Annotated in this window: 89 protein-coding genes and 1 riboswitch; of the genes, 50 read left to right on the plus strand and 39 right to left on the minus strand. The window is 73.9% G+C overall.

The genetic code is table 11. From position 1 onward, the window contains the following. Positions 1-575 (minus strand): PspC domain-containing protein (locus ACYU8I_RS06895; RefSeq protein WP_460838854.1); only part of this gene is annotated, 575 nt, incomplete at its 3' end. 136 nt (positions 576-711) lie between these two features. On the opposite strand from ACYU8I_RS06895, the gene ACYU8I_RS06900 reads away from it, so the two are divergent. Further along, on the plus strand, positions 712-2,019 hold the full coding sequence (locus tag ACYU8I_RS06900) for an ATP-binding protein (protein WP_460838857.1): 1,308 nt from the start codon (positions 712-714) through the stop codon (positions 2,017-2,019). Positions 2,020-2,063: 44 nt separating this feature from the next. Next, positions 2,064-2,675 (plus strand): LuxR C-terminal-related transcriptional regulator, encoded by a 612-nt coding sequence (locus ACYU8I_RS06905; RefSeq protein WP_460839206.1) that lies wholly within the window; start codon positions 2,064-2,066, stop codon positions 2,673-2,675. On the opposite strand, the gene ACYU8I_RS06910 is transcribed toward ACYU8I_RS06905, so the two are convergent. From ACYU8I_RS06910 to ACYU8I_RS06920, 3 genes are all read right to left on the minus strand, one after another. Next, positions 2,672-3,667 (minus strand): hypothetical protein, encoded by a 996-nt coding sequence (locus tag ACYU8I_RS06910; RefSeq protein WP_460838859.1) that lies wholly within the window; start codon positions 3,665-3,667, stop codon positions 2,672-2,674. The two genes, ACYU8I_RS06905 and ACYU8I_RS06910, sit on opposite strands and share 4 nt — an antisense overlap. A gap of 141 nt (positions 3,668-3,808) precedes the next feature. Next, positions 3,809-5,365, minus strand: coding sequence for a spermidine synthase (locus ACYU8I_RS06915; RefSeq protein ID WP_460838862.1), 1,557 nt, complete (start codon positions 5,363-5,365; stop codon positions 3,809-3,811). 37 nt (positions 5,366-5,402) lie between these two features. Further along, positions 5,403-10,040 (minus strand): ATP-dependent helicase, encoded by a 4,638-nt coding sequence (locus ACYU8I_RS06920; RefSeq protein WP_460838864.1) that lies wholly within the window; start codon positions 10,038-10,040, stop codon positions 5,403-5,405. Positions 10,041-10,146: 106 nt separating this feature from the next. Between ACYU8I_RS06920 and ACYU8I_RS06925 the strand changes: the two genes are divergently transcribed. From ACYU8I_RS06925 to ACYU8I_RS06975, 11 genes are all read left to right on the plus strand, one after another. Next, positions 10,147-11,094 carry an ABC transporter ATP-binding protein gene (locus ACYU8I_RS06925; RefSeq protein WP_460838865.1) on the plus strand — a complete coding sequence of 316 codons (948 nt, stop codon included), beginning with the start codon at positions 10,147-10,149 and terminating at the stop codon, positions 11,092-11,094. After that, a complete protein-coding gene (locus tag ACYU8I_RS06930; RefSeq protein WP_460838867.1) occupies positions 11,094-11,873 on the plus strand; it encodes an ABC transporter permease in 780 nt (259 codons plus the stop codon). The genes ACYU8I_RS06925 and ACYU8I_RS06930 overlap by 1 nt, the downstream gene beginning before the upstream one ends. After that, positions 11,870-12,691, plus strand: coding sequence for an ABC transporter permease (locus ACYU8I_RS06935; RefSeq protein ID WP_460838868.1), 822 nt, complete (start codon positions 11,870-11,872; stop codon positions 12,689-12,691). The genes ACYU8I_RS06930 and ACYU8I_RS06935 overlap by 4 nt, the downstream gene beginning before the upstream one ends. 29 nt (positions 12,692-12,720) lie before the next feature. After that, a complete protein-coding gene (locus ACYU8I_RS06940; RefSeq protein WP_460838870.1) occupies positions 12,721-13,251 on the plus strand; it encodes a hypothetical protein in 531 nt (176 codons plus the stop codon). Between the two features lie 60 nt (positions 13,252-13,311). Then, positions 13,312-14,139 (plus strand): S-methyl-5'-thioadenosine phosphorylase, encoded by an 828-nt coding sequence (locus ACYU8I_RS06945; protein WP_460838872.1) that lies wholly within the window; start codon positions 13,312-13,314, stop codon positions 14,137-14,139. Then, a complete protein-coding gene (locus tag ACYU8I_RS06950; protein WP_460838874.1) occupies positions 14,136-15,185 on the plus strand; it encodes an NAD-dependent epimerase/dehydratase family protein in 1,050 nt (349 codons plus the stop codon). Before ACYU8I_RS06945 ends, ACYU8I_RS06950 begins: the two co-directional genes overlap by 4 nt. Before the next feature lie 99 nt (positions 15,186-15,284). Further along, entirely contained in the window at positions 15,285-15,971 is a 687-nt protein-coding gene (locus ACYU8I_RS06955; protein WP_460838875.1) for a glycosyltransferase family 2 protein, read from the plus strand. Next, entirely contained in the window at positions 15,968-16,678 is a 711-nt protein-coding gene (locus tag ACYU8I_RS06960) for a TIGR04282 family arsenosugar biosynthesis glycosyltransferase (RefSeq protein WP_460838878.1), read from the plus strand. The genes ACYU8I_RS06955 and ACYU8I_RS06960 overlap by 4 nt, the downstream gene beginning before the upstream one ends. Beyond that, positions 16,675-17,352, plus strand: coding sequence for a methyltransferase domain-containing protein (locus ACYU8I_RS06965; RefSeq protein WP_460838880.1), 678 nt, complete (start codon positions 16,675-16,677; stop codon positions 17,350-17,352). The genes ACYU8I_RS06960 and ACYU8I_RS06965 overlap by 4 nt, the downstream gene beginning before the upstream one ends. 13 nt (positions 17,353-17,365) lie before the next feature. After that, positions 17,366-18,523: a molybdopterin-dependent oxidoreductase gene (locus tag ACYU8I_RS06970; protein WP_460838882.1), complete on the plus strand. Its 1,158-nt coding sequence runs from the start codon at positions 17,366-17,368 to the stop codon at positions 18,521-18,523. Beyond that, positions 18,523-19,008, plus strand: a complete 486-nt coding sequence (locus ACYU8I_RS06975; RefSeq protein WP_460838884.1) for a hypothetical protein — start codon at positions 18,523-18,525, stop codon at positions 19,006-19,008. The genes ACYU8I_RS06970 and ACYU8I_RS06975 overlap by 1 nt, the downstream gene beginning before the upstream one ends. Here ACYU8I_RS06975 and ACYU8I_RS06980 read toward each other — a convergent pair. Beyond that, positions 18,976-19,323: a hypothetical protein gene (locus ACYU8I_RS06980; protein WP_460838885.1), complete on the minus strand. Its 348-nt coding sequence runs from the start codon at positions 19,321-19,323 to the stop codon at positions 18,976-18,978. The genes ACYU8I_RS06975 and ACYU8I_RS06980 overlap by 33 nt on opposite strands. A 169-nt stretch (positions 19,324-19,492) precedes the next feature. Between ACYU8I_RS06980 and ACYU8I_RS06985 the strand changes: the two genes are divergently transcribed. The 3 genes from ACYU8I_RS06985 to ACYU8I_RS06995 all read left to right on the plus strand — a co-directional run bounded on the left by ACYU8I_RS06985 (position 19,493) and on the right by ACYU8I_RS06995 (position 21,702). Then, complete coding sequence (locus tag ACYU8I_RS06985) at positions 19,493-19,687, plus strand: DUF3046 domain-containing protein (protein ID WP_460838887.1); 195 nt, start codon at positions 19,493-19,495, stop codon at positions 19,685-19,687. A gap of 186 nt (positions 19,688-19,873) precedes the next feature. After that, complete coding sequence (recA, locus tag ACYU8I_RS06990; RefSeq protein ID WP_460838889.1) at positions 19,874-20,959, plus strand: recombinase RecA; 1,086 nt, start codon at positions 19,874-19,876, stop codon at positions 20,957-20,959. A gap of 251 nt (positions 20,960-21,210) precedes the next feature. After that, positions 21,211-21,702, plus strand: a complete 492-nt coding sequence (locus tag ACYU8I_RS06995; RefSeq protein ID WP_460838892.1) for a regulatory protein RecX — start codon at positions 21,211-21,213, stop codon at positions 21,700-21,702. 16 nt (positions 21,703-21,718) lie between these two features. Here the strand turns inward: ACYU8I_RS06995 and ACYU8I_RS07000 are convergent, their stop codons facing one another. Both ACYU8I_RS07000 and ACYU8I_RS07005 read right to left on the minus strand, forming a co-directional pair. Then, positions 21,719-21,853, minus strand: a complete 135-nt coding sequence (locus tag ACYU8I_RS07000) for a hypothetical protein (protein WP_460838894.1) — start codon at positions 21,851-21,853, stop codon at positions 21,719-21,721. Between the two features lie 3 nt (positions 21,854-21,856). Continuing rightward, positions 21,857-22,207, minus strand: a complete 351-nt coding sequence (locus ACYU8I_RS07005; RefSeq protein WP_460838895.1) for a DUF4440 domain-containing protein — start codon at positions 22,205-22,207, stop codon at positions 21,857-21,859. A gap of 84 nt (positions 22,208-22,291) precedes the next feature. On the opposite strand from ACYU8I_RS07005, the gene ACYU8I_RS07010 reads away from it, so the two are divergent. Next, positions 22,292-23,134, plus strand: a complete 843-nt coding sequence (locus tag ACYU8I_RS07010; protein WP_460838897.1) for a DUF72 domain-containing protein — start codon at positions 22,292-22,294, stop codon at positions 23,132-23,134. Positions 23,135-23,144: 10 nt separating this feature from the next. Next, a complete protein-coding gene (locus ACYU8I_RS07015; RefSeq protein ID WP_460838899.1) occupies positions 23,145-23,627 on the plus strand; it encodes a hotdog fold domain-containing protein in 483 nt (160 codons plus the stop codon). Between the two features lie 12 nt (positions 23,628-23,639). Here ACYU8I_RS07015 and ACYU8I_RS07020 read toward each other — a convergent pair whose 3' ends face one another. The 4 genes from ACYU8I_RS07020 to ACYU8I_RS07035 form a co-directional block, all read right to left on the minus strand. Continuing rightward, entirely contained in the window at positions 23,640-24,503 is an 864-nt protein-coding gene (locus ACYU8I_RS07020) for an amino acid ABC transporter permease (protein WP_460838901.1), read from the minus strand. Further along, the gene (locus ACYU8I_RS07025) at positions 24,503-25,186 is read right to left on the minus strand and encodes an amino acid ABC transporter permease (RefSeq protein ID WP_460838902.1); all 684 of its coding nucleotides are present in this window, start codon (positions 25,184-25,186) and stop codon (positions 24,503-24,505) included. The genes ACYU8I_RS07020 and ACYU8I_RS07025 overlap by 1 nt, the downstream gene beginning before the upstream one ends. A gap of 87 nt (positions 25,187-25,273) precedes the next feature. Beyond that, complete coding sequence (locus ACYU8I_RS07030; protein ID WP_460838904.1) at positions 25,274-26,173, minus strand: glutamate ABC transporter substrate-binding protein; 900 nt, start codon at positions 26,171-26,173, stop codon at positions 25,274-25,276. A gap of 78 nt (positions 26,174-26,251) precedes the next feature. Continuing rightward, complete coding sequence (locus ACYU8I_RS07035; protein ID WP_460838905.1) at positions 26,252-27,034, minus strand: amino acid ABC transporter ATP-binding protein; 783 nt, start codon at positions 27,032-27,034, stop codon at positions 26,252-26,254. A gap of 155 nt (positions 27,035-27,189) precedes the next feature. Between ACYU8I_RS07035 and ACYU8I_RS07040 the strand changes: the two genes are divergently transcribed. Continuing rightward, positions 27,190-27,831, plus strand: coding sequence for a hypothetical protein (locus ACYU8I_RS07040; RefSeq protein ID WP_460838907.1), 642 nt, complete (start codon positions 27,190-27,192; stop codon positions 27,829-27,831). Between the two features lie 61 nt (positions 27,832-27,892). Beyond that, entirely contained in the window at positions 27,893-29,383 is a 1,491-nt protein-coding gene (gene miaB / locus ACYU8I_RS07045; RefSeq protein WP_460838909.1) for a tRNA (N6-isopentenyl adenosine(37)-C2)-methylthiotransferase MiaB, read from the plus strand. On the opposite strand, the gene ACYU8I_RS07050 is transcribed toward miaB, so the two are convergent. The 3 genes from ACYU8I_RS07050 to ACYU8I_RS07060 are packed head-to-tail and all read right to left on the minus strand — an operon-like array spanning position 29,384 to position 30,536. After that, on the minus strand, positions 29,384-29,989 hold the full coding sequence (locus ACYU8I_RS07050; protein ID WP_460838912.1) for a GNAT family N-acetyltransferase: 606 nt from the start codon (positions 29,987-29,989) through the stop codon (positions 29,384-29,386). 50 nt (positions 29,990-30,039) lie between these two features. Further along, positions 30,040-30,273 (minus strand): hypothetical protein, encoded by a 234-nt coding sequence (locus ACYU8I_RS07055; protein WP_460838913.1) that lies wholly within the window; start codon positions 30,271-30,273, stop codon positions 30,040-30,042. Then, the gene (locus ACYU8I_RS07060; RefSeq protein ID WP_460838915.1) at positions 30,270-30,536 is read right to left on the minus strand and encodes an antitoxin; all 267 of its coding nucleotides are present in this window, start codon (positions 30,534-30,536) and stop codon (positions 30,270-30,272) included. The genes ACYU8I_RS07055 and ACYU8I_RS07060 overlap by 4 nt, the downstream gene beginning before the upstream one ends. 196 nt (positions 30,537-30,732) lie before the next feature. On the opposite strand from ACYU8I_RS07060, the gene miaA reads away from it, so the two are divergent. Further along, on the plus strand, positions 30,733-31,644 hold the full coding sequence (gene miaA / locus ACYU8I_RS07065; RefSeq protein ID WP_460838916.1) for a tRNA (adenosine(37)-N6)-dimethylallyltransferase MiaA: 912 nt from the start codon (positions 30,733-30,735) through the stop codon (positions 31,642-31,644). Here miaA and ACYU8I_RS07070 read toward each other — a convergent pair. Continuing rightward, positions 31,631-32,911: an MFS transporter gene (locus ACYU8I_RS07070; protein WP_460838918.1), complete on the minus strand. Its 1,281-nt coding sequence runs from the start codon at positions 32,909-32,911 to the stop codon at positions 31,631-31,633. The genes miaA and ACYU8I_RS07070 overlap by 14 nt on opposite strands. 53 nt (positions 32,912-32,964) lie before the next feature. On the opposite strand from ACYU8I_RS07070, the gene ACYU8I_RS07075 reads away from it, so the two are divergent. From ACYU8I_RS07075 to ACYU8I_RS07090, 4 genes are read left to right on the plus strand one after another with little or no spacing between them, the layout of a single operon-like run. Next, on the plus strand, positions 32,965-33,552 hold the full coding sequence (locus tag ACYU8I_RS07075; protein ID WP_460838921.1) for a helix-turn-helix domain-containing protein: 588 nt from the start codon (positions 32,965-32,967) through the stop codon (positions 33,550-33,552). 9 nt (positions 33,553-33,561) lie between these two features. Further along, positions 33,562-34,191 (plus strand): MSMEG_1061 family FMN-dependent PPOX-type flavoprotein, encoded by a 630-nt coding sequence (locus ACYU8I_RS07080; protein WP_460838924.1) that lies wholly within the window; start codon positions 33,562-33,564, stop codon positions 34,189-34,191. A 13-nt stretch (positions 34,192-34,204) separates the two neighbouring features. Then, positions 34,205-35,041, plus strand: coding sequence for a diaminopimelate epimerase (gene dapF, locus ACYU8I_RS07085; RefSeq protein ID WP_460838926.1), 837 nt, complete (start codon positions 34,205-34,207; stop codon positions 35,039-35,041). Positions 35,042-35,067: 26 nt separating this feature from the next. Continuing rightward, positions 35,068-35,844: an SDR family NAD(P)-dependent oxidoreductase gene (locus ACYU8I_RS07090; protein ID WP_460838929.1), complete on the plus strand. Its 777-nt coding sequence runs from the start codon at positions 35,068-35,070 to the stop codon at positions 35,842-35,844. Positions 35,845-35,915: 71 nt separating this feature from the next. Here ACYU8I_RS07090 and ACYU8I_RS07095 read toward each other — a convergent pair whose 3' ends face one another. Then, positions 35,916-36,182 carry a hypothetical protein gene (locus ACYU8I_RS07095; protein WP_460838932.1) on the minus strand — a complete coding sequence of 89 codons (267 nt, stop codon included), beginning with the start codon at positions 36,180-36,182 and terminating at the stop codon, positions 35,916-35,918. Positions 36,183-36,193: 11 nt separating this feature from the next. Next, positions 36,194-36,466, minus strand: a complete 273-nt coding sequence (locus tag ACYU8I_RS07100; RefSeq protein ID WP_460838934.1) for a hypothetical protein — start codon at positions 36,464-36,466, stop codon at positions 36,194-36,196. A gap of 117 nt (positions 36,467-36,583) precedes the next feature. Here ACYU8I_RS07100 and ggt point away from each other — a divergent pair, with 117 nt between their 5' ends. Then, the gene (gene ggt / locus ACYU8I_RS07105; RefSeq protein WP_460838936.1) at positions 36,584-38,473 is read left to right on the plus strand and encodes a gamma-glutamyltransferase; all 1,890 of its coding nucleotides are present in this window, start codon (positions 36,584-36,586) and stop codon (positions 38,471-38,473) included. Positions 38,474-38,644: 171 nt separating this feature from the next. Beyond that, positions 38,645-40,141 carry a GTPase HflX gene (gene hflX / locus ACYU8I_RS07110; protein ID WP_460838938.1) on the plus strand — a complete coding sequence of 499 codons (1,497 nt, stop codon included), beginning with the start codon at positions 38,645-38,647 and terminating at the stop codon, positions 40,139-40,141. 22 nt (positions 40,142-40,163) lie between these two features. On the opposite strand, the gene ACYU8I_RS07115 is transcribed toward hflX, so the two are convergent. After that, positions 40,164-41,957, minus strand: a complete 1,794-nt coding sequence (locus ACYU8I_RS07115; RefSeq protein WP_460838942.1) for a BCCT family transporter — start codon at positions 41,955-41,957, stop codon at positions 40,164-40,166. 137 nt (positions 41,958-42,094) lie between these two features. On the opposite strand from ACYU8I_RS07115, the gene ACYU8I_RS07120 reads away from it, so the two are divergent. Continuing rightward, positions 42,095-44,125: an ATP-dependent DNA helicase gene (locus ACYU8I_RS07120; protein WP_460838944.1), complete on the plus strand. Its 2,031-nt coding sequence runs from the start codon at positions 42,095-42,097 to the stop codon at positions 44,123-44,125. Here ACYU8I_RS07120 and ACYU8I_RS07125 read toward each other — a convergent pair. Then, entirely contained in the window at positions 44,112-46,238 is a 2,127-nt protein-coding gene (locus tag ACYU8I_RS07125; protein WP_460838946.1) for a fibronectin type III domain-containing protein, read from the minus strand. The genes ACYU8I_RS07120 and ACYU8I_RS07125 overlap by 14 nt on opposite strands. Positions 46,239-46,356: 118 nt before the next feature. Next, positions 46,357-47,112, minus strand: a complete 756-nt coding sequence (lexA, locus tag ACYU8I_RS07130) for a transcriptional repressor LexA (RefSeq protein WP_460838948.1) — start codon at positions 47,110-47,112, stop codon at positions 46,357-46,359. Between the two features lie 289 nt (positions 47,113-47,401). Between lexA and ACYU8I_RS07135 the strand changes: the two genes are divergently transcribed. Beyond that, positions 47,402-47,755, plus strand: coding sequence for a LysM peptidoglycan-binding domain-containing protein (locus ACYU8I_RS07135; RefSeq protein ID WP_460838951.1), 354 nt, complete (start codon positions 47,402-47,404; stop codon positions 47,753-47,755). A gap of 138 nt (positions 47,756-47,893) precedes the next feature. On the opposite strand, the gene ACYU8I_RS07140 is transcribed toward ACYU8I_RS07135, so the two are convergent. The 4 genes from ACYU8I_RS07140 to ACYU8I_RS07155 form a co-directional block, all read right to left on the minus strand. Next, entirely contained in the window at positions 47,894-48,541 is a 648-nt protein-coding gene (locus ACYU8I_RS07140) for a lysoplasmalogenase family protein (RefSeq protein ID WP_460838953.1), read from the minus strand. Between the two features lie 26 nt (positions 48,542-48,567). Then, complete coding sequence (locus ACYU8I_RS07145; RefSeq protein ID WP_460838956.1) at positions 48,568-48,966, minus strand: hypothetical protein; 399 nt, start codon at positions 48,964-48,966, stop codon at positions 48,568-48,570. A 458-nt stretch (positions 48,967-49,424) separates the two neighbouring features. Continuing rightward, a complete protein-coding gene (locus ACYU8I_RS07150; protein WP_460838958.1) occupies positions 49,425-49,976 on the minus strand; it encodes a DUF6318 family protein in 552 nt (183 codons plus the stop codon). Positions 49,977-50,114: 138 nt separating this feature from the next. Continuing rightward, entirely contained in the window at positions 50,115-50,378 is a 264-nt protein-coding gene (locus tag ACYU8I_RS07155) for a hypothetical protein (protein ID WP_460838960.1), read from the minus strand. 424 nt (positions 50,379-50,802) lie between these two features. Between ACYU8I_RS07155 and nrdR the strand changes: the two genes are divergently transcribed. Next, a complete protein-coding gene (nrdR, locus tag ACYU8I_RS07160; protein WP_460838962.1) occupies positions 50,803-51,345 on the plus strand; it encodes a transcriptional regulator NrdR in 543 nt (180 codons plus the stop codon). Positions 51,346-51,480: 135 nt separating this feature from the next. Beyond that, the gene (locus ACYU8I_RS07165) at positions 51,481-54,357 is read left to right on the plus strand and encodes a vitamin B12-dependent ribonucleotide reductase (protein WP_460838965.1); all 2,877 of its coding nucleotides are present in this window, start codon (positions 51,481-51,483) and stop codon (positions 54,355-54,357) included. A 143-nt stretch (positions 54,358-54,500) separates the two neighbouring features. Here the strand turns inward: ACYU8I_RS07165 and ACYU8I_RS07170 are convergent, their stop codons facing one another. Together ACYU8I_RS07170 and ACYU8I_RS07175 are read right to left on the minus strand one after the other, a co-directional pair. Then, the gene (locus tag ACYU8I_RS07170) at positions 54,501-54,839 is read right to left on the minus strand and encodes a hypothetical protein (protein ID WP_460838967.1); all 339 of its coding nucleotides are present in this window, start codon (positions 54,837-54,839) and stop codon (positions 54,501-54,503) included. A gap of 15 nt (positions 54,840-54,854) precedes the next feature. Further along, entirely contained in the window at positions 54,855-55,289 is a 435-nt protein-coding gene (locus ACYU8I_RS07175) for a hypothetical protein (protein ID WP_460838969.1), read from the minus strand. A 121-nt stretch (positions 55,290-55,410) separates the two neighbouring features. Between ACYU8I_RS07175 and ACYU8I_RS07180 the strand changes: the two genes are divergently transcribed. From ACYU8I_RS07180 to ACYU8I_RS07190, 3 genes are read left to right on the plus strand one after another with little or no spacing between them, the layout of a single operon-like run. Then, the gene (locus ACYU8I_RS07180; protein WP_460839209.1) at positions 55,411-56,151 is read left to right on the plus strand and encodes a dihydrofolate reductase family protein; all 741 of its coding nucleotides are present in this window, start codon (positions 55,411-55,413) and stop codon (positions 56,149-56,151) included. Then, on the plus strand, positions 56,148-57,074 hold the full coding sequence (locus tag ACYU8I_RS07185) for a dihydropteroate synthase (RefSeq protein ID WP_460838971.1): 927 nt from the start codon (positions 56,148-56,150) through the stop codon (positions 57,072-57,074). Before ACYU8I_RS07180 ends, ACYU8I_RS07185 begins: the two co-directional genes overlap by 4 nt. Positions 57,075-57,117: 43 nt before the next feature. Then, positions 57,118-58,317, plus strand: coding sequence for a threonine synthase (locus ACYU8I_RS07190; RefSeq protein WP_460839211.1), 1,200 nt, complete (start codon positions 57,118-57,120; stop codon positions 58,315-58,317). 21 nt (positions 58,318-58,338) lie between these two features. Here the strand turns inward: ACYU8I_RS07190 and ACYU8I_RS07195 are convergent, their stop codons facing one another. Genes ACYU8I_RS07195 through ACYU8I_RS07210 form a run of 4 tightly spaced genes read right to left on the minus strand, consistent with a single transcriptional unit; the run spans position 58,339 to position 62,318 of the window. After that, positions 58,339-58,848: a DUF1990 family protein gene (locus ACYU8I_RS07195; protein ID WP_460838972.1), complete on the minus strand. Its 510-nt coding sequence runs from the start codon at positions 58,846-58,848 to the stop codon at positions 58,339-58,341. A gap of 9 nt (positions 58,849-58,857) precedes the next feature. Further along, positions 58,858-60,462, minus strand: a complete 1,605-nt coding sequence (locus ACYU8I_RS07200) for an AbgT family transporter (RefSeq protein ID WP_460838974.1) — start codon at positions 60,460-60,462, stop codon at positions 58,858-58,860. A gap of 24 nt (positions 60,463-60,486) precedes the next feature. Further along, positions 60,487-61,809 carry a M20 family metallopeptidase gene (locus ACYU8I_RS07205; RefSeq protein WP_460838976.1) on the minus strand — a complete coding sequence of 441 codons (1,323 nt, stop codon included), beginning with the start codon at positions 61,807-61,809 and terminating at the stop codon, positions 60,487-60,489. Then, the gene (locus ACYU8I_RS07210; RefSeq protein ID WP_460838977.1) at positions 61,806-62,318 is read right to left on the minus strand and encodes an NUDIX domain-containing protein; all 513 of its coding nucleotides are present in this window, start codon (positions 62,316-62,318) and stop codon (positions 61,806-61,808) included. Before ACYU8I_RS07210 ends, ACYU8I_RS07205 begins: the two co-directional genes overlap by 4 nt. 175 nt (positions 62,319-62,493) lie before the next feature. Here ACYU8I_RS07210 and ACYU8I_RS07215 point away from each other — a divergent pair, with 175 nt between their 5' ends. From ACYU8I_RS07215 to ACYU8I_RS07225, 3 genes are read left to right on the plus strand one after another with little or no spacing between them, the layout of a single operon-like run. After that, the gene (locus tag ACYU8I_RS07215) at positions 62,494-64,050 is read left to right on the plus strand and encodes a fibronectin type III domain-containing protein (RefSeq protein WP_460838979.1); all 1,557 of its coding nucleotides are present in this window, start codon (positions 62,494-62,496) and stop codon (positions 64,048-64,050) included. Positions 64,051-64,075: 25 nt separating this feature from the next. Then, the gene (locus ACYU8I_RS07220; RefSeq protein WP_460838981.1) at positions 64,076-64,468 is read left to right on the plus strand and encodes a GntR family transcriptional regulator; all 393 of its coding nucleotides are present in this window, start codon (positions 64,076-64,078) and stop codon (positions 64,466-64,468) included. Between the two features lie 29 nt (positions 64,469-64,497). After that, positions 64,498-65,967: a hypothetical protein gene (locus tag ACYU8I_RS07225; protein ID WP_460838982.1), complete on the plus strand. Its 1,470-nt coding sequence runs from the start codon at positions 64,498-64,500 to the stop codon at positions 65,965-65,967. 251 nt (positions 65,968-66,218) lie between these two features. On the opposite strand, the gene ACYU8I_RS07230 is transcribed toward ACYU8I_RS07225, so the two are convergent. The 3 genes from ACYU8I_RS07230 to ACYU8I_RS07240 form a co-directional block, all read right to left on the minus strand. After that, positions 66,219-66,770: a transglycosylase family protein gene (locus ACYU8I_RS07230; protein WP_460838984.1), complete on the minus strand. Its 552-nt coding sequence runs from the start codon at positions 66,768-66,770 to the stop codon at positions 66,219-66,221. 19 nt (positions 66,771-66,789) lie between these two features. Next, a riboswitch (cyclic di-AMP (ydaO/yuaA leader) is annotated at positions 66,790-66,913 on the minus strand. Positions 66,914-67,043: 130 nt separating this feature from the next. Beyond that, a complete protein-coding gene (locus ACYU8I_RS07235) occupies positions 67,044-69,377 on the minus strand; it encodes an MMPL family transporter (protein ID WP_460838985.1) in 2,334 nt (777 codons plus the stop codon). A gap of 31 nt (positions 69,378-69,408) precedes the next feature. Further along, positions 69,409-70,011 carry a TetR/AcrR family transcriptional regulator gene (locus ACYU8I_RS07240; protein WP_460838987.1) on the minus strand — a complete coding sequence of 201 codons (603 nt, stop codon included), beginning with the start codon at positions 70,009-70,011 and terminating at the stop codon, positions 69,409-69,411. Between the two features lie 105 nt (positions 70,012-70,116). Here ACYU8I_RS07240 and malQ point away from each other — a divergent pair, with 105 nt between their 5' ends. The 6 genes from malQ to ACYU8I_RS07270 all read left to right on the plus strand — a co-directional run bounded on the left by malQ (position 70,117) and on the right by ACYU8I_RS07270 (position 76,667). Continuing rightward, positions 70,117-71,511, plus strand: coding sequence for a 4-alpha-glucanotransferase (malQ, locus tag ACYU8I_RS07245; RefSeq protein ID WP_460838989.1), 1,395 nt, complete (start codon positions 70,117-70,119; stop codon positions 71,509-71,511). 106 nt (positions 71,512-71,617) lie between these two features. Then, entirely contained in the window at positions 71,618-72,565 is a 948-nt protein-coding gene (locus tag ACYU8I_RS07250) for an ABC transporter ATP-binding protein (protein ID WP_460838992.1), read from the plus strand. 47 nt (positions 72,566-72,612) lie between these two features. Next, complete coding sequence (locus ACYU8I_RS07255) at positions 72,613-73,401, plus strand: ABC transporter permease (RefSeq protein WP_460838994.1); 789 nt, start codon at positions 72,613-72,615, stop codon at positions 73,399-73,401. 41 nt (positions 73,402-73,442) lie between these two features. Further along, positions 73,443-74,645, plus strand: coding sequence for a sensor histidine kinase (locus ACYU8I_RS07260; protein ID WP_460838997.1), 1,203 nt, complete (start codon positions 73,443-73,445; stop codon positions 74,643-74,645). Then, positions 74,642-75,259 (plus strand): response regulator, encoded by a 618-nt coding sequence (locus tag ACYU8I_RS07265; RefSeq protein WP_460838999.1) that lies wholly within the window; start codon positions 74,642-74,644, stop codon positions 75,257-75,259. Before ACYU8I_RS07260 ends, ACYU8I_RS07265 begins: the two co-directional genes overlap by 4 nt. Positions 75,260-75,323: 64 nt before the next feature. Next, positions 75,324-76,667: a threonine/serine exporter family protein gene (locus tag ACYU8I_RS07270; protein ID WP_460839002.1), complete on the plus strand. Its 1,344-nt coding sequence runs from the start codon at positions 75,324-75,326 to the stop codon at positions 76,665-76,667. 15 nt (positions 76,668-76,682) lie between these two features. Here ACYU8I_RS07270 and ACYU8I_RS07275 read toward each other — a convergent pair whose 3' ends face one another. Then, positions 76,683-77,477, minus strand: a complete 795-nt coding sequence (locus ACYU8I_RS07275) for a matrixin family metalloprotease (protein ID WP_460839004.1) — start codon at positions 77,475-77,477, stop codon at positions 76,683-76,685. A 74-nt stretch (positions 77,478-77,551) separates the two neighbouring features. On the opposite strand from ACYU8I_RS07275, the gene pcrA reads away from it, so the two are divergent. Continuing rightward, positions 77,552-79,990 (plus strand): DNA helicase PcrA, encoded by a 2,439-nt coding sequence (gene pcrA / locus ACYU8I_RS07280; RefSeq protein WP_460839006.1) that lies wholly within the window; start codon positions 77,552-77,554, stop codon positions 79,988-79,990. A 434-nt stretch (positions 79,991-80,424) separates the two neighbouring features. On the opposite strand, the gene ACYU8I_RS07285 is transcribed toward pcrA, so the two are convergent. Continuing rightward, positions 80,425-81,264: a M23 family metallopeptidase gene (locus tag ACYU8I_RS07285; protein ID WP_460839008.1), complete on the minus strand. Its 840-nt coding sequence runs from the start codon at positions 81,262-81,264 to the stop codon at positions 80,425-80,427. A 227-nt stretch (positions 81,265-81,491) separates the two neighbouring features. Between ACYU8I_RS07285 and ACYU8I_RS07290 the strand changes: the two genes are divergently transcribed. Then, complete coding sequence (locus ACYU8I_RS07290) at positions 81,492-81,887, plus strand: cobalamin B12-binding domain-containing protein (RefSeq protein WP_460839010.1); 396 nt, start codon at positions 81,492-81,494, stop codon at positions 81,885-81,887. Between the two features lie 7 nt (positions 81,888-81,894). Here ACYU8I_RS07290 and ACYU8I_RS07295 read toward each other — a convergent pair whose 3' ends face one another. After that, positions 81,895-82,803, minus strand: a complete 909-nt coding sequence (locus ACYU8I_RS07295; protein WP_460839013.1) for an alpha/beta fold hydrolase — start codon at positions 82,801-82,803, stop codon at positions 81,895-81,897. Between the two features lie 119 nt (positions 82,804-82,922). Between ACYU8I_RS07295 and sucC the strand changes: the two genes are divergently transcribed. Next, entirely contained in the window at positions 82,923-84,086 is a 1,164-nt protein-coding gene (gene sucC, locus ACYU8I_RS07300) for an ADP-forming succinate--CoA ligase subunit beta (protein ID WP_460839016.1), read from the plus strand. Between the two features lie 12 nt (positions 84,087-84,098). Beyond that, on the plus strand, positions 84,099-84,983 hold the full coding sequence (gene sucD, locus ACYU8I_RS07305) for a succinate--CoA ligase subunit alpha (protein ID WP_460839017.1): 885 nt from the start codon (positions 84,099-84,101) through the stop codon (positions 84,981-84,983). 108 nt (positions 84,984-85,091) lie between these two features. On the opposite strand, the gene ACYU8I_RS07310 is transcribed toward sucD, so the two are convergent. The 3 genes from ACYU8I_RS07310 to ACYU8I_RS07320 form a co-directional block, all read right to left on the minus strand. Beyond that, a complete protein-coding gene (locus ACYU8I_RS07310) occupies positions 85,092-85,685 on the minus strand; it encodes a hypothetical protein (protein WP_460839020.1) in 594 nt (197 codons plus the stop codon). Positions 85,686-85,750: 65 nt separating this feature from the next. Further along, positions 85,751-86,926: a kynureninase gene (locus tag ACYU8I_RS07315; RefSeq protein ID WP_460839022.1), complete on the minus strand. Its 1,176-nt coding sequence runs from the start codon at positions 86,924-86,926 to the stop codon at positions 85,751-85,753. Continuing rightward, on the minus strand, positions 86,923-88,200 hold the full coding sequence (locus ACYU8I_RS07320; RefSeq protein ID WP_460839024.1) for a hypothetical protein: 1,278 nt from the start codon (positions 88,198-88,200) through the stop codon (positions 86,923-86,925). Before ACYU8I_RS07320 ends, ACYU8I_RS07315 begins: the two co-directional genes overlap by 4 nt. A gap of 124 nt (positions 88,201-88,324) precedes the next feature. Between ACYU8I_RS07320 and ACYU8I_RS07325 the strand changes: the two genes are divergently transcribed. From ACYU8I_RS07325 to purH, 3 genes are read left to right on the plus strand one after another with little or no spacing between them, the layout of a single operon-like run. Continuing rightward, positions 88,325-89,584, plus strand: coding sequence for a cell division protein PerM (locus ACYU8I_RS07325; protein WP_460839026.1), 1,260 nt, complete (start codon positions 88,325-88,327; stop codon positions 89,582-89,584). Between the two features lie 54 nt (positions 89,585-89,638). Further along, positions 89,639-90,250, plus strand: a complete 612-nt coding sequence (gene purN, locus ACYU8I_RS07330) for a phosphoribosylglycinamide formyltransferase (RefSeq protein ID WP_460839028.1) — start codon at positions 89,639-89,641, stop codon at positions 90,248-90,250. Further along, positions 90,247-91,833: a bifunctional phosphoribosylaminoimidazolecarboxamide formyltransferase/IMP cyclohydrolase gene (gene purH, locus ACYU8I_RS07335; protein WP_460839029.1), complete on the plus strand. Its 1,587-nt coding sequence runs from the start codon at positions 90,247-90,249 to the stop codon at positions 91,831-91,833. The genes purN and purH overlap by 4 nt, the downstream gene beginning before the upstream one ends. Positions 91,834-92,039 lie beyond the last annotated feature (206 nt).

The raw sequence follows: 92,039 nt of genomic DNA on the forward strand, positions 1-92,039 counted from the left end.
GGCGGCGGCGGGGGCGCCGTGCCGGGTGCGGGGTCCGTGGCGGGCCCCGCCACGGGCGCGCCCTCGGGCTGCGTCCAGCCGGGCGGGGCGGTACGAGGGGCGGTCGGGGCGGCGGCGTCACGCCTCCGGCCCCGGGTCAGCAGCCAGGCGACGCCGAGCGCGAGGAGCAGGACCGGCCAGGGGAACCAGCCGCCCTCCCCGAGCCACGGCACGCCGAGCACGACCATCGCGGCCAGCACCGCGGCGACGGCCACGACGACCTTGGCCGCGTCGGGGCCGAGCTCGAGCGGTGCGCGGTCGCGGCCGTCCTCGGGGACCAGCAGCCACACGGCGGCGTACACCAGCAGGCCGGCGCCGCCGAAGAGGGCGAGCACGGCGAGCACGACCCGGACGAGGACGGGGTCGACGTCGAAGTGGCGACCGAGGCCGCCGGCGACGCCGCCGATCCACCGGTCGGTGGCGGAGCGGCGCAGCCGCGTGAAGTCGCGGACCTGCTCCCGGCTCACGCGAGGGCCGTCGTCGGTGGGGTCGGTGGGGGCGCTGGGTGCGGTGCCCGGCTCGGTCTGGCTGTCCATGCCGACCATCGTGGTGCGGCCCGCGGCTGCGGACCATCGGGGACGACCCTGGTCCTGCGCCCGGCGACCTCAGGGGTGCACCCCGGGGAGGCACCGGATGTGCCCAGGGGTCCGGCGGTGCCACGATGGCCGGGTCATGACCACCGTCCCCGCCCCGTCCCGCGCCGCCGCGCCCGCCTGGGAGCCGCGCCGTGCCCACCGCGCCGGCGCCGACCGCGTGCTCGGTGGCGTGGCTGCGGGCGTCGCCCACCATCTCGGCTGGCGCACCGCCTGGGTCCGTGCGGGTCTCGTCGTCACGACGGTGCTCGGCGGCTTCGGGGCTGTGCTGTACGCCGCGCTCTGGCTGGTGCTCCCGCTCGAGCGGGCCGACGCCCCTGGGGCTCCCGGGATCGACGCGGCCACCCGGCAGGGTCGGCGCGGCGGACGTCGCGAGCGGCGGCTCACCGACTACGGCCCCCTGGCCGCCGGCGGCGCCATCGCCGCGGGAGTCGTGCTCGCCCTGGGGGTCCTCACCGGCCAGGCCCTGGCCGTGGGCCCGCTGCTCGTCGCCGCCTGCGGCGTCGCCCTGCTCTGGTGGCAGGCCGACCAGGCGCAGCAGGAGCGCTGGGCCGACGGTGCCCGGGTGCACCCGCTCCGCGCCGTGGTCGGTGCCGGCGGCTGGGCGGCGTACCTCCGGATCGCGGCGGGGCTCGCGCTCGTCGTCCTGGCGGTCACGCTCTTCGGGTTGCGCGGCGGGCTGTCGGTGGCGCTCGACGTCGGTCTCGCCGCCTCGGTCGGGCTGCTGGGCGTGGGGCTGGTGATCGCGCCGTGGTTCGTGCGGCTGAGCTCCGACCTGAGCGCCGAGCGGGTGGCCCGCGTGCGGGAGCAGGAGCGGGCCGACGTCGCCGCCCACCTGCACGACTCGGTGCTGCAGACGCTGGCCCTGATCCAGCGCTCCGCGGCCGACCCCGCCACCGTGGCGCGGCTCGCTCGCGCCCAGGAGCGCGACCTGCGGCGCTGGCTCTTCGAGCCCGACGCGGCCGGGCCCACCACGCTCGCGACCGCCCTGCGCGCGGCCGCGAGCGAGGTCGAGGACGGCCTGGGCGTGCCGGTCGAGGTGGTCTGCGTCGGCGACGCGACCCTCGCCGAGGGCGCCCGCCCGCTGGTGCTGGCGGCACGCGAGGCGATGCTGAACGCCGCCCGTCACTCCGGCGCGGGCTCCGTCGACGTCTACGCCGAGGCGGGCCCCGAAGGGCTCGAGGTGTTCGTCCGCGACCGCGGCCGCGGTTTCGACCCCGACGTCGTGCCCGACGACCGGCAGGGCCTGCGCGGCAGCGTCCTGGGCCGCGTACGCCGCCACGGCGGGCGCGCCGAGGTGCGCAGCGCCCCCGGCCACGGCACCGAGGTGCGGCTGTGGCTGCCTCGTGCCGACCAGCCCGACCCACCCCCGGAGGAGACCCCGTGAGCCGCCCCGATCCGCGCTCCGTCGTGGTCGTCGACGACCACGCCATGTTCCGCGCCGGCGTCCGCGCCGAGCTCGCCCACGCCTCCGACGCCGTCGAGGTGCTCGCCGAGGCCGCTGACGTCGACGCGGCCGTGACCGCCGTGCTCGCCCACCAGCCGGAGGTGGTGCTGCTCGACGTGCACCTGCCCGGCGGCGGGGGCGGCGAGGTGATGCGGCGTACGGCGGGACGCGCGGAGGGCACCCGCTTCCTCGCGTTGTCGGTGTCCGACGCCGCCGAGGACGTCATCGGCACGATCCGCGCCGGTGCGCGGGGCTACGTCACCAAGACCATCACCGGGCCCGAGCTGGTCGACGCCATCGAGCGGGTCGCCTCGGGCGACGCGGTCTTCAGCCCGCGGCTCGCCGGCTTCGTGCTCGACGCGTTCGCCGGCACCGTCGAGGTCGCCGCGGTCGACGAGGACCTCGACCGGCTCACCGAGCGCGAGCGCGAGGTGATGCGCCTGATCGCGCGTGGCTACTCCTACCGCGAGGTCGGGGGCGAGCTGTTCATCTCGGTCAAGACCGTCGAGACCCACATGTCGTCGGTGCTGCGCAAGCTGCAGCTGTCGTCGCGCCACGAGCTGACGCGCTGGGCCTCCGACCGGCGGCTGCTCTAGCGGCTGCCCGCCACGGCGGGCAGCGGCAGCAGCGTCGCCCAGCCCGGTCGCCACGCGGGGGAGCGCTGGCCCATCTCCCACGCGAGGTCCTCCAGGGCGGGTCCCTGGGCGGGGTGCGCGACGCGCCACCAGGCCGGCCAGTGGTCGAAGGCACGGTCGAAGCGCACCGCCCGGCCGTCGCCGCTGACCCGCGCGAAGAGCCAGGCGCCGTGCTCGTCGCCGGCCTCCTTGCGGTGCAGGTCGCGCAGCACGTTGGCCAGCGCGTGCCGCGCGGCGCGCGGCAGCGCGGTGTTGGTGACGGCCGGGACGGCCTCGTCGCGCCGCACCATCACGGCGTGCTCGAAGGGCCCGCGGGGCGCGTGCACCCGGGCCCACGCCACGACCTCGGGGGGCTGCTGCAGCAGCATCCGGTCGGCCTCGCCGGCCTCGCGCATCTGGTCGTGCACCTGCTCGCGCAGCCGCACCCGCGCCGGTCCGCGCGACAGCGCCGGTGCGGGCCCGCCCGCCTCGCGGGCCAGGACCAGCGCCGCCGTCACCGCCTCGTCGGTGGTCGCACGGGCGCACAGGTGCTCCTCGCGCAGGTCGCCGCGGCGGGCGGCGGCGGCGACGTCGGGGTCGACGGTGGACCACGGCCGCAGCAGCAGGGCCAGGCCGTCGTCGCGGTCGTCGGTGAGGTCCCACTCGCCGTGGGCGAACCACGCCACGAAGGTCGGACGCCCGTCGTCGGTCGCGGGGGTCAGCGCCCAGTCGGGGGCACCGCGCCGGGCGTCACGGGGTGCCGCCGGGGCGAGCGCCGAGCGGCCCCACAGCACGAACCGGCCGCCGCGCACGCGCTGCAGCCGCAGCCACCCTCGACCGGCCTCGTCGAGCCGCACGACCATGGTGCAGGACTCGAAGCGGCACTCCTCACGACCGCCCGCCCGCTGCAGGGCGGCGAGGGCGACGGCCGACCACCACAGCACCTGGGGGTCGGGCAGGTCCTCGGGGTCCACGGGAGCATCCTCCCCCGCGAGCACCCTCCCCGCACCTCCCCGCGCTGGCGTGGACACCCGTCGCTCGCCGACCGGCACGCGGTGACCGGCTGGGGGCGCCGACCGGGCAGATCGTGGCCGGTCGGCGGGAGGGCGGGAGGATCAGCTGGCGAGCTGGGCGAAGGAGAGGTCGATGAGCCACTCCACGGGGGCGTGGTCGTCGGTGTAGACCTCGCCGCCGTCGAGGCCGGGCTCGAGGCGGTCGGCGGCGGCGTCGGCCACCGGGCGCACGTCGGCGGGCACGTCGGCCTCGCGCAGCTGCTCGCGCGGGTCGACGTCGTCGAGGGTGGCCAGCAGGACGGTGTTGGTGTCGTCGACCGGGTCGCGCCAGACGTTGCCGTCGCCGTACACGCTGCGCATGGTGGCGGTCAGCACTCGCTCCAGCTCGTCGTTGCCCGGCGGGTGGCCGACGTTGACCGTGACGGTGCCACCGGGGTTGAGCTGGTCCTTGGTGACCTCGAAGAAGTTGCTGGTGGTGAGGTACCAGGGGATGTAGGGCTGCCGGTAGGCGTCGAGCATGATGTTGTCGAAGGTCTTGCCGGTCTGCTGCAGCCACGGTCGGGCGTCGGCCGCGTGGGTGGTGATGCGGTCGCTGGTCATGTCGAAGTAGGTGCGGCCCAGCTCGCTGACCTGGTCGTCGAGCTCGACGGCGTCGATGCGCACGTCGGGGAAGTAGTGGGTCAGCCCGCGCGCGACGGTGCCGCCGGCGCTGCCGAGGTTGACGATGTCGCGCGGCTCCTGGGTGCCGGCGAACCCCATGACGAGCATGGAGTCCCAGTAGCCGCCGAACAGCCAGTCGTCGGGACGGTAGATCGAGTGGATCGCCTGGCCCTCGTTGAGCTCGAGCACCCGGGTGCCGTCGTCGGACTCGATGACGCGGGCGTACTGGTACTCGGTCTCGCGCTCCTCGAGGACCTCGCCGGCGGTGGTGGAGGTCTTGGTCGAGCCGGGCGGGATGACGATGAGCACGACGATGACGGCGCTGACGACGATCGCGAGGACGCGTCGTACGCCCGTGAGCGCCGGGACGACGACCAGCGAGAGCATCAGCGCGAACGCCAGGAAGGTGCGCTGGCTGCCGACGAGCGGGATCAGCACCAGCGTCGAGAGGAACGTGCCGGCGAGGCTGCCGATGGTGCCGAGGGCCGAGAAACGGCCCGAGACGCGCCCGGCGTCACCGACCGAGCGCACCATGAGGCGCACGGCGTACGGCGAGATGATGCCGAGGAAGAGCACCGGCACCGCGATCATCGCGCCGACGCCGACCAGCGAGCCGACGAACAGGCCGCCGGAGTACTCCGCGAAGGCCCGCACCGACTGCCGCAGGAACGGTCCGGCCATGAACGGCACGGCGGCGAAGAAGGCCGAGGCCAGCAGCACCCACACCGCCATGCCCTGCAGCGTGGGGTTGCGGCTGGCGAGCCGGCCGCCGAGGGCGTAGCCCAGCGAGAGCGCCACCAGGGTGATGGCGATGGTGTTGGCCCACACGATCGTGCTGTCGCCGAACCACGGCGCGAGCAGGCGTGCGGCCGCGATCTCGGCGCCGAGGCTCGCCACGCCGACGACGAAGACGATCAGCGCCAGCAGGGCGCCTGACGGACGGGGGGACGTGGAGGCCTCGGCCGTCGTCTCGGGCGGCGTCTGGGTGGGCGTCGTCACGAGCCAGAACCTACCTGGGCCCCGGCTGGCCGCCGCGTCAGGCGCGGACGCGCAGGCCCCGCGGCGTGACCACGAAGCCGGCCTCCTCCATGGCCCGGCGCACGGGCTCGGACTGCTGGCCCAGGATGCTCTCGCCGTCGGCCTTCTCGACCACGAGCCGACCGAGCGCCCCGTCGCGCACGGCAGCGCCGAGCGCCCGCACCGCGACGACCAGGCGGGTCTCGGCGGCGGCCGGGTCGGCGGCCTCGTCGCCGAATGTCAGCAGGGTGCGGCCGCCGCGCTCGACGTAGAGGGTGAGGCGTCCGTCGACCAGGACGACGAGGGCGCCCGCCTTGCGTCCGGGGCGGTGGCCGCCCTCCTGCGCCGGCCAGGGCAGCGCCGCGCCGTAGGGGTTGGCGGGGTCGGTGGCGGCCAGGGCGACGGCGTGGGGAGCCGCGTCGGGGTCGTGGTCGCGCGCCGAGCGGCTGTGGGTGCGGAGCCGGTCGACCGCACCGGCCGTGCCGAACTGTGCGGCGCCCAGCCCCTCCACGAAGTAGCCGCGTCGGCAGCGGCCGGTGTCCTCGAAGGCCGAGAGCACCTTGTACGCCGCCGCGAAGCCGCCGGGGGTGCGCTCGCTCATGACCGCACCGCGCGTCACCACGCCGTGCCGCTCCAGCAGCGCCTCGGCGGCGGCGTGGGCCCGGGCGGTGGGGTCGGCCTCCGGCTCGGGCAGCAGGAACCAGCGCCCGGCGAGGTCGGGCGGCACCGCGCGCAGGGCGGCCGAGCTCAAGCGGGGCCGCGGTCGGGCCCCGGGGCGGGTCGAGCGCACCCGGGGCGCCGCACGCTTGGTGGCGTGGCTCGACCGACCACCGCCCAGCAGGCCGCGCAGCGGCGCGAGGGTGTCGTTGCCGAGCCGGCCCGACCAGACGAGGTCCCACACGACCGTGGCGAGCCGCTTGTCGTCGGAGGTGCCGATCGCTCCTGCGAGCTGGCGGTAGAAGTAGGCCCCGCCGCCGGCGAGGGCCTCGAGCACCGACTCGTGGTCGGGGGAGAGCTCGAGCGGCTCGGTGTCGACGCCGGGGCCGGGCAGGGTGAGCGGGGCGGTGTCGGCGAGGTGGAGCGAGACCCAGCCGTCGGTGCCGGGCAGGTCGCCGTGACCGGCCCAGAGCACCTCGCCCGACGACGTGAGCTCGTCGAGCATGGCGGGGGCGTAGTCGTCGACGCGGGCCGGCAGCACCAGGCTCTCGAGCGCGCTCGCGGGCACGGCGCACCCGGCCAGCTGCTCGACGACGGTCACGACGCCGTCGATGCCGTGCAGCTCCCGTCGCCGTCGTGCACCGCGCTGGCGCGGCGCCCCCGGGGTCGTCGTCGGCGGGGCGGCCTCGACCTCGACGTGCTGCCAGGCGGGCAGGAACCGGGCGAGGGCGTCGGGCTCGACCGGCTCGACCTCCTCGCGCAGCCGGGCGAGCGAGCGCCGTCGCAGCGTCCGCAGCACCTCGGCGTCGCACCACTCCTGGCCGGCGCCCTGCGGGCGGAACTCGCCCTCGACGACCCGCCCCTGCCCCGAGAGCCGGGCGAGGGTCTGCTGCACCACGGCCACGCCGAGCCCGAGCCGCCCGGCCACCTCGGCCGCGGTGAACGGGCCGTGGGTGCGCGCGTGGCGGCCGACGAGGTCGCCGAGGGGGTCGTCGACCGGCTCGGCGAAGGTGTCGGGCACGCCGGGCGGCACCGGCACGCCGAGCCCGTCGCGCAGCCGGGCGACGTCCTCGACGACGGCGTGGCGCTGCTCGCCCGACATCAGCACGGTGACGACCCGTCGGGCCGAGGCGAGCCCGTCGAGCCACCCGGCGACCTCGTCGGGCTCGGTGCAGCGCGCCCGCACCTCCTCGAGCGTGAGCGGACCGAGCAGGCGCAGCAGGTCGCTGATGCCCTCGGCGTCCTTGGCGCGACGGTGCTCGGCCAGCCGCTGCAGCTCGGCCTCGGTCTCGGTGAGCACCTCCGGGTCGAGCAGCTCGCGCAGCTCGGCGCGGCCCAGCAGCTCGGCGAGCAGGCCCTGGTCGAGGGAGAGGGCCGCGGCCCGCCGCTCGGCCAGCGGCGAGTCGCCCTCGTACATGAAGGCAGCGACGTAGCCGAAGAGCAGCGACTGCGCCATCGGCGAGGGGCGCTGGGTCTGCACGTCGACCAGCCGCAGCCGGCGGTCGGCGACGCGCTTCTGCAGCGCGACGAGGGCCGGCACGTCGTAGACGTCCTGGAGCACCTCGCGCACCGTCTCGAGCACGATCGGGAACGACGGGTAGCGCGAGGCCACCTCGAGCAGCTGGGCGGCGCGCTGGCGCTGCTGCCACAGCGGCGCCCGGCGGCCGGGGTCGCGACGGGGGAGCAGCAGGGCGCGGGCCGCGCACTCGCGGAACCGGGAGGCGAACAGCGCGGAGCCGCCGACCTCGGTGGTGACGATCTCCTCGACCTCGTCGGGCTCGAAGGCCACCAGCTCGGCGCCGGGCGGGTCCTGGTCGGTCTCGGGGATGCGCAGCACGATGCCGTCGTCGGTGGCCATGGCCTGGGCGTCGAGGCCGTAGCGCTCGCGCAGGCGCGCCCCGATCGCCAGCGCCCACGGGGCGTGCACCGGGGTGCCGTACGGCGAGTGCACCACCAGCCGCCAGTCGCCCAGCTCGTCGCGGAAGCGCTCCACGAGCAGCTGGCGGTCGTGGGGCACCGTGCCGGCGACCTCCTGCTGCTCGACCAGCAGCGCCACGAGGTTGTCGGCGGCCCACTCGTCGAGGCCGGAGTCGCGGCAGCGGGCCTTGGCGTCGTCGGGCGCGAGCGCCGCCAGCTCGCGGGTGAAGCCGCCGATCGCCTCGCCGAGCTCGGCGGGCCGGCCCAGGGTGTCGCCGGTCCAGAAGGGGAGCCGGCCGGGCTGGCCGGGCGCCGGGACGACGAGCACCCGGTCGTGGGTGATGTCCTCGATGCGCCAGCTCGTGGTGCCGAGGGTGAAGACGTCGCCGACGCGTGACTCGTAGACCATCTCCTCGTCGAGCTCCCCCACCCGGGTCTGCTTCTCGCCGACCAGGAAGACGCCGAAGAGCCCGCGGTCGGGGATGGTGCCGCCGCTCGTGACGGCCAGCCGCTGCGCACCGGGACGCGCGGTGAGCTCGCCCGAGACGCGGTCCCAGACCACGCGCGGGCGCAGCTCGGCGAACTCGTCGCTGGGGTAGCGCCCGGCGAGCAGGTCGAGCACCGCGTCGAAGGCGCTGCGCGGGAGCGTCGTGTACGCCGCGCACCGACGCACCAGGTCGTAGAGGTCGTCGACCTTCCAGGCGTCCATCGACGTCGCCGCGACGACCTGCTGCGCCAGCACGTCGAGCGGGTTGGTCGGCACCCTGAGTGCCTCGATGCCCCCGGTGCGCATGCGCTCGACCGACACGGCCGCTGGGATGAGGTCGCCGCGGTGCTTGGGGAACATCACCCCGCGCGAGACCTCGCCGACCTGGTGGCCGGCGCGGCCGACGCGCTGCAGCGCGCTCGCCACCGACGGCGGCGACTCGACCTGCACCACGAGGTCGACGGCGCCCATGTCGATGCCGAGCTCGAGGCTGCTGGTGGCGACCACGCAGGGCAGCCGGCCGCGCTTGAGGTCGTCCTCGATGACGGCGCGCTGCTCCTTGGAGACCGACCCGTGGTGGGCGCGCGCGACGAGCGGGGCGCCCTCGGGCGCGGCGTCGGCCTGGCCCGACTGTGCCATCACCTGCGACGGCGTGCGTGCGCCCGAGGTCTCGAACGCGATGCCAGCCCGTTCCCAGGCCAGCTCGTTGAGCCGGGCGGTGAACCGCTCGGCCAGGCGGCGGGAGTTGCAGAACACGATGGTCGAGGTGTGCTGCTCGACGAGGTCGAGCACCCGGGACTCGACGTGCGGCCACAACGACCCGCCGCGGGGGCCGTCGTCACCCTCCTCGCCCAGCTGCGTGATGTCCTCCACGGGCACCACCACCTTCAGGTCCCACTCCTTCTGGGACGGCGGGGCCACGACCTCGACCGGCGCCCGGCCGCCGAGGTAGCGCGCGACCTCGTCGACCGGCCGCACCGTCGCGCTCAGACCGACCCGCTGCGCCGGCTTCTCGAGGAGCTCGTCGAGCCGCTCGAGGGTCAGCGCGAGGTGGGCGCCGCGCTTGGTGCCGGCCACGGCGTGCACCTCGTCGACGATCACGGTCTCGACGCCGCGCAGTGACTCGCGCGCCTGCGAGGTGACCATGAGGAAGAGCGACTCGGGGGTCGTGATGAGCACGTCGGGCGGGGTCGTCACGAGCTTGCGACGCTCCTGCGCGGGCGTGTCGCCGGAGCGCACGCCCACCCGGATCTCGGGCACGTCCTCCCCGAGCCGCTCGGCCGTCTGGCGGATGCCGACCAGCGGGGCCCGCAGGTTGCGCTCGACGTCGACGGCGAGCGCCTTGAGGGGCGAGACGTAGAGCACCCGGCAGCGCTCCTGCTTGGCCGGCACCGGCTCGCTGGCGAGCCGGTCGATGCTCCACAGGAACGCCGACAACGTCTTGCCCGAGCCGGTCGGGGCGACGACCAGGGCGTGGCGACCCTGCGAGATCGCCTCCCAGGCGCCCTCCTGCGCCGGGGTCGGCCCGGCGAAGGCAGCCCGGAACCACTCGCGCGTGGGGGCGCTGAAGCGGTCGAGGGCGGTCACGGTCCACATCCTTCCCCAGGGGTCCGACACCCTGTGCCCGCGGCGGTCGTCACGTCACCTGGTGCCTCAGGTCCCGGGTGCGGGTCGTCGGTGGGGAGCCGTACCGTCGCTCCTCGTGGACCCCGCACCCGAGCCGATGATCCTCGCCCGTGGGCTGCGCAAGTCGTTCGCGACCCGGGAGGGCGCCTTCGAGGCGGTGCGTGGCATCGACGTCGAGGTGCGCCGGGGCGAGGCGTTCGGCTTCCTCGGGCCCAACGGGGCGGGCAAGTCGAGCACGATGCGGATGGTGGCCGCGGTGTCCCCACCGACCGCCGGAGAGCTGCGCATCCTCGGCCGCGACCCGGCGGCCGACGGCCCCGAGATCCGCTCCCGCATCGGCGTCTGCCCGCAGGACGACACCCTCGACCTCGAGCTCAACGTCTTCGACAACCTCTACATCTACGGCCGCTACTTCGCGATCCCGCGGGCCGAGCTGCGCGAGCGGTGCGAGGAGCTGCTGGGGTTCGTGCAGCTCACCGACAAGCGCCGGGCGAAGGTCGACGACCTCTCCGGCGGCATGAAGCGGCGGCTGACCATCGCCCGGTCGCTGGTCAACCGGCCCGAGCTGCTCCTGCTCGACGAGCCGACGACCGGCCTCGACCCGCAGGCCCGCCACGTGCTGTGGGACCAGCTGTTCCGCCTCAAGCAGGCCGGCGTGACCCTCGTGCTGACCACGCACTACATGGACGAGGCCGAGCAGCTGTGCGACCGGCTCGTGGTGATGGACGGCGGGCTGGTCGTCGCCGAGGGCTCGCCGCTCGAGCTGATCCGCACCCACGCCACCCGCGAGGTCGCCGAGCTGCGGTTCGGCACCGACGAGCACGAGGCGCTCGCCGACAAGGTCGCCGACCTCGCCGAGCGGGTGGAGGTGCTGCCAGACCGGCTGCTGCTCTACACCCACGACGGCGAGGGCACCCTGGCCGCGGTGCAGTCCCGCGGCCTGCGGCCCGTGGCCTCGCTGGTGCGCCGCTCGTCGCTGGAGGACGTCTTCCTGCGCCTCACCGGACGCACGCTGGTCGACTGATGGCAGCCACCCTCGCCCCGCGCCTGACCGACTACTGGTGGACCTTCTACAAGCGCACCTGGAAGGGCAGCATCGTCTCGTCCTTCGTGACGCCGCTGCTCTACGTCGTCGCCCTCGGGGTGCTGCTCGGCGGGTTCGTCCAGGCCGACGCGCCACGGCTCGAGGGTGCGTCGTCGTACGTCGCCTTCGTCGCCCCCGGCATGCTCGCGGCGGCCTCGATGCAGCTGGTGTTCTCCGAGCTGTCCTACAACGTCTACGGCGCCATCAAGTGGCACAAGACCTACTACGCGATGACGGCCACGCCGCTCGGCGTCGCCGACGTCGTGCAGGCGCAGGTCGTCTACGTGCTCGCCCGGGTGACGCTCTCGGCCGCGGTGTTCGTGGTCGTGCTCGCCCCGTTCGGGGTCTTCGACTCCGTCGCCGGGGCGCTGCTCGCCCTCGTGGCCCAGCCGCTCGTGGCGCTGGCCTTCGCCACGCCGGTCTTCGCGTTCTCGGTGTCGGTGACCAGCGACTCGGCGTTCGCGCTGCTCTTCCGGCTCGCGATGCTGCCGCTCTTCCTGTTCTCCGGCGCGTTCTTCCCGATCGCCAACCTCGGCCCGGTGCTCGAGCCGCTCGCGCGCGTCAGCCCGCTGTGGCACGGCGTCGACCTCACGCGCATGCTCACGCTCGGCACCCTCGAGACGGGCCCGGCCCTCGTCCACGTCGCCTACCTGCTGGTGCTCGGCGGGCTCGGCTACCTGCTGACCGTGCGCCGGCTGACCCGGAGGCTGGTCCGGTGAGCGTGCTGACCCACCTCGCGCTGACCGAGGAGCAGCGCCGACAGCGGCGCCGCGGCCCGGTCGCGTCCGCCGGCGTCGTCGTGCACCGCAACTACCTGACCTACCGCCGGGTGTGGTGGGTGTTCCTGTCCGGGTTCCTCGAGCCGGTGCTCTACCTGTTCTCCATCGGCATCGGTGTCGGCCAGCTCGTCGTCGGCTTCGAGGTCGACGGGCGGCAGGTCTCCTACGCCGCGTTCGTCGCGCCCGGCATGCTCGCGTTCGCCGCCATGAACGGCACCCTGCTCGACGCCACGATGAACTTCTTCTTCAAGCTGAAGTACTCCAAGACCTTCGAGCAGATGCTCGCCACGCCGCTGACCACGCGTGACGTCGCGGTCGGCGAGCTGGCGTGGTCGCTGGCCCGCGGCGGCGTCTACTCGCTGGCGTTCCTGCTGCTCATGGTCGCGCTCGACCTCGTCGAGACGTGGTGGGCGCTGCTCGTGGTGCCGGCGGCGCTGCTGATCGGGGTCGCCTTCGGCGCGGTCGGGATGGCGCTGACGACGTGGATGCGCTCGTTCCAGGACTTCGAGTGGGTCACCGTCGCGACGCTGCCGATGTTCTTGTTCTCCGCCACCTTCTACCCGGTGACCGCCTACCCGACCTGGCTGCAGTGGGTCGCCGAGGCCACGCCGCTCTACCGCGGGGTGGTCCTGGTCCGCGAGCTGACGCTCGGCACGGTGGGGGCCGGCGCACTGGTCTCGGTCGCCTACCTGCTCCTCATGGGCGTCGTCGGCATGCTCGTCGTCCGGCGCCGGCTCGACCGGCTGCTGCTGCGATGACGGTCCGGTGAGGGTCAGGTGACGGTCCGGTGAGGATCCCGGGGCGCCTCGCGCACTGGGGCGCCACCGCGGGCGAGCGGCGTACGACGCACGCGGCCGACCGGCACGTGCCACCCGGGGGCGAGCACCTGGTGCGCGCGGTCGACGTCGACGCGGCGCCCGAGACGGTGCACCGGTGGCTGTGCCAGCTGTCGGTCGCGCCGTACTCCTACGACCTCGTCGACAACCTCGGCCGCCGCAGCCCCCGCACCCTCACTCCCGGCGCCGAGCGGCTCGAGGTCGGCCAGCACGTGCTCATCGGGCCGCTGGCCGAGGTGGTGCCGGGCCGCGGCTTCGTCACCGTCGCCGGGCCGCTCGGTCGGCGCCTCCTCGGCGACATCGCCATGGGCTACGAGGTCGTGCCGGGGGAGCGCGCCCGCTCACGCATCCTCGTCTGCCTCGCCCTCGGACCCCGCCGCCGGCACAGCCTCGGCGTCTGGCGCACCCTGCTCGCCGCCGGCGACCTCGTGATGATCCGCAAGCAGCTGCACACGCTGCGCGCCCTCGCCGAGGGCCGCTGACGCACCGCCAGACGGTGCCAGCGCAACAACCCGCCCGCGTCGCTGGCAGAGTGCAGCCCCATGAGCACCACGCCCCCGGGGGGCCACGCTGATCGTGCGCCCGAGGTCGCCGTCATCGGCGGCAGCGGCTTCTACGAGTTCCTCGACGACCCGGTGACCGTGGAGGTCGAGACGCCGTACGGCGCTCCCTCCGCGCCCGTCGCGATCGGCACGGTCGGTGGCCGGTCGGTGGCCTTCCTGCCGCGGCACGGCAAGGGCCACCAGTTCCCGCCGACGCAGATCCCCTACCGCGCCAACCTCTGGGCGCTGCGCAGCCTCGGTGTCACCCGCGTGCTCGCGCCGTGCGCCGTCGGCGGGCTGCAGCCCGAGACCCGGCCGAGCACGCTCGTCGTGCCCGACCAGCTGGTCGACCGGACCACCCGGCGGGTGCAGACCTACGTCGAGACCGGCGCTGCCCACGCGCCCTTCGCCGACCCCTACTGCCCCGACCTGCGCCGCTCCTTGGTCGCGGCGGCGGGCGAGGGCGTGGTCGACGGCGGCGCCATGGTGGTCATCGAGGGCCCGCGGTTCTCGACCCGCGCCGAGTCGCAGAGCTACGCCGCCGCCGGCTGGACGGTCGTCAACATGACCGGCCACCCCGAGGCCGTGCTCGCGCGCGAGCTGGGCGTCTGCTACGCCACCGTCGCGCTGGTGACCGACGTCGACGCCGGCGTCAGCGCCGAGGAGTCGGTCGACCAGGCCGCGGTCTTCGCGCTCTTCGCCGAGCACGTCGAGCGCCTCAAGACGATGCTCGGCCGGGTCGTCGGCGACGTCGCGACCGGCGAGCAGACCTGCGGCTGCGGAGCGTGGCTCGACGACGTCGCCAGCACCCCCTGGATCCCGGCATGAGGATCCTGCTGACCGGCGCCGTCGGCTTCATCGGCGCCCGCATCGCCGAGCAGCTGCGCGAGCGCGGCGACGAGGTGGTCGGGGTCGACCTCGTCATCCCGCAGGCCCACGGCGAGACGACCGTGGTGCCCGACGACGTGCACCGCCTCGACGTGCGCGACGCCGACACCGACCCCCGCTGGCCCGAGCTGCTCGACGGCGTCGACGTGGTCTGCCACCAGGCCGCCATGGTCGGGGCCGGGGTGACGCCCGCCGACCTGCCGCTCTACGCCGGCCACAACGACCTCGGCACGGCGGCGCTGCTGGCCGCGATGACCGCGCGCGGGGTCGACGCCCTGGTGGTCGCGAGCTCCATGGTCGTCTACGGCGAGGGCCGCTACGCGTGCGAGGAGCACGGTCGGCAGCCTGCCGGCGTGCGCACCCGCGCCGCGCTCGACGGCGGCGACTTCGACAACCACTGCCGCGAGTGCGACCGTCCGCTCGGGTGGGAGGTCGTCCCGGAGGACGCACCGCTGGAGCCGCGCAGCAGCTACGCCGCCAGCAAGCTCGCCCAGGAGCACTACACCTCCGCGTGGGTGCGGCAGGCGCAGGCGCGTGCGGTCGGGCTGCGCTACCACAACGTCTACGGCCCGCGGATGCCGCGCGACACCCCGTACTCCGGCGTCGCGGCGATCTTCCGCAGCTCGCTCGAGCACGGCGAGGCGCCGAAGGTGTTCGAGGACGGCGGCCAGATGCGCGACTTCGTGCACGTCGACGACGTCGCGCGTGCCAACCTCGCGAGCATCGATGCGGTGGCGGGGCAGGAGCCCGAGTCGTGGGCGGCGTACAACGTCTGCTCGGGCCACCCGGTGCCCATCCTCGAGGTCGCCCGCATCCTCGCGCGAGCAGCCGACGGGCCCGAGCCCGAGGTGACGGGCCAGTACCGTCCTGGCGACGTGCGGCACGTGGTCGCGAGCCCGGCTCTCGCCACGACCGAGCTCGGCTTCCGGGCGCAGGTGACACCCGAGCAGGGCATCCGCGAGTTCGCCTCCGCGCCGCTGCGCTGACGCCCGCCGGCCGCACGGTCCGGGGCCGCGACGCGCCCGACGACGTGAACGCCCGCAATCCGACCGATGTCCTGGGACCGAACCCCTACGGTGGAGGCCATGCCCGAGACCGACCCCGCCGCCGCCACCGACGTGGTGTGCGACGTCGTCATCCCGTGCCGTGACGAGGCGCCCGCCCTGCCGGCCCTGCTGGCGAGGTTCCCGACCGGCTTCCGCCCGCTCGTGGTCGACAACGGCTCGCGCGACGGCACCGCCGACGTGGCCCGTGACCTGGGCGCACGCGTCGTCGAGGAGTCCCGGCCGGGGTACGGCGCGGCCGTCCACGCCGGGCTTGAGGCTTCAACCGCTGGGTACGTCGCCGTCATGGACGGCGACGGCTCGATGGACCCTGCCCAGCTGGTCCCGCTGCTCGCCGACGTCCACGAGGGTCGCGCCGACATGGCCGTCGGTCGCCGTCGACCCGTGCGCAGCGGCATCTGGCCGTGGCACGCGCGCGCGGGCAACGCCGCGGTGCTGTGGTGGCTGCGACGCCGCATCGGCATGTCGCTGCACGACATCGCCCCGATGCGCGTGAGCCGCCGCGAGGACACCTTGGCGCTGGGGGTGCAGGACCGTCGGTTCGGCTACCCGGTCGAGCTGCTGCAGCGCGCCACCGAGGCCGGCTGGCGCTTCAGCGAGCGCGACATCGACTACCACCCGCGCGCCGAGGGCACGAGGTCGAAGGTCAGCGGCTCGGTGGTCGGCACCGTCCGCGCGGCCCGCGACTTCGCCAGGGTCCTCACGTGAGCGCGGGGTTGCTGCCACCGGTCGTCCTGGTCGTCGCGAAGGCGCCCGTGCCCGGGCGCGTGAAGACCCGCCTGGGGGCGACGGTCGGCATGGACGCCGCCGCCGACCTCGCCGCGGCCGCGCTCCTCGACACGCTGGCCGCGTGCCGGGCGGCGTACGACCTCGAGCACTGCCACCTCGCGCTCGCCGGCGACCTCTCCGAGGCGCGGCGCGGCCACGACCTGCTGGCGGCCACCGAGGGCTGGACGATGCACGAGCAGCGCGGCGACGGGCTCGCCGAGCGCCTGGCCCATGCCCACCGTGACGTCGCCGCCGCGACCGGTGGCGCGCCCGTCGTGCAGGTCGGTATGGACACCCCGCACCTGTCGCCCCTCGTGCTGCGCGAGGCCGGCGACGCCGTCACCACGACCACCGACGCCGTGCTCGGTCTCGCCGACGACGGCGGTTGGTGGCTGCTGGGCGTCGGCTCCACCGACCTGCTCGCCCACCTCGCCGAGGTGCCGATGTCGGTCGGCACCACCGGTGTCGAGACCCGCGCCGCGCTCGAGCGCGCCGGTGCCGACGTACGGCTCGTCGACCCGCTCGCCGACGTCGACGAGGAGGACGACGCCCGTGCCGTGGCGCAGGCGGCACCCGGGTCTGCCTTCGCGGCGGCCTGGCGCGCGCTCGCGGCAGACGGGCGGCGGCAGGAGGCGATGGCCCCGTGAGCACTGCTGAGTACCTCCCCGAGGACGACCCGGTGCTCGTCTCGGTCTCCTTCAGCCAGGTCTTCGCCGACGCGTTGCGGGGCATCCCGTGCTCGGTCGAGGGCATCGACGACGGCGAGGAGGAGCTGCCGGTCCACACCTGGACCCAGCCGGTGACCGCGTCCGACCGGGCCGTGCTGGCGCACTGCCTCGGCGCGACCATCGACGTGGGCTGCGGCCCCGGGCGGATGAGCGCGCACCTGCACCAGAACGGACAGGCGGTGCTCGGCGTCGACATCGTGCACGAGGCGGTCGCCCAGACCCGTGACCGCGGTGTCCCGGCCGTCCGTCGCAACGTCTTCGACCCGCTGCCCGGCGAGGGCCGCTGGGACACCGCGCTGCTCGCCGACGGCAACATCGGCATCGGGGGCGCCCCGGCCGACCTGCTGCGCCGCTGTGCCCAGCTGGTCGACCCCTCCGGACGCATCGTCGTCGACCTCGCCGCTCCGGGCACCGGCCTCACGGTCCACTCGGCGCTGCTGGTGAGCGGCGGTCGCCGTACCAAGGCCTTCCCGTGGGCCCGCGTCGGCGCCGACGCGATCGAGGACCTCGCCGCGTCCGTCGGCCTCGAGGTGCGCGAGGTCGTCGAGCACGAGGGCCGCTGGTTCGCCGTGCTCGTGCACCGCGCCGACTAGGCCGGGCACGGCCATGGTGCGTGCGGTGGTGCCCCGCGAGGAGTCCTTCACCTCGCCGCTGCGTCACGAGCGGCTCACGGCGCGCCTGGGCACCTGGCTCGGCGCCTGCTTCGCGATCTGCTTCCTCACCGGTCTCTACAGCCACTGGTACTACCTGCCCGATGCCTCCCTCGTGCCGCCCACGCGCCCGGTGTGGGGCTACCGGCTGACCCAGGGGCTGCACGTCCTGACCGGCATCGCCGCGATCCCGCTGCTGCTCGCCAAGCTGTGGTCGGTCTACCCGAAGCTGTTCGCCCGGGTGCCCTGGCGCGACGTACGGGCCCTCGCGCTGCACTCCGTCGAGCGGGCCTCGATCCTCGTGCTGGTCGCCGCGTCCTGCTTCCAGCTCGTGGTGGGCCTGGCCAACTCCGCGCAGTGGTACCCCTGGTCGTTCTCCTTCCGGGCCGCCCACTACGCGGGAGCCTGGATCGCGATCGGTGCCCTGGTCGTGCACGTGGCGGTCAAGCTGCCCGTGATCCGCCGCGCGTACGCCGGCCCGGTCGACGAGCAAGCCCCGACCGAGGCCGGGACCCCTGCGCCCGGGCCGCGACGTCGCACGCTGCTGCGAGCGACGCTGCTCGCCTCCGGGGTGGCGGTGCTCCTGAACGCCGGGCAGACCGTGCCGTGGCTGCGCCGGGTCTCGGTGCTCGCGGTGCGCACCGGCGAGGGTCCGCAGGGGGTGCCGATCAACCGCAGCGCGGCCGCGGCCGGGGTCACCGAGACGGCCGTCGACCCCGGCTGGACGCTCACCGTGGTCGGCAGGCGGGGCGAGGTCGTGCTGTCGCGCGACGACCTCCGCTCGATGGAGCAGCGCACCGAGCGGCTGCCGATCGCCTGCGTCGAGGGGTGGAGCGCGTCGGGGGAGTGGACCGGGGTGCGGCTCTCGGAGGTCCTCGACCGGGCCGACGTGCCCGCCGACGCCGACCTGCGGGTGGTCTCGCTGCAGACCCGCGGCTCCTTCGGCACCACGGTGCTGCCGGCCTCGTTCGCCCGCGACGACCTCACGCTGCTGGCGCTCGGCCTGGCCGGCGAGGAGCTCGACCTCGACCACGGCTACCCCTGCCGGCTCATCGCCCCCAACCGCCCGGGCGTGATGCAGACCAAGTGGCTGACCCGGATCGAGGCCGTCTGATGGCGCACGTCGACGACACCGCGGTCGCCGCGGACCGCGGGTCCGTGGTGGTGCGGGCGCTGCTGCTGCTCGCCGGCCTGGCGGCGTCGGCGTACGGCGTGGTGCTGCTGCTGCGCCAGGACGTCGCCGACCTGCTCGACTCGCTGCTGTGGATGGTCGGGGCGGCGGTCGCCCACGACGCCGTCGTCGCCCCGGTGACGATCGTCGTGACCCTGGTGCTGCTGCGGGTGGTGCCGGCGACGTGGCGCACGGCGGTGACGGTCGGGCTGCTGGTGCTCGTGACGGTCACCGCCACGGCGGTGCCGGTGCTGGGCCGCTTCGGGGCGCGGTCGGACAACCCGACGCTGCTCGACCGCGACTACACCTCGGGCTGGCTCGTGCTCGCGGCGCTCTGCCTGGCGGTGGTGGTCGTCGTGCGCGTGGTGGGCGGGCGCGGCCGTCGCCCGCGGGGCTCAGAGGAAGGTGTGGGCGAGGAGCCCGGCTGAGCCGAGCAGCGTGCCGCAGGCAGCGAGCCAGATGGGGCTGCGACGGTTGTCGTCGCGGTCGGGCGAGCGGGGCACCAGCGAGATGATCATGGCGCCGATGGTCATCACGCCCACCGCGGAGCCGACCACCGTCGGCACGCTCGGCAGCGTGCTGTCGTTCTCGCTCGCGCCGGCGACGACGTAGCACAGCGAGCACGTCACCGCGCCGGTGATGATCGCGGGGAACGGCAGCGGACCGCCGCGCAGCTGCAGCACCGCGGCCACCGCCAGCGCGATCGCCCCCACCACCACGACCACGGTGCCGATCGTCCCCATGTCCACCTCTCCTGCCGGTCGGCCTGTGGCGTCCGGCCGGACCCGTGGCCCGTCGGCCCCGAAGGCCGTCGGGCACAATCGCCGGGGTGAGACCGGTGCGCGCGACCCCCACTGTCCCATCCCGGGCCAGCGCCCCGGCACGCGCCCGCGGGCCGGTGGTGAGGCGCGCGTGAGGCACACGGAGCTCTGGGCCCGCATGGAGGCGGCGCTGGGCGTCGGCTACGCCCCGGTCTGGGCCGACCAGCACGTGATCGGGGCGCTCGGCGAGCGCACCGTGCGGCAGGCGCTCGACTCCGGTGTCGCCCCCAAGCAGGTCTGGCGCGCGGTCTGGGCCGAGCTCGAGCTGCCCGCCACCGAGCGCTGAGGCCCGCCACCGTCGCGTGGGCGTGTCGGATGCCCGTCGAACACACGTTCGTACTACCGTCGGTGTCCACAGGCAGGTCCGGACCCCCGGTTCTCCACAGGCGCCCGACGAGGCCGCCAGGTTGTCGGAGGTCGGTCCTAGCGTCGGACCCGACCCCGCACCACCGCTAGCGCAAAGGACGTCCCCATGGCTGCATCCTCCGCCACCAGCCCGGCCAGCAACCGCGACAAGGCCCTCGACGCGGCCCTGGCCAACATCGAGAAGCAGTACGGCAAGGGCTCGGTGATGCGTCTGGGCGACGAGACCCGGGCGCCGCTCGAGGTCATCCCGACCGGGGCGATCTCGCTCGACATCGCCCTGGGCCTCGGCGGCCTCCCGCGCGGTCGCGTGGTCGAGGTCTACGGTCCGGAGTCCTCCGGCAAGACGACGGTCGCCCTGCACGCGGTGGCCAACGCCCAGGCCGCCGGCGGCATCGTCGCCTTCATCGACGCCGAGCACGCGCTCGACCCCGAGTACGCCAAGAACCTCGGCGTCGACACCGACGCGCTGCTGGTCTCCCAGCCCGACTCCGGTGAGCAGGCGCTCGAGATCGCCGACATGCTGATCCGCTCCGGCGCGCTCGACCTCATCGTCATCGACTCCGTCGCGGCGCTGGTGCCCCGGGCCGAGATCGAGGGCGAGATGGGCGACAGCCACGTCGGTCTGCAGGCCCGCCTGATGAGCCAGGCGCTGCGCAAGATGACCGGTGCGCTCAACAACTCCAAGACGACCGCCATCTTCATCAACCAGCTGCGCGAGAAGATCGGCGTCATGTTCGGCTCGCCCGAGACCACCACGGGTGGTCGGGCGCTGAAGTTCTACTCCTCGGTGCGCCTCGACGTGCGCCGCATCGAGACCCTCAAGGACGGCACCGACATGGTCGGCAACCGCACGCGGGTCAAGGTCGTCAAGAACAAGGTCGCCCCGCCCTTCAAGCAGGCCGAGTTCGACATCATGTACGGCCGCGGCATCAGCCGCGAGGGCGGCCTGATCGACGTCGGCGTCGAGGCAGGACTGATCCGCAAGGCCGGTGCCTGGTACACCTACGAGGGCGACCAGCTCGGCCAGGGCAAGGAGAACGCCCGCTCCTTCCTGCGCGACAACCCCGACCTCGCCAACGAGATCGAGAAGAAGATCCTCGAGAAGCTCGGCATCGGCCCGGCCGTCGACGCCCCCGCCGACGGCTTCACCGCCGACGCCCCCGGCATCGACCCCGACGGCATCGACTTCTGAGCCACGGCGCCGGGGGTCGGGAGGTCGAGGTGCGAGCCGGCCAGGACCGACGAAGGTCACGGCCCCGGGACCGAGGCACGAGGTCCCGCGGGGGCCGGGAGGTTGAGGTGCGAGCCGGCCAGGCCCGACGAAGGAGGGACTGACCGGTGAAGCCTCGAAACCCCGCAGGACGAAAGGCGACCTGAGGCGTGCGACGAGCCGACAACCCACCGCCAGACGCCGACCTCGGCCCTGACGCCGACCCGGAGTCCGTGGCGCGCAAGATCCTGCTCGACCAGCTGACGGGCCGCGCCCGCACCCGGGCCGAGCTGGCCACCAAGCTGACGAGCAAGGGCGTGCCCGACAACGTCGCGCAGCCCCTGCTCGACCGCTTCACCGAGGTGGGGCTGGTCGACGACGAGGCGTTCGCGCGCACCTGGGTCGAGCAGCGTCAGCAGGGCAAGGGACTGGCCGGCCGCGCCCTGGCGCAGGAGCTGCGCCGCAAGGGGGTGGCCGACGAGACGGTCCGCGAGGTGCTCGACGAGGTGCCGGCCGACGCCGAGGAGGAGGCGGCCCGCCGTCTGGTCCGCTCGCGGCTGCGCTCGGTGCAGGGCCTCGGCGCCGACAAGGCCACCCGGCGCCTGGTGGGGGCCCTGGCCCGCAAGGGCCACGGGCCCGGCACCGCCTACCGCGTGGTGCGCGAGGAGCTCGCCGCGGCGGGCCAGGACGCCGTCGACGCGGAGGGCGCACCGGACGCGTGGTGAGGCAGGACCCGAGCGGTCAGGCCAGGCCCTCGGCCTGCAGGCTCGCCACGAGCTCGGCGGCCTCCGCCTCGTTCCCACTGGCCAGGGCGGCACGCGCCCAGCCGCGGTAGAGCGTGCGGTAGGCCTCCCCGCTGTGCACCACCTCGACCATGTCTCACTGGCCCCCGCCGGCATGGTGCAGCGTGCTCGTCGCTCGCGCGCGGTGCTCCGAGCCGTCTCCGGGGTCACGGGCCACGTGGCTCATCTCCTGCACCACCAGCTGGTGCCGGTGGTCGAGGGTGGTCCACTCCGGGTCGATGCGTGCGATGAGCGAGCCGGGCAGTCGACCCGTGTCGCGCTGCATCTGCGCCAGGACCTCGGCGCGCCCCGTGCGCTCGGGCATCCCGGTGCGCCGGTAGACGACGTCGGGGGTGAGGAGGTCGACGTACGGCTGCCAGTCGCCGCTGGTCATCGCCTTGTCGACGGCATCAAGGTAGTGCCGGTGCGCCACCTCGAGATCGTCCACCCGGCCACTCAACCACGCTGAGCGCCCGCCGGCCCATGGTTCGGCGGGCCGGGCTGGGTAAGGCGGGCGTGGAGGTGGTCGGCGGTGACGGTGCGGGTCGGGATCTCGGGGTGGAGCTACCCGGGCTGGCGCGGCGACTTCTACCCTGCCGGCCTCGCGCACCGCCACGAGCTGGCGCACGCGGCGTCCGTGCTCGACAGCGTCGAGGTGAACGGCTCGTTCTACTCGTTGCAGCGGTCGAGCAGCTGGGCGCGGTGGCGCGACGAGACGCCGGAGGGCTTCCGCTTCGCGGTCAAGGGCAGCCGCTACGTCACCCACCTCAAGCGGCTGCGCGACGTGCGGCAGGGCCTGGCCAACTTCTTCGCCTCCGGCCTGCTGGGGCTCGGCCCGAGGCTCGGGCCGCTGCTGTGGCAGACGCCCGCCGTGCTGGCGTACGACGCAGGCCTGGTCGCGGCATTCGTGTCCCTCCTCCCGCGCACGGTGGGGGAGGCCGTCGACCTGGCGCTGGAGCACGACGACAAGGTGCGTGGGGACAAGCGCTGGTCGGCCCTCGACCGCCCGGATGACGTGCCCGACCGGGGGCGGGTCCTCGTCCACGCCTGGGAGCCGCGTCACGAGAGCTTCGGGAGCCCCGAGGCGGTGGGCCAGCTGGCCGAGGCGGGCGTGTGCCTCGTGGTGGCCGACACCGCCGGCGTCTTCCCCCGGTTCGACGCGGCGGTCGGGCCGGCGGTCTACGTGCGGCTGCACGGCGAGGACGCGATCTACGCGGGCGGCTACTCCGATGCCGGGCTCGACCGCTGGGCCGAGCGGATCCGTGCGTGGACGGCCGACGGGCGCGACGCCTGGTGCTACTTCGACAACGACGGTGGTGGCCACGCACCGTGGGACGCCCTACGTCTGCGCCAGCGGTTCGTTACCGACCAGTAGCATGCCGCCCATGAGCCGTGTCCTCGACCTGCACCGCACCGCCACCTCGCTGCCCGTCGTGGGCCCGTTGGTCGGCGAGCGCCTGTTCTCGTTCGCCTTCAGCCAGGTGGCGCCGTACTTCTGGTCGATCCGGCCGCGCTTCACCGTGATCGAGCCCAACCACGCCGAGGTGGTCATCCCCAAGCGTCGCGGTGTGCAGAACCACATCGGCACGGTGCACGCCATCGCGCTGTGCAACGGCCTCGAGGCCGCCATGGGCGTGCTCGCCGAGGCCAGCATCCCGCAGGACAAGCGCTGGATCCCCAAGGGGATGGAGGTCGCCTACACCGCCAAGGCGACCAGCGACATCACCTGCCACGCCGACACCGACCCGGGGCAGTGGAGCGGCTCCGACCCCGACGTCCCGGTGCGGGTCAAGGGCGTGCGCGAGGACGGCACGGTCGTCATCGAGGGCGTCATCCGGCTGTGGGTGACGCCGAAGAAGAGGGCCTGACGGCCCCGGACGTCAGCCCGCCTTGGCCAGGCCGGTCTCGGCGTCGGTGCCGGCGAACGGGGTGGCGGCTGACCGACGCTCGCCGGTGAAGCGTCGCTGGAGCCAGGTGGCGACGACGCTCAGCAGGCCGCACATGACGACGTACAGCAGCGCGGTCACGAACAGGGTGGGCAGCTGGTTGCCGAACTGCTGGTAGATCTGCGTCATCAGCCGCACCAGGCCCGGCGCGGCGACGGCGTAGCCGAGGCTGGTGTCCTTGAGCGCCACCACGCACTGGCTGATGATCGCCGGCAGCATGATGCGCACTGCCTGGGGCAGCAGGATGATGTTGGTGACCTGCGAGCGACGCAGCCCGATGGCCAGCCCCGCCTCCGACTGGCCCGGCGGCACGGCCAGGATGCCCGCGCGGAAGACCTCGGCCAGCACCGAGCCGTTGTAGAGCATCAGGGCGAGCACGACGCTCCAGTAGGCGCCCGTGTCGCCCCGGCTGATGCCGAAGGTGAAGAACAGCAGGATCATCAGCAGCAGCACCGGCACCGCGCGGAAGAACTCCACGACCGCGGTGGCGGGCAGCCGCACCAGCGGGCTCTCGGCCAGCTTGGCGATGCCGAAGACGAGGCCGAAGACGACCGAGAGCACGACGGCCGACGCCGCCATCTGCAGCACCACGAGGATGCCGTCGACGAGGATCGCCTCGACGAAGCGGGGGGTGATGAACACCTCCCACATGTCGTAGGCGAACTGGCCCTCCTGCGCGAGGCGGAGGGCCACCAGGGCCACGACGGCGACCACGACGATCGAGGTCACGACCGTGTAGAGCCGGTGACGCCGCACGGTGCGCGGGCCGGGGGCGTCGAAGAGCACCGAGGCTGACATCAGGCGACCCTCCAGCGGCGCTCGAGCCGGTTGGCGACGAAGGACAGGGCAAAGACGAGGACGACGAAGATCAGCGCGAAGGCGATGAAGATGCCGTAGCGCTGCGTCGGGTCGTTGTTGGTGAAGCCGCGCATCCGGGCGAACGCCTCGACCACGCCGATGGCGCCGCACACGGTGGTGTTCTTGAGCAGCGCGATCTGCACGCTGGCCATCGGGGGCACCGACGCGCGGATCGCCTGCGGCAGGATCACCTGCCGCATGACGCCGCCGAAGGGGAGCCCGATCGCGCGGGCGGCCTCGGCCTGGCCGAGCGGCACGGCGTTGATGCCGGAGCGCAGCGCCTCGCAGACGAAGGCGGCGGTGTAGAGGGAGAGGCCGACCACGAGCGCGGCGAAGATGTTGTTGATGCGGAAGCCCGCGACCTCGAGGTCGACGAAGGAGAAGGTCAGCCCGACCTTCGGCCCGGCGTAGCGGAAGAAGAGCAGCACCACGAGCAGCGGGGTGTTGCGGACGACGAGCACGTACGCCGTGCCGACGCTGCGCAGCACGGCGACCGGTCCCACCCGCATCGCGGCCAGGAGCGTGCCGAGCACCAGCGACAGCACGCCTGCGATGACGAAGAACAGCAGCGAGTAGCCGAAGGCTCGGGCGACCTGGTCGAGGTTGTCGAGGACGATCTGCACGGGTGGGCCTCCTTCCAGAGGTCAGTGGTGCGGTCCGGAATCCACGCGTGCCCGGGGCAGCAGCTGCCCCGGGCACGCGGACGGGGATCAGGCCTGGCAGTCCTCGAGCGCCGGGGGCTCCGGCACCTCGACGCCGTCGCCGCCGAGGGTGAACTCGTAGGCCTCGGCCCACGTGCCGTCGTCGAAGCTCTTCTGCAGCGCCTCGTTGATGAACTCGCACATCTCGGGGCTGTCCTTGGAGTAGCCGACGCCGATGTTCTCCTCGGAGAACGGCTCGCCGACGACCTTGAGCTCACCCTCGTTCTCGGCGGCGTACCCGAGCAGGATGGCGCCGTCGGTCGACACGGCCGCGATGGAGCCGTTCTTGAGGTCGTCGACGCAGGCCGAGTAGTTGTCGGCGGGGGCGGGCGTCATGCCCTCCTCCTCGATGCGCTCGAGCGAGGTGGAGCCGGACGCGGCGCACACCTCCTCGCCCTGGAGGTCGTCGACGCTCTCGACGTCGCTGTCCTCGGGCACGAGCAGCTGCTGGCCGGTGACCAGGTAGGGGCCGGTCTGGCCGACGATCTGGCGGCGCTCGTCGGTGATGGAGTACGTCGCCAGCACGAGGTCGACGCGGCCCTGCTGGAGGTAGGGCTCGCGGTTGTCGGAGATGGTCTCCTCCCAGGTGATGTCCTCGGGAGCGATGCCGAGCTGGCCGGCGACCTGCTTGGCGATCTCGACGTCGAAGCCGGACGGCACGTCGTCGGTGGCGCCCTTGAAGCCGAGGCCCGGCTGGTCGAACTTCACGCCGATGGTGACCTCGCCGGCCTCGGCGAGCTCGGCCATCTTGGTGCCGGCCTCGAACTCGGGGCTCTCGACGACCTCGACCTCGGGGGCCTCGGCCCCCTCGGCGCCCGTGGCGGGCTCGCCGGCGTTGCCGCCGCAGGCGCTCAGGGCCGCGGCCAGGCCGAGTGCGGCCACGGCCGCGCTGGTCTTCTTCAGTCGCATTGCCTTCTCCTTGGTCCTGCCGGGGTGTCCGGCGTCGGGGGTGTGGTGGGCGTGTGCTGGACGGGGTGGTCGCTGCCTCTAGTGGCTGAGGATCTTGCTCAGGAAGTCCTGGGCGCGCGCCGACTGCGGGTCGGTGAAGAACGCCTCGGGGGTGTTCTCCTCGACGATGGCGCCGTCGGCCATGAACACGACGCGGTCGGCGGCGGTGCGGGCGAAGCCCATCTCGTGGGTCACGACGATCATCGTCATGCCGCGCCGGGCGAGGTCGACCATGACGTCGAGGACCTCGGAGATCATCTCGGGGTCGAGCGCCGAGGTCGGCTCGTCGAAGAGCATCGCCTTCGGCTCCATGGCCAGGGCCCGGGCGATGGCGACGCGCTGCTGCTGACCGCCGGAGAGCTGGGCGGGGTACTTGGCCGCCTGGTGGGCCACGCCGACCCGGTCGAGCAGCTCGAGCGCTCGCTTCTCGGCCTCGTCCTTCTTCTTGCCGCGGACCTTGATCGGACCCAGCGTGACGTTCTCGAGGATCGTCTTGTGCGCGAAGAGGTTGAAGCTCTGGAAGACCATGCCCACGTCGCTGCGCAGCCGGGCCAGGGCCTTGCCCTCCTGGGGCAGCTGCTCGCCGTCGAGGGTGATGGTGCCCTGGTCGATGGTCTCGAGCCGGTTGATGGTGCGGCACAGCGTGGACTTGCCGGAGCCTGACGGCCCGATCACCACGACGACCTCGCCGCGTCCGACCGAGAGCCTGATGTCCTGCAGCACGTGCAGCTCGCCGAACCACTTCTGCACGCCGTCGAGCACGATGAGGGGCTCGCGGACGGCAGGTTCGGACGAGGACGAGGCGGACCCGGGCACGGTCATGGGCCGGACCCTAGGGGTCCCCCGCGGCCCGGGTCGACCGGGCGGCCCGGCCACGTGAGGACTGTTACGGGTTTGTCATCGAGTCGCGAGGGCTACTGCGAGGTCGTGGGCACATCCCGCCCGGCCCTTCCCGCACCCGCCCCTCGGAGGACGACGTGAGCCTGACCAAGCTGACCCGCACCGCCACCCGCACCGCCACCGGCGCGGTCCGTCTGGGGGCGGGGGTGGCCGCGCGCGCCTTCGGCCTCGCGAAGGGCGCCGCCGAGGTCGGGGTGGCGGTGGCTCGCGACGCCGCCTCACGCGGCGACGCGCCCGTCCCCGCGCCCACCCAGCGTTCCCAGGAGCCGGCGGCCACCCCGGAGCCGGTCCGGCCGACCGAGCCCGCTCGGGACGACCCGCGCGACCACATCCCCGGCCCCGACGTCGTCGCGCCCGACCTGCCGCGCGCCGAGGACCTCCCCGAGCCCGTCGTCATCGAGGCCGTCGACGAGCCGGGGGAGGCGTTCCACCACGAGCCCAAGGCCGCCGGTCGTGACTCCGAGCACGAGGGCCGGCCGGGTGACCGGGAGGAGGCCGAGGGCTACCTCGAGGAGGTCGTCGACCCCGACGCCCCCGAGGTCGACGTCGAGACGCCGGTCGGCACCACGGGCGCCGACGTCGCGACCAACCCCGACACCGCCGAGAGCGACCTGCAGCAGCCCGGCACCCCGCCGCTCGCCGACCCCTCGACCATCGCCGCCGTGGTCAGCGAGTCCGAGACGCTGCGCCGGGCGGGCGAGCGCGACCCGGGGGCCTGAGGTCGGCCTGCCGCCACGGGTTCGGGCGGTGACGGGGGAGCGCCGTACCCTGGGCGGCGTCATGGCTGAGCAGCGCACCTACGAGGTCCGCACCTACGGGTGCCAGATGAACGTCCACGACTCCGAGCGGCTCTCGGGGCTGCTGGAGGAAGCCGGGTACGCCGCGGCGGCCGGCGGCGAGCAGGCCGACGTCGTCGTGCTGAACACCTGCGCGGTGCGCGAGAACGCCGACAACAAGCTCTACGGCAACCTCGGCCACCTGGCGTCGGTCAAGAAGAAGACCGACGGCATGCAGATCGCCGTGGGCGGCTGCCTCGCGCAGAAGGACCGCGACACCATCACCGCCAAGGCGCCATGGGTCGACGTCGTCTTCGGCACCCACAACATCGGCTCGCTGCCCACGCTGCTCGAGCGCGCGCGGGTGCAGCAGGAGGCGCAGGTCGAGCTCCTCGAGTCGCTCGAGGTCTTCCCCTCCACGCTGCCCACCAAGCGCGAGTCGGCGTACGCCGCATGGGTCTCGGTCAGCGTCGGGTGCAACAACACCTGCACCTTCTGCATCGTCCCGTCGCTGCGCGGCAAGGAGAAGGACCGTCGCCCCGGAGACGTGCTGGCCGAGGTCGAGGCGCTCGTGGCCGAGGGCGTCACCGAGGTGACGCTGCTGGGCCAGAACGTCAACACCTACGGCGTCGAGTTCGGTGACCGGCAGGCGTTCTCCAAGCTGCTGCGGGCCTGCGGCGAGGTCGAGGGGCTCGAGCGGGTGCGCTTCACCTCCCCACACCCGGCCGCCTTCACCGACGACGTCATCGACGCGATGGCCGAGACGCCCAACGTCATGCCGCAGCTGCACATGCCGCTGCAGTCGGGCTCCGACCGGGTGCTCAAGGCGATGCGCCGCTCCTACCGCGCGGAGCGCTACCTCGGGATCATCGACCGGGTGCGCGCCGCCATGCCCGAGGCCGCCATCACCACCGACATCATCGTCGGCTTCCCGGGGGAGACCGAGGACGACTTCCAGGGCACCCTCGAGGTGGTGCGCCGCTCACGCTTCGCCGGGGCGTTCACCTTCCAGTACTCCAAGCGCCCCGGCACGCCCGCCGCCGACCTGCCCGACCAGGTGTCGGCCGACGTCGTCAAGGACCGCTACCAGCGGCTCGTCGCGCTCGTCGATGAGATCGCCTGGGACGAGAACAAGGCCGTCGTCGGGCGCACGGTCGAGCTCATGGTCGCCGAGGGGGAGGGCCGCAAGGACGCTGCGACGGCCCGGCTCTCGGGACGCGCCCGCGACAACCGGCTGGTGCACTTCACGCCGCTCGCGGCCGACGGCACCCCGCTCGAGGTGCGCCCCGGCGACATGGTCGAGGTCGACGTCACCTACGCCGCGCCGCACCACCTCGTGGCCGACGGCCCCGTCCGCTCGCTGCGCCGCACCCGCGCCGGCGACGCCTGGGAGCGCCGTACGGCGCCGCCCGCCCCGGCGGGCGTCGGGCTCGGGATGCCGGGCGTCGGCGTGCCCGACCCGCTGCCGGTGGTCGACGGCTGCGCGGTGCGCTAGTCAGCGCTGCGAGGCGACGACCAGGTCGGCGACCCGCTCCCAGCCGAGCGTGGCGTAGAGCGCCCGCCCCTGGGGCGACGCGACGAGCAGCCCGTCGGTCGCGCCCCGGTCGGCCGCCGCCGAGACGAGCGCGCCCATCACGGCGCTGCCGAGGCGACGCCGGCGGTGGTCGGCCTCGGTGAGGATGCGGTCGGCGACGACGGCGCCGTCGCCGGTGAGCCCTGCCTGGCCGGAGGCCGCGAGCGAGCCGTCGGGCGCGACGACGCGCACCCGGAAGGCGCCGTCGAGCGTGACGGCGAGCGTGGAGCGGTAGCCGTCGGGCAGGACGGGAGTCGGGTGCCCCGCGAGCGGGCGCCGCATCAGGCACTCCTCGCCGGCCAGCACCCGCAGCCCGTGCTCGGCCACCCGGTCGGCCAGCCGGCCGGGCCTGTCGGTCACCGCGCTGAGCCACGCGTCGCGCTCGGCCAGCGTCGCCTGCGCGGCGCGGTCGAGGCGACGCGCGTCGACGTCGGCGTCGGGCACCAGCCGCTCGACGGCCCGGTGCCGCTCGAGCACCTGGGTCGTGACGACGCCGTCGGTCTCGGTGCGAGCGGCGTACCCACGCACGCGCGTCCAGCCGGCGTGCCAGCGCAGCGCGGTGGTCGCGACCTCCGGGCTCAGACGGGCTCGTCCTCGGCCGGGTCGACGTCCTCTTCCTCGCCGCCGGACTCGTCGGGCTGGTCGAGCTCGTCGGGCACGACCTCGTCGTCGACCTGCGCCGAGCGCGGCGCGTCGGGCGTGGTGACGGGGAAGTCGTCGGCGTCGCGGTCGACCCGGTCGGCGGGGCCGCCGGGGGCCGTGTCAGGATCGGCGTCGACCGTGGGCTCGGGGGCGTCGGGCAGCTCGCTCATCGGCGGGGACCGCCCGTCGGGCCGGTCGGTCCCGCGGGGCCCTGACCGCCCAGGCCGTCGTCGCGCTTGCCGTCGAGCTTGTCGAGGCCCTCCTTGGCCTTCTGCGCGCCCTTGGCGATCTTGTCGGCGTTCTTGCCGCCGGTGCGCTTGCGATCGAAGTCGGCCGCGGCCTGGGTGGCCTTGTCGATGCCCTGGTCGATCTTGTCGCCGTGCTTGTCGACGGCCTCGGTCAGCTTCTTCTTGGCGTTGTCGAGAAAGCCCATGGGTGGTTCCTCCTGGGGTCGGCGGATCGTGCTCGCCAGCCTAGTGGGCGGGCCCCGTCGTGCTTTTCGTACGGTCCGCACCTGTGGGGCCGGTTCACCACCGATCCGCACCCCTGTCCCCGGCGTGTCGGGGGCTTTTCGTTCGAAAAGCCCCGGCCGGGAGCCCGTCCGCCCCCAGGAGCGGTACAACAGGGGCGTGAGCGAGCTGCCCGTCGTCGCCGTGGTGGGGGCGACGGCGGCCGGCAAGAGCGAGCTGGCGCTGGGGCTGGCCGAGCGGCTCGGCGGCGAGGTGGTCAACACCGACGCGATGCAGCTCTACCGCGGCATGGACGTCGGCACCGCCAAGCTCCCGACCGAGGAGCGGCGCGGGGTGCCGCACCACCTGCTCGACGTCCTCGAGGTCACCGAGGCGGCCAGCGTGGCGGAGTTCCAGCGCTGGGCGCGCGACGTCGTCGGCGACCTGCGCGGGCGGGGCGTCGTGCCGGTGCTCGTGGGCGGCTCGGCGCTCTACACGCGCGCGGTGCTCGACCGGTTCGAGTTCCCCGGCACCGACGCAGGGCTGCGGGCGCGGCTGGAGCGCGAGGCGGCCGAGGTGGGGGTGGAGGCGATGCACGCGCAGCTGGCTCGGGTCGATCCCGAGGCCGCCGCGCAGGTGCTGCCGAGCAACGGCCGGCGCGTGGTGCGGGCGCTCGAGGTGGTCGAGCTGACCGGGCGCCCCTTCTCGGCGAGCCTGCCGCGACTGGAGTACGCCGTACCGGGTGCGGTGCAGGTGGGGGTCGACGTCGACCGGCCCACCCTCGACGCCCGCATCGAGCGGCGGGTGCTGCGGATGTGGGACGACGGCCTGGTCGAGGAGGTACGCCGCCTCGAGCGGCGCGGGCTGCGCGAGGGCCGGACCGCGCAGCGGGCGCTCGGCTACCGCCAGGTGCTCGACGTGCTCGACGGCGTGCTGAGCGACGCCGAGGCGCAGGAGCGGACGGCGACCGGCACCCGGCGGTTCGCGCGGCGCCAGGACAGCTGGTTCCGCAAGGACCCGAGGGTGACCTGGTTGCCGCACGACGACCCGCACCTGCTGGAGCGGGCAGTCGAGGTCGTCACGAGTCGCTGAGCCGGTCGAGCGCCTTCGGCAGCACCCGCATCGTCATCAGCGGCGAGAGCACCACGAACGACGCCGCGACGAGCTCGCCACCGAGGGCGATCCAGAAGACTCCCCGCGCCCCGATGGCCTCGCCGAGCAGACCGGCCGCGAACGCGCCGATCGGCATCACGCCCCAGACGCAGAACCGGATCGAGGCGTTCATCCGGCCCAGCAGGGGGCGGGGACAGAGCCGCTGCCGGAAGCTGACCTGGGCGACGTTGTAGACGACCACCGAGAAGGTGAGCAGCAGGCTCGAGGCGACCACGGCGACGAGCGCGGGGATGACGGTGCCGGCCAGCGGCATGAAGATGCCGGCTGCGACCAGCGTCAGCGACGACAACGGGATGACGCGGCCCTCGCCGAGCCACCGGGTCAGGGCCGGGGTGGCGAGCGCGCCGAGCAGCCCACCACCGGCGCCGAGACCCATGGCGAGGCCGAGCTCGGCCTCGGTGAGCCCGAGGTCCTGCAGCGCGAAGAGCACGAGCAGGGCACCGGTCATGGAGGAGAAGAAGTTGCTCACCGAGGTGCAGGCCGTGATCCGCCGCAGCAGGGGGTCGCGGAGGACGAACGACAGGCCCTCGGCGACCTCGACCCGCAGCGGCCGGCGGTCCTCACGACGCGGCGGCTCGGCGACGTGGCGGATCCGGCGCACGAAGAACGCCGACCCGAGGAAGCCCACGGCGTTGACCAGCGAGGTCAGCGGCGCGCCGACGAGCCGGACCAGGCCGCCGCCCAGCGCCGGCCCGCCGATCATCGCCACCGACTGCACGGCCTGGAGCTTGGCGTTGCCCTCGCCGATGTCGTCGGGCTCGACGAGCTCGGGCAGGTAGCTCTGGTAGGCGACGTCGAAGAAGACGGTGGCCGTGCCGATCACCGCCGTCACCGCGAGCAGCTGGGCGAAGGTGAGCACGTCGAGCCACCAGGCCAGCGGGATGGTGAGCAGCGCGACGGCGCGCACGAGGTCGGCGGTGACGAGCACCCGCTGCTTGCGCCAGCGGTCGACCCAGACACCGGCCGGGAGCGCGATGAGCAGGAACGCGAGGTTCTCCGCGGTGCCGAGCAGCCCCATCTCGAGCTCGCGCGCCCCGAGGAGCTGCACGGCGGTGACGGGGATGGCGAGCGTGGAGAGCTGGGTGCCGACCTGCGCCGCGACATCAGCGTTGAAGAGCTGGCGGAAGTCGTGGTGCCGCAGCAGCCCGCCACGCGGTCGGCGGCGCTCGGCCCGGGTGGAGGTCACGGCAGCACCCTGAGTGAGTGATTGGGAAAAGTCAATCAGTTAGTCTCGGCGGCGTGCCGCCCCCCGTCGCCGCCCCCGAGCCCGCGCCGTACGGCCGCCTGCCGGTCGGCTCCGGGCGGCAGGTCTGGACGCGCCGGCCCGCCGACGAGGCCGAGCGCAAGGCGCTCGCGTCGCCGCTGCGGCTGCGCCTGCTGCGCGCTGCGCTCCACGAGCCCCGCACCAACGCCGAGCTCGCCGAGCTGCTCGACCTCAACCCCGCGTCGTGCCTGCACCACGTGCGCACCCTGGTCGACACCGGGTTCCTCGTCGAGCAGGAGGTACGCCGCGGCCGCCGCGGCGCGCGCGAGCGGCCCTACCTCGCCTCGGGCAAGAGCTTCTACGTCGACACCGGCGCCGACCCGTCCGCCGACGTGTGGGAGGGCCAGGACCTGCTGCTGGCGACCTTCCTGCAGGACGTCGCCGGGCTCGACCCGCACGTGCTCGACACCGCCCGGCTCGGGTTCCGGCTCTCGGCCGCCGACCGTGAGGTCGTGCAGGACCGGCTGCACGCCCTGCTGCAGGAGGTGGCGGCGATGCCTACCGACCCCGACGGCGAGTCGTGGAGCCTGTTCCTCGCGCTGCACCCCGACCGCGGCTCGTAGGCTGCGCGGGTGGACGGCTGGACCGAGGTGCACGACGTCGCCGAGCTCGAGGCGCTGGTCGGCGAGCCGACCCCCGCCGCCCGCGGCAAGGGGCGACCCGCGCTGACCGAGCTCGACGTCGCGTGGCTGCAGGCCTCTCCGCTGTGCGTGGTCGCGACCGCCGACGCGGAGGGCCGCTGCGACGCCTCGCCCAAGGGCGACCCGGTCGGCCACCTCGTCCACGTGCTCGACGAGCGCACCATCGCGCTGGCCGAGCGGCCCGGCAACCGTCGTGTCGACGGCTACCGCAACGTGCTGGCCAACCCGCACGTCGGCCTGCTCTTCGTCATCCCCGGGCGGGGCGACACGTTGCGGGTGGAGGGACGCGCGCGGCTGGTGCGCGAGGCGCCGTTCCTCGACGCGATGGTGGTGCGCGGGCACCGTCCGCTGCTCGCGCTGGTGGTCGAGGTGGAGCAGGTCTTCCACCACTGCTCGAAGGCGTTCCTGCGCTCGCGGGTGTGGCACCCCGAGGAGTGGGACCCCGACGGCGTCGTGCCGCGGCGCGCGGTCGTGGCGCAGGCCCTGGAGCGGCCCGACGCCGACCTGGACGAGCTCGACCGCTACTACGGGCCGTCGTACGAGCGCGGGCTCTACGGGTGAGAGCATCGCCCCCGTGATCGAGCACCACTTCGTCAAGGGCCACGGCACCGAGAACGACTTCGTCCTGCTGCCCGACGCGGGCGGCCGCCTCGAGCTCACGGCCGAGCAGGTCGCACGGGTGTGCGACCGCCGCGCCGGCCTTGGCGCCGACGGCGTGATCCGGGTCGTGCGCACCGACGCCACCGACGACCCCGCGGCCGTCGCGGCGCGCGGCGAGGCGCGGTGGTTCATGGACTACCGCAACGCCGACGGCTCCCTCAGCGAGATGTGCGGCAACGGCGTCCGGGTCCTCGGCCACTACCTCGCCACCCACGCCGACGTCGACCCGCGCGACCCGCTCCCGGTGGCGACCCGGGCCGGGACCAAGGTGCTGACCTTCGGCGACGACGGCGAGATCACCGTCGACATGGGCGAGGCCGAGCTGCTCGGCGGCACCATCGTCGGGGTGGGCGAGCAGCGCTGGCCCGCCACCCACGTCTCGATGGGCAACCCCCACGCGGTCGCCTTCGTCGACGACCTGGGCGACGCAGGCGAGCTGCGCGAACCGCCGTCGTACGACGCCGAGACCTACCCCGACGGCGTCAACGTCGAGTTCGTCGTGCGCCGGGGCGAGCACCACGTCGCGATGCGGGTGCACGAGCGCGGCTCCGGCGAGACCCGCTCCTGCGGCACCGGCGCCTGCGCCGTCGCGGTCGCCGCGATGCGAGCCGACGCCGCTCCCCGCGGCACGACGTACGTCGTCGACCTGCCGGGCGGCACCCTGCGGGTGGCGTGGACCGACACGGGCCGCGTGCTGATGACCGGCCCGGCCGTGCTGGTCGCGGAGGGCGTGACCTCCCTGCTGGGCTGACCGGGGACGTCTCTAGGCTCCGCGGCATGGACATCAGTGGAGCCAGCGCCCTCGTCACCGGGGCGGCGTCCGGCATCGGAGCCGCCGTAGCCCGCCAGCTCGCCGCCCGGGGGGCGAAGGTCGTCGTCGCCGACCTGAACGCCGACGGCGGCCAGGCGCTGGCCGAGGAGATCGGCGGGGTCTTCGCGCCCGTCGACGTCACCCGGACCGAGCAGGTGCGCGCGGCCGTCGAGCAGGCCGAGGAGCTCGGCCCGCTCCGCATCGCGGTGAGCTCCGCCGGCATCGGCTGGGCGCAGCGCACCGTCGGGCGCGACGGCAGCTTCGACTCCGCCGCCGACCTCGAGGCCTTCGCCCGGGTCGTCGCGATCAACCTCGTCGGCACCTTCGACTGCGTGCGCCTCGCCGCGACCGCGATGTCGCGCCTCGAGCCGACGGCGACGGGGGAGCGCGGCGCGATCGTCAACCTCGCCAGCGTCGCGGCGTTCGACGGCCAGATCGGGCAGGCGGCGTACTCCGCCTCGAAGGGCGGCGTCGTCGGCATGACCCTGCCCGTCGCCCGCGACCTGGCGGCGGTCGGCGTCCGCCTCAACACCGTCGCGCCCGGCCTGATCGACACCCCGATCTACGGCGACGGCGAGGCTGCCGAGGCGTTCAAGGCCAAGCTCGGCGAGAGCGTGCTCTTCCCGCGCCGGCTCGGCGCCCCCGACGAGCTCGCCAGCATGGTGCTGGAGTGCCTGACCAACTCCTACATGAACGGCGAGACCGTCCGCGTCGACGGCGGCATCCGGATGCCACCCAAGTGACGGCCGAGGGGTCACTGCCTGGCGGCCGAGGGGTCAGCGCCGGGCAGCTCGCGCCCCGCTGACGCCGACGCTCAGCCGTGCCGGGGGTTGCGGTCGGGGTCGAAGTCGCGGGTCGACTCGACCTCGTCGGGTGCCACGCCCTCGGTGGTGTGGTGGCCGACGCCGGTCTCGCCCTCGGTGTGGGTCGGGGCGGAGCCGACGCTGGCCTCGGTGTCGGCACCGCGGACCGAGCCCGGTCGCTCGCTGCTGACCCCCATGCCGACGGGGTCCTGCAGGCTGTCGGCAGAGGGGTCGGACTCGGTGGGGTCGAGGTGGCCGTCGGTCCCGGTGTCGCTCATGGGTGGCGCTCCTACTGGCTGGGCTGCTGGGTGGAGGCCTCGGCGTTCTCGCGCTGGGCCGGGGTCTCCTCGGAGTCGCGGTGGGGGTCGGGCTGCTCCTCGTCGACCGGGATGGTCGCGCCGTGCTCGTCCTCGACGGAGTCGGCCGCGGGCCGGCCGGTGCCGGTGTCGTCAGCGGCGAGACCCGAGCCCGAGGAGTCCTGGCGCTGCGGTCCGCCCGGGGGCGTGGGGGCGTCGGAGCCCTCCTCCTGCGGTGAGGCCGGACCGGGCTTGGTGTCGCTCATGCGGCGCGCGTACCCCCTCGGCGCTGTGGCAACCGTTGCGGACTGTCGGTGCGCGGGTCTTGGATGGCGAGCACGCCACCACCGCGTCCAGCCGCGCGGCCGTCTCGGGAGGACCCCATGACCACGACCCACACCCGCACCCGGGCCGCTCGCGCGACCGCCCTGGTCGCCGTCGCCGCCACCAGCCTGGGCACCGTGGGGCTGCTGCCCGCCGAGGCCGCCCCCTCCGACCGCGCCGACGCCCGCGCCCAGCGGGTCGAGCGACCGCCCGCCTCCGGCCGCTACAACGTCAAGACCCCGACCAGCACCGGCTACGGCGGCGCCGTCACCTCGGTCGACCCCGAGGCGTCGCGGGTCGGGCTGCAGGTGCTGCGCCGAGGCGGCAACGCCGTCGACGCGGCGGTGGCGACGGCAGCGGCGCTCGGGGTGACCGAGCCCTACTCGGCGGGCATCGGCGGCGGTGGCTACTTCGTGCACTACGACGCCCGCACCGGTCGGGTGAGCACCCTCGACGGTCGCGAGACGGCACCCAAGCGCATCCCCGACGACGCGTTCGTCGACCCGGCGACGGGCCAGACCTACGACTTCCCCGACCTGGTGAGCAGCGGGCTCTCGGTCGGCACCCCCGGCACGCTCGCGACCTGGGAGACCGCGCTGCGGCGCTGGGGCACGCGTGGCCTCGGGGCGGCGCTGCGCCCGGCCGCGCGCCTGGCCGAGCGCGGCTTCGTGGTCGACCGGACCTTCCGGTCGCAGACCGCCGACAACGAGGAGCGCTTCCGGCAGTTCCCGGCCACCGGCCGCCTCTTCCTCCCGGGCGGCCAGCTGCCCCGGGTGGGCTCGGTCCTGCGCAACCGTGACCTGGCCCGCACCTACCGCGAGATCGCCCGCCGCGGCACCGGGTCCTTCTACGACGGCGCGCTGGCGCGCGAGATCGCCGCGGTGGTCGCCGACCCGCCCACCGTGACCGACCCCGACCTGCCGGCGCCCGCCGGCTACCTTCGCGCCCGTGACCTGGCCGACTACCGGGTGGTCCCGCAGGCGCCGACCAGGGTCCGCTACCGCGGCTACGAGGTCGTCGGCATGGCCCCGAGCTCGAGCGGCGGCTCGACGGTGGGCGAGGCCCTCAACATCCTGGAGGGCAGCAACCTGGCGAGCCTGCCGACGACGCAGTTCCTGCACCGCTACCTCGAGGCGAGCGCGCTCGCCTTCGCCGACCGCGCCGAGCAGGTCGGCGACGACGCCTTCGTCGACGTGCCGCTCGACGACCTGCTCTCCGACGACTTCGGCGCCGAGCGGGCCTGCGAGATCGACCCCGAGCAGGCCGCCACCAAGCCCGTCGGGGCCGGTGACGTCGACGACTACGACGGGCGCTGCGACACCGCCCAGCGCACCGGAAGCGAGGCCCCCGACACCGAGAACCTCGACACCACCAACCTCACCGTCGTCGACCGCCGCGGCAACGTCGTCGAGTACACCCTGACCATCGAGCAGACCGGCGGCTCCGGCATCACGGTGCCGGGGCGCGGGTTCCTGCTCAACAACGAGCTGACCGACTTCACCCTCGCGTACGACGCCGACGACCCCAACCGGATCCAGCCCGGCAAGCGGCCGCGGTCGTCGATGTCACCCACGATGGTGCTGCGCGGTGGCAAGCCCGTGCTCGCGCTCGGCTCGCCCGGCGGCTCGACCATCATCACCACGGTGCTCCAGGTGCTGCTCAACCGGCTCGACCGCGACATGACCATCGCCGAGGCGCTGGCCGCCCCGCGCGCGTCGCAGCGCAACACCGCGACGGTGAGCTCCGAGCCTGCCTTCCTCGCCCAGCACGAGGCGGCCCTCGAGGCCCTGGGTCACGACCTGGTGCCGGCGGGCGACGCCCTGACCAGTGCCGCCGAGATCGGGGCGGCCACGGCCGTCGAGATCGGTCCCCGCGGGCGGCTGACCGCCGTGTCCGAGCCGGTACGTCGCGGCGGTGGCTCGGCGCTGGTGGTGCGTCCCCGCCGGTGACCGCCTCGTCGGGTGCCCACCCTGCCACCGCGCCCAGGCCGCCGTCGAGCGGTGGCGACGTCCGTGACGCGCCGGGCGGGAACGTCCCCGGCCCGGCCGTGGTTGTGCTGGGTGCGGGCACCGCGGAATCCGATCGCGTCCCGCGGGCCCGCGAACTAGCCTGGGAGGCACATGACGAACGCACCCCACCCCATCGACCTGTCCCAGGAGCTGGCCGCCACGGCCGACTGGGAGGACCCTGACGAGCTCGAGCGCGACGACCGCGACGACAGCGGTCGCGACCTCCGGCAGCGCGACGAGCGCGACGACACGACCGGCGAGCTGGACCTCGCTGACCGCCACTCCCTCAAGCGGGTGGCCGGGCTCTCGACCGAGCTCGAGGACATCACCGAGGTCGAGTACCGCCAGCTGCGCCTCGAGCGGGTGGTGCTGGTCGGCGTGTGGACCGACGGCACCATCGCGGACGCCGAGAACTCCATGGCCGAGCTCGCCCTGCTCGCCGAGACCGCCGGCTCCGAGGTGCTCGACGCCCTCTACCAGCGGCGCGACAGCCCCGACCCCGCGACGTACGTCGGCAGCGGCAAGGTCTCCGACCTGACCGAGGTCGTCCGCGCGAGCGGCGCCGACACCGTGATCTGCGACGGCGAGCTGACGCCGAGCCAGCTGCGCAACCTGGAGGACCGCACCAAGGTCAAGGTCGTCGACCGCACCGCGCTGATCCTCGACATCTTCGCCCAGCACGCGAAGTCGCGGGAGGCGCAGGCACAGGTCGAGCTGGCACAGTTGAGCTACATGAAGCAGCGGCTGCGCGGCTGGGGCGGCAACCTCTCGCGCCAGGCCGGTGGCCGCGTCGCCGGCGGTGCCGGCATCGGTGGTCGTGGCCCCGGTGAGACCAAGATCGAGACCGACCGACGGCGCATCAACACCAAGATCGCCAAGCTGCGGCGCGACCTCGCGCACATGGGCACGACCCGCGAGACCAAGCGTGCCGATCGCAAGCGCCACCAGGTGCCGAGCGTGGCCATCGCGGGCTACACAAACGCGGGCAAGTCCTCGCTGCTCAACCGGCTGACCGACGCCGGGGTGCTGGTCGAGGACGCGCTCTTCGCGACGCTCGACCCCCGCACCCGCCGTACCGAGACCGCCGACGGCCGCGGGTTCACCTTCAGCGACACCGTCGGGTTCGTCCGGCACCTCCCGCACCAGCTGGTGGAGGCGTTCCGCTCGACGCTGGAGGAGGTGGCCGAGGCCGACCTGCTGCTGCACGTGGTCGACGGTTCCCACCCCGACCCCGAGGGGCAGCTGGCCGCGGTGCGCGAGGTGCTGGCCGAGATCGGCGCCCAGGACGTGCCCGAGCTCGTCGCCATCAACAAGGCCGACGTGGCCGACCCGATGGTGCTGGCCCGGTTGCGGCAGCGCGAGCCCCACTCGGTCGTGGTCTCGGCCGTCACGGGCGAGGGCGTGGCCGAGCTGCGCGAGGCCGTGGAGGCCGACCTGCCCAAGCCGGCGGTCGAGGTCGACGTGCTCGTGCCCTACGACCGTGGCGACCTGGTCTCGCGGATGCACGACACCGGCGAGGTGCTCGAGGTCGAGCACACCGCCGAGGGCACCCGCGTGCACGCCCGCGTGCACGAGGGCCTGGCGGCCGAGCTGGCGGCGTACGTCTGAGCTCGTCGCGTGTCTGTGCGCCTCAGTCGTGCGGGTAGCGCTCCGCCGCGGTGCGGTTCTCCTCGACCGCGAGCGAGAAGTCGTCACCGTGCTTGGTGACGCCGTCGACGACCGCGTGCTCGACGGCCACGGTGCCGTACTTGCGACGCACGATGAGCGGGTCGGTGCGCAGGTCCTTCATCAGGGCCACGCACAGCGCGATCATCACCAGCACGAACGGCACCGCCGCCAGGATGGTGAGGTTCTGCAGGCCCGTGAGCGCCTCGCCGGGGTTCTCGGGGTCGCCGAGCAGCAGCATGATCGCTGCCACGGCCCCGGTCGCCACGCCCCAGAAGATGACCGTGAACCTCGAGGGCTCGATGGTGCCGTGCTCCGACAGCGTCCCCATGACGATGGACGCGGCGTCGGCTCCGGAGACGAAGAAGATCGCCACGAGCACCATGACGAGCACCGCGGTGAGCGTGGGCAGCGGGAGGTTTCCGAGCATCTCGAAGAGCTGACCCTCCGAGCTGCCGGCGCCGGCGATGCCGGCCTCCCCGGCCCGGTCGGCGGCCTGCTGCTGCTGGATGGCCGCGCCGCCGAAGACGGCGAACCACACCAGTGAGACGAGGCTCGGCACGAGCAGCACGCCGGTGACGAACTGCCGGATCGTGCGCCCCCGCGAGATGCGGGCGATGAACATGCCGACGAAGGGCGTCCAGCTGAGCCACCAGGCCCAGTAGAAGACGGTCCAGCCCGAGAGCCACGTGGCCATCGCATCGCCGCCGACCGCGTCGGTTCGTGCCGACATCTGGGCCAGGTCACCGAAGTAGGAGCCGACCGCGGTCGGCACGAGGTCGAGGATGAAGACGGTCGGCCCGACCACGAAGACGAAGACCGCCAGCACGAGCGCGAGCACCATGTTGGTGTTCGGCAGCCACTGGATGCCCTTCTCGATGCCGGAGACGGCCGAGAGGATGAAGCAGATCGTCAGCACCGTGATGATGCCGACCAGCACGCCGTTGCCGAGGCGGCCGATGCCGCTGACCAGAGTCAGGCCAGAGCCGATCTGCAGGGCCCCGAGCCCGAGCGAGGCCGCGGAGCCGAACAGCGTGGCGAAGATGGCCAGGATGTCGATGACCTTCCCGGCCCCGCCCTGGGTACGCCGCTCGCCGAGCAGCGGCGCGAAGACCGAGCTCACGAGCTGCGGGCGGCCCTTGCGGAACGCGCTGTAGGCGATGGCGATGCCGAGCACGGCGTAGATCGCCCAGGGGTGCAGCGTCCAGTGGAACAGGGTGGTCGCCATCGCCGTCTGCAGCGCCTCGTCGGTGCCGGCGCCGGCGGTGCCGGGCGGCGGGGCGGTGAAGTGGCTGATCGGCTCGGCCACGCCGAAGAACATCAGGCCGATGCCCATGCCCGCGCTGAACATCATCGCGATCCAGCTGACGGTGCGGAACTCGGGCTTCTCGCCGTCGTTGCCGAGCGGGATGTCGCCGTACTTGCCGAGCGCCAGGTAGATCACGAACACCACGAACGCGCTGGCGGTGAGCACGAAGAGCCAGCCGAGGTTGGTCACCGACCAGCCGAGGGCCTTGTCGGAGGCCGCGCCGAGCGACCCGGTGTCGACGAAGCCCCAGATCAGGAAGGCGACCGCGATGGTGGCCGTGACGCCGAAGACGACCTTGTCAAGGCCGCGCACCGTGGCCTTGGCTGCCTTCACCCGACGCTCGAGGGCCGGGTGCTCCGCCTCGAGCTGGGTGTCGGCCCGGTGGGACGGGGGCCGGTGCTCGTCAGGATCGGGTGTGGGCTCGCTCCGTGGGTGGATGGTGGTAGCCATGTGCAACCTCTTTACCAGGGGACCTGCGGGGTCGGCGCGGCCGGGGTGAGCGGCTCGTGCGACCGGTCACAGCGGCCACGTCCCGGGCCTGTGGTTCGACCGCGGGGCTGACTGATCGCTCAGCATAAGGTGCTCCGGTGGAAAAAGAGCCGACCGTGCGCCAGGTCCTCTCCGCTGCGGTCGAGGCGCTCGGCGGCCAGGAACGCTCTGGTCAGACGGCCATGGCCGACGCCGTGGCGGGTGCGCTCGCCGACGGCACCCACCTGTTGGTGCAGGCCGGCACGGGCACCGGCAAGTCGCTGGCCTACCTGGTGCCGGCGCTGCTGCACGACCAGCGGGTGGTGGTCGCGACCGCGACGCTGGCGCTCCAGCACCAGCTCGTCGAGCGCGACCTGCCCGCACTGCTCGGGGCCGTGGGCGAGGCGGCGGGGCTGCGCGCCGACGCCGCCGCGGTGCTCAAAGGCCGGTCCAACTACGCGTGCCTGCACCGCGTGCGCGACGGGGTGCCCGACGACCAGGGAGCCCTGATCGACGCCGAGGCGGTCGCCGAAGGATCGTTGGCCGCCGAGGTGCTCGAGCTCCGGTCCTGGGTCGAGCAGGAGGCCTCCGACGGGGGCACGGGCGAGCGCGACCACGCGCCGCGTCACGGCGAGCGGGCGTGGCGGCAGGTCAGCGTGGGCCACCGAGAGTGCCTGGGCGCCACACGGTGTCCGTTCGGCCAGGAGTGCTTCGCCGAGCTCGCGCGCGAGCGCGCCCACCAGGCCCGGCTGGTCGTCACGAACCACTCGCTGCTGGCGATCGACGCCATCGAGGGCGTCCCGATGCTGCCGGCGTACGACGCCGTGGTGGTCGACGAGGCCCACGAGCTGGTGGCCCGCGTGACCCAGGCGGCCACCGACGAGCTCTCCGTCGGTGACGTCGAGCGCGTCGTCACGCGGGCCGACCGTCACGTGGCGGAGCGCGACGGTGGGTCGTCGTCGGCCGACGCCCTCGGCGACGCGGCAGACGCGCTGCTCGACGCGCTGGCGGCAGCGCCCGCGGGCCGGCTGGCCCCGCCGCCGGAGCAGCTGACCGAGGCGCTCGAGCAGATTCGTGACTCCGCGCGGGCGGTGGTCTCGGCGCTGCCGAAGGACAGCGGCGACAGCCCCGACCCGGCCGTGGCCCAGGTGCGCGGCTGGGCCCAGGAGCTGTTCGAGACCGCCGGCCGGATGGCGGCCGCCTCCGAGCGCGACGTGCTCTGGGCGGCCGACCGCGCCCGGGTGCGTGGCGGCAAGGTGCTGCAGGTGGCGCCCCTCGACGTCGCCGGCCCGATGCGCGACGGGCTGCTGGCCGACAAGACGGTCGTCATGACCTCCGCGACCCTCAAGCTCGGCGGCGACTTCGACGCCGTGGCGGCCTCCCTCGGGCTGTGGCCACGGGAGCGGGTCGTCGCCGCCGGCCCGGCCGTCACCGACGAGGACCGCGAGGGGGAGCCCTGGGCCGCGCTCGACGTCGGGTCGCCCTTCGACTACCCCCGCCAGGGCATCCTCTACGTCGCCCGGCACCTCCCGCCCCCCGGGCGCGACGGGCTCGGGCCCGCCCAGCTCGACGAGATCACCGAGCTGGTCGACGCCGCCGACGGCCGCACCCTCGGGCTGTTCTCGAGCCGTCGGGCGGCCCAGGCCGCGGCCGAGCACGTGCGCGACGCGCTGCCGCACCTGACCACCCTGGCGCAGGGGGAGGCGCAGCTGCCCGAGCTGACGCGACAGTTCGTGGAGGACCCGCACACCAATCTCTTCGGCACCCTGGGGCTGTGGCAGGGCCTCGACGTCCCGGGGGAGACCTGCTCGCTCGTCATCGTCGACCGGGTGCCGTTCCCGCGGCCCGACGACCCGCTGCTCTCCGCCCGTCAGCGGGCGGTCGACCAGCGGGGCGGCAACGGGTTCATGCAGGTCGCCGCCACCCACGCGGCGCTGCTGCTGGCGCAGGGGTCGGGTCGGCTGATCCGCACGACGTCCGACCGCGGCGTCGTCGCGGTCCTCGACCCCCGGCTGGTCACCGCACGCTACGGCGGCTTCCTGAGGGCCAGCCTGCCGCCGATGTGGCAGACCCACGACGGCGCCGTGGTCCGGCAGGCGCTGCGTCGCCTCGCCGGCTCCGCCGCACCGGCGAGGGTCAGCGGGCGGTGACGATCCTCGACGGTGCCGAGGCGGGGGAGGTGCCGGCCGGGTTCACGGCCTGCACCACGAGGCGGTAGCGCCCCTTGGGCAGCCGCACCTCGACCGCGGTCCGGCTCGGGGAGACCAGCGGGGTCGTGTAGCGGCGCACCACCCGGTTGCGCGAGTCCAGCCGCGAGGCCGTGATGCGGTAGCCGGTCAGGGGGCTGCCGCCCAGTGCTGTGGGGGGCGACCACCGCAGCGTCACCGACACCGTGCCGCCCCGTCGGCCGGAGCCGGCCGCTCCCATGACGGGGGCGCCCGGCGCGCTGGCGGGCGTGCTGGTGGGCGTGCTGGTGGGCGGCGCCGACGGGGACGAGGTCACCGGGGCGTCTGCGGACGGAGTGCCGGTAGCGGGCGTCGCGGATGGCGTCGAGGACGGGGTGGAGGAAGGTGTCGTGCTCGGGTCCTCGGGCGATGGGGAGTCGCTGGGCGTTGCCGTCGGCGTCGGCGACGGGAGGGCCGGTGCGTCGCAGCTGGTGGCGGTGAGGCGGTAGCGCCCGAGGCTCCCGTAGTCGCTCCAGCCGAGCATGTCCCGGTTGGTCGCGCTGCCCGAGCCCGAGCCGTCGACGCGCAGGAAGTAGGTGCCGGGGGGAAGCGACGTGGTGAGCGCGGCGTCCATGCCGATCGTCCGCCAGGACCCCGTGGCGGTGTCCCAGGTCTGGGAGTGGGTGGTGGTGGGCGCGTTCGACGCCAGCTGCGTCCCGGCACTCGAGAGCAGGTCGAGCCGGACGTCGAGCGTGCCCTGGGGACCGATGCCGTTGGCGCGGGCGTCGAGCGAGAGCGTGCACGCCACGTCGACCCGGAAGACGTCGACGTCGTTGCGCGTGCTGATGACGCCCTCGACGTCGTACGACGTCGAGGCCCCGAGGTCGGTCGCGGAACCGGGACTGTCGGCGTGGTCGTCCTGGACCAGGGGCAGGTTGTTCCGGGTGATGATCGCGAGGTCGTCCTCGGTGTTTGTCGCGCCGCCGTACTCGCCCCTGCTCCAGTGGCTGACGGCCCGCTGCGTGCCGCCGCCCATGATCGGGCCCCAGCGCCTGCTGCCGAAGGTGTACTCCTGGACCACCCCGTTCTGGTCGGGACCGCCGTCGTGGTCGAGACCGACGTTGTGGCCGACCTCGTGGGACACCGTCTGAGCCACGATGGTCGGCGCGGTGCGCGCGAAGTCCGTGACGAAGACCCACGCCGGCTGGTAGTAGGCGTTGGCGTCGACCTTGCCGAAGGTGTTCAGGCCCGCGACGCCGGCGCAGTCGCCGCACAGCGCCGACTGCGCCGCCGTGGAGCTGGTGAGCACCACCCGGCTGCCGTAGGTGGTGTCAGCGGTGCCGGTGCGCGTCCACGCGTCCCTGCCGGGGTCGCGGGTGGTGACGTTGACGTCGAACGGCGCGTAGGTCTCGGCGACCTGGCGCCACACCTGCCGGACGAAGGCGAGCTCGGCCGCGTCGAAGGTGGCCGGGTCGCTGCCGGACTGGTTGAAGCCCGGGTGGTTGCCGTTGGGCACCGCGGTGTTCCACGTCGTGCCGCTCACGTCGGCCCCGTCGACGTCGAGGAAGATCGTGCGGGAGGCTCCCGGCCTGCTCTGCAGCGAGAGCGCGTCCTGCGTCGGGTCGACGACCCCGGGCGTGGGGACGCTGCCCAGCGTGCTGCCGGCCTCGGCCTGCTGGGTCGTGGACCCGCGAACGGTCGCCGCGGCCCGTTGCGGAGCCTCGAACGCCGGTTCCACCACGTAGACGTGCCCCTCGACCGACACCCGGACGGTCTCGTCGCGCAGCAGCTGGGCGAGCCGGCCCGGCGACATCGCGTTGCGCTCGGCGACCTCGGGCACGAGGTCGCCGCGCCGCGCGAGCAGCTGCTCGCCCGACAGGGACCGCGGCAGGATCTCGTCGTACTCAGCGCGATCGGGAGCGGCTGCGGCCTGCTCGACGGACGCTTCGCCGGTCGTGGTCGTGGTCGTGGTTGTGGTCGGACCGGAGCCGGCCTGCGCGACAGCCGAACCGGCGTCGGCCAGCTCGGGCACGCACGCGAGTCCGAGGGCCAGAGCGGCGAGGACGGCCGCTCCGCGGGTCAGCACGGGGTGGATCACCCCGAGATGATGACCCGAAAGGACCTAGTTGCGTCCGGAATGTCGGAAATTGGTGAGGCGGATGACCGGCCGGCGCTCCCGGTGCGGGGCGCCGGCCGGACCGGTGGGACGCGTGGGGTCAGACGCGACGGAGCACGGCGGTGACCTTGCCGAGGATCGTGGCGTGGGTGCCGTCGATCGGGTCGTAGGCGTCGTTGTGCGGCAGCAGCCACGGCGTGCCGCCGCGGCGCTGCAGGGTCTTGACGGTGGCCTCCCCGTCGAGCAGTGCGGCGACGATGTCGCCGTTCTCGGCCGTCTGCTCCTTGCGCACCACGACGTAGTCGCCGTGGCAGATCGCGGCGTCGATCATGGAGTCGCCGCTGACCTCGAGCAGGAAGAGCTCGCCGTCGCCGACCAGCGAGCGGGGCAGCGGCATGACCTCCTCGACCTGCTCCTCGGCCAGGATCGGCACGCCGGCCGCGATACGGCCGAGCAGCGGGACCTGGGTCGCCTCGGGCGCCGCGTCCCCGATCCCCGTGGGGTCGAAGGGCGCCTCGTCGGCGCTGGCGATCGCGCGGCGGGCCGCCATCAGCTCGGGGATGAACACCTCGAGGGCACGAGGGCGGTTGGGGTCGCGGCGGATGAACCCCTTCTGCTCGAGGACGCGCAGCTGGTGGGCGACGCTCGAGGAGCTCGTGAGCCCGACGAGGTTGCCGATCTCGCGGATGCTCGGCGGGTAGCCGCGCTTCTCGATCGACTCGCGCAGCACGTTGAGGATCCGCTGCTGGCGAGGGGTCAACCCCGTCAGGTCGGGCGCGGAGTCGGGCAGCTCGGAGACCGAGCCGCGGTCGGTGGGGGTGGTCTCGCCCGTGCGTCGGGAGCTCTGCCGTGACATGCGCCGCACGCTAGTGCTCGACCGGGTCGACTTCAAACACATGTTCGAAGCGTGTCGTCGTGGCGCGGCCGCACGTGTGCGAGCAGCTCGCTGGCAACGGGTCGTCACAACGCGGGTCCGACCTCTTGCATCGTTCGAACAGACGTTCTACGCTCGTACACATGTTCGAACCGCTGCCGGTCGGATCCACCTTGTCGGTGGTCGCGACTAGACAGCAGTCACGACAGCAGGGGTCGCCCTCCACGCTCGGCCACCAGGGCCGAGCACTTTCCCCGAGCGAGGTAGAGCGATGAGCACGATGACGATCAGCCCCCACACCATGGGTCGCGGCACGATGCCCGTCCGGGTCCGCCTGACCCGCCGCGGTCGCGCGGTCCTGACGCTGACCTTCCTGGGCGTGCTGCTGGCCCTGATGCTGACGGTCGGCGGCTCCTGGGCCACGGCCACGCTCACCGACGGGGGCGGCACCACCGAGCCGGTGGGAGTCGTCGAGGTGCAGACGGGCGACACGCTGTACGACATCGCGGCCTCGGTCGCCGCGCCGGGCGAGGTCCGTGAGATGGTGCTGCGGATCCAGGAGCTCAACTCCCTCCCGGGTGCCGAGATCTCCGTAGGTCAGCGCCTGGCCGTTCCCCGCGGCTGAGCCCGGCCCGTCCGCCACGGGCCGCTTGCGGCGCAGACGGTCTCCTCGACCCAGACCGGCAGCGCCAGGGGAGAAGTGGGGTGGGTTCCGTCCGGACGGAGCCCACCCCCTTCGCACGTCCGGGGGCCGTCGGTCGCCTCAGCAGCGCGCCGCGCCCGCCGCGAGCAGCCACTGGGCCGCGGCGTAGGTCAGCATCACGGCGCGTTCCGCCCAGGGGGCCGGACCGTCGAGGACGAAGGTGCGCGCGCCGAGCACCCCGTCGCTCATGAGGAAGAGCACCCCGCCCGCCGCGAGCCGTGAGCGAGCCCCACTGGGCAGGTCGTCGTCCAGGTGCGTGGCGGCGGCTGCGGCGGCGATGAGCAGGGCGGCGTACGCCGCGACGGGCGCGCCCAGTCCCGGCTCCCGGCGGGCCGCAGCGTGCGCGAGCAGCGGACCCAGCGACGTCCCCACGGCGAGCACGGCGAGGGGCAGCGGCCCCACCGGTGGCTGGTGCGAGCGGTGGCGCAGCAGCCCGGCGAGGCACGCGGCGTGGCCGGCGGCGAAGGAGCCGAGGCCGAGGAGGAAGGGCCGTCGACCCTCGCCGAGCAGGGCGACGTCGCCGGCCCAGCCGGCGACGAGGGCGACCCTCATGTGGCGGATGAGCGGGCCGTCAGGTCGCGCAGCGAGCTGTCGCGCAGCCAGGGGCACGAGGGTCGGCTTGGTGACTCGCCGCGCGCGTCGCGCCCACGGCTCCGGTCGCCCGGCGAGCCAGGCGTCGGTCATCGTCACGGCGAGCGGGTGGCCCATGCGCGCAGTCTGGCGGCACCAGGGGCTCAGCGTCGGCCGGACAGCGCCGGCACCGCTTCGGCCACGCGCAGCGCGGTGGTCGGTCCGGTGGTCGTCACCGTGCCTGCGACGGGGCGGGAGGGGCCGCCGTCGAGCGACCAGGTCGCACCCCAGGTGACCACCACGCGGTGCCGCACGGTGACGCGGGCGTCGGCGTAGCGGTGCACCACGTCCTTGCTCGGGTACGGCGCCCCCGCCGTGCCGGTGGTCGCAGCCGTTCCATCGCCGAACTCCCACCGGAACGACTCCGGAGCGATGTCGAGGCGCACCGACCGGCCCAGGATCGACACCGTCCGCGAGAACCCGTCGGCCTCCGCGAAGAAGATCGTGTCGAAGTTGACCAGCGTCTTGTCTCCCGGCTGCGTCACCGACCTCAGCTCCGGCACCGGGATCCTTCGGAAAGCCTCTAGCACCATCGCGTCGGTCACCTGCGGGGGAGCCGGTGCTGCGCCCGCCGCGGCGGGGGGTCCCGTGCCCGAGCAGACGAAGCCGCCCGGCGTCTCGCTGGTCGGGGTCACGGTCCACTGGCGGTACTGAGTCGATCCGGGTTCGCACGTGCTGGTTGGGCATACCGGGGCGCCCGTCACAGCGTTGTAGGCGCCGGAGTCACATGCGGTCCGATACTCGACGCGGATGGACGGAGTCTGCGTGCGGACATCCCTCGAGTCTTCCCTGGCTGTCGCGGCGGGACGGCTAAGTGGTGGGGCGATGCTCGATTGTGTGGTTGTTTGGCTCCAAATGTCGTACTGGTCGCCCCCGCCTCTCACACCGGTGCCGTCATTGGCGAAAGCCGGTGAAGTTGCGAGAGCCGCTAGTAGCACGGCCGTAAATAGGAACTCGCCCCTCATGACTCCGGGTCCAGAGCGCCGACAACCCAGCCGTCCTCCCAGGAGAGCTGAAAGGCTTTCAGGACGTTCTTTCGACCAGGAAAACGCTTCGGCTGAGCGTCCTCGCTCTCTACGAATATCTGTGGCTGATAGTTCACCGATGCATCAACGAAAGCGATTCCAGCTCTCGTTCCGTAGTACCGAAATCTGAAGGGTGTCCAGCCGCCCCCGTCGATTCGGCCACCGTCGGCGTAGGTCTTGTCGATCCCGTCGGCAATGCTCAAGCAGCGAGTACAACTACTCGCGAAGGTGTTTCGGAACCCCGTGGTGTCTCCGGTTGAACCGGCGTAGCTCATTGATTCGAGGAACCACTTCACAGCGGCTGTGGCGCCAGCCTCTGTCCGCTCACGCACGGCCGCTGGGCGCGATGGTGCGCGTGGTGGCGGCTCGGACGCGGTCGTCTCGGACGGCGCAGTCGGCGGAGGGTCGCTGGCTTGAGGGGCGCCGCCGCAGGCGGCGAGGAGTGGCAGGAGCAGCGCGGCGGCCAGGGTCTGGCGCGGTCGTCGCATCGTTCACCGTCCCGAGTCTGGAGAGGTCGACGGGACGGTAACTACCCGAGCCGTGCTCGCGCTACACCCCCCGTGCCGACCTGTGGACAACTGGTGTCGCCGCAGGTCAGCGGGGTGGGGCGGGTGGTGCGGATGTGATCAGGCGCGGTGCCGTGGGGCGCTCCGCCCCGGAGGGCCGGCGGCGTCACGGTCGGCCGCGACCCGGTTGCGCAGCAGTCCGACGAGGGCGGCGTACAGCGCGGCCACCGCGCCGAGCGAGCTGGCGACGAGCAGCAGCCAGGAGCCCGTGGCCGGCTCGGCGTCGCGCAGCGCGCGGCCCTGCGTGACGGCGGCGGCGACGAGGCCGACCCACACCAGGAGCGGGAGCGCGACGCGGGCGGCACGGCGTACGCGGGGGCTCACGGGACCTGATTGTGCGCCACCGGACCGCCGGCACGCCCGTCGCGGTCCACAGGCCGGCTCGGGAGGACGTGCTGCGGGGTCGCGACGGGCCGCGCACGCCCTGCGCCCGGAGCTCATCGAGCTCGTCGACCAAGGTGGGCGGCCCACCGTTTCGGATCGGTACGAGCCGCTGACCTGGGGCGATGGCGACGGCCGTGACGCTCGGCGGTGGTCCGCGAACGGGCCGCGTCGGATCGTGGGCGCGCCACGGTTGCGCCGTCGGGGGACCGCGGTCTACGGTTCACAACATCTAGTACTTACACCGCTGTGGTTATCCACATCTTGGGTCACAGGCAGCGGGGGTTTCCCCACAGACACGAGCTCGTCGTCCACACGGAATCCACAGCCCGACCCCCATGTTCTACCCACGAGAGGAGCGAGTCGCGTGCACTGTCCGTTCTGTCGGGACAAGGACACGCGGGTCCTGGACTCGCGGGTCGCGGAGGACGGCTGCTCCATCCGTCGGCGTCGCGCGTGCTCGTCGTGCGAGAAGCGGTTCACCACCGTCGAGCAGATGCAGCTGACGGTGGTCAAGCGCAGCGGCGCGACCGAGCCGTTCACGCGCGAGAAGGCCGTGGCCGGCGTGCGCAAGGCGTGCAAGGGCCGTCCGGTGGGCGAGGACGACCTCGCCCGTCTGGGGCAGAAGGTGGAGGAGGCGCTGCGACAGGCCGGCTGGGCGGAGGTGCCGGCCCACGAGGTGGGTCTGGCGATCCTCGGTCCGCTGCGCGAGCTCGACGCCGTCGCCTACCTGCGGTTCGCGAGCGTCTACAAGGCCTTCACGAGCGCCGACGACTTCGAGGCCGAGATCGTCGCCCTGCGCGAGGAGCACCGGCAGCGGGAGACGGCCGAACGGGAGCCCGACCTTGTCGGTGCTCGCGGCTTGACTGGCGACGGGCCCCGTCAGCCACGACCTCAGCCCACGGGCTGACCACGATCAGCCCCGTGCGTTGTGGGGAAGCAGCGCGCGGGGCCACCAACGCCGCCGGACGGTTCCGGCGACCAGCACGACAGCACCACCAGCAGCACAGCGGGTCGAGACACCAACAGGGAGCAGGGGAAAGACATGACCGAGACCGTGAGCACCGGCAGCGCACGTGGCCGCCGCAAGTCCACCGGGATGAAGATCGAGCAGATCTTCTCGACCCCCGGCGTGCACCCCTACGACGAGCTGACCTGGGAGCGTCGCGACGTCGTCCAGACCAACTGGAAGACCGGCGCGACGGTCTTCGAGCAGCGCGGCGTCGAGTACCCCGACACCTGGAGCGTCAACGCCTCCACCATCGTCACGACGAAGTACTTCCGCGGCGCCGTCGGCACCGACGCCCGCGAGTGGAGCCTCAAGCAGCTCATCGACCGCGTCGTCGGGCAGTACGTCAAGGGCGGCCGCGACAACGGCTACTTCGCCACCGAGGCCGACGCCGAGGTCTTCGAGCACGAGCTCACCTGGCTGCTGGTCCACCAGTACTTCTCGTTCAACTCCCCGGTCTGGTTCAACGTCGGCACGCAGAGCCCGCAGCAGGTCAGCGCGTGCTTCATCCTCTCCGTCGACGACTCGATGGACTCGATCCTCAACTGGTACAAGGAGGAGGGGTTCATCTTCAAGGGCGGCTCCGGCGCCGGCCTCAACCTCTCCCGCATCCGCTCCTCCAAGGAGCTGCTCTCCTCCGGCGGCACCGCCTCGGGCCCCGTCTCCTTCATGCGCGGCGCCGACGCCTCCGCCGGCACCATCAAGTCGGGCGGCGCGACGCGTCGCGCGGCCAAGATGGTCGTGCTCGACGTCGACCACCCCGACATCGAGGAGTTCGTGACGACCAAGGCGCGCGAGGAGGACAAGATCCGCGCGCTGCGCGACGCCGGCTTCGACATGGACCTCGGCGGCGACGACATCACCTCGGTGCAGTACCAGAACGCCAACAACTCGGTCCGCGTCAGCGACGAGTTCATGCGCGCCGTCGAGGACGGCACCGACTTCGGCCTGCGCTCGCGCTCCACCGGTGAGGTGATCGAGACCGTCGACGCCCGCGACCTGTTCACGAAGATCAGCCAGGCCGCCTGGGAGTGCGCCGACCCGGGCCTGCAGTACGACGACACGATCAACGACTGGCACACCAACCCCGAGACCGGCCGCATCACCGCGTCCAACCCGTGCTCGGAGTACATGTCGCTCGACAACTCCTCGTGCAACCTGGCCTCGCTCAACCTGATGAAATTCCTCAAGGACGACGACACCTTCGACGCCGTCCGGTTCGCGCAGGCCGTCGAGCTGATCATCACCGCGATGGACATCTCGATCTGCTTCGCCGACTTCCCGACCGAGCCGATCGGCGAGACCACCCGCAACTACCGCCAGCTGGGCATCGGCTACGCCAACCTCGGCGCGCTGCTCATGGCCATGGGCCTGGGCTACGACTCCGACGGTGGTCGGGCGATGGCCGCGACCATCACCTCGTTGATGACCGGCACCTCCTACAAGCGCTCGGCCGAGCTCGCCGGCGTCGTCGGCCCGTACGCCGGCTACGCCCGCAACGCCGACGCCCACAAGCGCGTCATGCGCAAGCATCAGGCGGCCAACGACACCGTGCGCACGCTCCACGTCGCCGACGCGGCCGTGCACAAGATCGCCACCAAGGCGTGGGACGACGTGCAGAAGCTGGGCGAGAAGCACGGCTTCCGCAACGCCCAGGCCTCGGTGCTCGCACCCACCGGCACCATCGGCTTCATGATGGACTGCGACACGACCGGCATCGAGCCCGACTTCTCGCTGGTCAAGTTCAAGAAGCTCGTCGGTGGCGGCTCCATGCAGATCGTCAACCAGACGATCCCGCGGGCGCTGAAGAAGCTCGGCTACGCCGAGGAGACCATCGAGGCGATCGTCGAGTTCATCGCCGAGAACGGCCACGTCGTCGACGCCCCCGGCCTCAGGACCGAGCACTACGAGATCTTCGACACCGCGATGGGGGCCCGCGCCCTCAAGCCGATGGGCCACGTCCGCATGATGGCGGCCTGCCAGCCGTTCCTGTCGGGTGCGATCTCCAAGACCGTCAACCTGCCCGAGACGGCCACGGTCGAGGAGATCGAGGACGTCTACCTGCAGAGCTGGAAGCTCGGCCTCAAGGCGACCGCGATCTACCGCGACAACTGCAAGGTCGGCCAGCCCCTGTCCGACGGCAAGTCCGACCAGGCCAAGAAGGACCAGGGCCAGACGGTCGCCGAGCCCGAGGCCAAGGTCGTCGAGGTGCACAAGCCGCTGCGCAAGCGGCTGCCCAAGAGCCGCGTCGCCAAGACCACGTCGTTCACCGTCGGTGGCGCCGAGGGCTACATGACCTCCGGTGCCCACCCCGACGGCGAGCTGGGCGAGATCTTCCTCAAGCTCGGCAAGCAGGGCTCGACCCTGGCCGGCGTGATGGACGCGTTCTCGATCGCGGTCAGCATCGGCCTGCAGTACGGCGTGCCGCTCGAGACCTACGTCTCGAAGTTCACCAACCTGCGCTTCGAGCCGGCCGGCATGACCGACGACCCCGACGTGCGGATGAGCCAGTCGATCATGGACTACATCTTCCGCCGCCTGGCGCTCGACTACCTGCCGTTCGACGAGCGCTCGATGCTCGGCATCTACTCCGCCGAGGAGCGCCAGCGCCACCTCGAGACCGGTTCCTACGAGCCCATCGAGGAGACCGGGTCGGCCAGCGAGCTCACGATCGCCGAGCTGCCCGCGAAGGCGCCCGCCGCCGAGACCGCCACGACCGCGCAGGTCGAGGCGATCGCCGAGCAGAAGGCCAAGCCCGCCCCGGGCGACGCCCACACCTCGGCCGAGCTGCTGGAGAAGATCACCGGCACCGCCGTCGACTCCCCGCTGTGCATGACCTGCGGCACCAAGATGCGTCCCGCCGGGTCCTGCTACGTCTGCGAGGGTTGCGGCTCCACCAGCGGCTGCAGCTGATCGACGCGACGATGCCCCCGTCCCTCCGGGCGGGGGCATCGTGCTGTCCGGGGTCGAGCGCCGGGAGGGTCAGTGGTCGAGCAGGGCGCTCGGCACGATGGTGACGTCGAACGGCACGGTCGCCACGAACGCCTCGTCGCCGCTCACCGCGGCCCGCTCGACGTACGCCTCGTCGCGCAGCTCCCCACACCGTCACGCTCGGCGTGGCCGGGTCGACCACCCAACAACGCGCAGCCCGCCGCCTCGAAGCGGGACTCCTTCAGCGTCAGGTCGCGGCGTCGACACACGACCAGGTCGGGCTGCATCACGGTGTCGTCGGCCAGCGCGACGTCGAAGGGCGCGAGCAGCACCTCGAGGTCATCGAGACAGGCCGCTCGCAGCCGCAGGTACAGCTCGCCGACCACCGTCTGGTGACGCTCACCGGGCGCAGGCGTCACGACCAGGGCACGGGTCAGCGGTCTGCTGCGAGGCAGCGCGGTCACAGGGCCCATGGTGCCTCAGGCGGCGGCGAGGTCGTCCGGTGCGACGGCCACGACCTCGCGGTCGTCGGCCACGTGCACCGGCTCGCAGCGCAGTCCCGCCGCCCGCGCGCCGGAGTACAGCTGGGCTGCGATCCGGCGGTCGGCGTCGGTCAGGCCCGACGCCCCGGGACGCGAGATGAGGAAGGCAACGCCGTCGACGCCGTCGAGGTGGGAGGCCAGGCCGCCGACCATGTCGCAGAGGGCGGCCACCTCCTTGGGCCTCGGCAGCCGCCCGTCGCCGTCGCCCACCTGGGTGAGCTGGGGCAGGGGAGCGCCGCGGTCGTCGACCAGGCAGATCCAGATGCTGTGCGACGCGAAGCCGAGGGGGCGCATGAGCAGCTCCCACATCGTCTGCACGTCGGCCTGGGTGTCGAGTCGGAGGGCGTCGAGCCGGTCCTTGATGTCGTCCATGACGAGCAGCCTGCGACGGATCGGGGGCGGCTCCGGGGTTCTCCACAGGGCAATCGCGACCGACGTGACCGTGACGACCCGGGAGGGTCAGGGGTGCCTGGGTACCTTCCAGCCCGTGGAGATGATCTACGGGTCGAAGCGAGGCCCGGTCCGAGCCGAGGACCTGCCCGAGCACTACCCCTGGCCCGAGCGGGGCGGAGCGGCGTACGTGCGGGCGATGATGGTCTGCACCCTCGACGGGGCCGCGGCCGGTGCCGACGGGCTCAGCGGGTCGGTGTCCGGCGACGCCGACGGCGAGGTCTTCACCGCCGTACGCCGCTTCGCCGACGCGGTGCTGGTGGGCGGGGGCACCCTCAAGGCGGAGGAGTACGGCCCGCTGCGCTCCACCCCGGAGGACGCCGACACGCGCCGAGCGGCCGGGCAGGCCGAGGCGCCGGTCATCGTCGCGGTGTCGGGCTCGCTCGACCTGCCGCTCGGCGACGACGGCTTCACCGCGTCCGCGGTGCGGCCGATCGTGTTCACACCCGCGAGCGCCGACCCCGACAAGCTGGCGCGGGTGCGCGAGCGGTGCGAGGTGGTGCAGGCCGATGGTGACGAGGTCACCGTCGAGTGGGTCGTCGAGCAGCTCGTGGCACGCGGGCTGTGGCGCATCGTGTGCGAGGGCGGCCCGTCACTGCTGCGTGACGCGGCGGCGGCCGGGCTCGTCGACGAGGCCGACCTGACGTTCTCGCCGATGTTCGTCGGCACCGAGAAGACGCCGCCGACCGACATGCTGGGCGAGGCCCGCGCCTACGAGCTGGCGCACGTGCTCACGGCCGACGGCTTCCTGATGTCGCGTTACGTCAGGGAGCAGGCGTCGTGATCACCCTGCGCGCCCTCGCCGACCTCGTGGCCGAGCACGGCGAGCACCTCGACCACACGGTGGAGCCCTTCCGGGTCGGCCAGCGCGAGCTCGACACCGACGCCCGTCCGGCCCTCATGGGCATCGTCAACATGTCGCAGGACTCCTGGTACCGGGAGAGCGTGGCCGCCTCCCACGGGGCCGCCGTGCGGCGCGGGCTCGTGCTCGCGGCCCAGGGCGCCGACATCGTCGACATCGGCGCCGAGTCGGTCGTCGACACCGCCGAGCGCGTCGGTGCCGACGAGCAGAGCCGCGTGCTGGTGCCGGTCATCGAGGAGCTCACCGCCGCCGGCGTCGGGGTCTCCGTCGAGAGCTACCAGCCGACCACCGTCAAGGCCTGCCTGGCGGCCGGGGCCCAGGTGCTCAACCTGACGGGCTCGGCCGACGACGAGGAGATGTTCGGGCTGGCGGCCGAGCACGGCGCCTCGCTCGTGCTGTGCCACATCGTCGGCAACCACGCCCGGGACCTGACCGACGCGACGCAGGCCCGGGTGGCGGCGGACCCGTTCCCCGAGATGCTCGAGCAGTTCGAGCGGCGCCTCCAGCACGCCCGCAGCCTCGGCGTGCGCAGCGTCGCGGTCGACCCGGGCATCGGCTTCGGCTTCTCGTGGCTGCCGTCCGCGCGAGAGCGCGCGCGCTACCAGGCCGTCGCGCTGCTGCAGACCTTCCGGCTGCGCTCGCTGGGCGTCCCCGTGTGCCACGCCCTGCCGAGCGCGATGGACATCTTCGGCGAGGAGGTCCGCAGCGGCGAGGGCTTCTTCGCCGTCCTGGCCTCCCTCGGCCAGACCGGCATCCACCGCACCCACGAGGTGCCACGCGTCAAGGCCGTCCTCGACGCCATGGCCGACCTGTCGGCCACCCCGCCGCCCGCACCCACCGACTGACCGGCAGGGTGGGGGCATAGCCTCCGACCCCGCCTTCTCCGCGCTGTCCCACCTCGAGTGCTCCCGCACCGGGGCGACGTACGACGCCGGCGTGGTGCAGGGGCTGAGCGAGGTCGGGGCGCCGCTGCTGGCGCGATACGACCTCGGCTCGGTGACGGTCACCCGCGAGGAGGTCGCGGCGCGGCCGCCCGACTTGTGGCGCTACCACGAGGTGCTGCCCGTGCGCGACCCCGCGCACGTCACGACGCTGGGGGAGGGCATGACGCCGCTGCTGGCGATGCCGACGTACGGCGCGGCGATCGGCGTGCCCGGACTGCTCGTCAAGGACGAGGGCGCGCTCCCGACCGGCAGCTTCAAGGCCCGCGGCGCCGCCGTCGGGGTGAGCCGGGCCCGCGAGCTCGGCGTGCGGGCCGTCGCGATGCCGACCAACGGCAACGCCGGCGCCGCGTGGTCGTCGTACGCCGCTCGCGCCGGCCTGCGCAGCCTCGTGGTGATGCCGGAGGACGCCCCGCGGATCACCCGGCGCGAGTGCGTCGCCGCGGGGGCCGAGCTCTACCTCGTCGACGGCCTGATCAACCACGCCGGCGCACTGGTGAAGGACGCCGTGGCGCGGCGCGAGGGCTACCAGGAGGTCTCGACGCTGAAGGAGCCCTACCGCATCGAGGGCAAGAAGACGATGGGCTACGAGATCGCCGAGCAGCTCGGCTGGCGCACGCCCGACGTCATCCTCTACCCGGCCGGCGGCGGCGTCGGGCTGATCGGTATCCACAAGGCGATGCAGGAGATGCGCGAGCTCGGCTGGCTCGCGGGAGACCTGCCGCGCCTGGTGGCGGTGCAGTCGACGGGCTGCCCGCCGATCGTCGAGGCGTTCCGTGCCGGCCTGGAGGACAGCACGCTCGTCGACGGCACCCACACGCTGGCGTTCGGCATCAACGTGCCGAAGGCGCTCGGCGACTTCCTGGTGCTGCGGGCGGTGCGCGAGAGCGGCGGCACCGCGGTCGCGATCGACGACGACACCATCCTGGCCGAGGTCAAGGCGTTCGCGGAGGCCGAGGGCAGCTGGATCTGCCCCGAGGGTGCAGCCTGCCTCGCCGCGGCGCGAGAGCTGCGCGAGAGCGGCTGGATCGGCGGTGCCGAGCGGGTGGTCGTGCTCAACACCGGCTCGGGACTGATCTACCCCGACACCGTGACCGCCGACGTGCCGACGCTGTCGCGCGACGGCGAGGTTCCAGCGCGCCCGTGACGACCGCTCAGCGCCCGGGCATCAGTCGACGAGGGCGCGGGCGTAGCGACGGCGGTAGGCCCGCTGGGCCAGGACCAGCCCCGGGAAGGCCGCTCGCCAGACCGCCCGACCGGGTCGGGTGAGCGAGCGGACGGTCAGCCACACCTGGTCGGCGGCGTCGCGGTGGACCACGAAGGCTTCCTCGCCGCTGACCGGGTGGCCCGGTCGGGTGCCGTAGGCGAACCCACGGCGGTCGGTCGCGACGTGCACCGCCACCACCCGCGCGGGTTCGCGCACCGAGACCGGGCCGAGTCGAGCGACCAGCAGCACGTCGCAGCCGGCGCGAGCCGGGCCCGGCGGCAGCACGTCGAAGCCGCTGCGGGTCTTGACGGCCCAGGCGAGCACGGCGTCGCCGGCGCGCTCGAAGGAGTCGGCGCCGTGGCCGATCCGCCAGGTGTCCTCGAGCCGGCGGTACGTTGGTGGGGTAGCGGGCCAGTCAGCGAGATCGGGGCGGGTCGCGCCGACGTCGTCGTACGTCAGCCGGTCACCCATGGCCCCTTCTCACTGCCGCACGCCCACGCCCGGGCCGACGTCGGTGCCGGTGTAGTAGAAGACGGCGAGCACGATCACCCACGAGACCCAGAACGGGATGACGAAGGGGAGCATCCGGGCGATGACGGTGCCGAGGCCGGCCTCGGGCTCGTAGCGCTTCAGCAGCACCAGGAAGATCCAGATGTAGGGGTTCATCGGGGTGATGACCTGGGTGGCGGAGTCGCCGACGCGGAAGGCGGCCTGCACGAAGCCCGGCTCGAAGCCGAGCAGCGCGAAGAGCGGCACGAAGACGGCGCCGACGAGGGTCCACATCGAGGAGCCGCTGACGATGAAGAGGTTGAGCAGCGAGCACAGCAGGATGAAGCCGATGATCGCGGCGAAGCCGGTCAGGCCGATCGCCTCCAGGCCCTCGGCGCCGTTGACGGCCAGCACCGAGCCGAGGTTGGACCAGGTGAAGAGCGCGATGAACTGGCCCAGCATGAAGGCCAGCACGATGAACGGCGACATGTCCTTGATGCCGCGGCCCATCACGGCGGGCACGTCGGCGGCGCTCTTGAGCGAGCCGCTGACGAAGCCGTAGACCAGCGCGGGGCCGAGGAAGAGCACGAAGACGATGAACACCGTCGAGTCGAGCAGTGGCGACTCGGGCAGGAAGGCACCGTCGTCGTTGCGCCACGGCGATCCGCCGGGGAGGACGGCCGCGACGATGACGACGGAGAGCACGAGGAAGACGACCCCGGCGAGACGTACGCCGCGCCGCTCGGCCGCGGTGAGCTCCGGGGCGAGGTCGGTCGAGTGGGTGCGCAGCGCGGAGGCGACCTCCTCGTCGTCGTGCTGCGTCGGCGAGGGCTCGTCGTCGGCCTCGGTCATCTCGGTCGGCACCTGCTCGCGCACCAGCCGCGGCTCGACGACCCGGTCGATGATGAGGCCGGCCACGCCGGCGAGCACGAACGACGACACCAGGTTGAAGTAGAAGTTCGACACCGGGGTCACGGCCGCGCCGGCCACCGACTCGGGCAGGCCGGCGGTCACGGCGGTCGTGATGCCCGCGAAGAGGGCGTCGAGGCTGGTGACGACGGGGGACGTCGAGTAGCCGGCGCCGGCGGCGGCGAAGCCCCCGACGAGACCGGCGACCGGGTGGCGGCCCGCCGCCTTGAAGACCATCGCCGCCAGCGGGGGGACCACGATGAACGCCGCGTCCGACATCACCGAGGCGGTCACGCCCACCAGTCCCACGGCGTACGGCAGCAGCCAGCGCGGCGCCGAACCGAGGGTGATGCGGATGGTGGCGGCGAGCAGGCCGGTGCGCTCGGCGACGCTGACGGCGAGCAGGATCGTCACCACCGTCAGCAGCGGGGGGAACCCGATGAAGTTGGCGCCGAGGTTGACCGTCAGCCAGCTCAGTCCCTCGCCGGTGAACAGGCCGCGCACCGCGGTGGTCTCGTCGCTGCCGGGCACGGTGACCGTCGTGCCGGTGAGCTGCAGCACCGTCGAGAGCACCCCGACGAGGAGGAACAGCCCGAGGAACAGCAAGAACGGGTCGGGCAGCTTGTTGCCGAGCCGCTCGATGCCGGCGAGCATCCGGTCGGTGCGGGTCGTCGTCGCTGCAGCCATGGGTCCTCCCGGGAGGGTGCTGGGTCAGGTGCGGTCGAAGTAGGTCGGCACGTCGACGGCACCCCCGGCCGCCTCGAAGTCGTCGCGCACGGCGGTCCGGAACGCGTCGTCGTGCAGGTAGTCGAGCGCCACCCCGGCGAGCGCGTACGCCGCGTCGGCGACGACGCGGTCGGCCGTCGGGCTCACCGCGGCCTGCGCGAACTCGTGGGTGTGCAGCGACACGTCCCCCTCGCTCACCTTGACCATCGCGTGCACGCCGGGCACCCGGAACGAGACGTTGCCGAAGTCGGTCGACCCGGCGAACAGGCTCGGCAGCACCCCCGGCGGCAGCACCGGGTGGCCGCGCTCGGCGTAGCGGCGCGACCAGGCGGCGGCCAGCGGCGCGTTGGTGCGGATCGGCAGGTAGGCGGGGGCCTCGTCCCAGGTCAGCTCGACGCCGCAGCCCGTCATCAGCGCCGCGCCGTGAACGATGTCGGCGACGCGGTCGGACAGGATGCCGAGGGTCTCCGGGTACTCGCTGCGCAGGTAGAACAGCACCTCGGCGCGCTCGGGGATGACGTTGGGCCGCTCGCCGCCGTCGGTGACCACCCCGTGCACCCGGTCGGTGGGCGGCATCTGCTGGCGGTGCAGCGCGACGCCGGTGTAGGTCAGGTGCACTGCGTCGAGGGCGTTGCGACCCATGAAGGGCTGCGCCGAGGCGTGCGAGGCGGTGCCGTGGAAGGTCGCCCGCAGCTGACGGCGGCCGAGGAAGACCGGCGCCGCGACGTCGTAGCCGAAGGGGTGCACCATCGCCGCCGCGTCGACGCCGTCGAAGGCGCCCTCGCGGGCCATCAGCTCCTTGCCGCCCCCGCCCTCCTCGGCCGGCGTGCCGAGCCACACCACGCGGCCGGGCAGCCGGTCGCCGAGCGCGGCGAGGGCGAGGAACGCGCCGACACCGGCGGTGGCGATGACGTTGTGGCCGCAGGCGTGGCCCAGGCCGGGGAGGGCGTCGTACTCCGACAGCACGGCGACGGTCGGGCCGTCGGGATCCCCGACCACCGCCTCGAGCGCGGTCGCGACGCCGTACGCCGCGCGGGTGACGGCGATGCCGTGGCCCTCGACGAGGCGGGCGAGCGCGTCGGCCGAGCGGTGCTCCTCGAAAGCCGCCTCGGGGTGGGTGGCGAGGTCGTGCGAGGTGGTCACGAGCGCGTCGGTCAACGCCCCGACGGCCTGCGCCACCTCGCGCAGCAGTGCCTCGGGCGCGCCGGGGGAGTCGGGGACGGGTGCGACCGCACCGGCGGCACGGGCCTCGGTCTCGGCGCCCAGCTGCTGCAGCAGGAAGGGGTCGACGGGGCGGGGCTCGGTCACGCCGGTGGTCTCCTCGCGTCGGGACGCCCGTGGTCAGCCCCGGGGGCCTGCCACGGATCGGACGAACGTAGCAGTGCGTACCCCTCCGCGAGCGCCGAGCGCACCACCCCCAGCGCCCGGCGGTCGGACGGCAGCCAGTCGACGTCGCCGAGCTCGTCGACCGCGAGCCACCGCAGCTCGTCGTGGCTGTCGCCCGCGCGCGGGGCGCCGGCGTCGAGCGTCGCGACGAGGAGCCGCAGCTCGAGGGCGTCGGAGATCGGCCAGGGCCGGCCGGCGTCGGTCAGCTCGCGGACCGCTCGCACGGTGCACCCCAGCTCCTCGGCGACCTCGCGCACCAGCGCCTCGCCCCACGTCTCGCCCGCCTCGACCTTGCCGCCGGGGAACTCCCACCGGGCCTGCGGTGGCGTGGTCCGTCGGGCCGCCAGCACGCGGAGGCCGTCGCCGTGGTCGGCGACGACGACCGCCCCGACCACGGTGCGTCGGGGCGGGGGGCCGGCCGGTGGGGTCACGGACGCCAGCATCGCAGGCGTCGGGCACGTCGACGGGCGCGCGTCAAGCGCTTCGTAACAAGAGGCACGAAACCGGCGAAACCGTCCTATACCGGTTTGGACTAATGCTGCTAAACGTGCCAAATGGTGCGAACACGCTTCTTACGGTCGTCGAAGTCTCAGGGGGAGGGAACCCATGTCTGCCACCGTCACCACCACCCGCACGCGCCGCCTCGTCGGCGGCCCGTTGGCCGCCGCCGTCGTGGCCGCCACCGTCTCGCTCGTCCCGACGTCGGCGTCCGCCGCCGACCGCTCGGTGCTCGACGTCTCCAGCTCCGACGACGACGTCACCCTGTCGACGGCCGTCACCACGGTGCTCCACCTCCTCGGCAGCAGCACCGAGTACGTCTTCGAGGACTCCGAGGGTCGCACCTGGCGACTGCAGGACCGCCGTACCTCGATCGGCGCCCTCGTCGCCCCGCTGACCTTCGACGCCGACCGGCCGACGGAGGCGTTCGACGACGTGCGCTTCCCGGCGGGCCTCAGCGAGAAGATCCCCGACGGCGCCTACGACGTCACGGCCGTGACGACGCTGAGGACCCTCCTCGGCAGCATCCCGCTGTCCTCCGCCAGCGTGGGGACCACCATCGACCGCTTCACCTCGCCGTCGGCGCCGCGTGCGGTGTCGCTGCAGGAGGCCGGCCAGCAGGTGGTCTCGTGGCTCGCGCCCGCCGAGACCGGCGGCACCCCGATCACGGCGTACGTCGTGCGGCTCTTCGGCGCCGACGGACAGATCGGCGACGACGTCGTGCTCGGTCCCGACGCGCTCGAGTACGTCGTCCCGCAGCTGACGGTGCAGCTCACCCGTGTCGTGGTGGTCGCCCGCAACGCCGTCGACGACAGCCTCCCGGGCTCGGTGGCCCCGGCCGGCACGATCCTCCAGCCGGCCGGTGCGCCCACCGCGCCCTCGGCCACGCACGGCGACCAGAGCGCCACGGTCAGCTGGACCGCCCCGGCCGCGGGCCCGACCCCGTTGATGTACGCCGTCACCGCGACGCCGGGCGGTGCGACCTGCTCGACGGCGTCGACCAGCTGCACCGTGCGCGGCCTCGACAACGGCACGCCCTACACCTTCACCGTCTCCTCGCTCCTGCCGGAGGGTGCGGCCTCGAGCCCGACCGCGCCGGTCGTCCCCTCCACCGTGCCGGGCTCGACGGGTCCGCTCGGCGCGAGCAGCGTCGGATCCGAGACCGCCACCCTGCGCTGGACAGCGCCGCAGAGCAACGGTGGCTCGGCCGTCACGGGCTACGTCGTGACCGTCGCCGGACGGACCCTCGAGACCGCCCGCACCGAGCTCTCCCTCACCGGCCTGACGGAGAGGACGAGCTACACCGCCGAGGTCGTGGCGAAGAACGCCAACGGCTCCGGCACGACCCCGGCCACGGCCACCTTCACGACCGCGGCGACCCCGCCGCTGAAGGCAGCCGTGTGGTCCAGGGCCAAGCGCAGCGGCTCCAAGGCCGCGCTGGTCAAGGTCGACCTCAACCGCGCCGGCACGGTCGCGGTGCGGGTCGTGCGCGGCACGCTGGTCGCCAGCCGCACCGTCGCGCTCGGCAGCGCGCCGACGTGGGTCTCGGTGCCGGTGAGCACGAAGACCAGGAAGCTGCTCGACGGCAAGCGGGTGTCGCTCCAGGTGCGCGCCACGAACCCGACGGCGACCCTGGCCAGCAAGTCCGGGACCGTCAGGCGCTGAGGAGGGCGCGGGTAGCGTCGGTCGCGTGACCGGCGCCCCCGACCCGCTCGAGCAGGTGCTGGCCGACCTCGCCCCCGACCCGGGAGGCGAGGTCGCGCCCTACGAGCAGGTACGCCGATCGCTCGCGGCCGCCGTCGCCGACGGCGTGCTGCCCGTCGGCACCCGGATGCCGACGGTCCGCGGCCTCGCCGTGCGGCTCGGCCTCGCGGCGGGCACGGTCGCCCGCGCCTACCGCGAGCTCGAGGCCGACGGCGTCGTACGCACCGAGGGGCGCAAGGGCACCTTCGTCGGCGACGCCGCCCCGACCGACGCGGAGGCGGCCGCGGCCGCAGCGTCGTACGCCGCCCTCGCGCGGCGCCGCGGGCTCAGCCTCGCCGAGGCGCAGGGTCTGCTCGGGGAGCACTGGGGCCCGGCCTGACCCTCGCCCCGGTCCGGCAGGATGGCCGCGTGAGCGACGAGCGAGCACCCCAGGGCCTGGTCTTCCCGGCCGACGACGAGGGGCGACGCAGCACCTCCGCACTGGGCCGGGCGGTGGTCGCCGACGCCCTGCGCACCGCCGATCCGGCAGGGTCGGCCGCAGCCGCCGCGGAGCCGTCGTGGCGCTCGGGCTACCTCGCCCACCTGCGCCGCCTCGTCGAGGCGGGCCTCGTCGCGCCGGGAGCCTGGACGACCGTCGCGCAGGACGGCCTGGCCTCGCTGCACGAGCGGATGCGGGTCGCCACGCCCGACGGCGACGTCGAGCTCGCAGCCTGGCCCGACGACCTCGGCGGCGGCCCGGCCGCCACGGAGGAGGTGCACGGCACCGCCGAGCCGGTGACCGAGCTGGTGCTGCCCTACCGCGGCGAGCGCCTGCGCGGCGACGCGCTGCGCCGACGGGTCGACGCGTGGGTGGCCGACGGCGTCGTCGAGCCGAGCGTCGCGACCGCGGTCGACGCCGTCGTCTCGAATCCCGACTGGCTGCGGCTCGAGGGTCGCACCGTCGCGGTGCTCGGCGCGGGCTCCGAGATGGGCCCGCTGCCCTCGCTGGTGCGGTGGGGCGCCCGTGTCGCAGGCGTCGACCTGGCCGACCGTCCCGAGCTCTGGGAGCGGGTGCTGGCCACCGCACGACGGGGGGCGGGCACCGTGCTCGTGCCGGTGCGCGGCGAGGGACCCGTCGAGCGCACCGCCGGGCTCGACCTGCTCCAGGAGGTGCCCGGTGCGGCGGCCTGGCTGCTCGAGCAGCCGGGCGAGCTGGTCCTGGGCAACTACGTCTACGCCGACGGCGCGATCAACACCCGCGTCAGCGTCGCGGTCGACGAGCTCGCGCGGCGGCTGGTGCAGGAGCGGCCCGGCACGGGCCTGGCGTTCCTGGCCACCCCGACCGACGTCTTCGTCGTCCCCGGCGAGGCCGTCGAGCACTCGACCCGCGCCTACGAGGGCCGCTCCGGCCGCGCCAAGCTGCTGGGGCGCCCGCTGCGCACGCTCTCGGGCGGCCGGCTGCTGCAGCGCCAGTACGTCGCCGGCGCCGACCCCGGCGTCAACGACTCGCTGGTCCCGCAGCAGGGCCCCAACTACGCCCTGGCCAAGCGGCTGCAGCGCTGGCGCGCCACCGCTGCGCGCCACGACGGCACGCTGGTCTCGATGAACGTCGCCCCGCCGACGCGCACCCGCTCGGTCGTCAAGAACCGAGCGCTGGCGGCGGCGTACGCCGGGGCGCACCGGTTCGGCGTCGAGGTCTTCGAGCCCGCCACCTCGCACGTGCTGATGGCGGCGCTGCTGGTGCACGACCTGCACACCGACGGCGGGCCACGTCACGACGAGCCGTGGCGCGACGAGGCGTACGCCGCCGCCCACGGCGGCCTGTGGCGCACCGGCTGGGCCCCCCGCAGCGCCCTGGGCCTCGCCGCCCTGCTGGGCTACGGCGCCGCCCGCGGCTGACCCCCCTCCCCGCCGAGGGGTCAGTCCCTGACGGTCGAGGGGTCAGTCCCTGACGGTCGAGGGGTCAGTGCCTGACGGTCGAGGGGTCAGTCCCTGACGGTCGAGGTGTCAGTGCCTGGCGGTCGAGGGGTCAGTCCCTGGCCTCTGGCCTGACAGGCAGTGACTTCTCGCCGGTCAGGCAGTGACTTCTCGCGGGTCAGGGAGTGACTTCTCGCCGGTCAGGGAGTGACTTCTCGGCGGGGGGAGTGGGGTCAGCGCAGGCCGAGGCGGCGCGAGCAGGAGGGCCAGGCGCCCCAGCCCTGGCCGGCCTTGATGCGCTTGCCGACCGTGATCTGCTCGGACTTGGTGGCGCGGTGCGGGAGGCCGGCGAAGCGCTGGCCGCCGAAGGCGCGCCAGGTGCCGGGGCTGATCTGGAGCCCGCCGTAGTAGCCGTTGCCGGTGTTGACGGCCCAGCGGCTGGTCGACTCGCAGTGCGCGAGGCGGTTCCACACCCGCACCTGCGCCTGACGCTTGGCGGCGCGCTTCTTGGCGGCGCGCTTCTTGGCGGCGCGGGCCTTGGCGGCCTTCTGGGCGGCGGCCTTCTTCTTCGCGGCCTTCTCCTTGGCCGCCTTCTGCTGGGCGGCAGCAGCCTTGTCAGCAGCAGCCTTCTCGGCAGCGGCCTGCTCCTGCTCCGTGGGCTCGGTGCCCTCGGGAGACGCGGACGAGGTGGCGACCGCGGTGGCGGCCTGGGCGGGGGTGGTGATCGCGAGGGCGGGCAGCACGACTGCCAGGGCAGCGAGCAGCGACACGACGAGCTTGCGCATGGTGGGGTCCTCCGTCGCGCCTGCGGAGTTAGCTGTCGGGTTCGGGCCGAGGAGCCCGGCCACTCGCGTGGCTTCACCCCAGAGGACGACCGCTGTCGCGGTGCGCCCGGGGAAGTGGTTCCCCCGCTCCTGCCCGGATGTGGTGCCGGTGGTGGACCGGCGCGTGGACAGGATTCGGCGGGGCGCGCAGGTCGGCCCCGGTGGCACCGGGGCTGGGAGGACAGTAGACCGACCGGGCCCGGTGCCAAAACTCGGTCTGGACCTTCGGTGCCGTCAGGCCCGGACCGGCTCCGCGCGGTGCTTGCCCGGCCGCTCGGTGCGCGGCGGGTCGACCGCGAGCTTCTCGCCCTCGACGTCGAGCTCGGGCAGGAGGCGGTCGAGCCAGCGCGGCAGCCACCAGGCCCGCTCGCCCAGCAGGTACATCAGCGCCGGGACGAGCGCCATGCGCACGACGAAGGCGTCGAGGAACACCGCCGCGGCGAGCGCGAAGCCGATCGACTGGATGAGCGGGTCGTGCTCGAGGATGAAGGCGCCGAAGACCGAGATCATGATGGTCGCGGCCGCGGTCACGACCCGTGCCGAGTTGCGGAACCCGTCGACGACGGCCTCGCGCGCCGACATGCCGTGCACGTGTGCCTCGCGCATCCGGCTGACCAGGAACACCTGGTAGTCCATCGCCAGGCCGAAGACGATGCCGATGACGACGATCGGGGCGAAGCTCACCAGCGGCTGGCCCTCGACGAGCCCGAACGTGCCCTCCTGGAAGATCGCGACGGTCGCGCCGAGGGTCGCCAGCACCGAGAGCAGGAAGCCCAGGGTGGCGGTCACGGGCACCAGCAGCGAGCGGAAGACGAGCATCAGCAGCAGGAACGCCAGGCCCACGACGACGGCCAGGTAGATCGGCAGGGCCTCGCCGAGCCGGTCGGAGACGTCGGTCTGGATCGCGGTCTGGCCGGTGACGCCGAGCGTCGTGCCGGTCTGCTGCTCGACGCCGCGCTGGTCGTCACGCAGCGTCTGCAGCAGGTCGAGGGTCGCCTGCGACGAGGGGCCCGAGCGAGGCGTGACGAGCACGACGGCACCGCTGAGGTCGTCGTTGACCTGGACCACCTGGGCGTTGCGCACGTCGTCGAGGCCGGAGGCCCACTGCACCACGCCGCCGAGGGCGAGCTGGCGCTGCTGCGGCTGGGCCGGCAGGTCGCGCGAGTCGACCACGACGACGAGGGGCGCCTCGCGGCCGGGACCGAAGGCCTCGCCGATGATGTCGGAGGCCTTGCGCTGGGTGGTGTCGGACGCCGCCGTCGCATCGACCGGCAGGGTCAGCTGCACCGCGCGGGCGGGCAGCGCCAGGGCACCGAGCGCGACCACGACGACGAGCACGACGGCCCACGGCCTGCGGCCGACGAGCCGTGCCCACCGGGTGCCGTTGTTGTCCGCGAGGCCCTGGTCGTCGACCTTGTCCTCGCGGGTGCGCACCTGCCCGCCGAAGGCGCGTCGGCCGAGCAGGCCGAGCACGGCCGGCAGCAGCGTGAGGGCCACCAGCACGGCGACGAGCACGGTGCCGGCCGCGGCGAGGCCCATCGTGGTCAGGAACGGCACGCCGGCGATGACGAGGAAGCCCAGCGCGATGATGACGGTCAGGCCCGCGAAGACGACCGCGGAGCCGGCCGTGCCGACGGCGCGGGCGGCCGCGTGGCGACGCTCCTCGGCAGTGGTCGCCCCGGTACGCCGCAGCTCGGCGCGGTAGCGCGACAGGATGAAGAGCGTGTAGTCGATGCCGACCGCCAGGCCGATCATCACCGCGAGGATCAGCGTGGTGCTGTTCATGTCGACCAGCGCCGTGGTCGCCAGGATGCCGGTGACGCCGAGGCCCACGCCGATGAGCCCGACGAGGATCGGCAGGCCGGCGGCGACGAGCGAGCCGAAGGTGATGACGAGCACCACGGCGGCGACGGCGATGCCGGTGGCCTCGGCGGGGCCGCCCACACTGGGCACCGCCTGCATGCCGGTGCCGTTGACCTCGGCGCTCAGCCCGCCGTCACGGGCCTGCTCGAGGTCGTCGAGCAGCTGGTCGCGGGTGCTCTGCTCGACGTCGGCGGGGGAGGCGACGTCAAAGTCCCAGGTGATGACGCCGACGCGGCCGTCCTCGCTCAGCGGCAGCAGCTCGCGGGCGTTGGCCTCCGCGACCTGGCGGGGCTGGCCGGCCTCGGTGGCGCCCTGCACCGCCGCCCGGAACTGGGCCTGCGCCGTCTGCGCCGGGTTGGCGATGGGGACGTCGTCGGGCAGCTGGGGCAGCTCTCGCAGCTGCGCGACGAGCGCGTCGACCTGGGCCGCGACCTCGGGGTCGCGCAGCGTCCGGCCCTCCGGCGCCTCGACGACCACGTTGGCCGTGGCCTGGTCCTGCGCGTCGGGGGTGCCCGGGAAGAGCTCCTGCTGCGTGGTCTGGGTCTCGAGCGAGTCGATGCCCGGGATGCTGAAGCTGTTGACGAAGGGCTTGGCCACCGACCCGGCGAGCACCCCCGCGGCGATGATCGCGACCAGCCACGCGGCCACGACCACGGGCCAGCGCCGGAACGAGAAGGAGCCGATGCGGTAGAGCAGGGAAGCCATGGAGGTCCTGTCGTGAGGTGGGGCGGGCGGGTCAGGAAGCGGGGGAGAGCAGGTCGCGGGCGGTGGCGACGGTGCGCAGCAGCACCTCGCCGAGGTCGTCGCCGTACCTGCCGGTGAGGTACCTCGACATGGCGAGGTCGACGCAGGCGAGCAGCAGGGCGACCGTCACGTCGAGGCGCTCCCGGTCGTACGCCGCCCCCTCGCGCTGGGCGACGAGGTCGACACTCTCCTCGACGAGGTCGTGCAGGCGGCGGGTGGAGAGCTGGTGCAGCCGGGGGCTGGCGTCGAGGGCGGCGCGTCCGGCGGCGACCTCCTCGGGCGTCTCGGGGCTCTCGCCGATGACGCCCACGGCCAGCGCCACGAGGTCGTCGACGAGGTCGCCGTGCGGTCCGCCCGCGACGAAGGTCGCCAGGGCGTCGGTGGGGATCTCGGGCAGCGGCCCGATCACGGCGTCGTCCTTGCCGGCGACGTGGTTGAACAGCGTGCGGCGCGAGACGCCGGTGGCGGCCGCGAGGTCGTCCATCGTGAAGCCGTCGAGCCCCTGCTCGACCGTGAGCCGACGGGCCTCGGCGACGATGCGCCGCACGGTGGCGGCGTTGCGCTGCACGCGGGTCGTCGTTGCACTCTCGGACACGAAGTGCAGAATTGCACTCAGGAGGGCAATGGTGCAACTTCTGTGGCGCGCGTCACCAGGCGGGTGTCCGCGGGGGAGCCCGGCGCCGCGCCCTAGCCTGGGCCCATGTCGACGACCGCCGGCCCGCTGTCCGTCCGCAGGGCCGGGGTCCTGCTCCACCTCACCTCGCTCCCGGGGGGCGACCTCGGACGCAGCGCGCACGACTTCGTCGACTTCCTGGCCGACGCCGGGTGCTCGGTGTGGCAGGTGCTCCCGCTCGTGCCCGTCCACGAGGACGAGCGCTCGCCGTACAACGCGCTGTCGGCCATGGCGGGCAACCCCGACCTCATCGACGCCGCGGCCCGCCGTGACGGCGGCCTCGAGCGCCTGGCCGACCTCGACGACGCCCAGCGCGCCCAGCACGACGCGTGGTGCGCCGAGCAGGCCGGCTGGCTCGACGCGTACGCCGAGTTCACCGTGCTGCGCGCGCTCCAGGACGGCGCCGACTGGCTCGACTGGGAGCCCGGCCTGCGCGACCGCGACCCCGAGCGCGTCGCGGAGGTGCTGGCGCCGCACGCCGACCGCGTCGCCGCGGTGCGGCTCGAGCAGTGGGTCTTCGACGAGCAGTGGCGGGCGCTGACGGCGTACGCCGCCAGCCGCGGCGTGCTGCTCTTCGGCGACCTGCCGATCTTCGTGGCACCCGACTCCTGCGACGTGTGGGCCGACCGCGAGGCGTTCGAGCTCGACGCCGAGGGCCGGCCGACCACGGTCACCGGTGTGCCGCCCGACTACTTCGCCATCGACGGGCAGCGCTGGAACAACCCGCACTACGCCTGGGACCGGATGGCCGCCGACGACCACGCGTGGTGGCGCGGTCGGATCGCCCGGCAGCGGGCGCTGTTCGACCTGGTGCGCATCGACCACTTCCGCGGCTTCCAGGCCGCCTGGCACGTGCCGGTCGAGGCGGCGACCGCTCGCGAGGGCCACTGGGTCGACGGTCCCGGCGACGCCGTGCTCCAGGCGCTGGTGGCGACGGCCGGGGAGGGCACCCTCGTCGCGGAGGACCTCGGCGTCATCACCGCCGAGGTCGACGCGCTGCGCGAGCGCGCCGGGCTGCCCGGCATGAAGGTGCTGCAGTTCGCCTTCGACGGCGACGAGCACAACACCCACCTGCCCCGGGCCACCGGCACCGACAGCGTCGTCTACACCGGCACCCACGACAACGACACCACGGCGGGCTGGTGGGCGCAGGTCGACGAGGCCACCCGCGACCGGGTGCGCGCACTGGCCCCCGGCGACCAGCCGTGGGCGCTGGTGCGGCTCGCGCTGGAGTCGACGGCCCGCCTCGCGGTCGTGCCCGCGCAGGACCTGCTCGGCCTGGGCTCCGAGGCACGGATGAACACCCCCGGCACCCGCGACGGCAACTGGGGCTGGCAGGCCCCTGTCGGTGCCTTCGACGCCGACCTCGCGGCGCGGCTGCGGGCCGAGGTGGAGCAGACCGACCGCCTGCCCGGCACCTGAGCCTGGCCCGCGCCTGACAGATGTCACAGCCGACCCGTGGACGACGCACACGGGGCGGTGACACCACGCACTGCCGCGGCGGCCCGGTGGCGACGAGGCTGGGGGCATGGACCAGACGACCCGCCACGAGACCACCCGGCTGACGACCCGCGACCCCGACGGCCCCGCCGTGCAGGTCCGCGGCCTGCGCCGCACCTACGGCAGCGGCACCGACGCCTTCGAGGCGGTCCGCGGCATCGACCTCGACGTCGCCCGCGGCACCGTGCACGCACTGCTCGGCGTCAACGGCGCCGGCAAGACCTCGACCCTCGAGGTCGTCGAGGGCCTGGCGCCGGCGACCGCGGGCGAGGTGCGGGTGCTCGGGCTCGACCCGGTCGCCGACCGGGTCGCCGTGCGGCGACGCACGGGCGTGCTGCTGCAGCGCAGCGGCTTCGTGGGCGACCTCACCGTGCGCGAGACGCTCGAGATGTGGTCGGCCACGGTCACCGACCCCCGCCCGGTCGACGAGCTGGTCGAGCTGCTCGACCTGGGCGACAAGAGCGAGACCCGGATGCGCGGCCTGTCCGGGGGTGAGCACCGCCGCGTCGACCTGGCGTGCACCCTGGCCGGCCGACCCGAGCTGGTGGTGCTCGACGAGCCCACGACCGGCCTCGACCCCGAGAGCCGCCGGAAGGTGTGGACGTTGGTGCGAGAGCTGCGCGAACAGGGCGCCACCGTCCTGGTCACCACCCACTACCTCGACGAGGCCGAGGCGCTCGCCGACCGCGTCTCGATCATGCGGGCCGGCGAGATCGCGGTGGAGGGCACCGTCGCCGAGATCGTCGGCTCAGCCCCGTCCCAGATCAGCTTCCGCACGCCGACCACCGAGCTCGCGCTGCCCGCGGGGGAGGCGTCGTACGACGGCGAGCTCACCGTGCTGCGCGTCGCCGAGCTGCAGCCGGCGCTCACCGCTCTGTTGGTCGACGCGGAGCGGCGAGGCGTCCGGCTCGACCGGCTCTCGGCCCGCACGGCCAGCCTCGAGTCGGTCTTCCTCGACCTGGCCGACGCCCGATGAGCGCGGCGACCCCGACCACCACGACGACCCGTCCGGAGGACACCCTGATGAGCTCGACGACCGCCTCGGTCCGCCGCACCACGCTGCTGGGCCGCACCAACTGGACCCTGATGCTGCGCAACCGCACCACGTTGCTCTACGCCTTCTTGATGCCCGTGCTGCCGCTGGTGCTGCTCGTGGTCGGCACGCGCGGGGGCCAGGACGCCAACATCGACCCGTCGGCCGGCGTGCTGTCCTCGGTGCTGCTGCTCGCGCTCGTCTTCCCGGCGTACTACAACGTGCTGTCGATGTTCGTGACCCGGCGCGACGAGCTGGTGCTCAAGCGGCTGCGCACGGGCGAGATCCGCGACCGCGAGCTGCTCGTGTCGATGGCGCTGCCGGGCACCGTGGTCACCTTGGCGGTGATGGTGCTCTCGATCGGCGTCGCGGCCGCTCTCGGGCTCCCGCTGCCCGGCAACCCGCTGCTGCTCCTCGTGGCCGTGCTGCTCGCGATCACGACCTTCGCGGCCTTCGCGTTCTGGACCGCCGCCTGGACCGCGACGGCCGAGTCGGCGCAGCTGACCAGCGGTCCCGTCATCGCCCTCGCCCTGGTCGGACTCACCGGCCCCGCGCTGCCGGCCTCGTGGTCGCGCTACGTCGACCTCACCCCCGGTGCGGCCGTCGACCTGCTGGTCCGGCTCGGGTGGTTCGGCCAGGACGGTCCCGGCGCCGCCACCGGCCAGGGCTTCGTCGACACCTGGGTCGCCGCGGGCGAGCCCCTGCTCGTGCTCGTCGCCTGGACCGCGCTGGCCGTGACGCTCGCCCGGCGCTCGCTGCGCTGGGAGCCGCGGACGTGAGCACCCCTCCTGCGAGCCGGCGCCCTGACATGATCGGGAGCGTGGCGACCACCGACGACGGGACCGCTCCGCGGTCGAGGCCCCGCAGCCACGTGCTGCCGGGCCTCGCCCGGTGGGCCAGCCGCTCCGACGTCGAGCAGGTGCGCCTCTACACCGTCGGCTCGCTGCAGGTCATCGCGTGGTTCCTGCTCGTGATGGGGGCGCTGGCCGCCGGGGCGCGCCTGGGCGCGACGGTGCCGGTGCTGCTCGTGGTCGCCGCCACCGTCGTGCTCGGCCTCGCCGTCACCCAGGGGATGCGCACCGCGGTCGACGGCGGCCGCGGCCTGGCACTGCCCCAGGGTGCCGGCGCGCTCGCCGTCCTGCTCGTGACGACCGCGGCGCTGGCCGTCTGGGGCACCACGGTCGGCACGCAGACGGGGCTCTCGCTGGTGATCCTCGGCGGCGGCGCGGCGGGCTGGCTCGCCGGTGCCTACCGCGACCAGCGGGTGCTCGTGGGCGTCGGCCTCGCCGCCGGCGTCGCGACCTGGGTCGCCTCCGGCCACGTCGCGCTGTTCCTGTACGGCGCCGGCATCTCGCTGTTCTTCGGCTTCACCGTCGCCTCGTCGCTGTGGCTGATGCGCATCGTCACCGAGCTCGACCGGGCCCGCGGCACCCAGGCGGCGTTGGCGGTCGCCGAGGAGCGCCTGCGCTTCTCGCGCGACGTCCACGACGTCCTCGGTCGGCACCTGTCGACCATCGCCGTGCAGGCCGAGCTCGCCGCCACGCTCGTGCGCCGCGGCGACCCGCGCGCAGAGGACAAGACGCTCGAGGTCCGCGCCAGTGCCCACGACGCGCTGCGCGAGGCGCGCGAGCTCGCCCGCGGCTACCGCCCGCTCGACCTCGCCACCGAGCTCGACGGGGCGGTGTCGCTGCTCCGCTCGGCGGGCATCGAGGCGCGCGCCGACCTCGACGGGCTGCCGGAGGCCTGGCACGAGCCCGTGGCGCGCGTGGTGCGCGAGGCCGTCACCAACGTGCTGCGGCACTCCGACGCCACCTCCGTCGGGATCACCCGCGACGGCGACGTCGTGAGCGTCGTCGACGACGGCAGCCCCCGGCCCGCGTCCGGCGACGGCTCCGGGCTCGCGTCGCTCGCCGAGGCGCTGGCACCGCTGGGGGCGCGGCTGCAGGCCGGCCCGACCGGTTCGGGCTTCCGCGTCGCCGTCCACCTCGGCGAGGCCCGCCCCACCCGACAGGAGGAGACGTGAGCGAGACCCGGATCCGGGTGCTGCTGGCCGACGACGAGAACCTCATCCGCGGGGCCCTCGCGCAGCTGCTCGACCTCGAGGACGACCTCGAGGTCGTGGCCGAGGCCGAGACCGGCGACCAGGCGGTCGACGCGGCCCGGCTGCACCGGCCCGACGTCGCGGTGCTCGACCTGCAGATGCCCGGCCGCGACGGCCTCGAGGTGGCCGAGCTGCTGCACCGCGAGCTGCCCGGCACCGCGCTGCTCGTCGTCACCAGCCACGGTCGCCCGGGCCACCTCAAGCGCGCGCTCTCGGTGGGCGTGCGCGGCTTCCTGCCCAAGACGACCTCCGCCCAGACGCTCGCCCAGGTCGTGCGCACGCTGCACGCGGGCGGCCGGCACGTCGACCCCGAGCTCGCGGCCGAGGCCATCGGGGCAGGTGACTCGCCGCTGACCCCCCGCGAGGCCGACGTGCTGGAGGCCGCGGGCGACGGCGCCCCGGTCGAGACCATCGCCGGCCGGGTCCACCTGTCGCCCGGCACGGTGCGCAACTACCTCTCGAGCGCGGCCTCCAAGCTGGGGGCGGTCAACCGTCACGAGGCCGTCGCGACCGCCCGCCGGATGGGCTGGATCTGACGGCGGGCGCCCGCCTGTCGCGCGTCACCAGCAAGTTTCCCGCCACGGCCCCGCGGGCCGCACAATGTCCGGCGTGAGTGACGTGCGGGAGGCGTACCGCGTGCTGGACCTGGCGCTGCGCGTGGGGGAGATCCTGCTCTCCTCCGGGGCCGGCGCCGCCGACGTGACGGCGACGATGCTCGCCATCACCGAGCACGGCGGGCTGCGCCAGGTCGACGTCGACGTCACCTTCACCGCGCTGCGTCTCGGCCACCAACTCGACACCGACGAGCCGCCGCTGCTGCTCTCGCGCACGGTGGTGGCCCGCGACCTCGACTACGACGACCTGACCAAGGTCCAGGGCCTGGTCAACGACCTGCTCAACGACCGCGTCGACGTCGTCGAGGCCCGGCGCCGGATCGCCTGGATCAACAGCGCCGGTCACAACCTGCCCGGCTGGGCCGCGACCCTCGTGGCCGGGGTGGTGGGCGGCGCCGTCTCGCTGATCCTGGACGGCGACGCGCTCGTCGTGGCCGTCGCGACGGTGGCCGGCACCTCGCTGACCGTGCTGATGCGCTACCTCGCGCGCGAGCGGTGGCCGATGTTCTACCAGCAGGCGGCGGGCGGCTTCGTCGCGACACTGCTGGCCCTGGTCACCGACGCGGTCGCCGCGCGCTTCTTCGACGTCGGCGTCAGCACCTCGCTGGTCATCACCGCCAACGTCGTCATGCTGCTGGCCGGCATCGGCTTCCTCGGAGCGGTCCAGGACGCCCTGACCGGCTTCTACCTCACGGCCGCCGCCCGCAGCATCGAGGCGCTGCTCGCCACCGCCGGCCTCATCGCCGGGGTCTCGGCAGGCCTCGCCCTGGGCCCCCCGCTCGGGGTGAGCCTGTACGGCGTGCGCCCGGGCCGGATCGACCTGGCGGCACCGCCCCTGGTCCTGGTCGGGGCCATCGTGGCCGCCTGCGCCTTCGCGCTCACCTGCTACGCCCCGTGGCGCGCGCTGCCGGCCATCGCCGCGAGCACGTTGGCGGGACACGTGGCCTACCTGACGATCCTGCAGCCGAGCGACGCGCAGCCCTGGGCCGCCGCGACGGCGGCCGTCGTCATCGGCGTCCTCAGCTTCGTCGTGGCCGGTCGGGTGCGGGTGCCGCCGCTCGTCGTGGTGGTCCCTGCGCTGGTGCCGCTGCTCCCCGGGCTGGCACTGTTCCGCGGGCTGTCGTTGATGAGCGACGGCAACACCCTCGGCATCCTGCAGCTCACCACCGCCGCGGCCACCACGATCGCGCTGTCGGCCGGCGTGATCCTCGGGGAGTACCTCGCGCAGCCGCTCAAGCGCAACGCCCGCCGGCTCGAGGACCGCCTGTCCGGTCCGCGTCTCGTCGGCGCGACCCACCGCCAGCTCCGCACGGTGCGCGAGCGCGCCTGAGCGGCGTACGACGGCTCAGTCGCAGCGACCCTGACCGAGCCGACGCAGGCCCTCGCGGTCGCCCGGGCCGAGGTCGCGCTGGTCGGTGGTGACGGCGTACATCAGCTCGTCGGGGTCCTCGACGTGGTCGAGGCCGACGAGGTGGCCGAGCTCGTGCAACGTGATCGCGGCCGCGACGTCGGCCCCGTCGCGGCGCTGGGCGAGCTCGAGGAGGGTGTCGGTGTCGAGGGTGACCTGCCCGGTGAGGTAGCGCCGCTCGCGGCCCTCGCCGACCACCACGCTGCCGGCGATGCCCGCGACCTGTCCCTCGAGCTGGCTCACCTCGCTGGCGTCGGCGAACGTGACCAGCACGGGATCCGGGTCGGCGAGCTCCTCGGCGGAGACCTCGAAGCGACCGCGGTCCCACGACGGACGCCGCTCGCTCGCCCCGACGTAGCGCAGCTGCAGCCCGCTGGCCTGGTTGATCCGCTCGAGCCCGTCGAGCACCATCCGCAGGTCGGCCTCGGGGTCGGGCGCCCCGCGCAGGTTGACCTCCACCTCGACCACGTCGCAGGGCCGGTAGGTGACGGGCTGGCGCGGGCGCCCGGGCTGGGTGGTGGAGAAGCGGTAGGTGCCGCCGTCGGCGGTGCGCATGACCGGGGTGTCGGCCGCCTCGCCCGCCTCGGGTGCGGGCAGCTGCACCACCGGGTCGGTGAGGGCCGGCTTGAGCGCGTCGGGCACGAGGCCGGGCACGAAGACGGCGAGCCCCATCACCACGAGCACGCTCACGAGCGTGACCACCGCGTTGCGGCTGCCCCCGTGCGTCCCCACGCCGACGATGCTCCCACCCCGGGCCCAGCGCCGGGCTCGGTATTGACGGACCCGGCACCTAGGCTGGCCGGGAGATGACGATGCAGTTCCCGCTCCCCGGCATGACCGCGCCCGCCCCTGCCGCCACGCCCGCCGACGACGCACCGGAGGGGGAGCGCCCGGCCCGTCGCCGCGGCCCGTCCCGCGACGAGCTGCTCGACGGACTCAACGAGCCGCAGCGCGAGGCCGTCGTCCACGAGGGCCCGCCGCTGCTGGTGGTCGCCGGGGCCGGCTCGGGCAAGACCCGCGTGCTGACCCGGCGCATCGCGTGGCTGGTCTCGCAGCGCGGCGCCCACCCCGGCTCGATCCTCGCCATCACCTTCACCAACAAGGCGGCCGCCGAGATGCGCGAGCGCGTCGAGGAGCTCGTCGGCGCCCGGGCCCGCATCATGTGGGTCAGCACCTTCCACTCCGCGTGCGTGCGCATCCTGCGGCGCGAGGCCGACAAGCTGGGCTTCAAGTCGTCGTTCACCATCTACGACGCCGCCGACTCCAAGCGGCTGATGACGCTGGTGTGCCGCGACCAGGAGCTCGACGCCAAGCGCTTCCCGCCGCGCTCGGTGCTCAACTGGGTCAGCACCCAGAAGAACGAGCTGCGCGACCCCGACGACGCCGCGTCGATGGCGGAGAACGACCAGGAGCGCACCTACGCCGCGGCGTACGACGACTACCAGCGCCGGTTGCGCCAGGCCAACGCGATGGACTTCGACGACCTGCTCACCACCACGGTGCACCTGTTCCGGGCGTTTCCCGACGTGCGCCAGCACTGGCGGCGCCGCTTCCGCCACGTGCTCGTCGACGAGTACCAGGACACCAACCACGCGCAGTACGCCCTGGTCCACGAGCTGTGCGGCGCCGACCTCGAGGGCACCGACGTCGAGGACGCCCCGCCCGCCGAGCTGATGGTGGTCGGTGACGCCGACCAGTCGATCTACGCCTTCCGAGGCGCCAACATCCGCAACATCAACGACTTCGAGGCCGACTTCCCCGACGCCCGCACGGTGCTGCTCGAGCAGAACTACCGCTCGACCCAGACCATCCTCACCGCCGCCAACGCCGTCATCGGCCGCAACGAGGGCCGCACCCCCAAGAACCTCTGGACCGACGCTGGCCAAGGTGCCCAGGTCGTCGGCTACGTCGGCGACGACGAGCGCGACGAGGCCCGCTTCGTGGCCGAGGAGATCGACAAGCTCACCGACGAGCACGGGGTGCGCTCGGGCGACGTCGCGGTCTTCTACCGCACCAACGCGCAGTCGCGGGTCTTCGAGGAGGTCTTCATCCGGGTGGGGCTGCCATACCGGGTGGTCGGCGGCGTCCGCTTCTACGAGCGCCGCGAGGTGCGTGACGCGATCGCCTACCTGCGGGTGCTCGCCAACCCGGCCGACAGCGTGTCGCTGCGCCGCATCCTCAACACGCCCAAGCGCGGCATCGGCGAGCGCGCCGAGGCCTGCGTCGAGGCGCTGGCCGCCCGCGACCGGATCACCTTCTGGGAGGCGCTGCAGCGCGCCGAGGACGCCCCCGGCATCGCCAGCCGCTCGCTCAACGCCATCCGCGGGTTCGTCGAGGTCGTCGAGCAGCTGCAGCAGATGGTCGAGGCCGACGAGCGCGTCGACGTCGTGCTCGAGCAGGCGCTGACCCGCTCGGGCTACCTGCAGGAGCTCGAGGCCTCCGAGGACCCGCAGGACGAGACCCGCGTGGAGAACCTCGCCGAGCTCGTCGCCGTCGCCCGCGAGTTCGCCGACGACCCGCAGGTGGGGCCCTCGGCCGACCCGGCCGCCGTCGAGGCGGGGGAGGCGGGCCCGCCCGGGCTGAGCGACTTCCTCGAGCGGGTCGCGCTGGTCGCCGACTCCGACCAGATCCCCGACGCCCCCGCCGACGACCCGACCGCACCGCCCGACCCCGGCGTCGTCACCCTGATGACGCTGCACACCGCCAAGGGCCTGGAGTTCCCGGTCGTCTTCCTCACCGGGCTCGAGGACGGCGTCTTCCCCCACAGCCGCTCGCTCGGCGACAAGCCGGAGCTGGAGGAGGAGCGTCGGCTCGCCTACGTCGGGCTCACCCGCGCCCGCGAGCGCCTCTACGTCTCCCGGGCCGTGGTCCGCTCCGCCTGGGGCGCCCCGCAGCACAACCCCGCCTCGCGCTTCGTCGACGAGCTGCCCGTCGGCCTCGTCGACTGGCGCCGCACCGCCGACGAGATGACCTCGTGGAGCCGGCCGCAGCTGGGGTACGCCTCTCGCCCGCAGCAGCGCTTCGGTGCCGCCACCGCACGGCGCGACGCCGCGGTCAAGGCCAAGGCCAGCCGGCCCATCCCGGCCCTCGACCCCGGCGACCGCGTGCAGCACGACTCCTTCGGCCTCGGCACCGTCGTCGCCGTCGAGGGCGCCGGCACCGACAACGCCGTCGCCTCGATCGACTTCGGCGCCGACGGCGTCAAGCGGCTGCTGCTCCGCTACGCCCCGGTCGAGAAGCTGTAGGGCCCGGCGCCCCTCGAGGCCCGCTCCGCTCGCACCTCAGGGACCGTCGGCCGTCCCGCTCCCTGAGGAGCCCCGCGAGGGACGAGCGGGGTGTCACGAAGGGGCGGCGCCCTTCGAGGCTCGCTCCGCTCGCACCTCAGGGAGCGTCGGCCGTCCCGCTCCCTGAGGAGCCCCGCGAGGGACGAGCGGGGTGTCACGAAGGGGCGGCGCCCTTCGAGGCTCGCTCCGCTCGCACCTCAGGGAGCGTCGGCCGTCCCGCTCCCTGAGGAGCCCCGCGAGGGACGAGCGGGGTGTCACGAAGGGGCGGCGCCCTTCGAGGCTCGCCCCGCTCGCACCTCAGGGAGCGGAGCGGCTCGCTCCGCTCGCACCTCAGGGAGCGGAGCAGCGGGAGCCACGGCGCTCAACTGCTTCCTGACCGGGCCCGAGCGGGAGCGTCAGGGGGTGACGCCGTGCGCCTGCAGAGCGGCGTACGGGTCGACGGGGTCGCCGCCGCCGGGGCGCACCTCGAGGTGGAGGTGGGGGCCGGTGGAGTTGCCGGTCGAGCCGACCGAGCCGATGGTCTGGCCCGAGCTCACGGTCTGGCCGGCCTTGACGCCGACGGCGGTCTGGTGGCAGTACCAGACCTCGGTGCCGTCCTCGAGCGTGACGATCGTGCGGTTGCCGTAGGCGCCGGCCCAGCCGGTCTCGGTGACCGTGCCGGCCGCGATCGAGACGATCGGGGTGCCGGAGGGGGCGGCGAAGTCGAGGCCGGTGTGGTTGCTCGACCACATGCTCCCGGACATGCCGAAGCGGGCCGTCAGCCGGTAGCTGCTCGTCGGGAGGGTCCAGACGTTCTTGGCGAGCTCGCCGGCGCGGGCCTCGGTGGCGCGGGCGAGCGACTTGAGCTCGGCGTTGCGCTCCTCGGCCTGCTCCTCGGCGGCCTGGACCAGCTCGGCGTCGGCGGCGTCCTCGAGGGCCTGGCGGGCGGAGTCGCGGCTGACGGCGGCCCGGCGGTCGCCGAGGTCGGTGACGACGTCCTGGCTGCTGGTGGCGGAGCCGATGTCGGCGGTCGCCGTGCCGACGCCCGCCGCGAGGGCGTCGCCGGAGGTGTGCACGGCGCCGGTGCCCGCGACGGCGAGGACGGCGACGCCGACGAGGCTGGGGACGGCCCGCAGCGGGCGGCCGAGCAGCGCGCTGCCGGTACGACGCGCGTCGGTCGGTGGGGCGACGCGACGGCCGGGGGTCACCGGCCCGCGGTGGCGCACGACTCGGCGTGCGGCGCGGTGCTGTGCCATGGATGGGCCGTCCTGGTCGGGTGTCGGATCGGGTCGGGTGGGTACACGACCCCACCTGACCGACAGCCGACGATAGCCGCGGCCGCCGGTGAGGCAAATTCGGTTGCGCACCCATGGGCCCCATGTCGGGGTGCCTGCGGGGCCACGCCTGGGCGTCCGCCGTGCCCTGTGGCGTTGCTCACGGTACGCCGCGCAGCCCCGCACCGCAGGGGGATAGGGTCACTCGCATGCTGCGCATCGTGGTGGCCAAACCGGGACTCGACGGGCACGACCGCGGGGCGAAGGTCGTCGCCCGCGCGCTGCGCGACGCCGGTCACGAGGTCGTCTACACGGGCCTGCACCAGACCCCCGAGCAGATCGTCGAGACGGCGCTGCAGGAGGACGCCGACATGATCGGCCTCTCGGTGCTCTCGGGCGCCCACATGACGTTGTTCCGCCGCGTCACCGAGCTGCTCGCGGAGCGCGACGCCACCGACGTCGTCGTCTTCGGCGGCGGCATCGTCCCCGACGAGGACCTCGCCCCGCTGGCCGAGATGGGGGTGCAGCGCATCTTCACCCCGGGTGCGACCACCGGCGAGATCACCGGCTGGGTCGCCGAGCAGGAGCAGGCGCTCCAGGCCTGACCCGGGGCTACGCCGCCCGCTCCTCCTGCCGCTCGACGAAGCGGCGTACCAGCGCGGCGAGCTGGTCGGGTGCCGCCCGCGGCACCCAGTGGCCCTGGTCGAGCTCGACGCGGGTCAGGTCGCGGCAGCGCGCCTCGAGGTGCACCAGCGAGCGGGGCCGGATGTAGCCGTCGCGGGTGGCCACGACGACCTGCACCGGCAGCGAGGTGCGCCACGCGCGGGGTCGGCCGACGCGGGCGAGGTTGGCGCCGTACAGCTGCACGGCGGGGTCGACGTTGGCCTGCACCTCGGGCCCCCAGGGCAGCAGGTGCGAGGTGGGGTCGATGCGCTCGAAGACGCGTCGCGACAGCCCCATGCCGCGGCGCGCTACGAGCCGGGGCAGGCCCGGGAGGCAGAACACCAGGGCGTAGGTGCTGTGCAGCACCTGCGGCAGCATCCGCAGCCGGCCCCGCCACGTCGACAGGAGCGTGCCCACGTGGTCGAGCGGGGGACCGCTGACCGAGGTCCACGAGGCCAGCCGGCCCTGCAGGCGGGGATCGCGGGTCGCGGCGGCCACCACCTCCCACCCGATGATCGAGCCCCAGTCGTGGCCGACGAGGTGCACCCGCCGTCCGGCCGGCACGGTCGCCTCGACCACGGCCGCGACGTCCTCCACCAGCAGCCCGAGGTCGTACGCCGCCCGCTCGCGCGGCCGCGACGAGCGGCCGGCCCCGCGGTTGTCGACGGTGACGACGTGCCAGGCGTCCGGCAGCGTCGCGACCACGGGGTCCCACATCGTGCGGTCGTCGGGGAAGCCGTGCAGCAGGAGCACGTGGACGTCGGCGTCGCGATCGCCGTGCTCGGCGACCGCGAGGGTCACCGGCGCGACGCCGACGGGGACCGCGGTGGACGTGACCTGCGTCTCGATGGCCCTCACGTCGCGACCCTACGGTGCAGTAGCCGGCGAATCAGGTCTATGGTCGGCGAGGCGCCGGGCTGCCTCCCGTGCAGCACGCGGCGCACCAGCACCCGAGAGATCACGAGGAGCGGTCGTCCGTGGACCTGATGGAGTACCAGGCGAAGGAGCTCTTCGCCAAGCATGGTGTGGCGGTGACGCTCGGCAAGACCGTCGAGACCGCCGAGGAGGCCAAGGCGGCCGCCGAGGAGCTCGGCGGCGTGACGGTGGTCAAGGCCCAGGTCAAGGCGGGCGGTCGCGGCAAGGCGGGCGGCGTCAAGATCGCCAAGACCGCTGACGAGGCGTTCCAGCACGCGACCGACATCCTCGCGCTGACCATCAAGGACCTCCCGGTCAACCGCGTCATGGTCACCCCGGCCACCCCGCCGGTGGAGGAGTACTACTTCTCCTTCCTGCTCGACCGCTCCAACCGGTCCTACCTGTGCATCGCCTCGGTCGAGGGCGGCGTGGAGATCGAGGAGGTCGCCAAGACCAACCCCGACGCCGTCAAGCAGATCCCGATCTCGGCGGCCACCGGCGTCGACGCGGCCAAGGCCGAGTCGATCGTCGACGAGGCCGGCTTCCCGGCCGAGCTGCGCGACCAGGCGATCGAGATGGTCCAGCAGCTGTGGACCGTCTTCGTCGAGGAGGACGCCACACTGGTCGAGGTCAACCCGCTGGCGCGGCTCGAGGGCGACAAGCTCGAGGCGCTCGACGGCAAGGTGTCGCTCGACGACAACGCAGACTTCCGCCACGAGGACCACGCGTCGTTCGAGATCCGCGAGGAGGCCGACGCCCTGGAGTCGAAGGCCAAGGACAAGGGCCTCAACTACGTCAAGCTCGACGGTGCCGTCGGCATCATCGGCAACGGAGCCGGTCTGGTCATGTCGACCCTCGACGTGGTCGCCTACGCCGGCGAGAAGCACGGCGGGGTCACCCCGGCCAACTTCCTCGACATCGGCGGCGGCGCCAACGCCCAGGTGATGGCCGACGGCCTCGACGTCATCCTCGGCGACGAGCAGGTCAAGAGCGTCTTCGTCAACGTCTTCGGCGGCATCACCGCCTGCGACGAGGTCGCCAACGGCATCAAGGGCGCCCTGGAGATCCTCGGCGACGCCGCGACGAAGCCCTTGGTGGTGCGGCTCGACGGCAACAACGTCGACAAGGGCCGCGCGATCCTCGACGAGCTGGACCACCCGCTCGTCACGCAGGTCGACACCATGGACGGCGCGGCCGACAAGGCCGCCGAGCTGGCGAACACGTAAGGGCCCACGACTGTGTCTATCTACCTCGACAAGAACTCCAAGATCATCGTCCAGGGCATGACCGGTGGCATGGGCTCCAAGCACACCACCCTCATGGTCGAGGCCGGCAGCAACATCGTCGGCGGCGTCAACGCCCGCAAGGCGGGCACTTCCGTCGAGCTGGGCGGCCAGGAGCTGCCGGTCTTCGGCAGCGTGGCGGAGGCCATGAAGGAGACCGGCGCCGACGTGTCGGTCGTCTTCGTGCCCCCGGCGTTCACCAAGGACGCCTGCATCGAGGCCATCGACGCCGGCATCGACCTGCTCGTCGTCATCACCGAGGGCGTGCCCGTGCAGGACTCCGCCGAGGTCTTCGCCTACCTCGAGGGCAAGTCGACCCGCATGATCGGGCCCAACTGCCCGGGGATCATCACCCCGGAGGAGTCGCTGGCCGGCATCACGCCGCACACCATCGCCGGCAAGGGCCCCATCGGCCTCGTCTCCAAGTCGGGCACGCTGACTTACCAGATGATGTTCGAGCTGAAGGACTTCGGCTTCTCGACGGCCATCGGCATCGGCGGCGACCCGGTCATCGGCACCACCCACATCGACGCGCTGCAGGCCTTCGAGGACGACCCGGAGACCGAGGCCATCGTGATGATCGGCGAGATCGGCGGCGACGCCGAGGAGCGCGCGGCGGCGTACATCAAGGACCACGTGACCAAGCCGGTCGTCGGCTACGTCGCCGGGTTCACCGCCCCGGAGGGCAAGACCATGGGCCACGCCGGCGCCATCGTCTCCGGCTCCTCGGGCACCGCGCAGGCCAAGAAGGAGGCGCTCGAGGCGGTCGGCGTCAAGGTCGGCAAGACGCCGTCCGAGACCGCGCGCCTCATGCGGGAGATCTTGAGCGCCCGAGGCTGAGCTAGCGCCTCGAAACCCTGCAGGACCGCTGACCCGCATCACCCTCGATCGGGGAGGATCCGCCGCACCTGGTGCGGAGGATCCTCCCCGATCGTGCGTCGGGACGCCTCAGCCGTCGGTCGCCTCGACCTCGACGGAGCCGACCATCTGCCGGAGCTCCTCGAGCCGCTCGTCGGGCACCTCGGCCAGGGGCAGCGCGGCGCGGAGGAAGACGGCGTACGTCGTGTCGGCGACCTCCGGCTGGAAGAGCGCGATCCGCAGGGTCTCGTCGTCGGTGCCGACGGTGAGGAAGGTGACGTCCTTGCCGCCGACCGACTCCTCCTCGACGTCGGCCTCGGTGCCGGGCACCAGCCCGGTGCGCAGCGACTCGATCTCCTCGGCGAGGTCGGCGCCCTGCTTGGCGCCCACCGACGTCGTGAGCAGCGCGTCGCCCTCCCGGCTCTCGGCCCGCTGCGGGCCGGTGGCGTCGTAGCTCGCGGGGAAGCGCCAGCTGACCTCGCTGTCGGTGCCCGCGAGCACCACGCCCTGCCGCGGCCGGGCGAGCAGGTCGTCGTCGACCTCGACGTCCGCGCTCGGTGAGGCCTCGGTCTGCGAGCCGCCGGGCTCCGTCGCGTCGCCATTGCCGCAGCCGGCCAGGGTCGTCGCCAGCACCAGTGCGGAGGCGAGCGCCGCCCCCCGGGTGGTGGTCGTGCGTCGGGTCATGTCGGCTCCGTGGGTCGGCGTGGTGGGCGCGTCAGGCCGGACGTGCCCACCGTCGGCGAGGGCGATCAGGTGACCGCGTTGCGGGCGTCGTACGCCGGGTCGAGGTGCTCGCCGCGGTCGAGGACGAGCGCGAGGCGCTCGAGCGCCGTGTCGACGTCGCCCGCGGTGTTGTAGAGCGGCGCGAAGCCGAACCGGGCGATGTCGGGGTCGCGGAAGTCGCCGACGACGCCGCGGGCGATGAGCGCCTGCACCACGGCGTAGGCGCGGTCGTGGCGGAACGACACCTGGCTGCCGCGTCGGGCGTGCTCGCGGGGGGTGACGACGTCGAGCCCCAGCACGTCGAGGCCGGCGACGAAGCGGTCGGTCAGCGCCAGCGAGGTCGCACGCAGGTCGTCGACGTCGACCCCGTCGAAGGCGGCCAGCGAGGCCTCCAGCGCCGACAGCGCCAGCACGGGCGGCGTGCCGGAGGCGAACCTCGCGACGCCGGGCGCGGGCTCGTAGTCGCGGGCCATGGCGAAGGGCGTGGCGTGGCCGAACCAGCCCGTGACGGGTTGGCGGGCGGCGTCCTGGTGGCGCGGGGCGACCCAGAGGTACGCCGGCGACCCGGGCCCGCCGTTGAGGTACTTGTAGGTGCACCCGACGGCCATGTCGGCCCCGGCGGCGGTGAGGTCGACGGGCACCGCCCCGGCGGAGTGGCACAGGTCCCACAGCACCAGCGCCCCGCGCTCCTGGGCGGCGGCCGTGACGGAGGGCAGGTCGTACAGCGCGCCGGTGCGGAAGTCGACCTGGGTCAGGCAGAGCAGCGCGACGTCGTGGTCGACCGCCGCGACCGGGTCGGCGGGGTCGCACCAGCGCAGCTCGAGACCGAGCAGGTCGGCGACGCCGGCGAGGACGTAGCCGTCGGTGGGGAAGGTGGTCGGCTCGCAGACCAGCACCCGGCGGTCGGGGCGCAGCCGGGCGGCGGCCACCGCGAGCTTGAAGAGGCTGACGCTGGTGGAGTCGCCGAGGTGCACGTCGGCGCCGTCGACGCCGAGGAGGGGCGCGAGCCGGTCGGCCACGCGACGCACCAGGCGGGTCCAGCCGGCGTCGTTCCACGACCGGACCAGGCCCTCGCCCCACTCGCCCCGGACCACCTCGGCAACCCGGTCGGCGACGCCGTGGGGGAGCGCCCCCAACGAGTTGCCGTCGAGGTAGACCACGCCGTCGGGCAGGTGCACCGGGCTCGTCACGGGTGCGCTCATCGGCTGCCCTCCAGCTCTGTCAACCGGTCGCGGGCCCGGTCGAGCACCGCGGCGAACGCCGCCCGGTCGAGGTCGGCCCGGCCGGCGGGCGTGAGCAGCACCTGGGTGACGACGCGGCCCGATCGTGCCACGCCCATCCAGGACGCGACGGTGCTGTCGTCGCTCACCTCCTGCTCGAGGCGCCAGTACGACGTGACCTCGCCGCCGCGCACCGAGCCGACCTCGGTGGCGACCAACCGGACCGACAGGTCGTCGTCCTCGCACCCGGCCATGGCCGACACCACGCCGTCGACCACCTCCTGCGCCCGGGCACCGGTGCGGAAGGTCCCCACGGTCTGGGTCAGCCCGAAGCGGTCGGGCAGGTCGCTCTCCGGCACCAGGTAGGTGCGCGTGCGCGCGCCCGGCGCGCCGTTGCCGACGAAGGCGGTGTCGTCGCACGCGGTCGCCGCGGCGTTGGGCCGGGCGCGCACCGGTCGGGTGCCGACCCACGGCTGCTCGACCCCGGGCAGCTGGGGCAGGTCGGTGACCGACAGGGTGCCGCGGGCCTCGCCGGAGGGCGGCAGGCTGGTGCGGCGTACCTCCGCACGGTCGGGGCAGAAGGCCGCCGCGTCGGCCTCGCAGACCCCGGTCACGGCCCGACGCAGCAGCGTGGCGAAGGGCTCGATGCCGACGGGTCGACCGTCGCCCTCGACCACCACGGAGACGGTCACGCGGTCGGAGCGCACCACCCCGACCAGCAGGTCGCCCTGCCGGCCCCGGCCCTGCCGACCGCCGTCCGCCGGGGTCTCCAGGCGCACCACCTCGGCGCGCGTGCCGAGGCCCTGCACCTGCCACGCGCCGACGAGTCCGACCCGCGCCTCCTGGCACCCGGCGAACCAGCCGAGGGTGGTGGCGAAGGCGTCGCTCGCCGAGCGCGAGTCGCGCGAGACCTCGACCGTCTGCAGCACCGACCGGTCCTGCTCGCCCTGCCGTACCAGGCGGCGCACGAGGGTGCCCTCGCCGTCGGGGTCGGCGAAGCGGGCGCGCTGGCAGCGGGTGTTGATGCCGTCACCGGTGGTGTTGTCACCGGTGCCGTCGACGCTCCAGCGACTGCCGCCCGGGAGGTCGGCGAGGTCGGCCGGCTCGAGCAGCATCTCCGGGGTGACGGGGCGGGCGACCGGCTGCTGGGCCCCGGGCTCGGGGCCGCCACCCGGCAGGAGGAGCAGGACGCCGGCGACCACGGCCAGCACGGTGAGCACCGCGACCGGCACGAGGACCCGGAGGTGGCCGGTCACCCGACGCCTCGGCCGGGGCGGCGGCCCCGGGGGCGCGGGGGAGGACGGCGGGGCTGGCACGAGGGCCCAGGCTACCGGGCGTGGCGAACCGGGCCGCGGGCTCGCGTCGGTCAGGATGGTCGCGATGACCGACCTGGCGAGCCAACCCACCCGCACCACGCAGGGCGCCCCGCGCCCCGAGCGCGGTGGCCGGTCGCGCTGGCAGGGCACCTGGTCCCGGCTCCGCGGGCGCGAGGAGCGCACCCTCGCCGGCGCCGCCGCGCTCGCCGCGCTGGGCGCGGTCGTCGGTGGCCTGCTCGTGCTCATGGTGCTCGCGCTGGCCGGCTGGTACCTCGCCGAGGCCGGCGCCTACGGCACGACCACCTCGGCGCTCCTGGTCGCGGTCCAGGTCTGGCTGCTCGGCCACGGCGCGACGCTCTCGATCGGGGGCGTGCCCTTCGGGCTCGTGCCCCTGGCCGTGACCCTCGGGCAGGCCTACCTGCTCCTGAGGCTCGCGCGCCGCGCCGGTCGCACCGCCCGGCCCGGCGCCGACGACCGCACCCTGCTCCAGGCGGGCACGGTGCTCGTCGGCGTCTACGTCGTGCTGGTCACCGCCCTCTGCGTGCTCACCGGCGGTGGCCCCGTCAGCGCCGCGATCCCGGGCGCTGTGCTCGGCTCGGCGCTGCTCGCGGCGGTCGTCGGGCCGCTCGGCCTGGCCCAGGGCACCGGGCGGCTGCCCGAGCTGCTCGAGCGGGTGCCGGGCTGGGCGCGCGCGGTCGTGCACGGCGCGGTCGCCTCCTGCGGTGCGGTGCTGGCGGCGGCGACGCTGCTCCTCGTGGTGGCGCTCGCCTTCGGCTTCAACGACGCCATGGCGGTGCTCGCCGGGCTCCGCCTCGGCGGCAGCGACCAGGTCGCCTACGCCGCGGCCACGCTCCTGCTGGTGCCCAACGCCGTGGTGATGGCGGCCGCCTACCTGCTCGGCCCCGGGTTCGCCGTGGGCGCCGGCACTGTGGTCTCGCCGACCGCGGTCGCCCTGGGACCGGTCCCCGCCTTCCCGCTGCTGGCCGCCCTGCCCGACGACGGCCCTGCCCCCGCGTGGCTGGTCGGCGTGCTCGCCGTCCCCGGCGTCGCGGCCGTGCTCGGCGCCGCCCGCGCCCAGCGCGCCTACGGCGTGGCCGCCCGCGACTCGGCCGCGCTGCGCGGCTTCGGTGCCGGCGCCCTGGCCGGCGTCCTGATGACGGTGCTGTGCTGGCTCGCCGGTGGTCCGGTCGGCGACGGGCGCCTCGCCGTCGTGGGCCCGCCCGTGGCCGAGGTGCTGGTGCTGGCCGTCGGCTCCATGAGCATCGCCGGGCTCGTCTCCGGCAGCGTGGTCGCCTGGTGGCAGCGCCGCCGGGCCCGAGCCTGAGACCCGTCCACCCGCGGTTCGCCCGCACGGCGTCCGCTCACTAGGGTGAGGCCCGTGCCGCTCCGTCTCGTCGTGCTCGTCTCGGGCGGCGGCACCAACCTCCAGGCCCTGCTCGACGCGGCGGCCGGCCCTGCGGCGTACGGCGCCGAGGTGGTGGCGGTGGGCTCCGACCGCGACGGTGTCGAGGGTCTCGCCCGGGCCGTGCGCGCCGGCGTGCCGACCTTCGTCGAGCGGTTGCGCGACCACGACGACCGCGCCGCGTGGGACGCCGCGCTCGCCGACGCCGTCGCGTCCTACGAGCCCGACCTGGTGGTGCTGGCGGGCTTCATGAAGCTCGTCGGGCCCGGGTTCCTCGGCCGGTTCCCCGACCGCGTCGTCAACACCCACCCGGCACTGTGCCCGGCGTTCCCCGGCACCACCGGGCCCGCCGACGCCCTGGCGTACGGCGTCAAGGTCACCGGCGCCACCCTCTTCGTGGTCGACGACGGCGTCGACACCGGGCCGATCGTCGCCCAGGCGGCGGTGCCCGTCCTCGACGACGACGACGTCGAGACCCTCCACGAGCGCATCAAGGTCGCCGAGCGCCAGATGCTCGTCGACGCCGTGGGCGCGATCGCCCGCGACGGACTCACCATCACCGACAGGAAGGTGCGGATCGGCGCATGAGCACGACCCCCAGCAGCACCCAGGGAGCGGACCGCGTCGAGATCAGGCGGGCACTGGTCTCGGTCTACGACAAGACCGGCCTCGAGGAGCTGGTGCGCGGTCTCGCCGACGCGGGCGTCGAGCTCGTCTCGACCGGCGGCTCGGCCCGGCTCATCGCCGAGCTCGACCTCCCGGTCACCCGGGTCGAGGACCTCACCGGGTTCCCCGAGTGCCTCGACGGCCGGGTCAAGACGCTGCACCCGCGCGTGCACGCCGGCATCCTGGCCGACCGTCGCCTGCCCGAGCACGTCGCGCAGCTGACCGAGCTCGGGGTGGCGCCGTTCGACCTGGTGGTCTCCAACCTCTACCCCTTCACCGACACCGTCGCCTCGGGCGCCGGGCCCGACGAGTGCGTCGAGCAGATCGACATCGGCGGGCCGTCGATGGTGCGGGCCGCCGCCAAGAACCACCCCTCGGTCGCCATCGTCACCTCGCCGGAGCGCTACGCGGACGTGCTCGAGGCCGTCGCCGCGGGCGGCTTCACCCTCGAGCAGCGCAAGGCGCTGGCCGCCGAGGCGTTCGTGCACACGGCGACCTACGACGTCGCGGTCGCCAGCTGGATGGGCAACGTGCTCACCGACTCCTCCGGCGGGGCCGGCTTCCCCGCGTGGGTCGGCGCGACCTGGGAGCGTGCCGCGGTGCTGCGCTACGGCGAGAACCCGCACCAGTCGGCCGCTCTCTACGCCTCCGGCCAGGGCGCCGGGCTCGCCCAGGCGCGCCAGCTCCACGGCAAGGAGATGTCCTACAACAACTACGTCGACGCCGACGCCGCGTGGCGCGCTGCGCACGACTTCGCCGACCCGGCCGTCGCGATCATCAAGCACGCCAACCCGTGCGGCATCGCCACCGGCGCCGACGTCGCCGAGGCCCACCGCAAGGCCCACGAGTGCGACTCCGTCTCCGCCTTCGGCGGCGTCATCGCCGTCAACCGCCCGGTCACGGTCGCGATGGCCGAGCAGGTGGCCGAGGTCTTCACCGAGGTCGTCGTCGCCCCGGCGTACGACGAGGGCGCGGCCGAGGTGCTGCAGGCCAAGAAGAACATCCGGCTGCTCGTGTGCGAGTCGCCCGCGGGCGGCGGCATCGAGATGCGGCCGGTCTCCGGCGGGCTCCTGCTCCAGGAGCGCGACGCCATCGACGCCTCCGGCGACGACCCCGCCACCTGGACCCTCGCCACCGGCGAGGCCGCCTCCGACGAGGTGCTCGCCGACCTGGTCTTCGCCTGGCGCGCCGTGCGGGCCGCCAAGTCCAACGCCATCCTGCTCGCCCGCGACGGCGCCTCGGTCGGCATCGGCATGGGCCAGGTCAACCGGGTCGACTCCTGCCGCCTCGCCGTCTCGCGGGCGGGGGAGGAGCGGGCCCGCGGCTCCGTCGCCGCCTCCGACGCGTTCTTCCCCTTCGAGGACGGCCCCCAGATCCTCATCGACGCCGGCGTCCGCGCCATCGTCCAGCCCGGCGGCTCGGTCCGCGACGAGCTGACCGTCGAGGCCTGCGAGAAGGCCGGCGTCACGATGTACCTCACCGGCACGAGGCACTTCGCCCACTGAGACCCGGTGAGACGGAGGGCGATCGTGACCCTCGGACCGGCGCGCACGTCGCCGGGTCTCGCGGCTCGGGCCTGGCGGCCCTCGCACCTCGACCAGCCTGGGCGTCCCCCGGGAAGCGCGTCGTGCCGCTCCCTGAGGTGCGAGCGCAGCGAGCCACGAAGGGCGGCGCTGGTGTGGAGGAGCGTGTGGTGCCGCTCCCTGAGGTG

This window comes from Nocardioides marmoraquaticus, assembly GCF_054777915.1.

Excerpts from the sequence above, each read along its gene's own strand:
- ACYU8I_RS07235 (WP_460838985.1), bottom strand. The coding sequence starts at position 69,377 with ATGGCTTCCCTGCTCTACCGCATCGGCTCCTTCTCGTTCCGGCGCTGG.
- ACYU8I_RS07100 (WP_460838934.1), bottom strand. The coding sequence starts at position 36,466 with ATGAGCGACACCAAGCCCGGTCCGGCCTCACCGCAGGAGGAGGGCTCC.
- pcrA (WP_460839006.1), top strand. The coding sequence starts at position 77,552 with ATGACGATGCAGTTCCCGCTCCCCGGCATGACCGCGCCCGCCCCTGCC.
- ACYU8I_RS07115 (WP_460838942.1), bottom strand. The coding sequence starts at position 41,957 with ATGGCTACCACCATCCACCCACGGAGCGAGCCCACACCCGATCCTGAC.
- ACYU8I_RS07310 (WP_460839020.1), bottom strand. The coding sequence starts at position 85,685 with ATGACCCGACGCACGACCACCACCCGGGGGGCGGCGCTCGCCTCCGCA.
- ACYU8I_RS07270 (WP_460839002.1), top strand. The coding sequence starts at position 75,324 with ATGTCCGGCGTGAGTGACGTGCGGGAGGCGTACCGCGTGCTGGACCTG.
- ACYU8I_RS07315 (WP_460839022.1), bottom strand. The coding sequence starts at position 86,926 with ATGAGCGCACCCGTGACGAGCCCGGTGCACCTGCCCGACGGCGTGGTC.
- ACYU8I_RS06980 (WP_460838885.1), bottom strand. The coding sequence starts at position 19,323 with ATGGGGACGATCGGCACCGTGGTCGTGGTGGTGGGGGCGATCGCGCTG.
- recA (WP_460838889.1), top strand. The coding sequence starts at position 19,874 with ATGGCTGCATCCTCCGCCACCAGCCCGGCCAGCAACCGCGACAAGGCC.
- ACYU8I_RS07195 (WP_460838972.1), bottom strand. The coding sequence starts at position 58,848 with ATGGGTGACCGGCTGACGTACGACGACGTCGGCGCGACCCGCCCCGAT.
- ACYU8I_RS07175 (WP_460838969.1), bottom strand. The coding sequence starts at position 55,289 with ATGGACGACATCAAGGACCGGCTCGACGCCCTCCGACTCGACACCCAG.
- ACYU8I_RS06905 (WP_460839206.1), top strand. The coding sequence starts at position 2,064 with ATGTTCCGCGCCGGCGTCCGCGCCGAGCTCGCCCACGCCTCCGACGCC.
- ACYU8I_RS06955 (WP_460838875.1), top strand. The coding sequence starts at position 15,285 with ATGCCCGAGACCGACCCCGCCGCCGCCACCGACGTGGTGTGCGACGTC.
- ACYU8I_RS07000 (WP_460838894.1), bottom strand. The coding sequence starts at position 21,853 with ATGGTCGAGGTGGTGCACAGCGGGGAGGCCTACCGCACGCTCTACCGC.
- ACYU8I_RS07255 (WP_460838994.1), top strand. The coding sequence starts at position 72,613 with ATGAGCTCGACGACCGCCTCGGTCCGCCGCACCACGCTGCTGGGCCGC.
- ACYU8I_RS07180 (WP_460839209.1), top strand. The coding sequence starts at position 55,411 with ATGATCTACGGGTCGAAGCGAGGCCCGGTCCGAGCCGAGGACCTGCCC.
- ACYU8I_RS07060 (WP_460838915.1), bottom strand. The coding sequence starts at position 30,536 with ATGGGCTTTCTCGACAACGCCAAGAAGAAGCTGACCGAGGCCGTCGAC.
- ACYU8I_RS07030 (WP_460838904.1), bottom strand. The coding sequence starts at position 26,173 with ATGCGACTGAAGAAGACCAGCGCGGCCGTGGCCGCACTCGGCCTGGCC.
- ACYU8I_RS07200 (WP_460838974.1), bottom strand. The coding sequence starts at position 60,462 with ATGGCTGCAGCGACGACGACCCGCACCGACCGGATGCTCGCCGGCATC.
- hflX (WP_460838938.1), top strand. The coding sequence starts at position 38,645 with ATGACGAACGCACCCCACCCCATCGACCTGTCCCAGGAGCTGGCCGCC.
- ACYU8I_RS06970 (WP_460838882.1), top strand. The coding sequence starts at position 17,366 with ATGGTGCGTGCGGTGGTGCCCCGCGAGGAGTCCTTCACCTCGCCGCTG.
- ACYU8I_RS07285 (WP_460839008.1), bottom strand. The coding sequence starts at position 81,264 with ATGGCACAGCACCGCGCCGCACGCCGAGTCGTGCGCCACCGCGGGCCG.
- miaB (WP_460838909.1), top strand. The coding sequence starts at position 27,893 with ATGGCTGAGCAGCGCACCTACGAGGTCCGCACCTACGGGTGCCAGATG.
- ACYU8I_RS07250 (WP_460838992.1), top strand. The coding sequence starts at position 71,618 with ATGGACCAGACGACCCGCCACGAGACCACCCGGCTGACGACCCGCGAC.
- ACYU8I_RS07135 (WP_460838951.1), top strand. The coding sequence starts at position 47,402 with ATGAGCACGATGACGATCAGCCCCCACACCATGGGTCGCGGCACGATG.
- lexA (WP_460838948.1), bottom strand. The coding sequence starts at position 47,112 with ATGTCACGGCAGAGCTCCCGACGCACGGGCGAGACCACCCCCACCGAC.
- ACYU8I_RS07035 (WP_460838905.1), bottom strand. The coding sequence starts at position 27,034 with ATGACCGTGCCCGGGTCCGCCTCGTCCTCGTCCGAACCTGCCGTCCGC.
- ACYU8I_RS06900 (WP_460838857.1), top strand. The coding sequence starts at position 712 with ATGACCACCGTCCCCGCCCCGTCCCGCGCCGCCGCGCCCGCCTGGGAG.
- ACYU8I_RS07150 (WP_460838958.1), bottom strand. The coding sequence starts at position 49,976 with ATGCGACGACCGCGCCAGACCCTGGCCGCCGCGCTGCTCCTGCCACTC.
- ACYU8I_RS07325 (WP_460839026.1), top strand. The coding sequence starts at position 88,325 with ATGACCGACCTGGCGAGCCAACCCACCCGCACCACGCAGGGCGCCCCG.
- ACYU8I_RS06945 (WP_460838872.1), top strand. The coding sequence starts at position 13,312 with ATGAGCACCACGCCCCCGGGGGGCCACGCTGATCGTGCGCCCGAGGTC.
- ACYU8I_RS06930 (WP_460838867.1), top strand. The coding sequence starts at position 11,094 with ATGGCAGCCACCCTCGCCCCGCGCCTGACCGACTACTGGTGGACCTTC.
- ACYU8I_RS07015 (WP_460838899.1), top strand. The coding sequence starts at position 23,145 with ATGAGCCGTGTCCTCGACCTGCACCGCACCGCCACCTCGCTGCCCGTC.
- ACYU8I_RS06920 (WP_460838864.1), bottom strand. The coding sequence starts at position 10,040 with ATGTGGACCGTGACCGCCCTCGACCGCTTCAGCGCCCCCACGCGCGAG.
- malQ (WP_460838989.1), top strand. The coding sequence starts at position 70,117 with ATGTCGACGACCGCCGGCCCGCTGTCCGTCCGCAGGGCCGGGGTCCTG.
- ACYU8I_RS07165 (WP_460838965.1), top strand. The coding sequence starts at position 51,481 with ATGACCGAGACCGTGAGCACCGGCAGCGCACGTGGCCGCCGCAAGTCC.
- ACYU8I_RS07090 (WP_460838929.1), top strand. The coding sequence starts at position 35,068 with ATGGACATCAGTGGAGCCAGCGCCCTCGTCACCGGGGCGGCGTCCGGC.
- ACYU8I_RS07140 (WP_460838953.1), bottom strand. The coding sequence starts at position 48,541 with ATGGGCCACCCGCTCGCCGTGACGATGACCGACGCCTGGCTCGCCGGG.
- ggt (WP_460838936.1), top strand. The coding sequence starts at position 36,584 with ATGACCACGACCCACACCCGCACCCGGGCCGCTCGCGCGACCGCCCTG.
- ACYU8I_RS07230 (WP_460838984.1), bottom strand. The coding sequence starts at position 66,770 with ATGCGCAAGCTCGTCGTGTCGCTGCTCGCTGCCCTGGCAGTCGTGCTG.
- ACYU8I_RS06975 (WP_460838884.1), top strand. The coding sequence starts at position 18,523 with ATGGCGCACGTCGACGACACCGCGGTCGCCGCGGACCGCGGGTCCGTG.
- ACYU8I_RS07020 (WP_460838901.1), bottom strand. The coding sequence starts at position 24,503 with ATGTCAGCCTCGGTGCTCTTCGACGCCCCCGGCCCGCGCACCGTGCGG.
- ACYU8I_RS07290 (WP_460839010.1), top strand. The coding sequence starts at position 81,492 with ATGCTGCGCATCGTGGTGGCCAAACCGGGACTCGACGGGCACGACCGC.
- purH (WP_460839029.1), top strand. The coding sequence starts at position 90,247 with ATGAGCACGACCCCCAGCAGCACCCAGGGAGCGGACCGCGTCGAGATC.
- ACYU8I_RS07055 (WP_460838913.1), bottom strand. The coding sequence starts at position 30,273 with ATGAGCGAGCTGCCCGACGCCCCCGAGCCCACGGTCGACGCCGATCCT.
- ACYU8I_RS06950 (WP_460838874.1), top strand. The coding sequence starts at position 14,136 with ATGAGGATCCTGCTGACCGGCGCCGTCGGCTTCATCGGCGCCCGCATC.
- ACYU8I_RS07095 (WP_460838932.1), bottom strand. The coding sequence starts at position 36,182 with ATGAGCGACACCGGGACCGACGGCCACCTCGACCCCACCGAGTCCGAC.
- ACYU8I_RS07215 (WP_460838979.1), top strand. The coding sequence starts at position 62,494 with ATGTCTGCCACCGTCACCACCACCCGCACGCGCCGCCTCGTCGGCGGC.